This is a genomic window from Catellatospora chokoriensis, assembly GCF_011297315.1.
Lineage (GTDB): Bacteria > Actinomycetota > Actinomycetes > Mycobacteriales > Micromonosporaceae > Catellatospora > Catellatospora citrea.
Window position 1 is genome coordinate 1 of sequence record NZ_JAAOTI010000035.1, and the last position, 91,773, is coordinate 91,773.

A 91,773-nucleotide genomic window follows, 5' to 3' on the forward strand; every position below is an offset into this window, starting at 1 on the left:
CCGGTCCAGAACTCGGCGTACGCGCTGAACTCCAGTGCTTTGGGCACCATGGTCAGCGCCCCGCGCCCATCCGGTCGACCCGCCCTCCCGACCCCGCTGGACGTCACCGCCGACGGCATCAACCTGCACCAGGGTGTCAGCAACGCCGTCATCAGCGACAACCTAGTGCGCAACACCGGCGACGACGGGATCGCCCTGTGGTCGGAGGCCGGCGCCGACGGCTTCGACGGCGAGTACGGCGCCGACCGGCAGGTCACCGTCGAGCGCAACACCGTGCAACTGCCGATGCTGGCCAACGGCATCGCGATGTACGGCGGCCACGACAACACGGTCCGCGCGAACGTCGTCGCCGACATCCAGGTCGAGCGCGGCGGCATCCACGTCGGCAACCGCTTCTCCGCGACGCTGCTGCGCGGGGTCACCCGGATCGAGCGCAACACCACCCTGCGCGCCGGGGCCGACCACCCGTTCCTGGCCACCCCGATCGGCGCGCTCTGGTTCTACGCCAAGGACGCCCCGCTCACCGGCGAGGTGCTCGTCACCGGCAACGACCTGCTCGACAGCCGATACGCCGCGCTCCAGGTCCTCGGCTCCTCCGTCACCAACGTGACCATCACCGACCTGCGCGTCCACACCACCGGCACCCATCTCCTCCAGATCCAGTCCGCCGGCTCCCTCACCCTCACCGGCCTCACCGCCGACGCCGTCGCCGCCCAGCCCCTCTTCCACTGCCCCGACGCCGTCACCTTCACCGTCACCGGCACCCCCCTCACCCCCACCTACTGCGGCCCCTTCCTGTGAAAGGAAGGGCACCTTCACATCGCTATGTGTTGTAGAAGGTGCCCTTCCTTTCCGTGTAGCCGCCTGGCCTGCGCCGTTGCGCGCGGGAAACGGCTATGCGGCGGGCGGCGGGGGTCCAACGGCCTGGCTTGATCGCCGTCTCGTGCTGATAGGTGAGGTCCGGCCGCACTTGTTGACACGAGACGGCGATCATGGGCGGAGGAGGGAGGGTGGGGACGTCGGTGGCGTTGTGCTGACGCGAAATCGGTTCGGTTTCTGCAAGTGGCTTGCACTCCGGTGCTCTACACTTGCGCGATGGCGCGGAGGCTGGCCGAAGTGGCCCAACATGTCGGAGTCAGCGAAGCCACCGTGTCCCGGGTGCTGAACAACAAGCCCGGCATCTCCGAGGCCACCCGGGCGGCCGTGCTGTCGGCGCTCGACGTGCTCGGTTATGAGCGCCCCACCAAGCTGCGCGGCGAGCGGGCGCGGCTGGTCGGCATCGTGTTGCCGGAGATGCAGAACCCCATCTTTCCGGGGTTCGCCGAGGTCATGGCGGGGGCGCTGGCCAAGAAGGGGTTCACGCCGGTGCTGTGCGCGCGGACCGTCGACGGGGTGGCCGAGTCCGAGTACATCACGATCCTGCTGGAGCAGAACGTCTCCGGCGTGATCTTCGCCAGTGGGCTCTACCAGCAGACCCGTGCGGCGCACGAGCACTACGCGCGGCTGCGTGAGCGCGGGCTGCCCACGGTGCTGATCAACGCGAGCGCCGACGGGCTGGCCTTCCCGCGGGTGTGCACCGACGAGGAGCACGCGGTCGAGCAGGCGTACGCCCACCTGACGGCGCTGGGCCACGAACGGATCGGGCTGGTGCTCGGCCCGCCGGACCACGTGCCCTCGGCCCGCAAGCTGGCCGCCTACCGCGCCGCGCGCAAGGGCGCGACCGAGCTGGTCGCGCACGGCGCGCTCACCATGGAGGAGGGCCACGCCGCCGCCGCGCGCCTGGTCGCCGAGGGCGCGACGGGTCTGATCTGCGCCAGCGACGTGCTGGCCATCGGCGCGATGCGCGCGGTACGCCGGGCCGGCAAGCAGGTGCCCGCCGACGTGTCCGTGGTCGGCTTCGACGACTCGGGGCTGATGGCGTTCACCGACCCGCCGCTGACCACGGTGCGCCAGCCGATCGTCGCCATGGGGCAGGCCGCGGTCGCGCTGCTGCTCAGCCAGATCGACGCCGAGCAGGTGCCCGACGACGAGCTGCTGTTCGAGCCGGAGCTGGTGGTGCGCGCCTCGACCGGCCCGGCCCCGACCACCTGACGCCCCCTGCAGCGCGACCGTCTGCGGGCGCCCCTGGCACCCCTTTGCAGACTGGGCGCAGGGCCGTGCGCTCGTCGGCCCGAGCAAACCGTTGGCCGGGCCGCCCCGCCGGGCGGTAGCGTGCGCCGCTGCGAGAGGAGCGCGTGATGACCGAGACGTTGACCCTGTGGCGGCCCACCGGCCCGAAGGAGCTGGCCCTGGTGGAGGAGTCCGGCTGGCGGGCCTGGCCGCCGCGGCTGCCGGACCAGCCGATCTTCTACCCGGTGCTCAACGAGCAGTACGCCATCATGATCGCTCGGGACTGGAACGTGCCCGCGAGCGGCTCGGGCTACGTCACCCGGTTCGCGGTGGACCGGGTGTTCGCGCAGCGCTACCCGGTGCGGCAGGTCGGCGGGCGGGACATCCTGGAGCTGTGGATGCCCGCCGAGGAGCTGGCCGAATTCAACCGGCACCTCGTCGGCCTGATCGAGGTCGTGCACGAGTTCCACGCGACCGCCGCCTGAACCCGGGCGGTGCCCCCTGCTGTGCCTTCGTCAGCTCGCTTCCCGGGCGGGCGAAGGCGCGCCTGGCACTGACGCCACGTCTTCTGCCTGGTAGGAGGCGAGCAGGCGGTTCTCTTCGGGGTGGCGCGGGTAGTGCCTGGCGACCAGGGCCATGCCGAGCAGGATCGCGATGATCGCGGCGGAGTAGGCCCAGCGGTCGCCCGCCAGGAACGCGTTGCGGGCGCCCTCGATGATCTCGGCCGCGTGGCGCGGGTAACGCTGCGCGGTGTCGGCGGCGCTCGAAAACGACTTCTGCAGCTCGGACACGACCGACTGGGCGATCTCCGATGACTGCGGCGACTCCCGCACCTGCGTGGTGATCGACCTGACGTATCCGGCGGTGAGCAGCGCCCCGAGCAGTGACTGCATGATCGCGCCGCCGAGGTCGCGTTGCAGGTCGGCGGTGCCTGAGGCCATGCCGACCCGCCGCACCGGCACCGAGCCGGTCAGCGAGCGCGACGCCGGGGTGCCCGCGAGCCCGATCCCGATCCCGATCAGCGCGTACGCCAGCCCCACCCGCCAGTAGGCGACGCCCTCGTGCCACAGCAGCAGCATGGTGAGGAACGCCAGCAGGCACAACAGGTAGCCGAGCAGCAGGGTGAACCGCGAGCCGCGGCGCTCCACCAGCTTCGCCGAGTACGGCGCGAACAGCGTCATCATCAGCGGCGAGGGCAGGATCGCCGCTCCGCCCTGCAACGCCGTGTAGCCCAGCACGTTCTGCATGAACTGCTGCCCGATGAAGATCGCCCCCATCAGCGAGCCGAACACGATGGTGCCGGCCACGGCCGCCACCCAGAACGTGCGCCGTGCCGCGATCCTCAGGTCGTACAGCGGATTGGCGGCTCTGCGCTGGCGCAGCACGAACGCGATCGTCGCGGCGACCGCGACCACGGCCAGCCCGGCCGCGGCCGCGCCGGACCCCGGCGAGGGCGCGAAGTTGACAGCCAGCACCAGGGACGCCACCAGCACCACGGACAGCACGCCGCCGAGGTGGTCGACCGGTTCGGTGGACTCGTTGACGTGCGCCGGGACGCACCGGATCGCCAGGATCAGCGCGACCAGCGCGAGCGGCAGGGTGAGCAGGAAGACCGAGCCCCACCAGTAGCGCTGCAGCGCGGCACCGGCCAGCAGCGGGCCCATCGCCGAGATCGCACCGCCGATGCCGGACCACAGCGCGATCGCGTGGATGCGGGGCGCGCCGCGCCACAGGGCGGCGATGAGGGCGAGCGTGGTCGGGTAGGCCATGCCGGCGGCGAGGCCGCCCAGCACCCGGGCGCCCACCAGCATCACGTCCGAGGTGGCGTGCGAAGCCAGCAGGCAGGCCGGCACGGACAGGCTGACGCCGAGGATCAGCAGCAGCTTGCGGCCGTACCGGTCGCCGAACGCGCCCAGGTAGAGCACCGAGGCGGCCAGGCCGAGCGAGTAGCCGACGGCGACCAGGTTGAGCATGGTCTGCGACGAGTCGAACGCGCGCCCGATCTCGGGCAGCGCCACGTTGGCCACGCTCAGGTTGAGGTTCGCCACCGCGGCGACCAGGATCAGCGCGGTCAGGACCAAGGCCGGGCGCGCGGGAGCCCCGTCGGGCACCGCCCTGCTCGGCGTCATCGCTCGCCTCTCGTGCGCGTCGCCCGGCGGTCGGCCAGGGCACATCTCCACGGTATGCGGCACCGGGCGCGGGCAGACGCGGATTCTCCGGACCGGCCGCGGACGCTCCCGCCCGCTCATCGAAGCCGTACTCGGCTCCTGATCCGGTCGCGTTGATCCGTTTTTGTGGACGCCGGCCGTTGCCAGGACGACGTCCAGCGTCCACAAAAACAGATCTTGAACGTGGGCGCGGTTACCCGATTGCCGGGGTTGACGCGGTGGGACATGATCGGCGGCACGATGAGGTTCGTCCTACACGAGAACACGCGGCGCGGATACGCCGCCGAGAGCCTGGCGGGACTTTCCGTCGGGGACGCGCTGGGAGCGCAGTACTTCATGGTCGGGCGCAGGGTCGCCGACCTCGTGGCGGGCATCGTCCCGCCGCCGGTCTGGGAATGGACCGACGACACGGAGATGGCCTGCTCCATCACCTGGATGCTGAACGAGGCGGGCCGGATCGACCCGGACCGGCTCGCCGAGGCGTTCGCGCAGCGCTGTGAACCCCACCGGGGGTACGGCGTCGGCGCGTTCGTCATTCTGCGGCGGGTGCGCGGCGGCGCGTCCTGGCAGCAGGCCGCCACCGAGGCGTTCGAGGGGCAGGGCTCGTGCGGCAACGGTGCCGCGATGCGGGTCGCGCCGCTGGGGGCGTACTTCCCCGACGATCCGAGGCGGGCGGCCGAGGAGGCCGTCGCGTCGGCGATGGTCACCCACGCCCACCCGGAGGGGGTGGCCGGTGCGATCGCGGTCGCGGTCGCGGCCAGCCATGCCTGCGCGGGGCGGCTGTCGGGCGACCGCCCCAAACCGGGGCCGTTCGTGGACGCGGTGCGGGAGCTGACGCCGCCCGGCCGGGTGCACCGCGGGCTCGGCCGGGCCCGGCGGATGCTGCACCTGCCGGCCGCCGAGGCGGCGTACGAGCTGGGCAACGGTGCCGCGATCACCGCGCAGGACACGGTGCCGTTCACGGTCTGGGTCGCGGCGCGGATGCTGCACGACTACCCCTCGGCGATCCGCACCTGCGTCGAGGCGGGCGGGGACGTCGACACCACGGCGGCGATCGTCGGCGGCATCGTGGCCGCGTACACCGGGCTCGCGGGCATCCCGCCCGAGTGGCTGGCGTCGCGCGAGCCGCTGCCCGACTGGGCGGGCTGACAGCATCGGCAGGCCGGGCGGCAGCGTCAGACGCAGCCCCCGGCCTGCCGGTGCGGCGCGCCCCTCCGGCGACGTGCAGCCTGCTCGGCTGACCGCCTGTGCGGCGGGCTGCGGGCAGCAGGGCGGCGCAGCGTCAGCGGATCTGCGGGGCCACCTCGGCAGCTACCAGCTCCAGGTGGTCGAGGTCGGTCAGATCGAGGACCTGCAGGTAGATGCGCTGCGCGCCGACCTCGGCGTACCGGCCGATCTTCTCGACGATCTGTGCGGGCGAACCGGCCAGGCCGTTGGCCCGCAGCTCGTCGACCTGCCGACCGATCGCCTCGGCGCGCCGGGCCACCTCGGCGTCGGTGCGCCCGCAGCACAGCACCAGGGCGTTCGACAGGCGCAGCGCGCCCGGGTCGCGACCGGTGCGCACGCAGGCGTCGCGCACCCGGCCGAACTGCGCGGCCGAGTCCTCGACACTCGCGAACGGCATGTTGAACTCGTCGGCGAACCGCGCCGCCAGCACCGGGGTGCGCCGCTTGCCGCCGCCGCCGAGCAGGATCGGCGGGTACGGCTGCTGCGCCGGTTTCGGCAGCGCCGGCGACCGGGTGAGCGTGTAGTGCTTGCCGTGGAAGTCGAACGCGCCACCGATCGGGGTCGACCACAGCCCGGTGATGATGTGCAGCTGCTCGCCGAGCCGGTCGAAGCGCTCCCCGACGGGTGGGAACGGCAGGCCGTACGCCTCGTGCTCCTCGGTGTACCAGCCCGCGCCGATGCCCAGCTCGACCCGGCCGCCGCTCATCGCGTCGACCTGCGCCACGCTGATCGCCAGCGGACCCGGGAAGCGGAACGTCGCCGCGGTCATCAGCGTGCCCAGCCTGATCCGGCTGGTGTCGCGGGCCAGCCCGGCCAGGGTGGTCCAGGCGTCGGTGGGCCCGGGCAGCCCGGTCACGTCGCCCATCTTCAGGTAGTGGTCGGACCGGAAGAACGCGCCGTACCCGGCGTCCTCCGCGGCGCGCGCCACCGCGAGCAGCTGCTCGTACGTGGCGCCCTGCTGGGGCTCGGTGAACACGCGCAGTTCCACAGCCCGAGCCTAGAAGCGCAGCTCAGCGCGGCGAGGGCGTTTCCCGATGCCGGCAGCGCCGGGGTGACCTGTCGCGTCGCCCGGGGTCAACCGGCGGCCGGTTCCGCCACCGCCGGGGCCGGTCGCGGAGGGGCGGCCCGGGCCCACCGGGCGAGCGGCGGCACGGCGAGCCCGCACATGGTCAGCAGGGCGATCGGCGCCAGCCAGCCGGCCGGCGACCCGGAGTCGACGATCACGACGGTGAGCAGCACCGGACCGGCGGCGAGGGCGAGCCCGTTGAGCAGCACCGTGACACCCTGGTACTGCCCGATGGCGTGTTCGGGCGCGAGCGCGTAGGACAGCCCGGTCGCGCCGTTGACGTGCCACAGCTCGCCCACCGAGTAGACCACGGTGGAGGCCAGCAGCAGGGTGACCGTGGCGGCCGTGGACAGCGCGGTCGCGGCGGCGAACCCGAGCATCGCGACGGCCAGCACCAGCGAGCCGCGGCGGACCATACGCGCGGCGGGCTCGGGCTCCTCCGCGCGCCTGCCGAGGCGGGTCGACAGCACCACGGTCAGCACCGTGTACGTCACCAGCAGGGCCGAGACGACGACCGTGGGCACGTCGGCGCGCGTGGCGATCCACAGCGGCAGCACCAGCGTCAACACCACCCGGCGGACGTACATCGCCGAGGTCGTCGCGGTGACCGCGAGGAAACGGCCGTCCCGCCACACCTCCCACGTGCGCGCCCGCTCCTCGGGGTCGGCGGCGGGGTAACGGGGCAGGCGCAGCAGCAGCGCCGCCGAGATCAGATAGGTGGCCGCGTCGGCGACGACGAGCATGCGGTACGCCGCGGGGCTGTCGACGGCCAGGGCCAGCGCGGCCAGACCTGCGCCGATCCCGGTGCCCGCGTTCGCGGCGGTGCGCAGCGTCGCGAAGACGTGTACCCGCCCGGCGGTGCGGCCGAGCGCGCCGACGAGCGCGGCCCGCACCGTCAGGTTGCCGGTGACCAGCAGCGCGTCGACGACGGCGACCGCCAGGAAGCTCGCCGTCGAGTCGACGAGCAGGAACGCCAGGGCCGCGCCCGCCTGGACCACCTGCAGCGCGGCGCGCAGCGAGCGCGGGTCGCGGCGGTCCGCGAGCCGGCCCGCGGGCACACTCGCGGCCAGGCCGACCAGCGCGGCCGCGGACAGGCCCGCGCCGACCACGGTGGCGGGCAGATCCGCGACCCGGGTCAGGTACAGCGCCCCGCCCGCCGACCACAGCCCGCCGCCCACGGTGTTGGCAAACGTGGCGTACGCCGCGCTGCGCAACTCACCCCGGGGCGGGAACCAGCCGGCCACCTCAGGCGAAGCAGGTGGGGATGCGGCCGCCGTTGAACGCGGCCACGTCGGCCAGGATCGCGTAGTTGTCGAGTTCCGCGCCCCGGTCGACGCCCTGCGCCTCGGCGTAGGCCCGGTGCAGGTTGGCGACCAGGCGTTCGGCGTCCAGCCAGGCCTGGAACGGGCCCAGGTCGGCCTTGCGGGCGGTCTCCAGCGGGGTGAGCCCGGCCGCGACGCCGTCGGCGGCCAGCTCCTGCACCAGGCGCAGGTAGGCGGCGTTGGCCTCGAACACCTCCGGGCCGGCGAGCGGGCCGTGCCCGCTGACCACGACCGCCGGGTCGAGGGCGGCCAGCCGCGCCAGCACCTCCAGCGAACCCTCGATCGAGCCCATCAGGCACAGCGGCGTGACCTCGGAGAACGTGATGTCTCCGGTGAACAGCACCCGGTGCTCCGGGATCCACACCACGGTGTCGCCGGTGGTGTGCGCCGGACCGGGGTGCCACAGCTCCACCCGGGTGGCACCGGCGTACAGGGTGAGCCGGTCGGTGTACGTGAGCGTGGGCACGGCCGGGGCGACCTCGCCCCAGGCCACGTCGGGCCAGATGCCGGGCAGGTTCAGCCCGTCGCCGATGATGTCGGCGCGGGCTCGCTCGTGCGCGACGACGACCGCGTCCGGCGCGACCGTGCGCGCGCCGTAATGGTGGTCGCCGTGCCGGTGGGTGACCACCAGGGTGCGTACCGGCGCCCAGGTCAGTGCGGCGATGTGGTCGGCGAGCAGGCGGGCGCGGCGTTCGGTGGCGGTCGCGTCGACCAGGGTCACCGCGTCCTGCCCGAGCAGCACACCCGCGTTGCTGACGCACCAGCCGCCGTCGGGCTGCAGGTACGCGTACACGTCAGGGGCGAGGCGGGTCAGTGACGGTGCGGGTTCCACGACGGGCGAGGCCGTACTGCTCATGTGATCCCCCGGGTTGTCGGGCAGCGACGGTCGCCAGTCTGACAGAGATCCGGTGCGCCCGCGTCCTGTGGTCTCGATCACTCCGGATGCGACGTTCGCTCGAACGGGGTAGTTTTCGTTTCGTGACATTCAGCGCGCTCACCGGTCCAATCCGGTGGGTCGCGCGCCTTTCCGCGCGGATGCTGACCGCGCTGGCCCTGATGAGCCTGCTGCTCGCCCCGTCGGCCGGCCACGCGGCGCAGCCCGCGCCCCGGCCGCAGGCCGAGCAGGTCGCGGTGAGCCCGGCCGCCGCCAAGCACGAGGCGGAACCCGCCCCGGCTGCCGCGCCCGTCCTGATCGGAATCATCGAGCCGACCCTCGTGGTCCGCACCGCCGCGAACGCGGTCCGGCCACCGGCCTCGGCTCACCCGCGGGCGCAGGGCAGTCGCGCTCCGCCCGTGTAACCTCCCGTCGCGTCGCCGCCCCCTTTCGCGGCGTGGGTGCGTGCGGTAGCCGTTCACTGCTGCCGTGACCTTCTCCCGACGATCACGCGACGGTTCCGTGGTGTCCCACTCGGCTGTGGCCGAGTCGCGCACCGCGTCCTCCAGCACCACTGCCGCTGCGCGAACGTCTGCCCGGGTCGCCGGCACCGCAAGACCCCCACCTCGCGACGAACCCTGGTGTCGCGTCCACCCCTCCACCACCCCGAGGTGTCGATCATGAACATCATCCTGGACCTGTTCCTCCGTGACCTGCCGAACGCCGCGCTCGTCTGGTCGCTGCTCGCGGTGCTGGCCGTCGTGGCCATCGCCGCGCTGACCCGCTACACCCGCCAGCCCGAGCCGGCGCCGGTCGCACCCTCCCCGGAGGTGCTGGAGCAGCAGGCGCTGCTGGCCGCACACGCCCAGGCACTGGTCCGCAAGGCCCGCGAGGCGACCGTCGCGGCGGAGCGCGCCGCGGCGACCGCCGGGCGGCGGCGCGAGGAGTGGCTCGCCGCGCAGGATGTGGCCGAGACCGCCTGGCAGCGCTACGACGAGGCCGACTCGCAGGCGCGCCGCACGCTGACCGCCGCGGCGCTGCCGCTGCCGCGCACCCCGCAGACCCCCGCCGAGTACGCCTTCCGGGAGCGCCACCTGCACCGGGCCGCCATGTCGGCCTGCTCGCACCAGCAGCTGTCCGCCCTGGAACTGAGCGACGCGCTGGCCCACCGCGGCGGCTGGGACCCGCGCCGGCACCCGATCGAGCAGGAGACGATGCTGTCGCAGTTCGCCCGCGCGTCGCTGCGCACCGCGTACCGCCGGGCGGCCGACACCGAGAAGCAGGCCTGGCTGGCCACCGAGGCCGCGACCGCCGCCGCGGCGTCGCTGCGCGCGGCCGCCCACGCCGCGCACGTCCGCGCCCGCCGGGTGACCCGCCGCGTCACCCCGCCCGCCGAGACGCCCCTCGCGGACCTGATCTGACCGCTGGGCGCCGGGCGCCGCGCGGCATGATCACTCGACTTGCCTGGCAACCGGGCGAAAGGCCGGTCAAGATACGCACAGGTGCCGGGCAAGTCGAGTGATCATGGGCGGGCGAATGCGGTCGAGCGGGCCGGGGCGGGGCGGTAGGGTCCGGGCGTGATCATTCGAGAGGCGACCGGCCAGGACTGGCCGAAGATCTACCCGTTCTTCGCCGAGATCGTGGCGGCGGGGGAGACCTACGCCTTCCCCGAGGGCATGGACCTTGAGCAGGCCCGGCCGTGGTGGATGGAGCAGGCCCCGGGCCGGACCGTGGTGGCCGTGGACGGGGACACCGTGCTCGGATCGGCCAAGATGGGCTCGAACCGGCCGGGACGGGGCGCGCACATCGCCACTGCCAGCTTCATGGTCGACGCGGCGCAGCGCGGCCGCGGCGTGGGCCGGGCGCTGGGCGGGCACGTGCTGGACTGGGCGCGGGCGCAGGGGTACCACGGGATGCAGTTCAACGCCGTGGTGGAGACCAACACCGCGGCCGTGCGCCTGTGGCAGGCGATCGGGTTCGAGATCCTCACCACGGTCCCGGAGGCGTTCGAGCACCCGGAGCACGGCCGGGTCGGCCTGCACGTGATGTTCCAGCGGCTGTAGCCGAAACCGCCCATCCGGTGGTGATCCGGTGGCGCACGGCGCACAAAACGGTCGAATCGTGCGTGTGCCAGCGGTGGGCGGGTGCGAAATCCGTGCCGAGTGGCGAACGCGGAGAGTGGAGAGCCAATTACTTTCAGTGAAAAAATCTTGAGTTTGCCCTGGACGACCCCAGGTCAGGCGACGTAGCGTGATCCCCAGTGGCGCGACGCTCGATGAAGGCCCCAGGGGTCCCAGCGGGCCGGCCCGGCCGGAAAACTCGTTTTTCTGGTTGGTGGCGCCGAGCGAAGTGCACAGGGGGATGGGTGGACAGATGCCGTTGGGGGACGGCGTCCACCCGGACAGTGAAAGGCCGGCGGTCGCTAACGGGGGTGAGCGACCGCCGGCCGCACTGTCGATCAGGGCCGTAATTCGCGGCACCTACGCCCGCCTCTCAGCGTGCCCCTTCTCGTGATCGCGACACCGGACCGAGTTCAGCGCTACCGCTCGGCGGCGGCCCGGGCGCGGTCGAGGTCGGCGCGGGTGAGCAGGGCTCCCAGGGCGATGCCGTCGGCGGCCAGCGCCGCCGCGCCGCCCTCCTCGCGGTCGATGACGCACAGCGCGCCGTCGACGGTCGCGCCCAGCTCGCGCAGCTGCCGCGTCGAGATCGCGATCTGGCCGCCCGAGGTGACCACGTCCTCGACGACCAGCACGCGCCGACCGGCGATCTCAGCGCCCTCGGCGAGCCGCGCGGTGCCGTACGCCTTGGCCGTCTTGCGCACGAAAGCGCACGGCAGCCCGGTGTGCCGACCCAGTGCGGTGACCACGGCGATGCCGCCCATCTCCAGCCCGGCCAGCACCTCGGTGCCCGCCGGAACGAGCGCGGCCATCCGTCCGGCCAGCTTGTCGAGCAGCACAGGGTCGGCCTCGAAGCGGTACTTGTCGAAGTACTCGGTCGCGGTGCGACCGGAGCGGAGCAGGAATTCGCCGCGCAGGCGGCAGGCGGTGTCGACCTCGGTGGCCAGCTCGGCAGGGTTCACGGAAGTCGATCCTGTCACGGCGTCGGCGGGACCAGGAAGGTATGCAGCGCGGCGAGGAACTCCGCCGGGCGCTCGCGGTGCACCTGGTGCCCGGCCTCGACGGTGACCGAGCGGGCGTCGGGTATGCGGGCGACGGCCTCGGCTGCCCTGTCCGCCGGGATCGGGCTGGCCGTGCCGCCGTGGATCAGCAGGGTGGCCACGGCGATCCGGTCCAGGCGCGCCCACCAGTTCGGGTCGGGGTCGTTGACCTGCGCCATCAGGCTCGCGAAGACGTCCCAGTCGTAGTCGAGCGCGCCGTCGGGCCGTTCCGGGACCGTGAAGCGGGGGCCGCCCGGCCACGGCGGCGGGGAGTCCTCCAGCACCAGCCGCGCCAGCCAGGCCGGCCGTTCCTGGGCGACCAGGCAAGCCACGGTGGCTCCGGCGGAGTGCCCGACGAGCGTGACGTCGCGCAGGCCGAGGGCCGGCACGAACCCGAGCACGTCGTCGCGCATCAGCTCGAACGAGTACACCCCCGGGTGCTCGCTTCGGCCCTGCCCGCGCTGGTCCAGCGCGTAGACGTGGTGCGTCGCGGCCAGCCCCGCCATGGTGTGCGCCCAGGTCCCCGCCTCGTTCGGCAGCCCGTGCAGGAACACCACCACCGGCGCGCCCACCGCCCCGTCCTCTAAAAAGGACAACCGAATCCCGTTGGCCGTGATCTCTCCCCGTGTCACGGCGCGACCGTACTGCAGTTTCGGGGAAACTGCTGCCTCAGGTGCGCCGGATGCCACAGTTTCCCCGAAGCTGCAGGCCCGGTGCGGTACGCGCGTCACGGCGCTCGGGGCCGGGTGCCGCGTGTCGAGCCCGGGTGTGGCCGGGTCACGGGTACAAAGGGCACGAAACGGGTTGGCTTGCCGCACGTGCGGGCGTGGATCCGCGGGTGTCGTTCACGGGGGAGTCTCATGCGCCTGATGTCGTGGCACCGCAGGGTCATCGGTGTGGTGGCGCTCGGCGCGCTGCTGGCACTGACGGGCGGCGCGCCGACCGTGGCGGCGCCCGAGGACCGGGGCACGCCGGTGCTGCGGCCCGCGGTGGCCTGGGGCGACAACGGGGCGGGACGGCTCGGTGACGGGACCGGGCAGCAACGCGACACCCCGGTCGCCGTGTCGGGGCTGCTCTCGGTGGCGCAGGTCGACGCGGGCACCGCGTACGGTCTCGCGCTGCTCACCAACGGCACCGTGCGCGCCTGGGGCGACAACGCGCGCGGCGCGCTGGGCGACGGCACCGAAGCCGACCATGCCACCCCGGGCGTGGTGGCGGGCCTCGACGGCGTACGACAGATCGCCGCCGGGGCCGTGCACGCGCTGGCCCTGCTGGCCGACGGCACGGTCGCGGCGTGGGGCGACAACACCAGCGGGCAACTCGGGCTTGGCGTGACCGGCGGCTCGCGGCTGCTCCCGGTACGGGTGCCGGGGCTGCGCAACGTGCGCGCGGTGGCGGCCCGGGACAGCTACTCGCTGGCCTTGCTGGCCGACCGTACGGTCCTGGCCTGGGGCAACAACAGCGCCGGGGTGCTCGGCAACGGCACCGTCGGCACCGACGTGCCCACCCCCGCACCGGTGGCCGGGCTGAAGAACGTGCGCACGCTCGCCGCGGGCAGCGGCCACGTGCTGGCCCTGCTCCGCGACGGCACCGTCTCGGCCTGGGGTGCCAACAACTTCGGCCAGCTCGGCCGGGGCACCGTCACCGCGGACCCGTCCCCGGTTCCGGCGCCCGTGGCGGGGCTCGCCCGGGTCGAGGCCGTCGCCGCCGGCCTGCTGCACAGCCTGGCGCTGGGCAAGGACGGCACCGTACGGTCCTGGGGCGGCAACGAGGACGGCCAGCTCGGCATCGGCTCCTTCGGCGGGGTCCGGGACCGGCCCGTCACCGTGTCCGGCCTGACCCGGGCCCGCGCGGTCGCGGCCGGGTTCAACACCAGCTACGCCCTGTCGCGCGCCGACGACGACATCGTGCTCGCCTGGGGCAGGAACAGCACCGGTCAGCTCGGCGACGGCAGCACCGTGCGCCGCAGCCTCCCGGTGACCGTGCAAACCAGCATCGACCACGTCGACACCTTCGCCGCGGGCGACGGATTCGCGCTGGCCGCGGGCTGACCTGCCGCCGGTTCGTGCATACTGCCCGGATGCGCTTCACCAAGACGTTCACCGAGCAGCAGTACGCCCAGGCCCTCGACTCCTGGTCGTGGCTCGGCCTCGACGGCAGGAAGCCGCTGTTCACGTCGCTGTTCGGCGACGTGTTCCTGGCCGGCAAGGACGGCTGCTGGTATCTCGACACCATCGAGGGCGCCCTCACCCGGGTCTGGGCCTCGGCCGACGAGCTGGCCCTCGACCTGTCCACCGAGCAGGGGCAGGACCGCTACCTGCTGGGCGGCCTGGCCGCGCAGGCCGCCGACCGCGGCCTGGAGCTCGGGTCCGACCAGGTGTACACGTTCATGCCGCCGCCGGTCATCGGTGGTGGCGTCACGATCGAGTCCGTCGTCGTGGAGAGCTTCGCCGTCGCGGTGAACATCGCGGGCCAGATCCACGAACAGGTCCGCGACCTGCCGCCGGGCACCTCGGTCACCGGCATCACGCTCGGCTGATCCGCGCGTCGCGGGTCCGCCGCCGCGCGGTCCCGGCAGGGGTGGTCGTGAGCGGGCCGCCGGTCCTGCCCGGGTCAGCGCTCGTCGCGCAGGCGGGGGATCAGCGCGTCCGGGCCGAGCCGGTCCAGCCCGTCCTGGCCGATGCGGGCGGCCAGCGCCCGGGACCAGGCGACCAGGCCGGTGACCGCGACCTCGTGCGGCGGCGCTGCGGCGTACTCCTCGATGCGGTCGGCGGCGCGGGTCAGCAGCCTGGCCGCGCCGGTCGCGTTGCCGCGCCGGGCGTGGGTGAGGCCCACCGCGAGCTGGGCGAGACCGCGCCACAGCTCACGCTCGGGTTCGGGCGCGGCCTTCCACGCGCCTTCCAGCACCTCGTGCGCGTGGAACGCGCGCCCCGCGGCGAGCAGTTCCTGCGCCTGCGCCAGCGCCTCGTCCGGGGTGAGCCGCAGCTCGTCCGGGGTGGTCGGCACGCCTGCCGCGCCGCGGGGCAGGGGTCGGCCCAGCTCGTCACGGGGGCGGGCGTTGCGCGCCCGGCCCGCGCCGTCACGATCCCGATCCGCGGCTGCGCTCATCCGTCCATCCTGCCCCCTGCCGCCGCTTCCGGCACACCGGTCCACCGGCGGCACGCCTCGGGCCGGCCGTCAGGCGAGGGCGCGGCGGAGGGCGCCGCGGCCGTCGAGCTCGGTCAGCACCGCGTTGAGGCGGTCGACCTGCTCGTCGGTATGCGCGGAGGTCAGCTGCACCCGGAAGCCGACCTGACCCCGCGGCACCAGCGGGTACGCGGCCAGCGTGACGTACACGCCGCGCCGCCAGAGCAGGTCGGCCACGTCGGCCAGGTCATAGCCGGGTGACAGCGGCAGCTCGATCACCGGCGTCTGGTGCCGGTTGGGGGTGTGCACGCCCAGCGACCGCAGGTGCGCCAGCACCCGGGCGGTCAGCTGGTGCAGCACGGCGCGCAGCTGCTCGCCGCGGGTCTCGTTGACGTCGAACCCGGCCAGCACCGCGGCCAGCGAGTGCACCGGCGACGGTCCGGAGTAGAGGTACGGCGGGGCGGCCAGTTTCAGGTGCTCCTTCACCGCGGTCGGCACCGCCACGAACGCCAGCAGCGCCGAGTACGCCTTGGAGAACCCGCCGACCAGCACCACGTCGTCGTACGTCTGCCCGCAGTGGCGCACCACCGCGTTGCCGCGCGAGCCGTACGGCGTGGCCGCCCCGTCGCCGCGTTCGCCGATCACGCCGAAGCCGTGCGCGTCGTCGACGTAGAGCAGCGCGCCCCACTCGCGGCAGATCGCGGCGAGCGCGGGCAGGTCCGGGATGTTGCCGGTCATGCTGTTCACGCCGTCGAGGCAGACCACGCGGGGATGGCCGGCGTCGGCCGAGCGCAGCAGCCGCACCAGCTCGTCGGGATCGTCGGCGCGCCAGCGGTAGAGCTGCGCGCCCAGCCCGCGGGCGTACGAGCCGCCGTCGTAGATCGTCTTGTGCGCGCCCGCCTCGACGAACACCGCGCCGCCGCCGACCAGCGCGGGCAGCACCGACATGTGGATGTGGGTGATCGTCGGCAGCACCAGCGTGTCGGGCGCGCCGAGCAGGTCGGTCAGGCGTTGCTCGATCTCGGGGTAGAGCCGCGGGTTGCCCAGCAGCCGTGACCAGCCCGGATGGGTGCCCCAGCGGCGGACGGCCGCCTCGCCCGCCGCGATGATGTCCGGGTCGAGGTCGAAGCCGAGGTAGTTGCAGGAGGCGAAGTCGATCAGCCAGCGCTCGCCGATCCGGATACGCCGCCCGTCGACCTCCTCGATGACGGCGTCGTACATCGGGGTCTGCGCGCGCAGCCGGTCGAGCTGGTCGGTCGAGGGGACCTTGTGCGCATCCGGCATGTGCGCCGACCCCTTCGTCATACCGGCTGCCCGCTGCGCGTGTCGGCGGCATCCCCGAGCCCGCTGACGTGCTCGCTCACGCCGCCACCTTCTGCTCGGTGATGAAGTTGATGGCCTGCTCGCTGGTGAGCGGGCGGGCGAACAGGAAGCCCTGGCCGTAGCGGCAGCCGATGCGCGACAGCAGGTCGCGTTCGACCGTGCGCTCGATGCCCTCGGCGATCACCTGCAGGCCGAGCGTGTGGGCCAGCCGGACGATGCCGTCGACCAGTGCCGCCTGCTGCGCCGACGAGGCGATGGTGCTGGTGAACAGCCGGTCGATCTTCACCACGTCCAGCGGCACGTGGCGCAGGTAGCTCAGCGACGAGTAGCCGGTGCCGAAGTCGTCGATGGCCACCCGGATGCCCGTGGTGCGCAACTCGGTGAGGTCCTCCCAGACCCCGTCGTCGTCGCGCAGCAGCAGGCTCTCGGTGATCTCCAGCATGAGCTGGTGCGGCGGCAGGCCCTCCTCGGCCAGGGTCTCGTGCAGGCTGGCCACGAAACCTGGGGTGCGGAACTGGCGGGCGGAGACGTTGATGCTGACGTACGGCACCGAGGTCGGCCCGGCCTCGCGCTGCCACCGCGCCGCTTCGGCGACGGCAGCGCGCAGCACCTGGTCACCGATCGCCACGATCTGCCCCGACTCCTCGGCGACCTCGATGAACTCGCCCGGCAGCAGCCGGCCGCGGGTGGGGTGGTTCCACCGGACCAGCGCCTCGTACCCGGCGGTGATGCCGGTGCGCAGCTCGACGATGGGCTGGAACTCGACGGTGAACTCCTTGCCGGCGATCGCCCGGTCCAGCTCGGTGCGCAGCTCCAGCCGCTCCACGATGGCGGTGTGCAGGTCGGGCAGGTAACGACGCCACTGGCCCTTGCCCTCGCCCTTGGCGACGTACAGCGCCAGGTCGGCCTGTCGCAGCAGCTCCGGCGCGCTGCGGGCGTCGGCGCTGGTGGCGATGCCGATGCTGGCGATGCCGGAGACCATCCGGTCGTCGATGGTGAACGGCTCGGCCAGCGCGGCCACGATCCGGTCGGCGACCTCGTCGATGGTGGCCGCGTCCCGGGCGCCCTCGATCAGCGCGGCGAACTCGTCGCCGCCGAGCCGCGCCGCCACGTCGTCGGCCCGCAGCACCCCGGCCAGCCGCTCGCCGACCGCGCGCAGCAACCGGTCGCCGTGCTCGTGGCCGAGGGTGTCGTTGACCACCTTGAAGTCGTCGAGGTCGATGAAGAGCACGCCGACTACGGAGCCGTCGGCGTCGGCGCGGGCGATGGCCTGGCCGATGCGCTCGGCGAAGCGCACCCGGTTGGCCAGGCCGGTGAGCGAGTCGTGATACGCCAGGTGGGTCAGCTCGGACTCCATCCGGCGCTGCTCGGTGACGTCGCGCAGGGTCACCACCAGGCCGTTGACGGTCGGTTCGTCGCGCAGGTCACGGCAGGAGACCTCGGTCTGCACGGCCGTGCCGTCAGGGCGCAGCACGGTCCAGTCGGCGGTGTCGACCGTCTCCTCCTCGGCCGCGGCCAGCCGGAACAGGTCGGCCACCAGGGTGTGGTGCGGGCTGTCGACCAGCTGCGAAAGGTTCTTGCCGGGCAGCTCCGCGGTGCCGAACACGGTGGGCGCGGACGGGCTCGCATACCGGATGCGCCCGCCGTCCGGTTCGAGGATCAGGATCACGTCCGAGGTGTTGTGCACCAGGGTGCGGAAGTAGCGCTCGCTGTTGTGCCGGGTGATCTCGTTGCTCAGCATGATCCGTTCGATGGCGAGGGCGGCCTGCGCGGCGACCAGCTCCATCGGCAGCTGCAGGTAGCTGAGCGAGTTCTCGTCCGACGAGATCAGCAGCATGCCGATGTGCGGGTCGCCGGTGGGCCGGTCCTCCAGCGCCAGCGGGCAGATCATGGTGATCTCGAAATCGCCCATCTGCGTCGCGATGTCCGGGGGCAGCGACTTGGTGAAGCGCAGCCGCGAACCCATGGTGGTGGGCGCGGGGTGGAACAGCTCGGGCGCGGTGCCGTCGTTCATCACCATGGCGACGCGGTAGTCCGAGCCGGGCGGCAGCAGCCGTTCGGCGGTGCGTTTGAGCGCCCAGGTGACGCCCTCCACCGTCGTCGCCGACATGAGCGCGGCGTTGCTGGCCCGGATGCCGCTGGTGCGGATGGTGTTGCCGCGATAGCTGTTGATCACGCCGAACAGCCGGATCAGCACCAGCAGCACCGTGGTCACCACGAAGGCGACGATGACCATCGGATAGCGCAGCCGGTCCTGGCCCACGCCGACCACCAGCACCGCGAGCGGGATGAGCACGAACAGGGTCAGCAGCGCCTGGTGCATGGCGCGCATCTCGCGGGGTCTGACCACGCGCGGCGTGGTGAGGTCGGCCATCGACGGGTGCAGCGCGGCCGCGCCCCAGCAGGCGTAGAAGACGATCCAGCCGAGGTCGACCGGGCCGCCGACGGTCCAGTAGCCGTGCAGCTGGACCAGGCCGTACATGACGTCGGCGGCCAGCAGCCCGACCGCGCCCACGGTCAGCAGCGCCACCGTGGGACTGAACGGCACCACGGAGATCAGCCGTCCCACCGTCGCCAGGATGAGGATGTCGCCCAGCGGGTAGGCGACGGAGACCAGGCGCTGGCTCATGGTCAGGTCCTGGTTGAGGATCTGCGGGCTGATCAGGAAGATCCACGAGAGCAGGCCCAGCCCGGCCGTGACGATCAGCGCGTCCAGGGGGACGGTGCGGTCCCGGCTGGCCGCGCCCGCCTTCGACAGGCCGAGCAGGCCGATCGTGGCCGCGGGATACATCGCGAGGTAGAGCATGTCGGCCGGGGACGGGAACGGGTTGACTCGGCCGAGCACGTCGGTCATGACGTTGTACAGCGTGTCCCCGGCGGAGAGCAGCAGCAGTCCGGCGATGATCCAGAACCAGGGGGACCAGCGGCGCGGGCGGTAGCGGTACAGGCCGTAGACGATCGCCCCGGCGCTGCTCAGGCCGATCGCGCTCCACAGCGGGATGTGCCAGCTCGGCAGGGCGTAGAACAGTGCCGCCAGGACGGCCATCCAGGCTCCGTACCAGGCCATCACTTTGCGGGCTGACACGCTCCTCCTTCCGGCGGGGCGGCATGCGGCCCGAATTAGGTAATTATGACAGCTTTTCGTATACCTTATCGCCTCGCAGCGTCCGGGCGGCAAGAGATATGGCCAGGTCAAGGGCTACTTGAGTAGTTCGTCCCGGCTGCCGAGGGGCCGACTGCCGGGAACGCGAGACCTGGACCACAAAGGGTACAAGTCCGGAACACCGGAAATGCTCCCTCGGTTGAATCCCCTCGTACGCAATCCCAACGAAGGGACCTACTCGTGGTCAACGTCGACCTGATGGCACGGCACCTGCCCGCACTCAAGCGCGTGTCCTTCCGGGCAGTACTCGCCGCCACCGGCATGGCAGTGCTCACCGGCTTCGCCGGCGCGCCGGCCAGTGCCAGCCCCGTCACCGCCACCGCCCCCGAGGCGACGGCTGTAGCGCGGGCCGTAGCGGCACCCGCCACCACCAAGACCGAGTCGGCCGCGGCAGTCGCCGCCGTGCCGGTCGCCAAGCCGGCGACGAAGGCGCCCGCCGCAGCCAAGAAGGCCGAGCAGGCCGCCAAGGCACCGAGCCGCCAACAGCTGATGCCGGCTCCCGTAGCGGAATACCAGGAGACTTTCAAGCCCACCGCGGAGCAGAAGCGCAACGCGGAGGTCATCATCGAGACCGGCCAGAAGATGGGCCTGCCCCCGCGCGCGTGGGTGATCGCGGTCGCGACCGCCGCCCAGGAGTCGACCCTGCACAACCTGGGTCACCTGGGTGACATGAACGACCACGACTCGCTGGGCCTGTTCCAGCAGCGCCCGTCGGCCGGCTGGGGCACCCCGGCGGAGATCACCGACCCGGTGTACTCCTCGAAGGCCTTCTACAACGGCCTGAAGAACGTCGAGGGTTACGACAAGATGGCGCTGACCGACGCGGCGCAGACCGTGCAGGTCTCGGCCTTCCCCGACCACTACGCCAAGTGGGAGAAGCTGGCCGCGGACCTGGTCCTGGCCAAGTACGGCCAGGGCCCGTACGCCGCCTGACAAAACGCAGTACGCAGCTCCGGCCGCACCCGTCTTCCGACGGGTGCGGCCGGAGCTTTTTGCGCTGCGTAGGGGGCCGACGGCGTTAAGAAGGTGCCCTTCCACCACCTATAGCGATGGCAAGGTGCCCTTCCTTTCTCTAGCGGGCGGCGTGGGCGCCTACGCGTGGGCGGGTGGGGCCGTCGAGGAGGGCGTCGGAGTGGCGGGGGGCGGTGGTGGTCGCGTCGGCGAAGTAGTCGGCGGGGCGGGTGGCGTCGAGGCCTGCGGGGACACGCAACGCGCGCAGGAGCAGGGTGGCGGCCACCACGACAGCCAGGTTCAGGGCCAGGGCGATCAGGCCGGTGTAGACGGCGGCGCGGGTGTCGAAGCCGAGCTGGGCGAGCGGGAGGTTCGAGCCGCCGAAGTGGGCCTTGACGATGCGGCCGTCCGGGGCGCGCTGGGGGATGAGGTACATCAGGAACAGGCCGGTGGCGAGGCCGCCGAGCAGTCCCGCGGCCAGCGCCCAGCGGTGGAACCAGTTGGTCCACAGGCCGAGCACCACGGCGGGCACCGTCTGCAGCACGATGACGCCGCCGATCAGTTGGAACTCGATGGAGAACTGCGGGTCCAGCAGCAGGATGAAGATCAGCGCGCCGAACTTCGCCAGCAGCGACACCCAGCGGCTGACCCGTGCCTCCTCGCGCGGCGACGCGCCGGGCCGCAGGTACTCGCGGTAGATGGAGCGGGTGAACAGGTTCGCGGCGGCGATGGACATGACCGCGGCCGGGATGAGGGCGGCGACGCCGACCGCGGCGTACGCGATGCCGGCGCACCAGGCCGGGAACACCTCGTGGAACAGCTGCGGCACGACCGTGTTCAGGTCCCCGCCGACCGGCCGCACGCCCTGGCCGATGGCGAAGAAGCCGAGCATCGCGACCAGCCCCAGCGCCAGGCAGTAGACCGGCAGCGCGGCGGCGTTGCGCTGCACCGTGGCCCGGTCGCGGGCGGCCAGGATCCCGGTCAGCGCGTGCGGGTACGCGAAGATCGCCAGCGCGGAGCCGAGCACCAGGGTGAGGTAGCCGACCCAGCCGCCCTCGGGCAGCAGCAGCCCGCTGGCGGGGGAGACGTCGGCGGTGAAGCGCTCGCCGGCTCCCCGGAACGCCGCCGACCAGCCGCCGGACATGGCCACCAGCAGCACGATCGCCAGCACCAGCCACAGCAGCAGCACGTCCTTGGCGATGGACAGCAGCGCGGGCGCGCGCAGCCCGGACCGGAAGGTGCAGATGGACGCCACGACCACGGCGACGGTCAGCGGCCACTCACCCGTGACGCCGAGCGTCTTCATCACGGCCTGCAGCGCCACCAGCTGCACCGCGATGTACGGCATGGTGGCCACGATCCCGGTGACCGCCACCAGGGCGGCCAGCCCGCGCGAGCCGAACCGGGCCCGGGTGAACTCGGCCGAGGTGACGAAGCCGTGGGCGTGCGAGACCGACCAGGTGCGGGTGCTGATCAGGTAGGCCATCGGCGCGGTCATGATGGCGAACGGCACCGCGAAGAAGCCGGCCGCGCCGACGCCGTACACCAGGGCGGGCACCGCGATGTAGGTGTACGCGGTGTACATGCTGCCGCCGAGCAGGAACCAGGTGACCCAGTTGCCGAACGCGCGGCCGCCGACGCCCCACTCCTCCAGCGAGTGCAGGCTGTGCGGCCGGCGCCAGCGGGCGGCGGAGAAGCCGAGCAGCAGCATCGCGCCGAGCAGTGCGGCGAATACGCCGATCTCGACCTGACGTGCGGTCACGGTCACCGCCCCGCCCGGGTCATCCGGTGCACGAACGTGGTGACGGACATCGCCAGCACCGCGCAGCCCACCTGATACCAGTAGAAGAACGGGATGCCCCACAGCTGCGGTTCCAGCCGGTTGTAGAGGCCGACCGGCAGCGGGGCGAGGATCGGGACCAGCAGCAGCCACCGCCATCCCCGCCGTGCCGGACGTGCGCCGAATTCGGGCACCTGACGTCTCCTCTCGTCCCGTCCCGGCGACGATCGGCGACGCCGGGGAGCACGCTGGGTAATCAGGACACTGTCCGGTCGTAACGCGCCGGAGACATCGGCGAAATCACCGGTCTTGCGGCTCGCGATCATCGCCGGTGGCCGCCCCCTTCCGCCGCGACCGCTCCGCGCTTATATTGCACTCACAGTGCATCTAGTTTGCGCGAAGGGGATCGAGGGTGGGAGCGAGCATGGCGGAGCCGGTGACGGCGCAGGCCCTGCGGGAGCGGGTCGACGGCTTCCTGGCCGGGCACGACCCGGCGGGCGACCGGCTGGAGTTCCTGCGCGCCCGGTTCGACGCCGGGCTGGCCTGGGTGCACTATCCGGTCGGCCTGGGCGGGCTCGGTGCACCGAGGGTGCTGCAACCGGTGGTGGACCAGCGCTTCGCCGCGGCGGGCGCGCCGGACAACAGCCCGCGCCGCATCGGCATCGGCCTGGGCATGGCCGCCCCGACCATCCTGCGCCACGGCACGGCCGCGCAGCGCGCGCGCTTCCTGCGTCCGCTGTGGACCGCCGAGGAGGTCTGGTGCCAGCTGTTCAGCGAGCCCGGCGCCGGGTCCGACCTGGCCGGCGTCGCCACCCGCGCGGTACGCGACGGCGACGGCTGGCTCATCGACGGGCAGAAGGTGTGGACGTCCATGGCGCACCAGGCGCGCTGGGGCATCCTGCTCGCCCGCACCGACCCGGCCGTGCCCAAGCACGCCGGGCTGACCTACTTCCTGTGCGACATGCACGCCCCGGGCGTGCAGGTGCGGCCGCTGCGGCAGGCCACCGGCGAGGCCGAGTTCAACGAGGTCTTCCTGTCCGGCGTACGGCTGGGCGACGAGCTGCGGCTCGGCGCGGTCGGCGAGGGCTGGGCGGTGGCGCGTACCACGCTGATGAACGAGCGGGTCGCCATCGGCGGGGCCGCGCTGCCCCGCGAGGGCGGGATGATCGGCGTGCTGGCCCGCACCTGGCGGGAGCGGCCCGAGCTGCGCACCACTGCCCTGCACGACGAGGTGCTGCGGCTGTGGGTGCGCGCCGAGGCGCTGCGGCTGACCGGCATCCGGCTGCGCCAGCAGCTGGCCGCAGGCGAGCCCGGCCCCGAAGGCTCGGCGATGAAGCTCGCCTTCGCGGCGCTCACCCAGCAGATCTCCGGCAGGGAGGTGGAGCTGCTGGGCGCGGAGGGCCTGCGCCACGACCACTGGCGCGCCGACCGCCCCGAGGAGCTGGACCTGATCGGCCGCGGTCCCACGTACCGCTGGCTGCGCGCCAAGGGCAACTCGATCGAGGGCGGCACCTCCGAGGTGCTGCGCAACATCGTCGCCGAGCGGGTGCTCGGCCTGCCCGCCGAGCCGCGCCAGGACACCGGCGCCGCCTGGAAGGAGCTGCCCCGATGAACCTCGACCTGCGCTACACCGAGGAGCAGGAGGCACTGCGCGACTCCGTGCGGGCCATGCTCACCGACCACGCGCCGTGGGCGCGCGTGCTCAAGGTCGCCGAAAGTCCCGAGCCCGACGACGCCGACCTGTGGCGTCTGCTGTCCGTGGAGACGGGACTGGCAGCCCTCGCCGTGCCCGAACACCTGGGCGGTGCGGGCGCGACGGTCGCCGAGACCGCGGTGGTGCTGGAGGAACTCGGCCGGGCCGTCGCGCCGGTGCCCTATCTCGGCACGACCGTCGCCGCGCAACTCCTGGTGCACCTCGGCGAGAGCGACCTGCTGCGCGAGCTGGCGGGCGGCGAGCCGATGGCGCTGGCCCTGCCGTTCGACGTGGGACCGGCCGCGCCGGTGCTGTCAGCGGATGCCGGAGCACGGTCGGCGGTGTCCCGGTCGCGTGCCGGGTCGTCACCGGTGGCCGGGCCGCGGCCGCCGGGGGTCGAGGTGTCGACGGCGGCGGACGGCAGTCCGCTGCTCAATGGCACGGTGAGCAGCGTCGCTGACGCGTTGCGGGCGCGGGTGTTGCTGGTGCCCGCGGGCGGGGCGCTGTTCGCGATCGACGCGGACGCGGCCGGGCTGAGGCGGACCCCGGTGGTGTCGCTGGACGAGACCCGGCCGCTGTGCGACCTCGCGATGTGGAACGCGCCCGGCCGGCTGCTGGCGGCAGGCGACCGGGCTGCGGCGGCGTTCGACGCGGCGCTGGTCGCCGGTGCGGCGCTGCTGGCCTCGGAGCAGCTCGGGCTGGCCCAATGGTGCCTGGACACGACGGTCGAGCATCTGAAGACGCGCTACCAGTTCGGGCGGCCGGTCGGCTCGTTCCAGGCGCTCAAGCACCGGCTCGCCGACCTGTGGGTGGAGCTGGTGCAGGCACGGGCGGTGGCCCGCCATGCCGCGGCCGCCGTGGCAGTGGGTGATCCGGACGCGCGGCTGGCGGCGGCCCTGGCGCAGGCACACTGCGGCCCGGTCGCGGTGCGCGCGGCCGAGGAGTGCGTGCAGATGCACGGCGGCATCGGCTTCACCTGGGAACACCCGGCCCACCTCTACCTCAAGCGGGCCAAGAGCGCCGCCGTCGCCTACGGCACCGCCGCCCACCACCGCGCCGCCCTGGCCACCCTCGCCGACCTCGCTCCCGCGTGACCCCGACGGCCTGCAGTTTCGGGGAAAGTGCACGAATCCGCGCCGTGATGGCTGCAGTTTCCCCGAAACTGCAGCCCGCGATGCGGAAGTTGCTTCACCGAGTGTGCAAATAAAGATCGACTGGGCGGTGTCCGGAGTGGGCGCGAGGCTCGTCCGTGCCCCGTAGATCATGCGATTTGAACGACTTCGCGCAGTGAGGTCACGGGGTCGTAACAAGGGTATTGACGAGCCGTTTCTCAAACCTACACTCCTAGTGTAATAACTTAGCCATCCCTCACATCGACCGCGATCCCGACCTGTAGAGGTGACGATGAAACCGCCGTCCGGCGAGACAAGCGCGGCAGGCCACAGCCTGTTCCTGCGGGGCATCGGGGTGCGCTTCGGTGGGCTGACCGCACTGGACGACGTGTCCCTCGAAGTGGCTCCCGGCCAGGTGGTCGGCGTCATCGGCCCCAACGGCGCGGGCAAGACCACCCTGTTCAACGTGGTCTGCGGACTGGTCCGGCCGACCTCGGGCAGCTTGGAACTGAACGGCGTACGCCTGACGCCGTCGCCGCACCGGCTGGCCGGTCTCGGCATCGCCCGCACCCTGCAGGGCGTCGGGCTGTTCCGCGGGCTGACCGTGCTGGAGAACGTGATGGCGGGCGCGACCTGCACCGCCCGCGCCGGTTTCTTCTCCGGGCTGCTCGGCCTGCCCCGCAGCGACCGCGACGAGCGGCGGCTGAGGGACGAGGCGATGACGCTGCTGGCGCGCTTCGACGTCGCGTCGTACGCGGGGGCGCTGCCCGGCACGCTGCCCTACGCCGTCGGCAAGCGGGTCGCGCTGGCCCGCGCGCTGGCCGCCCGCCCGCGCCTGCTGCTGCTCGACGAGCCCGCCGGGGGCCTGGGCGCGCAGGACATCGCGGAGCTGGCCGAGCTGATCACGACCCTGCCCGGCGAGGCCGGCTGCTCGGTGATGCTCGTCGAGCACCACATGGACCTGGTGATGGCTGTCTGCGACCGGATCGCGGTGCTCGACTTCGGACGCCTCATCGCCACCGGCACCCCGCAGGAGGTGCGCGACGACCCCGCCGTGACCGAGGCCTACCTCGGCGCCGAGGTCGACGCGGCCACCCCGTCCATCAGCCGCCAGGAGGCTTCGGCATGACCGGTGACGACGTGATCCTGCAGGTGAAGGGCCTGACCGCCGGGTACGGCGCCGCGCCCGTGCTGCAGGAGGTGGACCTCACCGTGCGGGCCGGGACCATCGCGGCGGTGCTCGGGGCCAACGGCGCGGGCAAGACCACGCTGCTGCGCACCCTGTCCGGGCTGGTCCGGCCGAGCGGCGGCGAGATCGTCTACGGCGGGCAGCCGCTGCGCGACGTGCCGGTGGAGCAGCTGGTGCGCCGGGGCATGGCGCACGTGCCCGAGGGCCGGGGTGTGGTCGCCGAGCTGACCGTCGACGAGAACCTGCGGCTGGGCGGGCTGTGGCGGCGCGACCGCGAGGATGCGGGCAAGGCGCTGGCCGAGGTGTACGAGCTGTTCGAGCCGCTGGCGCAGCGCCGCCGCAGTGCCGGGCACCAGCTGTCCGGCGGCGAGCGGCAGATGCTGGCGCTGGGCCGCGCCCTGGTGGCCCGCCCGAGACTGCTGCTGCTGGACGAGCCGTCACTCGGGCTCGCGCCCCGTGTCATCGCGCAGATCATGGCGCTGCTGCGGCATCTGCGCGACACCACCGGGCTGACCGTGCTGCTGGTGGAGCAGAACGTACGCAGCGCGCTGTCGGTGGCCGACGAGGCGGTGGTCATGTCGCTGGGCCGGATCGTGACGGCGACCAGCGCCGACCGGCTGCGCGACGACGAGGAACTGCGCCACGCCTATCTGGGCTTCTGAGCCCCCTGCCCTGCTACTGCGAGTAAGGAGGTATCCGTTGGACCGCTTCGTCTTCCTCACCTTCGACGGCCTGTCCAAGGGGGCGGTGCTGGCCGCGTTCGCGCTGGCCCTGGTGCTGATCTGGCGGGCCGCGCGCATCGTCAACTTCGCCCAGGGGGCGATGGCGGTGGCCGCGGCGTACGCCGGCTACAGCGTCACCACGGCGACCGGCTCGTACTGGCTGGGCTTCGGCGCGGCGCTGGTCGGCGGGCTGCTGATCGGCATGGTCGTCGAGCGGGCGGTGATGCGGTTCGTGGACCACAGCTCGCCGCTGTCCGAGGTGATCGTGGCGCTGGGCCTGGTCCTGGTCATGCAGGCGGTGCTGGGCATGGTGTACGGCAACGAGTTCCTGCCCGCGGGCACCCCGTTCAGCCGGACCGCGCTGAGCGTCGGCGACGTGCCGCTGCTGTCGCGCTACGACCTGTTCGTCTTCGGGGCCGTGCTGCTGGTGCTGGTCGGACTCGCGCTGCTGTTCACGCGGACCTCCGTGGGCCTGCGCATGCGGGCCTCGGCCTTCGCGCCCGAGGTGTCGCGGCTGCTCGGCGTGAACGTCGGCGGCATGCTGACGCTGGGCTGGGCGCTGGCCTCCGCGGTCGGCGCGCTCGCCGCGATGCTGGTCATCCCCACCGAGCTGGGCCTGCACCCGCACGCCATGGACCTGGTGTTCGTGTCGGCGTTCACCGCGGCGGTGGTCGGCGGGCTGGACAGCCCACCCGGCGCGGTGGTCGGCGGGCTGACCGTCGGCCTGATCCTCTCGTACGTCAGCGGCTACCTGGGCAGCGACGTCACCCCGATGGCAGTGCTCGTGCTGCTGCTCGCGGTGCTGCTGGTCCGCCCGGGCGGCCTCTTCTCCAGCACCGTGGCGAGGCAGGCATGAGCGAGCGAATCGTGTCGACCGGAACTCAGGCCGCCGACGAGCGTAGCGAGGAGAAGGCATGAGCGAGCAGACTGTTACTCCGGCTGCACCCGCTGCGGCCACCGACCCTGCTCCGCACCGAGCCGTGGCACTGCTGGGGTTCCTCAGCCGGTCGACGCTGCTGCGTCACTTGATCCTCGCGGCGCTCGCCGGGGTGGTGCTGTTCCTGCTCACCCAGCAGCTCGACCCGTTCCGCAACTTCCAGCTGGCCACGGTCGCGGCCTACCTGTGCGCGACGGCCGGGCTCACGTTGCTGGTCGGCATGAACGGGCAGCTGTCGCTGGGGCACGGTGCGCTGATGGCCGTCGGTGCGTACACCGTGGCCTTGACCCAGAACGCGCTGGCCGACCGGGGGATCACCGGCAACCAGGTGCTGCCGCTGTCGCTGGCCCTGGGGGTGCTGGTCACCATGGCCGCGGGCGCGGTCATCGGGCTGGCCGCCGCCCGGCTGCGCGGGCCGTACCTGGCCGGCGTGACCCTCGCGGTGGCGGTCGCGGTGCCCGCGGCGACGGTCACCTTCGACGAGGTCTTCAACAGCGAGCAGGGCCTGTCGGTGGCCGTCGAGCCGCCGCCGCTGTCGCTCGGGCTGTACTTCCCGAACGAGCGCTGGCAGGCCTGGGTCGCGTTGACCGGAGCCCTGCTGACCATGCTGCTGCTGGCCAACCTGGTGCGCAGCCGGGTCGGGCGCAACCTGCGCGCGGTGCGCGACGACGAGGTGGCCGCCCGGCTGTCCGGCATCCACGTCGGGCGTACCCAGGTGCTGGCGTTCGTGGTGAGCGCGGCCAGCGCCGGGCTCGGCGGCGGCCTGATGGCGCTGCTGGCGCAGAGCGTGTCGCCGGGCGCGTTCTCGCTGACCCTGTCGCTGTTCCTGCTGATGGCCGTGGTCATCGGCGGCCTGGGCAGCCTGTCGGGGGCGGTGTGGGGAGCGGTCCTGCTCGTGGCGCTGCCCGACCTCACCCACGACAGCGCGCAGTGGGTGTCCCTGTCGCCCGCGGTGGCGCAGCGGTTGGAGGGCAACCTCCCGCTGGCCGTCTTCGGGCTGACCCTGATCGTCGTGATGATCGCCGCCCCGGGCGGCGTGCAGGGCCTGCTGCGCCGGATCGGCGCGAGGGTCCGGCGGCGGGCGCCTGCCCGCTGATCTCGCGGCCGCACCACCGTACCAACCGCTCCACCCTGTTATATCGATACTCATCAATGTAAGCGTGACGGAAGGACCGGTGTTTCCATGAACGCCCTGACCCGACGCGGGCTCTCGCTCGCCACGGCCGCCGTGCTGCTCACGGCTGTCGCGGCCTGCAGTGAGGACGCGAACACCCCGCCGGCCGAGGTGCCCGGCGTGACCGCCGGCGAGATCGTCATCGGCACGCACATGCCGCTGACCGGACCCGCTGCGGCCGGCTACTCCGAGATCGCCCCGGCCAGCAAGGCGTACTTCGACTACGTCAACGCCAACGGCGGCGTGCACGGCCGCAAGATCACGTACAAGTTCATGGACGACGGCTACAACCCGGCCAACACCCAGACCGTGGTGCGCAAGCTGGTGCTGGAGGACAAGGTCTTCGCCATCCTCAACGGACTGGGCACCCCCACCCACACCGGCGTGCTGGACTTCCTGAAGACCAACCGGGTGCCTGACCTGTTCGTCGCCTCGGGCAGCCGCAGCTGGAACCAGCCGGACAAGTACCCGGGCACGTTCGGGTTCAACACCGACTACACGGTCGAGGGCAAGATCCTGGCCACCCACATCAAGGCGACCTACACCGGCAAGAAGGTCTGCTTCATGGGCCAGGACGACGACTTCGGCCGGGACAGCCTGGTCGGCGTCGAGCAGGTGCTCGGCGCGGGCGCCGTGGTCGCCAAGGAGAAGTACGTCACCAGCAACCAGAACGTCGCCCCGCAGATCGGCGCCCTGAAGGCGGCCGGCTGCGAGGTCGTCGTGCTGGCCACCGTGCCGGGCTTCACCGCGCTGTCCATGGGCACCGCGGCACGGCTGGGCTTCAAGCCGCAGTGGGTCGTGTCGAACGTCGGCTCGGACTACCTCACCCTGTCCAAGGTGCTCGGTGAGGGCAAAGTGCTGCTGGAGGGCATGGTCGGCATCTCCAACCTGCCGTCGCCGGTGGACATGAGCGACCCGTGGACCGCGGCGTTCAAGAAGATCCACGACCAGTACAACGGCAGCGCCCCGTTCAACGGCAACACCGTGTACGGCATGTCGGTGGCGTACCTGTTCGTGCAGTCGCTGCAGGCGGCGGGCAAGGACCTCACCCGTGAGGGCCTGATCGCGGCCGTGGAGAAGGGCGGCTTCAAGGGCCCCGGCCTCGCCCCGTTCCGCTACGGCAAGGACAACCACTCCGGCATGGGCGGCGGCAAGCTGACCAAGGTCACCGCCGGCAATCAGGAGTTCTTCGGCCCCGTCTACGAGACCGACTCCGCCGCCGGCCCGGTCAACGAGTTCAAGGAGGAGCGCCCCGCCCCTCCCGCCAACACCATCCCGGCAGCCTGACCCACCCCCTCCCGGCACCGCCTTCCCGGCACCGCCTCCGGCAGCACCGCCTCCCGGCTTCCTGGAAGGTGATCACGGTGTCGGGGTAGGGACACGCCGTCGAGCACGTCCATAAGTTCATGATCAACCCAAAAAGGGTGAGCGCCGGCCCGGCATGCGGGATGCATGCCGGGTCGGTGGGGTGGGTCAGGAGAGGCGTTCCAGGACCATGGCCATGCCCTGGCCGCCGCCCACGCACATGGTCTCCAGGGCGATGGACTTGTCGTGGTGGCGCAGGGAGTTCAGCAGGGTGGTGGTGATGCGGGCGCCGGTCATGCCGAAGGGGTGGCCCACGGCGATGGCGCCGCCGTTGACGTTGAGCTTGTCCCAGTCGACGCCCAGCTCGGCGGCGCTGGGCACGACCTGCGCGGCGAAGGCCTCGTTGATCTCGACGAGGTCGACGTCGTGGATGGACATGCCGGCGCGGGCGAGGGCCTGCCGGGAGGCCTCGACCGGGCCCAGGCCCATGATCTCTGGGGACAGCGCGGACAGGCCGGTCGAGACGATGCGGGCCAGCGGGGTGATGCCCAGCTCGGCGGCGCGGGTGTCGGACATGACGACCAGCGCCGCCGCGCCGTCGTTGAGCGGGCAGCAGTTGCCCGCGGTGACGGTGCCGTCGGGCCGGAACACCGGCGCGAGCCCGGCCAGCGCGGCCATGGTGACCCCGGCGCGCGGGCCGTCGTCCGCGCTGACCACGGTGCCGTCGGGCAGGGTGACCGGGGTGATCTCGCGGGCCCAGAAGCCGTCCTTGATCGCCTGCTCGGCCAGGTTCTGCGAGCGGCAGGCGAACTCGTCCTGCAGCTGCCGGGAGACGCCCTTGAGCTGGGACACGTTCTCGGCGGTCTGGCCCATCGCGATGTACACGTCGGGCAGCTCGCCGTCCTCGCGCGGGTCGTGCCAGGCCGGTGCGACCGCGGCGGCCCGGCGTTCGGTGCGGGCCAGCGCGCTCGCGTACATCTCGTTGCGGGTGCCGGGCATGCCGTCGCTGCGGCCGTTGCCGTAGTGCGACACCGATTCGACGCCGACGGAGAGGAACACGTCGCCCTCGCCGGCCCGGATCGCGTGCAGCGCCATCCGGGTCGTCTGCAGCGAGGACGAGCAGTACCGGTTGACGGTGGTGCCGGGCAGGTGATCGAACCCCAGCATGGTGGCGACCACCCGGCCGAGGTTGTGGCCCTGCTCGCCGGCGGGCTGGCCGCAGCCGAGCAGGAGATCGCCGATCTCGCGCGGGTCGAGGGCGGGCACCTGGTCCAGCGCCGCCCGGACGATGTCGGCGGCCAGGTCGTCGGGGCGTTTCGTGGCCAGCGATCCCTTGCCGGCGCGGCCGATGGGGGAGCGGGCCGCGGCGACCACCACAGCTTCAGGCACGGTCGGATCCTTTCGCGAGTACGGGTAAACTTTCTGCACTCAAGCTGCATCTTTCGGCACGGCCCTGTCAATGCCGCGCCAGGTGGGGCATGTCACGATGACCGTGCTCCGTTGACCGCCCGCGCGGCGCTCCCTAATATCGGCACTGCCAGTGCAACTAAGAATCTCCTGGAGGAGTCCACGTGACCGCCCTCGAACTCGACGGCGCCGCGGTCGTCGTCACCGGCGCCGGTTCCGGCATCGGCGCCGCGCTGGCCCGCCGCTTCACCGCGGCCGGTGCCCGGGTGGTCGTCAACGACCGTGACCCCGTCGCGGCGCAGCGCGTCGCCGACGAGACCGGCGGGCTGGCCTTCCCCGCCGACGTGGCCGACGAGGCGCAGGTCGCCGCGCTGGTCGACTACGCGTGGGCGTCCTTCGGGGCGCTGGACCTGTTCTGCGCCAACGCCGGTGTCGCGCCGCCCGCCGACGGCGCCGGGGCGTGGGAGCTGGCCTGGCGGGTCAACGTGCAGTCGCACGTGCTGGCCGCGCAGGCGCTGCTGCCGCGCTGGCTGGCCGCCGGGCGGGGCCGGCTGCTGGTCACCGCGTCGGCGGCGGGACTGCTCACCATGCTCGGCAACGCGCCGTACGCGGTCACCAAGCACGCGGCCGTCGCCCACGCGGAATGGCTGCGGGCCACCTACGCCCACCGCGGCGTCGTGGTGCAGGCGCTGTGCCCGCAGGGCGTGCGCACGCCGATGCTGGAGTCGTCCGGCCCCGGCGGCAGCGTGCTGCTGGACCCCGGCGCGATAAGTGCCGAGGAGTGCGCCGAGGCGGTGGCGACCGCGCTCGGCGGTGACAGGTTCCTGGTGCTGCCGCACGCCGAGGTCGCCGGCTTCTACGCGCGGCGGGCCGCCGACCCCGACCGGTGGCTGCGCGGCATGAACCGGCTGCAGCAGGATCTCGAACACCGGCTGTCAGGCTCGTGAGCCCCGGCCGCCGGGTGCGCCGCGGAGCCGGACCGGCCGGGTGCGACGGCATCGCGCTCGCCGGGCGCGACGGAGACGGGCCGGACGCCGCGCCCGCGGAGTGGACGCGGCGAACGGCGGCGCGGAGGCACCATAGGCGGCGCGATTACACTCTGCGTGCACGTTCGGGCGGCGCGGTCGGTGGGGCCGTGGAGAGGTTGGCGGGAGCGGTATGAGCAGGACCGGCACCGAGGGCAGGGTCGACGGCCGCACCGCCCGTGCCGAGCGCACCCGGGCCGCCATCGTGGACGCGCACCTCGCGCTGATCACGGAGGGTGACCTGCGGCCGACCGGCGAGCGCATCGCCGAGCGGGCCGGGGTCTCGCTGCGTGCGCTGTGGACCAACTTCACCGACATGGAGACCCTGTTCGAGGCGAGCGGTGTGCGCGTGCTCGCCCGCCAGGACGCCGCCTACCGGCCGGTGGACCCCGCGCTGCCGCTGCACCGGCGGGTGGAGGAGTACTGCCGCCAGCGGGCCGAGCTGCTGCAGCTGATCGCGCCGATGGCCCGCGCCGCGGCGATGCGCGAGCCGGTCTCCGCGCAGCTGCGCCGCAACCGGCTCAAGCACATCGAACGGGTGCGCGACGAGGTGTCCACGCTGTTCGCGCCCGAGCTGGAGATGGCCGGTCCGGGCCGGGACCAGCTGCTGGCCGCGCTGATCGCGTCCACCATGTGGCCGGCCTGGTCGATGCTGCTCGACGGCCTCGACCTGGACGTCGACGCCGCCCGGGGCGTCATGGTGCGCACCGTGACCGCGTTGCTGCTCACCGCGATGGCGTCAGGGATGGCATAAGCGGCACGATCCGCGTCTTTCCAAAGCCGTTACTTATAGGTAACACTGTCGGCATGGTAAATGCATCGACAGTGCACATACCAGTGCTGCGCGGGCGTGCCCGTGAGCAGCAGACGATCGCCGAACTCCAGGCGGGATCGGTCGGCGGGGTCGGCGGAGCGCTGCTCCTGCACGGTGACCTCGGCGGCGGCAAGACCGCCCTGCTGCGCCACGCGGCGGCCACCGCCCCGGACGGCACCGTGCACCTGTGGGCCACCGGGCTGGAAGAGGAGTCCGACCTGCCGTACGCCGGGCTGCAGGGCCTGCTCCAGCCGGTCTGCGGACGGATCGCCGAGCTGCCCTCGCACCAGGCGCGGGCGCTGACCAGGGCGCTGTCCGGTGAGGGCTGCGCCCCCGACGACCGGCTCGCCCTGTCCATGGCCGTGCTCACCCTGCTGGGCACGCTGGGCCGGGAACACCCCGTGCTGGTCTGCGTCGACGACGCCGACGCGCTGGACCGCCCGTCGCTGGACGCCATCGCGTTCACCGCCCGCCGGGTCCGCGCCCACCGGGTGTCGCTGCTGCTCACCTCCACCGGCGACCTGCCGCTCAACGGCGTGCCCCAGCTTCCGCTCCGGCCGCTGGATCCGCAGTCGGGCCGCGCCCTGCTGGCCGACCTGCTGCGCGGCTCCGGCGACGGCGGGATCGACGGCGGCTCGCTGTGGGGTGCCCCCGGCCCGCGTGCCGCAGGCACGGTCGACGAGGTATTGGCCGCGATGGCCGCGCTCGGCGGCGGCAACCCGCGCGCGCTCACCGATCTGGCCGCGTCGCTCAGCGACAGCCAGCTCGCCGGGGAGGCCCCGCTGCCGAACCGGCTGCCGGCCGACAGCGCGCTGCTGCGCACGTACCGGGCCCGGCTCGACCGGCTGGCGCCGGACACCCGGTGGCTGCTGCTGCTCGCCGCGGCCGACGAGGAGACCGATGCCGCGGGCCTGATGCGGGCCGCGCACAGCTCCGGAGTGGACATCGCCGCGCTCGCGCCCGCCGAGCGCGGCGGCCTGGTCCGGGTGAGCCGGGGCGGCATCGTGTTCCCGCAGCCCATCGCCCGCGCCCTGGCGTACGAGGAAGCGCCCCTGGCCCAGCGCCGGGCCGCCCATCTGCACCTGGCGCAGATCCTCGACGGCGACACCCAACGGCTGCGCCGCGCGGTGCACCTGGCCGCGGCCGCGCACGGCCCCGACGCCGAACTCGCCGAGGAGCTGGAGGAGGCCGCGACCGGCGGCGGTTACTCGCGCGCCTCCGCGGCGCTGGAGCACGCCGCACAGCTGACCACCGAACCCGGTGGCGCGGCCAGCCGCCTGGTCACCGCCGCCCGGTACGCCTGGCAGTCCGGCAGCGCGGGGCGGGCCCGCAGCCTGCTGCGCCGCGCCCGGCCCGCGGCACGCGGCGTGTCGGCCGAGAGCGAGGTGCTGTCCGGGGAGATCGAGCTGCGTGCCGGTGCCACCGCGAACGCGGCCGAGTCGCTGCTCACCATCGCCGACCGGCTCGCCGGATCCGAACGCGAGCTGGCCGTGCTGGCGCTGATGCGGGCCGGTGAGGCCGTCTGCTTCTCCGGCGACTATCCCCGCTTCGCCGAGGTGGCGAGCCGGGCCGCGGCGCTGCGCCGCCCGGACGACGCGCCGGAGCTGGAGGTGGTGTTCGAGCACATCGCCGGGTTCGCGTACACCTTCGGCGGCCGCCACCACCGCGCGATCGGCCCGCTGCGGCGCGTCGTCGAACTCGGCGCCGCGCTGGACACCGCGTCCCCGCTGACCTGCGCCAGCGCCGCCGCGCTGCTGCTGGCCGACGACGTCGGCGCGCACCGGCTGGCCGCCCGCGCCGTCGAGGTCGCCCGGGAGAGCGGCGACGTGTCGGCGCTGCCACTGGCCCTGGAGATGACGGCGTACGCCGAGTACTGGCTCGGCCGCTACGACGCCGCGGCGGCCACCAGCCTGCACGGGCTGCGCGCCGCGCGGGCCTGCGGGCAGGGCAACTACGCCGGGGACCACCAGGCGATGCTGGCGGTGCTGGCCGCCGTCCGGGGTGACCGTGAGCAGGCCCTGCGCCACATCCGCGACATCGAGGTCGCGCCCGGGACCGGGCAGGTCAACCGGCCGAAGGCGCTGAGCCAGTGGGCCCTGGCGGTGCTCGACCTGATCGCCGGTCGCCCCGCCGACACGGTGGCCCGTATCGCGGGCATCGCCTGCCCCGTCACGGGTCGAGGCCACATCGTGGTGCAGGCCATGGCCACGCCGTGGCTGGTCGAGGCGGCCGTTCGGGCCGACGACCGGGAACAGGCCGTCGCGGCGCTGGCCGGGTTCGACCTGTGGGCGGCGTCGACCGGCGACCCGGTGCGCCGGGCGCTGTCGGCCCGCTGCCACGCCCTGCTCGCCCCGCGCGGCAGCGCCGCGGCCGAGGAGCACTTCCAGCAGGCGCTCGCGCTGCACGTGGCCGGGGAGGCCGACTTCGAGCAGGCCCGCACCGAGCTGCTGTACGGGCAGGAACTGCGCCGCGCCCGCCGCCCCCGCGACGCGCGCGAGCACCTGCACCGCGCGCTGGAGACCTTCACCCAGCACGACGCCCCGGCCTGGGCCGACCAGGCCCGCGCCGAGCTGCGGGCGGCCGGCGAGGCGGTGGACGCCCTCGCGGTGCGCGCCGCCGACGTGCTCACCGCCCAGCAACTCCAGATCGCCCGCCTGGTCTGCGACGGCGCCACCAACCGCGAGGTCGCCGCTCAGCTCTTCCTCAGCCCCCGCACCGTCGACCACCACATGCGCAACATCTTCGCCCGCCTCGGCATCCGCTCCCGCATAGAACTAGCCAAAGCCCTCACCTGACCCGCCCGCTGCCGCACCGGCGGCCGGGCGATGGTCATGATCGCCCGACTTGCCTGGCAGGTGTGCGTATCTTGACCGTCCATTCGCACAGGTGCCAGGCAAGTCGGATGACCTTGCGCCCGTCCCGCGCCGGAGCGCGGCGCGGGACGGGACGGGTCAGGGGAGGAGGATGACGGAGCGGGCGCCCTCGCCGCGGGACATGCGGGCGAAGGCCTCGGGGGACTCGTCCAGGGTGATCTGGTCGGTGATGAGGGCGGCCGGGTCGAGGTCGCCGGCGAGGACCTGGCGGGCCAGGTCGGGGACGTCGCGGTCGGGGTCGGAGTTGCCGTACACCGACGAGCGCAGGGTGCGGGCCGAGTGGAAGATGTCCAGCGCCGCCAGGCTGACCATGTCGTCCTTGGCACCCATGCCGACCACGGTCACCTGGCCGCCGCGGCGGGTCGCCCGCCACGCGGCCCGGATGGTCGCCGAGCGGCCCACGCACTCGAAGGAGTGGTCGGCCCCGCGGCGCTCGGTCAGGCCGCGGACCTGGGCGCTCAGGTCGTCACCCGATACCAGGAAATGGGTGGCCCCGGCGGACAGGGCCAGGTCGCGCTTGGCGTCGGAGACGTCGACGGCGATCAGCGGATCGGCTCCGGCGGCGCGGGCGGCCATCACCGTGGACAGGCCGACCCCGCCGAGTCCGATCACGAGCGCCGACTCGCCGGGGCGCACCGCGGCGGTGCGGTGCACGGCGCCGACCCCGGTGAGCACCGCGCAGCCGAGCAGGGCGGCGGTGGCGAACGGCAGCTCGGCCGGCACCGGGATGACGGCGTGGTCGCCGACGACGACCTCCTCGGCCAGCGCCCCGAGACCGAGCGTGACGTGCAGCGGCTCGCCGTCGGCGGTCGCGCCGCGGGCGGCGGTCGGCGCGCCCGCGGTCTCGCACAGCCATGGCTGCCCGTTGCCGCAGAACCAGCAGCGGCGGCACGGCGGAGCCCAGTTCAGCACCACGTGCGTGCCGACGGCGACGCTCGCCTCCGGCCCGGCGGCGGTCACCACGCCTGCCGCCTCATGACCCAGCACCAGGGGGTACGCCGGCGCGAGCGTCCCGTTCACCATGGACAGATCGGAGTGGCACACCCCGGCGGCGCGGATGTGCACCCGCACCTCCCGCGGGCCGGGCGGGGGCAGCAGGATCGGCTCGATCTCCAGCGCTGCTCCGGGCCCGCGCCACAGCAGCGCGCGCACCGGGCTCATCGCTGGATCGCCTTCGTCTCGAGGAACTCGTCCAGCCCGTGGCGGCCGAGCTCGCGGCCGATGCCGGACTGCTTGAACCCGCCGAACGGGGCGAGCGGGTTGAACGCCCCGCCGTTGACGTCGACCGCGCCGGTGCGCAGCCGCCGCGCCACGGCCAGCGCCCGGTCCTCGTCGCCCGACCACACCGCGCCGGCCAGGCCGTACCGGGAGTTGTTGGCGATGGCCACGGCTTCTTCGTCGGAGTCGAACGGGATCACCACCAGCACCGGCCCGAAGATCTCCTCTTGGGCGACGGTGCTGTCCGGGTCCACATCGGCCAGCACCGTCGCCGCGACGAAGTGGCCCCGGTCCGGCACGGGCGCGTCGAGCCCGCCCGCGATCAGGCGCGCGCCGTCGGCGAGCCCCTGCGCGATGTAGCCGCGTACCGTCTCGCGCTGCGCGGCCGAGGCCAGCGGGCCGAGCCGGGTGCCCCGGTCGAACGGGTCGCCGAGGGTCTGCCCGGCGGCGGCCTCCGCGGCGATGGCGAGAGCCTCCTCGTACCGGGGGCGGTGCACCAGCATGCGGGTCCACGCGGTGCAGGTCTGGCCGGAGTTGAGGAACGCGTTCGCGACGCCGGTCTTCACCGCGCGGGGCAGGTCGGCGTCCTCCAGGATCACGTTGGCGGACTTGCCGCCCAGCTCCAGCGCGACCCGGGCGATGCGGTCCGCGGCCAGGTGCGAGATGCGCGCGCCGACCGCCGTGGAGCCGGTGAACGAGACCATGTCCACGTCGGGGTGCGCCGCGATGGCGGAGCCGACCACCGAACCGGGCCCGGTGACCAGGTTGGCCACGCCCGCCGGCAGCCCGGCCTCCTCGATCGCGTCGAACAGCAGGTATGCCACCAGCGGCGTCAGGTCGGCGGGCTTGAGCACCACCGTGCAGCCGGCGGCCAGCGCCCCGGCGACCTTGGCCATGATCTGGTGCAGCGGGTAGTTCCACGGCGTGATCGCGCCGACCACGCCGACGGGCTCGCCGACGATCAGCGAGTTGCCGACGGTGTGCGTGCTCTCCGGCTGCCCGGCCAGCTCGACGTAGCTCCGGAGCACGGTCAGCGGCAGTCCGGCCTGGACCTTCGTCGCGATCCGCAGCGGGGTGCCCAGCTCGCGGGCCACGGTGGCGGCGACGTCCTCGGCGCGGGCCGACAGCGCCGCGTGCAGCCGGTCGAGAAACGCGGCGCGCTCCGCCGGGGCGAGCGCCGACCAGGGCCCGAACGCGGCCTTCGCGGCGGCGACGGCGCGGTCCACGTCGACGGTGTCACCGGCGGGCACGTGCGCGATGACCTGCTCGGTGGTGGGGTCCTCGACGGCGATCACGCCCGTGCCGTGCGGGGCGGTCCAGCGGCCGCCGATGAAGAGCTGGGTGCGGTCCGCGATCGGGGTGGTACGTCCCGGATGCGTCGCCGCGGCTGCCAGGTCCATGCTGTCCCTTCCCATCAAGCGGCGTGGCCCGCGACGCGGCGACCGGACGCGGACCCGATGGGGGGTGGTGACGGCGTCGTCGGCTGGCCGCGGCGCGAGCGGCCGGCACTCGCCGGGCCGCAAAACTAGCGCTGCAAGTTTCGACTGTAGTACGAGTCGGGCCGCGGCTCCAGAGGCGGCAGCGGGCCGACCGTGGCCTCGTACTCCCGCGCCAGCCCGTCGATCAGCGCGTCCAGGCCGAGCGTGAACGCGCCCTCGTCGACGCTGTGCTGGTGCTCGGCGAGGCGGTGGGCCTGGGACAGGTGGGGGTAGTGGGCGGCGTACAGCTCGGGGTCCTCGACGAAGCCGCGCGCGAACGAGCCCAGCGACGAGCCCGCGACCAGGTAGCGCATCACCGCGCCGATGTGCGTGGCGCGTGCGGGCGGCCAGCCCGCCTTGACCAGTCCGCCGTACACCGCGTCGGCCATGTGCAGCGCGGCCGGCCGTCGTCCGGGGCCTTGGGCCAGGTACGGGACGATGTTGGGGTGCGCGGTCAGCGCGTCGCGGTAGGAGTGCCCCCACCGCCGCAGCGCCTCGCGCCAGTCGTGCGTGGTGAAGAACGACACGTCCACGCCCGCGATCACCGCGTCGGCGACCGCGTCCAGGATCGCGTCCTTGGTGGCGAAGTGGTTGTACAGCGACGGCCCGCGTACGCCCAGCTCGGCGGCCAGGCGCCGGGTGGAGAGGGCGGCCAGCCCGTCGGCGTCGATCATCGCGGCGGCGGTCTCCACGATGCGCTGCCGGCTCAACAGGGCCTGGCTGGGCCGGGGCATGGTCGGTTCTCCTTCGGTCGGTGCTGCCGCTGAACTCTGCCACAGCGGGGTCTGGACGAGATAAAACTTTCACCGCTAGTTTAATGCGGTGGACATGACACTGTCGCCGGAACACGCCGCGGTCCGCCGCCTCGCCGCCGAGTTCGTCGATCGCGAGGTCGTGCCGCACGCGGCCGAGTGGGACCGGCAGGAGAGCGTCGCCCGCACCGTGGTCAAGCAGCTCGGCGAGCTGGGCTTCCTCGGCCTGACCGTCGCCGAGGAGCACGGCGGCAGCGGCGGCGACCACCTGGCGTACTGCCTGGTCCTTGAGGAGCTGGGCCGCGGCGACTCGTCGGTGCGGGGGCTGGTGTCGGTGTCGCTGGGCCTCGTGGCCAAGAGCATCGCGCGCCACGGCACGCCCGCGCAGCACGAGCGCTGGCTGCCCGGCCTGTGCGGCGGGGACCTGCTGGGCTGCTTCGCGCTGACCGAGCCGGGCACCGGCTCCGACGCGGCGTCGCTGACCACCCGGGCGGTCCGCGACGGCGGGGACTGGGTCATCACCGGTTCGAAGATCTTCATCACGAACGGGACCTGGGCCGATGTCGCGCTGGTCTTCGCCCGTACGGGCGGGGACGGGCCGCGGGGGATCAGCGCGTTCCTGGTGCCGACGGACACGGCCGGGCTGACCCGGCGGGAGATCCACGGCAAGCTCGGGCTGCGCGGCCAGCCCACGGCGGAGCTGGTGTTCGACGGCGTGCGGGTGCCGGGGGACGCGCTGCTCGGCGAGGAGGGGCGCGGGTTCCACCTCGCCATGTCCACGCTGGACAAGGGGCGGATGTCGGTCGCGGCGGGCTGTGTGGGCATCGCGCAGGGCTGCCTGGACGCGGCGGTGGGCTACGCCAGGGAGCGCACCCAGTTCGGCAAGCCGATCGCGGCGTACCAGCTGGTGCAGCAGTTGATTTCCGATGTCGCGGTGGACACCGCGGCGGCCCGGCTGCTGGTGTGGCGGGTCGCCGACCTGGTGGACCGCGGGCAGCCGTTCGCGACCGAGGCGTCGATGGCGAAGTTGTTCGCCAGCGAGGCGGCCGTGCGCGCGGCGAACAAGGCACTGCAGGTGTTCGGCGGGTACGGCTACGTCGACGAGTATCCGGTCGGCAAGTACCTGCGCGACGCCCGCGTCACCACCCTCTACGAGGGCACCAGCCAGATCCAGCAGTTGTTGATCGGCCGCGCCCTCACCGGCGTGAACGCGTTCTGAAAGTCCAGCTCAGACAGGCATAGGCGTTTAGAAGGGCACCTTCCTCTACGTATGGCGATGTGAAGGTGCCCTTCCTTCAAAGGAGGAGCGATGAGCGGCAGGTTCAGCGGGCGGGTTGCGATCGTGACCGGCGGCGCACAAGGGATCGGGGCGGCGACGGCCAAGCGGCTGGCGTCGGAAGGGGCATCGGTCGCGGTCGTCGATCTGAGTGCCGAGAAGAGTGCGGCGCTGGCGAAGGAGATCACGGCGGCGGGTGGGGCGGCTGCGGGTTACGGGTGCGACGTCACCGACGAGGGGGCGGTGCATGCGATGACGGAGCAGGTGGTGGCCGACTTCGGGCGGCTCGACATCCTGGTCAACAACGCGGGGATCACGCGGGACGATCTGCTGTTCAAGATGAGCGCGGCGGACTGGCACGCGGTGCTGAACACGAACCTGACCAGCATGTTCTACTGCTGCCAGGCGGCCCAGAAGCACATGGTCGCCGGGAAGTACGGCAAGATCGTCAACTTGAGCAGCCGGTCGGCGCTGGGCAACCGGGGGCAGGCCAACTACGCGGCTGCCAAGGCGGGCGTGCAGGGGCTGACCGCGACGCTGTCGATCGAGTTGGGGCCGTTCGACATCTGCGTCAACGCGGTCGCGCCGGGGTATGTGGCCACCGCGATGACCGCCGCCACCGCCGAGCGGGTCGGCTCGTCGGCGCAGGCGCACCAGAAGTGGGCGAGCGAGCACACCCCGCTGCGCCGGGTCGCCCAGCCGGAGGAGATCGCGTCCGTGGTCGCGTTCCTGGCCAGCGACGACGCCTCCTTCGTCACCGGGCAGACCCTCTACGTCAACGGCGGCGCGCGCTAAGCGAAGCACCACAACCGAAGGGAACCACAGTGGACTTCTCGCTCGACGACGAGCAGCGGGCGATCCGGGACACCGCCCGCGCCTTCATCCGCAAGGAGGTCGTGCCCCTCGAACACGAGCTGCTGCGGCGCGAACGCGCCGGAGAGCCCGGCATCGAGCGGTCGGAACTGCGCGAGCTGCAGCTCAAGGCCCGCAAGTTCGGCTTCTGGGGGCTGGCCACGCCGGCCGAGCACGGCGGCATGGACCTGCCCGCGATCATGCAGTCGCTTATCTGGACCGAGATCGGGCACACCCTCGTGCCGTTCCGGTTCGGCGGTGAGGCCGACAACATCCTCTTCTACGCCAACGCCGCCCAGCAGGACGAATACCTCAAGCCCACGATCGAGGGCGAGCGCGTCTCCTGCTTCGCCATCACCGAGCCGGGCGCGGGCTCCGACGCCGCGAACATCAAGCTGTCCGCCCGCAAGGACGGCGACGACTGGGTCCTGAACGGCGAGAAGACCTTCATCACCAACGGCAACGACGCCGACTTCGCCATCGTGGTCGCGGTCACCGACCGGGAGAAGGGGGTACGCGGCGGCGGCACCACGGCGTTCCTGGTCGACCGGGCGATGGGCTGGCACTCGGAGTTCATCGCCACCATGGGCCCCGGCGGGCCCGCCTCGCTGGTCTTCGACAACGTGCGCGTGCCGTCCCGCAACATCCTCGGGGAGATTGGGCAGGGCTTCGAGCTGGGCATGAAGTGGATCGGCAAGGGCCGCTACCTCATCCCGTCGCACGCGCTCGGCATCGGCGAGCGCGCCCTGCAGATGGCCGTCGACTACGCCAACACCCGGGTCACCTTCGGCAAGCCGATCGGGGAGAACCAGGCCATCCAGTGGATGATCGCCGACGCGGAGACCGAGCTGGAGGCTGCCCGCTGGCTGGTGCTGCGCGCCGCGTGGACGGTCGACCAGGGCGAGGACCCGCGCCACTCGTCGTCCATGGCGAAGCTCTACGGCGCCGGGATGATCAACCGGTTGGTGGACCGGGTCATGCAGATCCACGGCGGCATGGGTTACACCCGGGAGCTGCCCATCGAGCGCTGGTACCGGCAGGTGCGGCTGCTGCGCATCTACGAGGGCACCGACGAGATGCAGCGCCTGATCATCTCCCGGGACCTGCTGCGCGGGTACACCAAGATCGGGGGGCATCTGGCATGAGGGTGTTCGCGTCCGCCCAGGAGCTGGCCGCCGCGGTCGGCCAGTGCATCGGCCCGGGGCCCTGGCAGCGCGTCGACCGGTCGCGGGTGGACGCGTACACCGACGCCACCGGCGGCGTCGACTGCATCGGCATCGGCGCGGCCACACCCGGCTGGCTGACGCTGTCGATGCTGCCGCTGCTGGTCCGCGACGTGTACCGGTTCGACAACGTGCGCCTGGGTGTGAACCACGGGGTGAACCGGGTCCGCTTCCCGGCCCCGATCCCGGTCGGGGCCCAGGTGCGCCTGCTCGCCCGCATCGCCGAGGTCGAGCCCGTCGACGGCGGCGTGCAACTGGTCGCGCAGCTCACCGTCCGCGCCGACGGCGAGGACAAACCGTGCTGCGTGGCCGAGACCGTCAGCCGTATCTACTTCGAGGAGGAGCTGTGAGCACGCTTTCCCTGGCCGCCGTCCTGGCCGAGGCCGCGCGCCGCCATCCCGCCAAGACCGCCGTGGTCGACGCGTTCGGCCGCGAGACCTACGCCGACCTGTGGCGGCAGGCGCTGGCCTACGCCGCCGGACTGCGCGAACTCGGCGTCCAGCCCGGTGACGCCGTCGCGCTGGTCGCGCCGAACGTGACCGACTTCCCGCGCGCCTACTACGGCATCCTCGCCGCCGGTGGCGTCGTGGTGCCGGTGCACCTGCTGCTCACCCCGAGCGAGGCGGCGTACGTGCTGCGCGACAGCGGGGCGAAGCTGGTCGTCTGCCACAGCGGCATGCTCGCGCTCGGCGCGCCCGCCGCGGCCGAGGCCGGCATCCCGATCGTCAGCGTCGGGCCGCGCCCCGACTCCGGCGGCCCGGAACGGCTGGAGCAGGTCAGCTCCCGGGTCCCGGCGCTGCGCTCGTACGAGACCCGCTACCCGAACGACCCGGCCGTGATCTTCTACACCAGCGGGACCACCGGCAAGCCCAAGGGCGCCGTGCTCACCCACCTCAACCTGGTGATGAACGCGACCGTCAACATCTTCGACGCCAACGACGCCCGCCCCACCGACATCGCGCTGGGCTGCCTGCCGCTGTTCCACACGTTCGGGCAGACGGTCGGCATGAACGGCACCTTCCGCATCGGCGCGACCCTGGTGCTGCTGGCCCGGTTCACCGGCGAGGCCGCGCTCGACCTGATGGTCCGGGAGCAGGTCGACGTCTTCCACGGCGTGCCGACCATGTACGTCGGCCTGCTCGAAGCCGCCGCCGGGCGGGCCGACCTGCCGAAGCTGCGGCTGGCCATCTCCGGCGGCGCGTCGCTGCCGGTGGCCGTGCTGGAGCGGTTCAACGCCGCGTTCGACACCACGATCTACGAGGGCTACGGCCTGTCCGAGACCTCCCCGACGGCCACCACCAACCAGCCGCACTTCGGCGTACGGCCCGGCACCGTCGGCCACGCCGTCTGGGGCGTGGAGGTCGAGATCGCCCGCGCCGAGGTCGACGAGCGCGTCGAACTGCTCGGAACGGGCGAACTCGGCGAGATCGTGATCCGGGGCCACAACGTGTTCGCCGGCTACCTGGGCAACCCGGCCGCGACCGAGCAGGCCCTGGTCGACGGCTGGTTCCGCACCGGGGACCTGGGCACCAAGGACGCCGAGGGCTTCGTGTCCATCGTGGACCGCAAGAAGGACATCGTCATCCGCGGCGGCTTCAACGTGTACCCGCGCGAGGTCGAAGAGGTGCTGGCCCGCCACCCCGCCATCGAGCTCGTCTCCGTCATCGGCGTCCCCGACGACGTGCACGGCGAGGAGATCTGCGCCGTGGTCGTGCTGCGCCCCGACGCCGACCCCGTCACCGAGGAAACCCTCATCACCTGGTCCCGCGACCAGCTCGGCAAGCACAAGTACCCCCGCCAGGTCCGCTTCCTCCCCGAACTCCCCATGGGCCCCAGCCACAAGATCCTCAAACGCGAACTCCGCCGTATGCTCACCGCCTGACAAGGCAGAAGGAAGGGCACCTTCACATCGCTATGCGATGTAGAAGGTGCCCTTCCAAACTTCCGCCTCCGATTTCCAACCCGGGTGCCATGTGCCGCCGTGTAGGTGGGGCGGAAGGTCGGGAAGACGAACGGGGAGGTGACATGTGGCGGACGACGACGGATTCCGCGAATTCGTGCACGCGCGGCTGCGCAGGCTGTCGCGCATCGCGTACCTGCTGACCGGCGACCACCACGCGGCCGAGGACCTGCTGCAGAACGCGCTGGTCAAGCTCGCGTCACGGTGGTCGAAGGTGTCAGCCGGGGGCGCGCCGGACGCGTACCTGCGCAAGGTCCTCTACCACGAGCACGTGTCGGCCTGGCGGCGCAACCGCCACCTGCGCGCCGAGTGGTCCACGGCGGAGCCGCCGGAGAGCGGCAGCGGCCGGGACATGGCCGCCGAGACCGTGCGCCGCCTGCTCCTGGAGCAGGCGCTCGCCAAGCTGACCCGCAAGCAGCGCGCGGTGATCGTGCTGCGCTTCGTCGAGGACCTGTCCGAGGCCGACGCCGCGGCGGCGCTCGGCGTGACCGTGGGCACGGTCAAGAGCCAGACGTCGTACGCCCTGAAGCGGCTGCGCGAGCTGGCACCGGAACTGCACGTGCTGGTCAGAGAGCCGAAGGAGGCCTGGGCATGAGCGAGCGCAGCGAGCGAATCATGTTGCCCGGGGCTCATGCCGCCGACGAGCGAAGCGAGGAGAAGGCATGAGTGACTTGAACGAGCTGCTGGCCGACATCGGCGACCGCGCCCGCACGTACGACGTCACCGAGCGGGCGCTGACCCTCGGCCGCCGGCGGCAGCACGCCCGTCGCCTCGCCGCTGTGGGCGGGCTCGCCGCGGTGGTCGCCCTGTCGATCCTCGGCGTCACGTTCCTGCCGGCCGTGCAGAGCGCGCCCCTGCCCCCGGCGGCGCCCTCGTCGCCGGTCCCGGCGCTGTCGCCGACCACCCCGGCCGTGCACGTGGCCGCGTGCGTGCCCGAGCGCCTGCCGATGCCCAGGGGCTACCCGCCGAAGAGTGTGGTGACCGGCGGCGATCCCACCGGCCGTCTCCTGGTCGGCCGGGCCTACCCCTACGACGGCCGCGACCGCCTGCTGATCTGGGAGGACGGCAAGGTCAAGGTGATCCGGCACGAGGGCGAGGATCCCTCCTTCAGGGACATCAGCTCCACCGGCATCGCCGTCGGGTTCAGCTTCGTCGACGGGGACGTCCAGGTCCCGTGGATCTACCGGGACGGCAGCCTGAGCCGGCTCAAGGGGCGGCACGCGGGCGCGACCGCGGTCAACGACAGCGGTGTCATCGTCGGCGCGATGAGTGAAGGCGGCGGGTCGGACGCCTGGCCCGTCATCTGGCGTACCCCGACCGCGGCACCGGCCGCGCTGGCGTTGCCGGCCGGGATGAGAGGCAAGGCGACGGGCATCGACGCGGACGGCACGGTCTCCGGCTGGGTGCAGCCTTCGCCGCCGGCGCCCAAGCCCGGGCAGGACCCGGTCGTGCCGGTGATCCCGACCCGACCGGTCGTCTGGCAGCCCGACGGCACGATGCGGGAACTGAAGGTGCCCGACAGCATCGACGGAAACCAGGTCACCGCAGCCGCGGCCGAGGACATCCACGACGGCCAGGTGGGCGGCACGCTCGCCACCGGCACCACCCGGGCCGACGGGCGTGACTACGTGGCCCGGTGGAACCTCGCCACCGGCGAGGTCAGCTGGCACCGCGTGGCCGGCCGCCCGAGACTCGTCAACACGGTCGGGCTCGCGGTCTCGTGGGACAGGCACCCGGTGCTGTTCCTCGATCAGGCCACCGTGCCGCTGCCGGATGTGAAAGGCGCGCCCGAGTCCCACCTGGCGGAGCCGGACATCCGGGTGATCAGCACGGACGGCCGGATCGTCGCGGGCTACCAGTCGATCGACAAAACCGGAGTCGTCGCGGTCGCCTGGCACTGCACCTGACGAAGGAAGGGCACCTTCCCATCGGATCTCGTGGAGGAAGGTGCCCTTCTCAACTCCGCCGGCGAGGGCGGTGCCGCTGCGCTGGACCTGCCGGTGACCTGCCGCGGGCGGCTTGACACCGTCCGGGCCGCGTGGTCGGGTCGGGGGATGCGACGCCTGGTGCTATGGGACATCGACCGTACGTTGATCAACGGCGGCAAGGTCGGCCGGGACGTGTTCGTCGCCGCGTACCTGGCGGTGGTGGGCAGCGAGCCGCCGCGGCTGCCGGAGTTCGGCGGGCGTACCGATCACTGGATCTTCACGACGGCGCTGGAGTGGCACGGCCGCGAGGTCAACCCGGAGCTCGTGGCCGAGTTCTTCACCCACCTGGCCGAGCACACCCGGGCACACCGGCCGCAGCTGCTGGCCCGCGGCGCGGCCCTGACCGGGGCGGCGCAGGCGCTGGCCGCGCTGTCGGTCGAGACCGGCGTGGTGCAGTCGGTGGTCACCGGCAACATCCGGGAGGCGGCGTACGAGAAGCTGTCCGCGTTCGGCCTGCTCGGGCCGATCGACCTGGAGGTCGGTGGCTACGGCTGCGACGACGGGGTGCGTTCGGTGCTGGTGCGGCTGGCCCACGAGCGGGCGCAGGCCAAGTACGCCGCGACGCTGCCCGCGCGGCAGGTCGTCGTCATCGGGGACACCCCGCACGACATCGAGGCGGCCAGGGCCAACGGTGCGATCGCGATCGGCGTGGCGACCGGCTCGTGCACCGCCGATGAGCTGGCCGAGGCGGGCGCCGACGTGGTGCTGCCGTCGCTGGCCGACACCGCGACGGTGCTGCGCGCGGTCCTGACCTGAGCTGTCCCGCCGACCGGCGCCGCCCGTGCGGGGGCATTGCCGCCCGCGGCCTGGACCGGGGCTTATCGGTTCGACAGGCACCGGGCCGACCAGCATGATCGCAGGCATGACGCGAACCGACGTGCCCGCCACCTGGGACGAACGAGCCACCCTGACCACCTTCCTCGACTACGTGCGCGCGACCGTGCGCGCCAAGTGCGAAGGCGTCACCGACGAGGACGCGCGCAGGGCGCCGCTGCCGGACTCGCCGCTGATGACCGTGAAGGGCCTGGTCAGCCACGTGCGCTGGGTGGAGTACTCCTGGTTCCAGGTGGTGCTGCTGGGCGAGGAGGACGCCGGGCCGTGGACGAAGGAGGACCCGGACCGCGAGTTCACCTACGCCCTGGACACCCCGATCGAGCAGCTGCTCGACGAGTACGACGCGCAGAGCGCCCGCTACCGCGACCTGGTCGCCTCGCTGGACCTGGACACCCTCGCCCAGCGCAACCTGGGCCGGGCCGGACGGCCCGCGACGCTGCGGTGGATCCTGTTCCACCTCGTCGAGGAGATCGCCCGGCACAACGGCCACCTCGACGTGGTGCGCGAGCTGGTCGACGGCACCAAGGGTGACTGACCTGCCCGAATCCCCGGTTGGACCGGCCCGGCGCACGTAGCCTGAACCGGAGCGCATCGGGGGAGGCGTCATGGATCTGCAGCTGGGCGGCAAGGTCGCGGTGGTCACCGGAGCCAGCAAGGGCATCGGCCTCGCGGTGGTGAAGGCGCTGGTCGCCGAGGGTGCGAGTGTGGTCGCCGCGGCCCGGGGCACCTCCGGCGACCTGGCCGGGATCGACGGCCCGGTGCACGCCGTCGCGGTGGACCTGACCGACCCGGCCGGGCCGCAGCGCCTGATCGACGAGGCGACGGCCGCGTACGGCGGGCTGGACATCCTGGTCAACAACGTCGGTGCGGTGAAGACCCGGCTGGGCGGGTTCACCTCGGTCACCGACGAGGACTGGCTGTGGTCGCTGACCGTCAACCTGCTCTCCGCGGTGCGCGTCACCCGGGCCGCGCTGCCGCACCTGCTGGCCCGGGGCGCGGGCAGCATCGTGACGGTGAGCTCGATCAACGCCTTCCTGCCCGACCCGGCGATCATCGACTACACCGCGTCCAAGGCGGCGCTGACCAACTTCTCCAAGGCGCTGTCCAAGGAGGTCGGGCCGAAGGGCATCCGGGTCAACACGGTCAGCCCCGGCCCCGTGCGCACACCGATGTGGACGGGCGCGGGGGGCGTCGCCGAGTCGTTCGGCAAGGCGGGCGAGGTGTCGCCCGAGCAGGTGGTCGACCAGGTCGCCGCGCAGGCGGTGACCGGCCGGTTCACCGAGGCCGAGGAGGTCGCTGACCTGGTGGTGCTGCTGGCCGGTGGCCGGGCGGGCAACGTCACCGGCGCGGACTTCGTCATCGACGGCGGCCTGATCACGACCCTCTGAGCCGGCCGGGGACCACGTCGTGATCCCCGGCGGCGTGCGTTGCGCGAGTGAACCCGTCGGCGGCCAGTGGCTGGTTACGCCTGGGTCACCGGCGTCGGCTGGGCGACCAGCGTGGGTCGGGCCTTGCGGGTGCGGCCGGACCACAGCACGCGGGCCAGCACGCCGGGGGAGAACAGCCGCTGCGGCGGGGACATCAGGTTCGCCACGGCCAGGAACGCGAGGCCGACCTCGGGGTGCGTGGCGGCCGCGCGGTGCAGGCGGGCGACGTACCCGTTGAGGAAGTTGCCCTTGCCGGTGCGGACGCCCTCGACCTCGGGGTAGGCCAGATCCGCGCCGACCGCGATGTCCCACGGCACGTCGATGACCTTCGACGCGGCCGCGTAGAACCGCTTCGGCAGCCCCGCACCGCCCTGGCGCAGGCAGTCGCGCAGCACGATCGCCTCGGCCGCGGCGACGGTCATGCCCTGGCCGTATGCCGGGTTGAAGCTGCACACCGCGTCCGCGAAGGAGACCAGGCCCTCGGGCAGCCGGGTCAGGTGCTCGTAGCGGCGGCGCACGCTGACCGGCAGCCGCAGCCGCACTGCCGGACCGGCCGGCTCGCAGGTGCTGAGCAGCTGATACAGCTCGTCGCCGGCCAGCCGGCGGGCGAACTGCGCGTACGCGTCCGGGTCGGCCGGCAGCACGCCGCCCTCGCCGACGCCGATCAGCGTCAGCATCCAGCGGTCGCCCTCGACCGGCACCACGACGCCGCCGATGGGCAGCTCGGGCGACGGGCTGATCACGGCCGCGGTGAAGCCGAGCTGCCCCGGCGTACGCCGGTAGGCCCGTGAGACGTAGACCGTCTTGGAGTCGACGTGCTCCTCGGCGGGCTTGTCGTAGCCCAGCTCGGCCAGCCAGGACGGGCCGCGGTTGCCGCGACCGGTGGCGTCGACCACCAGGTCGGCCGCAAGGCGCAGCTCGGTGTCGCCGCCGACGGGCAGCACCCGCGCGCCGACGACCCGGGTGCGGTCGGCGTTCGCGATCAGGCCGACGGCCTCGTGGCGGGCGAGCAACTGCACGCCGGGCAGCGCGATGACCCGGCGGCGCACGTACGCCTCCAGGCCGATGCGGGTCACGCCCAGGCCGGCCAGGCCGGTGTGCTTGGCGGCCAGCCGGTGGCCGCCGTTGATCCATACGACGTCGCCCTGGACGTCGACGGGGACCGCGCCGGCCGCGGTCATGTCGGCGGCGAAGCCGGGGAACAGCTCTTCGAGCACCTGGCGGCCGCGGGCGAGCAGGCCGTGGGTGTGGTCGCCCTGCGGCACCCCCTTGCGGCCGGTGACGCCGTCGGTGGGCAGCGCGTCGCGGTCGAAGATGGTGACCTTCGCGTACGACTCGCTCAGCACGCGGGCGGCGAGCAGGCCGCCGATGCTGGCGCCGAGCACGATCGCGTGCCCGGACTTTTCCTTGGCAGACAAGGTTTTCTCCGTCTCGGTGTGAGGTGTGCACACACCGTAAGAAGCGGTAACGCAATCATGAAAACGAATATGCGGTCCAGTAGATGACACTGTGTGCCCGCTCACGCGCTCTGCGTCGGTCCTGTCGGGACCCCGACGCCGCACTACTGGAAGAATCTTTGAAAGATTTTTCAGCATTGCGACCGCCGTCGCTCGCCCCGGCGTGCGCCGATGTCGTCCAGGGCCGACCGGTCGAAGATCCGATGTGCAAATGGAACCCTCCTCAGCTCTGATTTGTACGGCAAATCCGGCGCATCGATACTCTTCACGGCGCGTCAACGCGGGGCTAACATCCTTGAAACTTGCGCAAGAGTTTCCATCCCTCGCCCCTCCCCGACCCAGGAGGAGACTCGTGTCCACCCGCCACCGCTCCCTAGCCGCAGCCCTCGCCTCGGTGCTGCTGGCCGCCGCGCTGTCCGCGGTCGTGCTCCTGCGACCCGGCGCCCCCGACCTCGTCCCGGCCAAGGCCGACGCCAACCCCGGCAACCGCGACGTCATCGTGCACCTGTTCCAGTGGCCCTGGGCCTCGATCGCCAACGAGTGCGCCACCGTGCTCGGCCCCAAGGGCTTCGGCGCGGTGCAGGTGTCCCCGCCGCAGGAGCACGTCGTGCTCGCTGGCCAGTCCTACCCCTGGTGGCAGGACTACCAGCCGGTCAGCTACCAGCTCGTCAGCCGCCGCGGCGACCGTGCCGCCTTCGCGAACATGGTCACCACCTGCCACAACGCGGGTGTGAAGATCTACGTCGACGCGGTGGTCAACCACATGGCGGGCGGCGCGTCCACCGGCACCGGCTCGGCGGGCTCCACCTACTCGCACTACAACTACCCCGGGATCTACCAGAACCAGGACTTCCACCACTGCGGGCGCAACGGCAACGACGACATCGTCGCCTGGGGCGACCGGTGGGAGGTGCAGAACTGCGAGCTGGTCGACCTGTCCGACCTGGCCACCGAGTCCGCCTACGTGCGCGGCAAGCTCACCGCGTACCTCAACGACCTGGTCTCGCTGGGCGTGGACGGGTTCCGGGTCGACGCGGCCAAGCACATGCCCGTCGCCGACCTGCAGGCGATCCTGGGCGGCGTCAGCGGCTCGCCGTACGTCTTCCACGAGGTGATCGAGGACAGTGCGTTCCCGCCGGGGGAGTACGCCGGGATCGGTGACGTCACCGAGTTCCGCTACGGCGACGTCGTCGGCAACGCGTTCCGCGACGCGAACCTGTCCAACCTGAACAACCTCGCCTCGCAGATGGCCCTGAGCTCCGGCGACGCGGTCAACTTCATCGACAACCACGACACCCAGCGCAACGGCCGCGCCCGGCTCACCTACAAGAACGGGCAGACCCACGCGCTGGCGGCGGCGTTCAGCCTGGCGTACCCGTACGGCACGCCCCAGCTGATGAGCAGCTTCACGTTCAGCAACAACGAGGCCGGACCGCCCGCCGCCGGCAACGGCACCACCAGCCAGGTCATCTGCGGCTCGGGCTGGGAGTGCGAGCACCGCAAGACCGCGGTCGCCAATCTCGTCGGCTTCCACAACGCGGTCAGCGGCACCGGTGTCGCCAACTGGACGTCGCCGTCGGCGTCGCGGATCGCGTTCGGGCGCGGCAACGTCGGCTTCGCCGCGTTCAACCGCGACGGCGCGGCGTGGAGCACCACCTTCAGCACCGGGCTGCCCGCGGGCGTGTACTGCGACGTGGCCACCGGCGACTTCACCGCCGGGGTCTGCGCGGGCAGCACCGTCACCGTGAACGGCTCAGGCCAGGCCACCGCCACCGTCGCCGCCAACAGCGCGCTGGCGGTCTACACGGGGGCACTGGTCGGCCCGTCGCCGTCGCCGACGGGCACCCCCTCGCCGACGCCCAGCGGCACTGCCTGCACGACCGTGGCGGTCACGTTCGAGTCCAACACCACCACGACCAGCGGCCAGAACGTCTTCGTGGCCGGCAGCGTCGCCCAGCTCGGCTCCTGGAACACGGCCAACGCGGTGGCCATGTCCGGCACGGCGTACCCGCTCTGGCGGGTCACCGTGAACCTGCCCGCGGGCACGTCGTTCGAGTACAAGTACATCAAGAAGGACGCCTCCGGCACCGTCACCTGGGAGAGCATCGCCAACCGCGCCCGCACCGTGCCGACCGGCGTCTGCGCGGTCACCTACAGCGAGACCTGGAACGTGCCGGGCGGCTCCACGCCGTCGCCCAGCGCCTCCCCGAGCCCGTCGCCCACCGGCTCGACCTGCGCCTCCATCGCGGCCGCGTTCTCCGTGAACGCGACCACCACCTGGGGCCAGAACGTCTACGTGGTCGGCTCGATCCCCGCCCTCGGCAGCTGGAACACCGCGAGCGCCGTGGCCCTGTCCAGCGCGACCTACCCGGTCTGGACCGCCACGATCAACCTGCCCGCCGGCACGACCTTCGCGTACAAGTACCTCAAGAAGGACGCCGCCGGCACCGTCACCTGGGAAAGCGACCCCAACCGCGCCCGCACCACCCCCACCACCCCCTGCACCGCCACCTACCCGGACACCTGGCGCTAGCCGAGCGCCGGGCCTGCGGCCTGCGGCAACTCTTGAAGACTCGCGCCCTCAGGATCCACTGAGGGCGCGAGTCTTCAAGAGTTGCGGATTGCGGGGGTCAGCGCCAGGGGCGGGTGGCGAGGGTGGTGAGGCGTTGGGTGGCACGGGAGAGGGCCACGTAGAGGGTGCGGCGGCCGGCGTCGGTGCCGGCGTCGATGAGGCCGGGTTCGACCAGGACGACGGCGTCGTACTCCATGCCCTTGGCGGCCAGGGCGGTGACCACGCGCAGGCGCTCGGTGTCCCACTCGGACAGGCGGGCGGCGATGCGGTCGCGGATGCGGGCGTCGGGGGTGATGACGCCGACGGTGCCCTCGACCTCGCCGAGCAGCGCCGCGACCGCGTCGCGGACCGCGTCGTCCAGCCGGGCCCGGTCCACGATCTGGTGCACGGGGGCGACGCCGGTGGTGCGTACGGCCTTCGGCAGCGGCAGGTCCGGCGAGACGCGCCGGATCACCTCGGCGGCCACCTCGAAGATCTCGGTCGAGTTGCGGTAGTTCGTGGTGAGCTGGTGCGGGTGGCGCTTGCGGCCGCCCAGCGCCTCGTCCCGGGCCCGGGCCACCTCGCCCGCGCTGCCGATCCACGCCGACTGCGCCGGGTCGCCGACGACCGTCCAGCTGGCCGCGTGGCCGCGCCGGCCGATCATGCGCCACTGCATGGGCGTGACGTCCTGCGCCTCGTCCACCACCACGTGGGCGTAGTCGCGGTAGTCGTTCTCGCGCGGCGCGGCGGCCGACGCGGCGCGGGAGCGCTCGTACGAGGTCGCCACCTCGCGCACCCCGCCCACCGTGTACGCCTCGCGCCGGCGTACCCGCGGCTTCGGCTTGTCGCCGAGCAGCTCCTGCAGCTCGTCGAGCAGCGGCACGTCGTCGATGCTGGGACCCTGCTCGCGCAGCGGCGCGAGCGCCCGCACCAGGGTGCGCTGCTCCTCGTTCGACAGCGTGCCCTCGGCGTAGCGGCGCAGCCGCTGCGGGTCGGCCAGCCAGCCCAGCACCTGCACCGGGCGCACCAGCGGCCACCACGCCTTGAGGAAGTCGCGGAAGCCCTCGTGCTCGGTCAGCTCCTCGTCGAACCGGGCCTGCTCCAGCCGCGGCTGCTTGGCCTTCATCTGCTCCCAGAGCTGGTCCAGCACCGCGCCGAACGCCTTGGCGCGGATCTCGTTGCGCCGGTTGCCGCGCCCGATCCGCCGCCGGATCTCCTCGCCCTGCCGCCAGGTCAGCTCCAGCCACTCCCCGCGGTAGCGGATGCGCAGGCCGTCCGGACTGCCGGGCGGGGCGTCCTCGGCGGCGCGGCGCAGCACCCGCCGCATGCGCGTCGAGCCCTTGACCGCGCGGACCGCGGCGGTCTCCTCGCGGGTGGCGTCGAAGCCGGGCACGAGCTGCCCGAGCGACTTCAGCGTCGCGGTGTCCTCGCCCAGCGAGGGCAGCACGGTCTCGATGTACTCGACGAACACGGGGGAGGGTCCGACGATCAGCACGCCGCCGCCGGCGAAGCGCGCCCGGTCGGAGTACAGCAGGTAGGCCGCGCGGTGCAGGGCCACCGCGGTCTTGCCGGTGCCCGGGCCGCCCTCGACCATGGTCACGCCGGACGCGGGCGAGCGGATCGCCAGGTCCTGCTCGTGCTGGATGGTCGCCACGATGTCGCGCATGCCGGTGCCCTTGGCCCGGCTCAGCGCCGCCAGCAGCGCGCCGTCGCCGACCACGCGCATGCCCTCCGGCGCGGCCGACGGGTCGAGCAGGTCGTCCTCCAGGCCGGTGACCTTCTCGCCGAACGACGAGATCATCCGGCGGCGGATCACGCCCAGCGGCTGGGCCGCCGTGGCCCGGTAGAAGGCCGCCGCGGCCGGCGCGCGCCAGTCGATGAGCAGCGGCTCCGCGCCCTCGGTACGCACGCCCAGGCGGCCGATGTAGCGGGGGCGTTCGTCCCAGCCCGCGGCTTCCGGGTCGGCGGCGGCCTCGTCCGGCTCGATGCGGCTGGGGTGCATGTCCAGGCGGCCGAAGACCAGGCCCTCGTGCTCGCTGTCGAAGGCCTGCCGCCGCCGGGCGGCGTGGAACACCATCGCGTCGCGCTCGACCAGCGACCCGAACGTGCCGACCCGTGCGAGTTGATAGCCGTCGGCCTCCGCCTTCGCGGCGTCGGCGCGCAGTCGGGCCAGCCGCGCGTAGACACGGTCCACGTGCTGCTGCTCGATGGCGATCTCGTCGTGCAGGGTGTTGTCAGACATGCGTCTCCCGGGCCGGGTATGGCGGCGATGGTGCCCCGATAGGGTACGGGCTGCCCCCGACCGGAAGATCGATCACCGGGCCGATGTGACGCGGAGCCCCACCGGATAGGCTGACTGTCAGCCCACCCGCTCCTCGCTCGGCCGCCGCTCCGCCGCCGGAGAGGGGTCCGTGGGGTGGTCGATCTCATCAGTGCCGAGGTGTGCGACGGTCTCGTCGGCCGCGGTGGCGACCAGGGACTTCTTCGCCCGGTGCTTGAACCACCAGGTGGTGCCGAGGCCGAAGACCACGGCCAGCGCCAGCGCCGCCCAGGAGAAGCGCTTCAGCCAGGCCTCAGCCACGGCGCCCAGCGCGTAGATCGCGAACGTGGTGCCGAACGCCCAGACCAGGCCGCCGCCGGCGTTGGCCAGCAGGAACTTGCGATACGGCACCTTCAGCGCGCCGGCCATCGGCCCGGCCAGGATGCGCAGCAGGGCGATGAAGCGCCCGAAGAAGACCGCCCACGTGCCCCAGCGGCCGAACATCGCCTCGGCCCGCACGATCTGCTCCGGGCCCAGGTGCTTCGGGAACCGGCGGCTCAGGCGCTCCAGGAGCGGGCGGCCGCCGCGCTTGCCGATCGCATACCCGATGGAGTCGCCGACGATCGCGCCGATCGCGGCGCCGGCGGCCACGCCCCACGGTGAGATGTGGTCCGTGGTGGCGGCCAGCAGCGAGGCGCTGACCAGCACGATCTCGCCGGGCAGCGGGATGCCCATGCTCTCGGTCCCGATGACCAGGCCGACGATGAGGTAGATGGCGACCGCGGGGAGCGTCTCCAGCCATGTTCCGACGAACTCCACCGGCCACCCCTTCCGCGAGCACCATCGCCCGCAGTGACCGCACGGGACGCTCGAAAGATACCCGACCAGGAACCCCGGCGCACCCGGCTGAACTCCCTAAGGGGCCTCCGGACGTGTCGGATCACGGCCTCGCGCGTGGGGCTGTCGCGGGCCTGCCGGGGCTCGGCTCGGCAGCTGAATCCAGGGCGGGACCGCGGCCCCGGTCGTGAGAAGGGTCGCACTACTTCCGAGTAACCTTCCCGTGGCGGCCCTTTACCAGCGACCCTTGACTCATGACGCAGTCGAGGACCGCGCCGTCGGATTCTGATGTGACGATGACTGGCAACCGTCGGGGGCCCGCAGAGGCGCTGGCCGACCTGATGACCGGCAACCGCCGCTTCGCGGCCGGACGGCCTCGATACGGCCACCACGTCGGTGAGGCGGCCGCCCAGTCCAGCGGCCAGGAGCCGTACGCCGTGGTGCTGGGCTGCATCGACTCCCGGGTGCCGCTGGAGGCCGTGTTCGACCAGAACTTCGGCGACATGTGCGTGGTCCGGTCCGGCGCGCACGTGCTCGACCGGTCCGTGGTGGGCTCGGTCGAGTTCGCCGTCGCCGAGTTGCACGCCTCGGTGGTGATGGTGCTCGGACACGAGCGCTGCGGCGCCGTGGCCGCCACCGTCGACGCGCTGCGCACCGGCAGCCGCCCCGACGGGTTCATGGGTTACCTGGTCGACCAGATCGCACCCGCGGTGGTCGAGGTCGGCCTGCAGGACCCGCAGGTGAACGCGAAGGCGCTGCGCCGCCACGTCGAGCGCACCGTCGACCAGCTCCGCCTGGCCGAACGCCTCGCCACCGCCACCGCGGCCGGCCGCGCCCAGATCGTCGGCGCCGTCTACGACCTCGACACCGGCGTCGTCGAACTCCTCTGACCCGGCGCGCCCGCCGACGGCCCACCTGCTCGCACAACTCTTAAAGACTTGCGGCCTCAGAGCGTGTCTGAGGCCGCAAGTCTTTAAAAGTTGTCCCGGCAGGGCCGGTCGGCCGGGCGTGGCGTGGGGCCGGGTGGTGGGGTGGGGGTATGGCTGAGGCCCCGGCCGCGGAGCGGACGGGGCCTCAGGGTGAGACAGAGGGGCTCAGCCCTCGAAGATGCCGGCCTCGGCCAGGCGCTTCTCGGTGGCGTCCCACCCGTGACCGGGGTGGGTGCTGTTGAGAGCGACCAGCTCGGCACGGATCTTGGCGGCGTGGCCGGCGCCCGCGAGCACGCGGATCTCCTCGACGAAGGCGTCCGAGGTGGTGCTCAGGTGCACGGTCTTGCCGTTGGTGAGGTTCCGCACGTAGGCGTGCTTGCCGTTGTTCAGCGGAATGATGTACTTGAACTCACCGAGCACGCTCAGCGCGCCACCCTTGGCCTCACCGGCCCGGACAGACGCGCGCGCGGTCTTGGAGGTGTTGCTCGCCACGACGTACTCCTTGAAAGTCTGGTTGACTTAGGAACTCTACACGACCCCTGAGCAGACCCTGATCGGCGTCGCCTTCGAGTGTGACGGACACGTCGCCGCGGGCCGGTCGGACAATTCATCCGGCGAGTTTCGCGATTCTCTGGCGCCACATCCGCCCCAGCCGTCATCATGGGTGAGATCGCCGGAGTCGCCAGGCCGTAGGGGAAGACGCGCCTGTCCGTCTCGGGAGGTCACCGTGCCCACGCGTGGCGTCGTACACGTCCACTCGAGCCCGCTTGCCGTGTGTCCTCACGTCGAGTGGGCGATTTCGCGCGCCCTGAAAAGCGGCGCGATCAACCTGCACTGGACGGTGCAGCCGCTCGAGCCCAGCGCCCGCCGCGCCGAGTGCGACTGGTCCGGGCGGCCCGGCACCGCCGCGGAGATCGCGGCTGAGCTGCGCCAGTGGCCGATGCTGCGCTTCGAGATCACCGAGGAGCCCAGCGCCGGCGTCGACGGCGAGCGGTTCATGCACGTGCCCGGCCGCGGCCTGTTCCGGGCCGCGATGGGCGCGGCCGGGGACATCCAGCTCGGCGAGGACCGGCTGCGCTCGCTCATCGCGGGCAGCCGCAGCCCGGAGGCACTGGCGCATGCCCTCGACATGGCGATGGGCACTCCCTGGGACGCCGAGCTCGAGCCGTACCGCTACGCCGCCGAGGGCGCGCCGGTGACGCTGCTGACCAGGGCCGGGTGACGCGCCAGGCATCGACCCGGGACGGCGGGGAACCAGGGCCGGCCGGTCCGCGCGCCGGGGGCGGGCGCCCCGATCGGCCGTAAGGACGATGCCGACGCGTGTAACGGTTGACCCCGTCCCGTACTGCTGGTGGGATACCCGCGTGACCTCGTCAACGCAGAAAAGGTTCCGCAGGCTCGGCACCGTCGTGTCCAGCCTCTGCACAGTGGCGGTCGTGGCAAGCGCGTGCGGCACGGCGCCCGACAACGGGGGAACACTGCCGATGCAGGATCCGGCCGACGTCTCCGCCAAGGTCGCGGGGATCATCAAGAAGATGTCCGACGCGGACCTCGCGGGCCAGGTGCTGATGCCGTTCGCCTACGGGCGCTCGGCCACCGACGTCTCCGCCGGCACCGCGGCGGGCAACAAGGCCCTCGCGGGGGTGGACACCCCCGCGCAGATGATCGAGAAGTACCGGCTCGGCGGCATGATCCTGATCGGGTTCGGCGGCAACGACCCGACCGCGGCCAACCAGCCGGTCAACAACGTGGAGTCCCCGGAGCAGGTGCGGGCGCTGACCGGCGGGCTGCAGAGCGCGGCGGCCCGGCTGCCCGCCGACGTGCCGCTGCTGATCGGCATGGATCAGGAGTTCGGCGTGGTCACCCGCCTGTCCACCGGGATGACGACGCTGCCCAGCGCGATGACGTTCGGGGCGGCCGGTGACCCGCGGCTGACCGAGGTCGCCTGGCGGGCCGCGGGCCTGGAGCTGGCCGCGGTGGGTGTCAACGTCAACTTCGCGCCGGTCGCCGACGTGCTCGGCCCGGCGGGCAGCTCGGTGATCGGCTCGCGGTCGTACGGGTCGGACCCGAAGGCGGCCGGTGATCAGGTCGTCGCCGCGGTCAAGGGGATGCGGGCGGGTGGCGTGGCCGCCACGCTCAAGCACTTCCCCGGGCACGGCCACACGGCCGCCGACAGCCACACCGAGCTGCCGGTCGTGAACCAGACCCGGCAGTTGCTCGACTCCGACGACCTGGCCACCTTCAAGGCCGGCATCGAGGCCGACGCGCCGCTCATCATGTCCGGGCACCTCGACGTGCAGGCGATCGACCCGGGCGTGGCGGCGACCTTCTCCAAGAAGGTGCTGATCGACCTGCTCCGCAAGGAGATGGGCTTCCAGGGCGTCGTGGTGACCGACGGCATGAACATGGCGCCGGCGATGAAGGTGCCGCCGGGCGAGGCGGCCGTGCAGGCGCTGCTGGCCGGCAACGACCTGATCCTCATGCCGCCGCACGTGGGCAAGGCGCACCAGGGCATCGTCGACGCGGTCAAGGCGGGCACCCTGCCGCGGGCACGGCTCGTCGAGGCCGTCGGCCGGATCCTGTCCCTCAAGCTCGGGTTCGGACAGGCGGCCGCCCCGGCGCTGTCCACCGTGGGCACCCACCAGGAGGAGGTCGCGCCGCTCGCCGCGGCCGCGGTCACCGTGCTGCGCGGCGCCTGCGGCAAGCCGCTGGTGACCGGGCCGGTGCGGGTGACCACGTCGGCCGGGCGCGACAAGGCCCGCAACCGCCTGACCGAGGCGCTCAAGAAGAACGGGGCCACGGTGGTCGAGACCGGCGGCAGTGTCGTGCACCTCGTCGGGTACGGCGACGCCGCCGACGACCTGAGCGCGGCCGCGGCGGTCACCGTCCACATGGACGTGCCCACGCTGCTGGCCAAGTCGGCGTCGAAGGTGCTGGTGGCGACGTACTCCTCCAGTGACCTGTCGATGGACGGGCTGGCCGCGGTGCTGACGGGCAAGGCGAAGCCGACCGGCCGGTCACCGGTCGAGGTCACCGGCCTGCCCCGGACCACCTGCGCCTGACCTCCCGAGACGCCCGCTGCGTGCCCCCGTGGCCGCAGTGGGCGTCTCGCTGTTCGCCGTGCCGCGGGGCGCCTGCTAGACCTCGTCGGCGCGGTCGAGCAGGGCGCGCCGTTCGGCGTCGCTGTGGGCGCCCTCGGCTGCCGCGCGGAACAGGGCGGCGGCGCGCACCCGGTCGCCCGCCCGCGCGGTGAGGTCGGCCTCCGCGGCGATCGCCAGCGGGTAGTCGTCGAGCGCCCCGCCCGCGCGGGCCCGGGCGAGCAGGTCGAGCCCGGCCGCCGGCCCGTACGCGTACCCGTGCGCCACGGCCCGGTTGAGTTCGATCACCGGGCTCGGCTGCAGGTGCGCGAGCCGGTCATAGCAGTCCGCGATCCCGGTCCAGTCGGTGTCGGCGACGGACGCCGCGGTGGCGTGGCAGGCCGCGATCCGGGCCTGCAGCGCGTAGGGCCCGGACTCCGCCGGGTCGTCCCCCCGCAGCTCGGACTCCCGGAGCTCGGCCAGGATGCCGACGGCTTCGCCGATCGCGGCGTGATCCCAGCGGGACCGGTCCTGCCGGTCGAGCGGGACCAGGTCGCCGGCGGCGTCGCGGCGGGCGTGCCGCCGCGAGTGCTGCAGCAGGAACAGCGCGCGCAGGGCGTGGACTTCGGCCTGCTCGGGCATGAGCCGGGCGAGCAGCCGGGCCAGCCGGATCGCCTCGTCGGCGAACGCGGGCTCCCCGTCGGCGTTGTAGCCGTGCGTGAACAGCAGGTACAGCACGGCCAGCACGCCGGGCAGGCGCTGCGCGAGCGCCGGGCCGGTCGGCACCCGATACGGGATGCGGGCTTCGGTGATCTTGGTTTTGGCCCTGGTCAGCCGCCGAGTCATGGTGGACTCGCTGACCAGGAACGCCCGCGCGATGTCCGCGGTGGCCACCGCGCAGATGGTGCGCAGCGTCAGCGCGACCCGGGCCTCCAGCGGCAGCGCGGGGTGGCAGCAGGTGAAGATCAGCCGCAGCCGGTCGTCCACGATCTCCTCCCGCTCCGGTTCGGCGGTGGCTGCCGTCAGCGCAAGGACGGCCAGCTCACGCAGCTTGCGGCGTTCGACGGTGCCGCGCCGGAGCACGTCGAGGGCGCGGTTGCGCGCCACCGTCATCAGCCAGCCGCCCGGGTTGTCCGGCACGCCGTCGACCGGCCAGCGGTCCAGCGCCAGCGCGAGCGCCTCCTGGGCGCAGTCCTCGGCCAGCGTCCAGTCGCCCGTGATCCGGATCAGGGCCGCCACGATGCGCTGGTACGCCTCGGCGGCGGCGGCCGCGGCGGCCTGCGCCGCCGCGGCCTGCGCGTCGGTCAAGAGCGGTCCCAGTCGGCCTGCGGCCGGATCTCGATGCGGCCCCCGCGGGCCATCGGGTGCGCCCGGGCGACCTCGATCGCCTCGTCGAGGTCGGCGCACTCCAGCAGGTCGAAGCCCACGATCAGCTCCTTGGTCTCGGCGAACGGGCCGTCGGACACCAGGGTCTGCCCGTTGCGCACCCGCACCGTCGTGGCGGTCGACTTCGGCGCGAGCGCCATGCCCTGCAGGCGCTGCCCGCTGGCGTCGTGCTCGCTCACCCACCGGTGGATGTCGGGCTCAGGCGCGGGATCGGTGTCCGGCTCGGTGTCGGTGCAGACGAACATCAGATACTTCATCGCTTTGCTCTCCTGTCTCGGGCTCTCACCACAGTGACGAACCACAGCCCCCGTTCCGGACACCACCCGCAAAATTCTTTCGAAGGAAGGGCACCTTCTTATCGCTATGCGTAGAGGAAGGTGCCCTTCTTAACGCCGCGGGTGGCGTGAGCAGCGGTTCCGGCCGGCGGAGGGCTTCCGGGCGGGTCAGAAGGCGAAGCCGCCGGGGCGGTCGTTGCGGTCGGCGATGAGTCCGGCCAGGGTCGCCACGGCGATCTCCGCAGGCGTACGCGAGCCGATGTTCAGCCCGATCGGCCGGTGCACCCGTGCCACCGCGGTCTCGTCCACCCCGCGCTCGCGCAGCGCGGCCACGTGCGGAGCGGTGTGCCGGGGGCTGCCCATCACGCCGATCCAGCGGGCCCGGGTCTGCAGCGCCGCGTCCAGGATCGCGCCGAGTTCGGGCCGGTCGTGGTCGGTGACCACGACGTCGGCGTCGCCGTCGGCGAACGACGGGTCGACGCTGCTGGCCAGGCGCAGATGGTCGGGCCGCGCGGCGTTCTCGATCCGGTGCAGGTCGGGCTCGACCAGCACCGTGCGGTAGCCCAGGTCGTGCCCGAAGTGCAACAGCAGGTCGGCGACGGGGGACGCGAACACCGCGACCAGGGTGCGCGTGCCGTGCTGCGCCGGGAGGTCGCCGTGGGCCGCTGCGCAGGCCGGATCCGTGTGCTGATGTGCCACTCGCCCAGCCTAGTACCGTGACGTCGGATTCCGAACGGCAGCGGGGAGGGGCACCATGGCGGTGATCGTGGTGACGGGCATTCAGGCCGCGGGCAAGTCGACGGTGGCGCAGGGGGTCGCCGAGCGGCTGACGCGTTCGGTGCACCTGCGTGGCGACCTGTTCCGGCGGATGGTGGTCAACGGCCGGGTGGAGATGGGTCCGGCCGAGCCGCCCGCCGAGGCGGTGCGGCAGTTGCGACTGCGGTATGCCCTCGCGGCGTCCGCCGCCGACGGATACGCCGCGGCCGGGTTCGACGTGGTGCTGCAGGACATCGTGCTCGGCGAGGACCTCACCGCGATGGTGGCCGCGATTCGGCACCGGCCGCTGCACGTGGTGGTGCTGGCGCCGCGGGCGGCGGTGGTGCAGGCGCGCGACGACGAGCGGCGGGCGGTGCGCGGCAAGGTGGCGTACCGGCCCGGTGACGAGGGCGTGGCGGAACTGGACGCGTATCTGCGGGCGCACACGCCCCGGATCGGGCTCTGGCTGGACACGTCGGACCAGACGGTGGCCGAGACCGTCGACGAGATCATGTCTCGGGTGTGGACCGAAGGACAGGTCTGACCCCCGGCGCCGCTGACGCCGTCCGCGGCAAGGCCGACGAACGCGCAGCTCACGGACGTCAAGCGTTAGGAAGGGCACCTTCTACAACGCATAGCGATGTGAAGGTGCCCTTCCTTCAGAGGGGGATGTTGCCGTGGGCGCCGCGGGCGGCGGGGGCGGCGGCGAGGGCCTCGGCGATGCGCTTGCGGGACTCGGTGGGTTTGATGACGTCGTCGACGACGCCGATCTCCAGGGCGCGGTTGACGCCGCCCGCGGTGTGCGTCTGCTCCTCGATCAGCTGCGTGCGCAGGGCCTCGCGCTGCTCGGCGGGGGCGGCGGCGAGCTTGCGGCGGTGCAGGATGTTCACGGCCGCCCCGGCGCCCATGACGGCGACCTCGGCGTTCGGCCAGGCGAAGACGGCGCTCGCGCCGAGCGCACGCGAGTTCATCGCGATGTACGCGCCGCCGTACGCCTTGCGGGTCACCAGGGTCACCCGGGGCACGACCGCCTCGGCGAAGGCGTGCAGCAGCTTCGCACCGCGGCGCACCACGCCGTCCCACTCCTGGCCGAGGCCGGGCAGGTAGCCGGGCACGTCCACCAGGACGATCAGCGGCACGCCGAGCGCGTCGCACATGCGCACGAAGCGGGCGGCCTTCTCGGCCCCCGCCGAGTCCAGGCAGCCGCCCAGGCGGATCGGGTTGTTGGCGACGACGCCGACGGTGCGCCCGGCGAAGCGGCCCAGCGTGGTCACCACGTTCGGGGCCCATTTGGTGTGCAGTTCGATGCCGGGCTCGTCGAGCAGCGCCTTGACCACGGGCTTGACGTCGTACGCCCGGTTGAACTGCTCGGGCAGGCTCGCGCCGAGGTCACGGTCGTCGGCGACGTCGGCCGGGGACAGGCGGCCCTGCCTGCCGAGCAGCCGGGCCAGCCGGCGTGCCTCGGCGAGCGCGGTCTCGTCGTCCTTGCAGGTGAGGTGCACGACCCCGGAGCGGCGGCCGTGCGCGTCGGGGCCGCCCAGGCTCTCCATGTCGACCTGCTCGCCGGTGACGGAGCGGACGACCTCGGGGCCGGTCACGAAGATCCGCCCGGCGTTGCTCATGATCACGATGTCGGTGAGCGCCGGACCGTACGCCGCGCCGCCCGCCGCCGGGCCGAGCACCACGGAGATCTGCGGCACGCGGCCGGAGGCCCGCACGATCGCCGCGAACACCTGGCCCACGCCGTCGAGCGCGACGACACCCTCGGCCAGCCGGGCGCCGCCGGAGTGCCACAGGCCGACGACCGGGATGCGCTCGCGGACCGCGGTGTCGATCGTGTCCACGATGTGCTGGCAGCCCTCGACGCCCATCGCGCCGCCCATCCGGACGGCGTCGGTGGCGAAGGCGACCGCGGGCATGCCGTCGATCTCGCCACGGGCGCTGAGCACGCCGGAACCGTCCGCGCCGACCAGCAGGCGCACGGTGCCCTCGTCGAACAGGGCCCGCAGGCGCACCAGCGGGTCACGATGGTCGACGGCGACCGTTGCCTTGGTCGTGGTCACTCGGGCCTCCTCGGGGCGGGCGGAAACGCAGCGACGCCCAGGCGCCTGATGGCACCTGAGCGTCGCCTGGCTGCGGCCGGGGACCGAATGGCTCGGCCGCCCGGCTCAGGGCCGCGTCCCGAGCCGCCGGTCACTCGGCCTCGTGCTGAGCTGCCGGTCACTCGGCCTACGGCCTCGTGCTGAGCTGCCGGTCACTCGGCCTACGGCCTCGTGCTGAGCTGCCGGTCACTCGGCCTACGGCCTCGTGAACAGGAGGGCGACGTTGTGCCCGCCGAAGCCGAACGAGTTGTTCAGCGCGGCCGCGATCTGCAGCGGCCGCGCCTTGTGCGCCGCCACGTCCATGGTCAGGGCGTCGTCGGGGTCGTCGAGGTTGATCGTCGGCGGCACGACACTGTCGCGGATCGCCAGGATCGTCGCGATCGACTCCAGCGCGCCCGCCGCGCCGAGCAGGTGCCCGGTCATCGACTTGGTCGCGGTCAGCACCGGGTGGTCACCCAGCGCCGAGCGCAGCGCCGCGATCTCCGCCATGTCGCCGACCGGGGTCGACGTGGCGTGGGCGTTGACGTGCACGACGTCGGCCTTGGCCACGTCGGCGTCGCGCAGTGCCTTCGCGATGGCCCGGGCGGCGCCCGTGCCCTCGGGGTGCGGCTGCACGATGTCGTACCCGTCCGAGGTCATGCCCGCGCCGGCGAGACGCGCGTAGATCCGCGCGCCGCGCGCCGCGGCATGGTCGGCCCGCTCGAGGATCAGGATGCCCGCGCCCTCGCCCAGGACGAAGCCGTCACGGCCCTTGTCCCACGGGCGGGATGCCTTCTCCGGGTCGTCGTTGCGCGTCGACATGGCGCGCATCGAGGCGAAACCGGCGATCGGCAGGGGGTGGATGACGGCCTCGGTGCCACCGGCGATGACCACGTCGGCGCGGCCGGACCGGATCATGTCCAGACCCCAGGCGACCGCCTCCGCTCCGGTGGCGCACGCGCTGGTCGGCGCGTGCACGCCGGCCTGCGCGCCGTACTCCAGACCGACGAAGGCGGCCGGACCGTTCGGCATCAGCATCGGCACCGTGTGCGGGCTGACCCGCCGCGCGCCGGACGCCTCCAGGATGTCGTCCTGGGCCAGCAAGGTCTGTGCGCCGCCGATGCCGGAGCCGACAACCACGCCGAGCCGCTCGCGGTCGAGGCCGGCGTCGGCCAGGCCGGCGTCGGCCCACGCCTCGGCAGCGGCGATGAGCGCCACGGCCTCGGAGCGGTCCAGCTTGCGCAGCCGGACGCGGTCGATGACCTCGCTCGGCTCCACCGCCAGCTGGGCGGCGATCTTCACTGTCAGCTGATCGGCCCACTCCTGGGTCAGCTTGCCGACCCCGGAGCGGCCCGCCAGCATCGCGTCCCAGGTCGACGCCACGTCCCCGCCGAGCGGGGTGGTGGCGCCGATGCCGGTGACGACAACGTCAGGCTTGGTCACGTCAAATCTCGCAACTTCAGGAGTTGGCGACGATGAAGGAGACAGCGTCGCCGACGGTCTTCAGGTTCTGGACCTCGTCGTCCGGGATCTTCGCGCCGAACTTCTCCTCGGCGGCCACGACGACCTCGACCATGGAGAGCGAGTCGACGTCGAGGTCCTCGGTGAACGACTTCTCCTCGGAGACGTCGTCGGGGTTCACGCCGGCGACCTCTTCGAGGATCTCGGCCAGGCCGGTGACGACCTCTTCGCGCGTAGCCATGGAACTTGGTTTCCCTTCGGTTGGTGTTACTGGTGGTGAGAAAAGCCAGGGGTGGGGCTCAGGGGCAGCGGACTACCTGACCGGCGTAGGTCAGGCCGCCGCCGAAGCCGACGAGGAGCACCGGCGAGCCGGACTTCACCTCGCCGCGCTCGATCATCTTGGACAGCGCCAGCGGGATGCTCGCCGCCGACGTGTTGCCCGACTCCACGATGTCGCGGGACAGCACCGCCGGGTCCACGCCGATCTTGCGGGCCAGCGGCTCGATGATGCGCAGGTTGGCCTGGTGGGGCACGAAGCCACCCAGGTCGCCGGGGGCCACCCCGGCCTTCTCGCAGGCCGCGAGCGCGACCTGGGGCGCGGTGCCGGTGGCCCAGCGGAAGACCTTCTGGCCCTCCTGCACGATGTACGGCTGCCAGCCCTCGATGGCGATCGCGTCGCTGGGCTCGCTGCCCCAGACCACGGGGCCGACGCCCGGCTCCTCGCCCTCGGCGGTCGCGGAGACGACCGCCGCGCCCGCGCCGTCGGCGAAGATCACGCAGGTGCTCCGGTCGGACCAGTCGGTGATCTGCGACAGCTTCTCGGCGCCGATCACGAGGGCGTGCTTCGCCGCGCCCGCGCGGATCGCGTGGTCGGCGTTGGCCAGCGCGTACGAGAAGCCGGAGCACGCGGTGTTCAGGTCGAACGCGGCCGCGCCGGCGACGCCGAGCTTGTCGGCGACCCGGCAGGCCACGTTCGGGCTGCGGTCGATCGAGGAGCAGGTCGCCACGATCACCAGGTCGATGTCGGCGGCGGTGAGGCCGGAGGCGGCCAGCGCCTTCTCCGCGGCGAAGCCGGCCATGTCGGCGACGGTCTCGGTGTCGGCGATGCGCCGCTCCTTGATGCCGACGCGGGACTGGATCCACTCGTCGTTGGTGTCGACCATCTGCGCCAGATCGTCGTTGGTCACGACGCGCGACGGCTGGTAGTGCCCGAATGCGAGGATCTTGCTGCCGTTGGCGCTCATGATTGTTCTCCGATGCGGGCTTGCGGGGTGGGCTCGTGCGACCCCGGCGCGCTGTGGCGCGAGATGAGGTCCTTCGCGGCGGCCAGGTCGTCAGGCGTGTTCAGCGTGACGATCTCCGGCGTGCCGGTCTTCAGCTCGCGCTTGACCAGCCCGGCGAGGGTTCCCGCGGGCGGCAGCTCGATCACGGCGGTGACGCCGCGCTCGGCCAGGCTGCGCATGCACAGGTCCCAGCGCACCGGCGCGGTGACCTGGCGGACCAGGCGGCCCAGCATCTCCTGGCCGTCGGTGACGGCCGCGCCGTCGGCGTTGGACAGCTGCGGGCGCTGTGCGTCGGCCGTGTCGACGGTGCTCGCGACGGCGGCCAGCGCCGTCTCGGCCGGTGCCATGAACGGGGTGTGGAACGCCCCGGCGACCTGCAGCTTGATGACTCGGGTCCGGGCCGGCGGGGCGGCCGCGAACTTGTCGAGCGCGTCGAGCGCGCCCGCGATGACGATCTGCCCCGCGCCGTTGCGGTTGGCCGCGTAGAGGCCGTGCGCGTCCAGTGCGGCGAGCAGTTCCGTCTCGTCGCCGCCGAGCACGGCGGCCATGCCGGTGGGCTCCAGGGCGCAGGCGGCGGCCATCTCCCGGCCGCGTACGCCGGCCAGCGTGATCGCCGCGTCCGGGGTCAGCATCCCGGCCAGTGCCGCCGCGCCGAGCTCGCCGACGCTGTGCCCGGCCACGACCGACACGTCCGCCACCGGCAGGTGGTCGGCGGCCAGCAGCGCGGCGGCGATGAGCAGCGGCTGGGTCTTCGCGGTGTCCTTGATCTCCTCGGCGTCCGCCGCGGTGCCGAGGTGCACCAGGTCGACCCCGGCGAGACTCGACCACCAGCGCAGACGTTCGGCGGCGCCGTCGAGGTCGAGCCACGGCGTGAGGAATCCTGGTTTCTGGGCACCCTGGCCCGGGGAGAGTACGGCGAGCACGTATTCAACCCTGAGGGATCACGGACCCGCGCGCCGTTGCCGGGGATGACTAAATCCTCCTACCGAAGTTGTGGGTACCCCACAAATATCGGCGGACCGTGCCGGAATTATGTCCTGTTCATGTCGGCTTGGTGAGCTGTTCGCCCTGCGTACCGGGCTCCAGGCGACCCAAAGCCAGCGCGATCTTGAGGGTGAATGCATCACGCGGAGTCAGCGGGCCGAAGCCTGTGACCTCGGCCACTCGGCGCAGCCGGTAACGCACCGTGTTCGGGTGGACGAACAGCGCGCGAGCGGTCGCCTCCAGCGCGCCACCGTGGGTGAGGAACGCGTCCAGCGTCTCCAGGAGCTCCCCGCTGGTCCGCGCGAGCGCGCCGTACGCCGAGTGGCGCAGGATGCGCCGGGCCTCCCCGTCGCCCGCCAGGGCACGCTCGGGCAGCAGGTCGTCGGCGGCCACCGGCCGGGGCGCGGCCGGCCACGCCGGGGCGGCGCGGTAACCCGCCATCGCCGAACGGGCCGACTCGGTCGCCGCCTCCAGCGACGGCACCGCCGGGCCGACCACCACAGGCCCCTCGCCGAACGCGGGCAGCAGCCGCTCGGCCACCGAGACCGGGTCGCTCGCCCCGCCCATCACCACGACCAGCCGGTCGCCGTGCACGCCGCCGAGCACCTCGACGTCGGCGCGGCGGGCGGCCCGGTGCACGCCGTGCAGCACGATCGCGGCCTCGCCACCGGGGGAGCGGCCCACGACCACCGCCACCGGGGGCGCGTCGGTCCAGCCGAGCGCGGCCGCGCGGCTGGCCAGCACGTCGGCGGAGTCGCCGCGCAGCAGCGCGTCGACCAGCAGCGCCTGCAGCCGGGCGTCCCACGCGCCGCGCGACTCGGCCGCGCGGGCGTACACCCGCGCCGCGGCGAAGGCGACCTCCCGGGAGTAGCGCAGCACGGCCTCGCGCAGCTGCTGCTCCTCGCCGGGCGCGGCCAGGTGCGGCACCTGCTCCTCGACGACGTCGATGGTGACCTTGATCAGGGCGACCGTCTGCTGCAGGTTGATGCTGCGAGCCAGGGCCCGCGGCGCGACGTCGAACACCTCGTCGGAGACGGCCTGCGGCCCGCCCCGCGCCCCCGCGCCGGTGCGCAGCCACTGCACCAGCGACTGCACGCCGGCCTGGGCCACCAGCATGACCCACGACCGCTGATCGGCCGGCAGCTCGCGGAACCACGGCAGGGACTCGTCCATGCGCGACACGCTGGCGGTGGCCAGGGCACCGGCGGACCGCTCGATCTGCCGCAGCGTCGCGGCCAGCGGCTCGCCGTCGGTCATGTGCCCCATATTAGGGAGCCTGCGGGCTCCGGGCCCCCGGCTCAGTGGGGCTGCCCTTCCGTGCCGCCCTGCTGCGGCGTGGCGTAGGGCGACGTCGCCGGGTGCCCGCCGGCGGGCTCGGCCACGGTGGCCGGGTCGAACGAGGTCGCGGCGTTCGGGCCGGCCGCGGCGGGCGCGTTGCGGCGGGTGAGCCAGATCGCCAGGAACACGATGCCGGCGATCACCGCGAGGCCCAGCACGCCGCCGACCACGGCGACGACCAGCCACGGGAAGGCGCTGCCCTCCTCGGCCACGGCGCGCAGCTCGTTCTTGCCGCCCAGCGCCACGTTCCAGCGCACGGTGTTGCCGTCCACGACCGCCTTGGCGTCGTGTTCGACGACCTTGCCGGGGAAGGTGACCGCGAAGGTGATCTGCAGGCTGCTCAGGAAGGGCCGCACCATCTCGGCCTGCGCGCCGAGGCCGTCGGCGCCCGTGTCGAGGTCCGCGGTGAACAGGTACTTGCCGTTGGCGTGGGTGATCGAGGGCGCGCCCTTCTCACCGGTGTTGAACTCGGTCAGCGGCAGGTCGTCGTAGACGAACTTCTTGCCGTAGTACTTTCCGTCGTCGTAGACCTCGGTGCGCGCGCCCTCCGGCAACTCCGTCAGGCTGTCGCCGGCCTGTGCGAACGCTTCTTCCGGGCTCTTGCCGCTCAGCTGGAGCACCGACTTGTCCAGCGCCATGACGATCGTGCCGTCGACGGTGTCGTCGCTGCTGACGGTCATGTTCATGTCGAGCTTCATGCAGCCGGTGAGGCTGAAGGCCGCCAGGGCCAGCACGGCGAGGGTGCGCAGGGGTTTGCGGGGCAGTCGCATCGGGCCAGTATGTGGCACCTGCGCCCCGGCCGGAAGCCGGGGCGCGGGGCGTCGACGCGCTCGGCGCGCCGAAAGCGACGCGGAGGTCAGGGCGATGCGGAGGTCAGATGGTGCGCCGGAACGCGTACGCGATGGCGAACACCCCGAGCGCGATGACCACGACGACCGCGCCGTTGAGCCCCACGAAACGCTGCCAGTCGCCGACCATGGCGCGGATGTCCGGCTCGGCGGTCGCCGACTCCACCAGACCGCCGCCCACGCCGCCGCCCTCGACCGGTGCGGTCCCGCCCAGCAGGACTCCGGCCCCGCGCAGCGAGGCGTCCATGCTGAACCGGCCCAGGAACCAGGCGGCGGTGACCTTGCGCTTGTCGGGCTGCGCGGCCGGCCGGAACACCCGAGGGCCGCCCGCGGCCAGCGGGTAGAGGTCGAAGGTCTGCTTGTCGACGCCGTTGACGGCGCTCACCACGACGAACTTCGGGCCGAGCTTGTCCGCGGTCGGGGCCTTGAGCGTGGAGGGCCCGGCGGCCAGCCAGTCCACCTCGCCCGCCAGCGCGGCGAACTGGCGCTGGTGCTGGTCGGAACGCAGCACGATGGGCGCGGTCAGCACATCCGAGGTGATGGTGATGCTGCGCACCGTCGGCGACGGGCTGGGCTTGGGCGCCGGCGACGGCGTCGGCGCACCGAACGCGGGTGCGCCGAGCAGCAGAAGGGCTGCCGAGAACAGTCCCGCTGCGACCTTCAACATGGTGCCCCTCACGATGATGCCCTGCATGGCCCGCCCCGTTTCGCCGCGTCACCTGGTGCCAGTGTGACTGGTGGTACCTCTTCTAGACCCGTGAGAAACCTGTCAGGTTGCAGCTCGGATAGTCACGTTTCAGACACGGACGCAGCGCTGTCCGATCCGGCCGGCGCACCCCCGTTGATTAGCCGGGAACCGAACAGGCCGGTAACGTCGACCAACTGCGGATTGCGGTGGAGCATAACGAGGCGGAGGCGATCATGGGGGACAGTCGGCGGCGGACCCGGGAGCACCGGGCGGCAAGGCGTGGCGCGGCGGTGCTCGCCGTCCTGGTGGGACTGGGCGCGTTGCTGCTCGGCGCGACTCCCGCCTGGGCGCACAACGCCCTGGTCGAGGCGTCGCCGAAGAAGGACGCGAAGCTGACGGCCGCGCCCTCCGCGGTGAAGTTGACGTTCCTGGCGACGCTCAAGAGCGACGGGACGAAGCTCACGGTGGCCGGTCCGGACGCGGCCGCGGCGGCGGGCCCGGTCACCGTGACCGGCAAGACGGTCTCCGTGCCGTTCACCGGTGCCGCGAGCGGTGTCTACACCGTCGCCTACGAGGTGCTGTCAAAGGACGGTCACCTGGTGAAGGGTTCGTACAAGTTCAGCCTGGCGGTGGCCGAGAGCGCCGCCCCGAGCCCGTCCCCGCGCACCGAGTCGGCACAGGCCAGTCCTTCGGCGAGCCCGGCGGCGGCGAGCACCGCCCCGGTCGCGGGCACGGACACCGGCGGCCCCTGGTGGCCCTGGGTCGGCGGGGCCACGGTGGCCGGTCTGCTGGTCGGGGGCGTCATCAATCTCGTCCGGAAGCGCCGCGAGCAGGCCTGATCCCGAACCGAAGCCGCCCCCGCCGAGCACGGCGGGGGCGGCTTCGCCGGATGCGGGTCAGGCCGCGGCGGCCTCGAGCCGGCGCAGGGTGCGCTCGCGGCCGAGCACCTCCAGGGACTCGAACAGCGGCAGGCCCACCGAGCGGCCGGTGACCGCGACGCGCACCGGAGCCTGCGCCTTGCCCAGCTTCAGCCCGTGCGCCTCGCCGACGGTGACGATGGTGTTCTTCAGCGACTCGGCGTCCCACGACGGCAGCTCGCGCAGCGCGGCGATGACGTCGGGCAGGATGCCGGCATCCTTCGAGGCCTTCGCCCAGGACGCCTCGTCCAGCACGGGCTCGTCGAGGAAGAGGAAGTCCACGTACGAGGGCACCTCGGAGAGCACCGCGATGCGGGTCTGCACCAGCTCGGCGACCTGCGCGAACACGGCCGGGTCGTACGCGTCGGCAGGCCACGGCGGCGGGGTGATGCCGTACCCCCGCTCGGCCCGCTCCTCCTCCGTCGGGAACGGCCCGGTCAGCCACGGCGTGCAGGCCTGCGTGAACTCCGCGACCGACAGCGCCCGGATGTACTCGCCGTTGAACGAGCGCAGCTTCTTCTCGTCGAAGAACGCGGGGGAGGGGTTGACCTCCTCCAGGCGGAACTCGTCCTCGATCACCGACCAGGGCACGATCTCCCGGTCGCCGCTGGGCGCCCAGCCGAGCAGCATCAGGTAGTTGCGCATGGCCGCGGCGAGGTAGCCCTCGTCCCGGTACATCTCCAGGGCGACCTTGTCGCGGCGCTTGGACAGCTTCTGCCGCTTCTCGTTGACCACGACCGGCACGTGCGCCCACACCGGCGGGGTCTTGCCCAGCGCCTGCCAGAGCAGCTGCTGCTTGGGCGTGTTGGGCAGGTGCTCCTCGGCGCGGATCACGTGGGTGATCCCCATGGTCATGTCGTCGACGACGTTGGCCAGCAGGAACACCGGCGAGCCGTCGCCGCGCGCGATGACGAAGTCCTCGATCAGCTTGTTCTCGAAGGTCGGCTCGCCGCGGATCAGGTCGACGACCTTCGTCACGCCCTCGTCGGGGGTGCGGAAGCGCAGCGCCCGGCCCTCGCCCGCGCTCAGGCCCCGGTCGCGGCAGAACCCGTCGTAGCCGGAGTACTTGTTCTCGGTGCGGGCCTGCACGTCGTCGCGGGTGCAGTCGCAGTAGTAGGCGCGGCCCGCGTCGAACAGCTGCTGGGCGGCCTTGGTGTGCTCCGCGTGGTAGGACGACTGGAACAGCGGGCCCTCGTAGGTGTCGCGGGCGATGCCGATCCAGTCCAGGGCGGAGAGGATGCCCTCGGTCCACTCGGGGCGGTTGCGCGCGGCGTCGGTGTCCTCGATGCGCAGCACGAACACTCCGCCCTGCTGCTTGGCGAAGACCGCGTTCTGCAGCGCCGAGCGGGCGCCGCCGACGTGGAACATACCGGTCGGGGAAGGGGCGAATCGCACACGTACCGTCACGACCTCCAGGGTACGGCGCTACCCCGGGCGCCGCGCCACCAGGTTTGCCGGGGGTGTCCCCGGATACGCGAAAGGCCCACCCGCCGGGTGGGCCTTTCGCGCGCTCGCCGCTACTGCTGGGCGGGTGAGGGCTGTTCGCGGACCAGCAGGGCCACCGCGACGCCCTGGGTGCGCTGGGCGAACACCGTGGTGAACTCGTCGCGCAGCAGCTCCGCGCGGGCCACCGGCATGCTCGCGAACAGGTCCCGGTCGGGCGCGGAGGTCACCAGCCAGATCCGGGTGACGCCCTTGGCGCACTCGGCCGGGTCGGCGCACTCAACCGCCTCGAAGCTGCCCCGGTCCTGGCCGCGCACGGACACGAAGACGTCCTTCGGCCCGTCGAGATCGCGCAGCTCGAAGGTCATCCCGCGGCGGAAGGTCCGCGGACCGCCGTAGGACTCGCCACCGTAGGCGATGGCGTCGCCCGGCAGCAGGCGCGGTCGCATGATCTCCGCGGCGGTACGCAGATCGGCCTGGTTGCCGGCGGGCAGCGTGCGGGCCTCGACCTGGCCCGGCAGGCCGACCAGGGCCAGCAGCGCCAGCGCGCCCAGCGACACCCCCCAGCCGGGGGTGTCTCCGGCCAGCGCCCGTCGCGGCCGGATGGCAGCCGCGGACTCCGGGCCGCTCAGGATCGACTTCGCACTGCGCGGGTCCGACGTCAGGCTGCGGGGCGCGGTCGCGGGGGTGACGGGCGACGCCGCCCGGACCGCGGCCGCACGGGCCGCCGGGGTCAGCGCGGCCACCCGGGCTGACAATCGGCGCAGCGTGCAGGCGGCCAGCAGCACCCAGGCGGGCACGGTGAACAGCAGGTACCGCGACAGCATCATGTTGATCACCGGCGTGAGCGCCAGCACCGCGGCGGGCGGCAGCAGGGCCCAGGCCAGCAGGAACCGGCGGCGCGGCTCGGCCAGGCGCACCGACAGCAGCGCCAGTGCCAGCACCGCGAGGCCGATCCAGAGCGAGCCGAAGGTGCTGGTGATGAACTCGCGGATCGACTCCTCGCCGCGGTCGCCGATCCAGCCGATCTGACCGGTCTGCCGCTTGCCCAGCCACAGCAGCGGGGCGACCGGCAGGCCGCCGGCCGCGGTGGCGAGCACGAAGTTGCGCAGCGCGGTCGACCGCAGCCCCGCGGCGCCGACCACGGCCACCGCGTACGCCGCCAGCACCGTCAGCGCCACCAGGTGCGACCAGCCGATGGCGGCCACCACCAGGGCGTACGGCACCCAGCGCCGCCACCGGTCCGGCTGCTCCAGCGCGCGCAGCAGCAGAAGCGCGCCCGCCACCGAGAACGCCAGCGCGAACGCGTAGGGCCGGGCCTCCTCGCCGTAGCGGGACACCGCGGGCAGCAGCGCGAACAGCAGCCCGGCGACCAGCCCGGCGCCAGGGGAGAACAGCCGCCGCCCGAGCGCGCCGATCAGGCCCGCGGCCGCGGCCATGGCCAGTGCCGAGGGCAGCCGCAGGCTGGTCAGGCTGTCGCCGAAGAGGGCGACCCACGCGCGGGTGAACAGGTAGAACGGCGCGAACACCGCATCTACCTTGGACAGCAGAAGTTGCAGCTGGTCGGTGGAGAGCGAGGCCGCCCACCAGGTGGCGTACTCGTCGCGCCAGAGCGCGCGCCGGTCGTGCCCGACGAGCACGACGAGCAGGGTGACCAGCGCCGGAATCGTGATCGGAAGGCTGCGGGTGAGCCGGGAGCCCAACGGGGCCGGCTCGAAGGCGTGCGGTTGTGGGCGGGTCAAGCGTTGACCCCCTGACGGCAGAAAACGGCAGTCAACATGAATGTCCTTATTATCCAAATACACAGTCCTATGCGGCTTATACACTATGTTGGGTTGTTGTGAAGCAGATTGTCAAACGCCTCCTGCCGAGACCCGCACTGCGCGCCGCCGCCTACCGGCTCCCGCTGCGGCAACGGGTCCGCATCGCCAAGCTGCTCGTCGGCGGAACGGCTCGCACCCGCACCCCCGGCGGCGCGAACCCGGCCGGCGGGACCTCGCCCGCCCACGCCTGGCACGACAATCTGCAGACCGTGACCGGGCTGCTGGAGGCCGACGGCGTCGACTACTTCTGCCTGCCGCACACCGACCCGCGGCGCAGCGCCGTCGCCGTCGCGGTCGAGCACCGCGCGCAGGTGCTGCGCCTGCTGCGCGGCAGGTCCGGCGGGGACACGGTCATCCGGGCCCTGGACACCGCCGGCCGGCGGGTCAGCCCGCAGCGCTGCGCGGTGGTGCAGGTCTACCGGACCGCCGCGGGCCTGGCGAACGTGCCGCTCACCGAGGACGCGTACGCCTGCGAGATCGAGTTCTGGTCGACCGTGAAGCAGCAGGGCTGGCAGGCGCCACGCCAGGTCGGCCCGCGCAACCACAAGGTCGGCACGGTCGTCAGCGTGGACAACCCGACGCAGTACGTCGCCGCCGCGCGCCTGTCCGCGTTCGTGCCGCGCGACGCCGAGCCCCGCTACCGCAGCCGTGCCGTCTACGCCGAGCCCGGCCCCAACGACGTGCAGTTCCCCATCGACGTCGTCTACACCTGGGTCGACGGCGACGACCCGGCCTGGCGCAGCCGCAAGGCGCAGGCGCTCGGGGAGGACGAGGACGACTCGTTCGCCGGGCTCGCCACCAACGCCTCCCGGTTCACCTCACGCGACGAGCTGCTCTACTCGATGCGCTCGCTGCACGCGTTCGCGCCCTGGGTCAACCACATCTACCTGGTGACCGACGACCAGACGCCGTCCTGGCTCGACCCGACCTCGCCGTACGTCACGCTGGTCTCGCACAAGGAGATCTTCGGCGACGTGGGCCGGCTGCCCACCTTCAACTCGCACGCGATCGAGTCGCGCCTGCACAAGGTGTCCGGCCTGTCGGAGCACTTCCTGTACTTCAACGACGACATGATCCTGGGCCGGCCCGTGCTGCCCACCCAGTTCTTCTTCGCCAACGGCGTGGCCAAGTTCTTCCCGTCCAGCTCGCTGGTGGACGTGAACCCGCCCGCGCCCGCCGACGCGCCCGTGGACGTCGCCGCGAAGAACAACCGGCGGCTGCTCCAGTCGCGCTTCGGCACCCAGCTCTACCAGAAGATGCGGCACGTGCCGTACCCGCTGCTGCGCGGCGTGCTGGAGGAGATCGAGACCGAGCTGCGCGAGGAGTCGCACGCGACCGCCTCGCACCAGTTCCGCGACCGCGGCGACCTGTCCATCCCGTCGTCGCTGGCGCACTACTGGGCGCACAGCACGGGGCGCTCGGTGCCCGGCTCGATCAGCCACGTCTACATCGACCTGGGCCGCCTGGTCGCGCCGATCATGCTGGCCCGGCTGGTCCGCCAGCGCAACGTGGACGTGTTCTGCCTCAACGACACCAACTCGGCGGCCGGGGAGATGGACGAGCAGACGGCGATGGTGCGCGACTTCATGGAGGCGTACTTCCCGTTCCAGGCCCCCTGGGAGCAGACCGGCCGCATGGACCTCACCCAGCGCACCGCCGAACCCGTCACCGCCGCGATCCCCGGCTGACCCCGCCCCGGGGCACCACGGTCCCGTTTGACATAGACGTTGGCCTATCAGATCGAGAATGATCTCCGATTTCTCGATCAGATAGGCCAACGTCTATTTTTGGCGGGGCGGGGCGGGGCGGCGGGCGGGCCGAGGTGCGGGTGGTCAGGCCGGGTCGGGGGCGGGGTCGACGAGGAACTGGTGGGCGGCGAGTTCGCGGTAGAGGGGGCTGGTGTCGAGGAGTTCGGCGTGGGGGCCGGTGGCCACGACGCGGCCGTGTTCCAGCACCACGATCTGGTCCGCGTCCACGACGGTGGACAGCCGGTGCGCGACGATCAGCAGGGTGCGTCCCCGGGCGACGGTGTCGATGGCGGAGCGCAGCGCCGCCTCGTTGCGCGCGTCGAGGTTGCTGGTCGGCTCGTCCAGCAGCAGGATCGGCGGCGCGGCCAGCAGCGTACGGGCGATGGCCAGCCGCTGCCGCTCCCCGCCGGACAGCAGCACGCCGCCCTCGCCGACCTGCGCGTCCAGCCCCAGCGGGGTCCGGTCGACCAGCTCGTCGAGGTTGACCGCGGCGAGCACGGCGCGCATCTGCTCCTCGGTCGCGTCGGGCGTGGCCAGGCGCAGGTTCTCCCGCAGCGTGCCCGCCAGCACCGGCGACTCCTGCTCGACGTAGCCGAGCTTGGACCGCAGCGTCTCGTGGCTCAGTTCGCGCACGTCCACGCCGTCGACCCGCAGGCTGCCCGAGGTCACCTCGTAGAACCGTTCGGCCAGGGACAGCAGCGTCGACTTGCCCGCGCCGGACGGCCCGACCAGCGCGGTACGCGTACCCACCGGGGCCCGGAAGCTGACCTCGCGCAACACCGGCTCGCCGACCCGGCCCTCGGCGTCGGTGTAGCCGAACCCGACCCGGTCGAACTCGATCGCCGGCGCCCCGGCCACCGTGGCGGCGCTGTTGGCCGAAGCAGTGACGGGCGACGGCACGCCGCCCGACCGCTGTGCGCCGACCGCGGGCCCGGTGCCGGTCGCGCCGTCCTGCCCGGCTGCGCCCTCCAGGGGGATGACCAGCACCTCCTCCATCCGCTGCAATGCGCCGAGACCCGCCTGTAGTTGGGTGTACGCGTTGAGCGCCTGGCCGAGCGGCATGACCAGGAAGAACACGAACAGCACGAAGGCGACCAGGTCGCCGACGGTGATCGCGCCGGACGCGACCCGTGCCCCGCCGACACCCAGCACCAGCAGGAACGAGCCCTGGATGGTGGTCACCATGGCGGGCTGCACGATCGCCTGCAACCGGGCGATCCGCACCCCGGCGTGATACGCCTGCTCGGCGCTCTGCGCCACGGTGTCGGTCTCGCGGGCCTCGGCGCGGCTGGCCCGGATCGTGCGCGCCGCGGTGATCGACCGCTCGACCGCCGCGGTCATCTCGCCGATGCGGGCCTGCGCGTCGCGGGACATGCCGCGCACCTTGCGGGCGAAGAAGATACCGCCGGACAGCCCGATCACCAGGCCGATCAGGGTGACCCCGAACAGCAGCGGGTCCAGCAGCACCATCGCCGTCGCCGCGCCGACCACCATGATCGCGCCGCTGACGGTGTCGAACAGGCCGGAGGTGACCACGGCGCGCAGCAGCGTGGTGTCCGCGCCGACCCGGGACAGCAGGTCGCCGGTGCGGCGCTGGTCGTACTCGGCGATGGGCAGGCGCAGCAGGTGCCCGGCCAGCCGGCGGCGTGCCGTGAGGACCAGGCCCTCCGCGGTGCGCTGGAGCAGGAAGTGCCGGAAGCCGTCGACCGCGGCGACACCGACCAGGGTCGCCACCAGCGCGAGCACGCTCGGGCCGATCGGCGTGCTCGCGCCGAGCCCGTCGAGCACGTCGCGGGTCAGCACCGGCTGCAGCAGCGTGCCGGCGGTGGTGACCAGGGACAGCGCGGCGACGAGCAGCAGTGAGGAGCGGTGGGCGCGCAGGTATGGCCAGAGGGTGCGCAGCCCTACCTTGGGCAGGGCGGCGGCGGGGTCTTCCGGGGGCATGTCCCGACACTAGCCGCCGCCGCGCAACGAGCCCGCTGAGCTGCCGTCCGGTGTCAGCGCTGCTCGGCGGCGAGCATCACCCGGCGCAGCAGGTCGGCCAGCGTCCGGCGTTCGGCCGCGTTCAGCGCGCCGAGCAGCCGGTACTCCTCGTGGCCCAGCACGTCCATCGCGCCCAGCCAGGCGGCCCGGCCGGACTCGGTGAGCTCGATGTCGATCCGCCGCCGGTCCGCGGCGGACGGGGTGCGCCGGACGAACCCGCGCTGCTCCAGCCCGTCGAGCCGGCCGGTGACCGTCGCGGGCGCCATGCCCAGGTCGCCGGCGAGTTCGGACGGCGCGGCGCGGCCGCCCCGCCCCGCCAGCGAGTGCAGCGTGTCGAACTCGTGGCGTTGCAGGTCGAAGTCGACGAGCGACTGCTCGCGTACCCGTCGCAGGTGGTCGGACAGCTTTTTCATCCGCGTCACCGCGGCCTCGACGTCGGGGTCGAGGTCGGGCAGCACGGGCAGCCAGCGGGCGACGTGCGCGTCCACCCGGTCGCGGGGCTCCATGCCGGTGATCCTATGACGGCACCGGTCCTTCGTTGCCAGATTATTCGTTGACAAAAAGTTTGGTTCCGAACTATCTTCGGCGACATGGTTCACCCCCTGCGCCAACGCGCCTTCCGGCTGCTGTTCGTCGGCCGCACCCTGTCCTCGCTGGGCGACTTCGTCATCCCCGCGGCGCTCGCCATCGCGGTGCACCACGCCACCGGGTCCAGCGGCGCGCTGGCCCTGGTGCTGGCCTGCGCGATGGTGCCCCGGCTGGTGCTGCTGCCGCTGGGCGGCGTGCTCGCCGACCGGCACGACCCGCGCCTCGTGGCGCTCGCCGCCGACGTCGTCCGGTGCGCCGCGCAGGTGTTCGTCGGATGCGTGCTCATCGCCGGCGACCCGGCGCTGGCGCACCTCGCCGTGGCGTCAGCGGTGGGCGGAATCGCCTCCGCGTTCGCCATCCCCACCACGTCGCCGCTGGTCGCCGGGGTGGTGGACGCGCCGCAGCGGCAGGCGGCCAACGCCGCCACGGCCATCGCCAACGGCGTCACCCGGCTGGCCGGACCGGCACTGGCCGGAGTGCTGATCCTGTCCGTGGGCGCCGGCTGGGCGTTCGTGCTCGACGGCGCCACGTTCGCGGTCAGCGCGGTCCTGCTCGCCGCGATCCGGGTGCGACGGGTGCCGGTCGAGCGCCGCACCCTGCTCGCCGACCTGGCCGCGGGCTGGGCCGAGGTGCGCTCCCGCGACTGGTACTGGACCAGCCTCATCGCCCACGCCGCCTGGAACGGCGTGGCGGCGGTGCTGATCACGCTGGGTCCGGCCATCGCCGTCGACCGGCTCGGCGGCGACGCGACGTGGGTGCTCGTGCTGGAGGCCGGCGCGGTCGGTCTGCTGCTCGGCTCCCTGGTCGCGAGCCGGGTGCGCCCGCGGCGTCCGGTGCTGGTCGCCAACCTGGGCCTGGCCACGTACGCGCTGCCGCTGGCGCTGCTGGCTTTCGCCGCCCCCGCCCCGGCCGTCATCGGCTCGTACGGGCTGGCCATGGCGGCACTCGGCTTCCTCAACCCGGTGTGGGAGACGGTCGTGCAGGCCGAGATCCCGCCACAGGCGCTGGCCCGGGTCTCCTCGTACGACTGGCTGTGCTCCCTGGCGGCCACGCCGGTGGGCTACGCGCTGGCACCGCTGGCCGCCGCCGCCTGGTCGCCGCAGGCGCCGCTGCTCGTGGCGGCGGTCGTGGTGGCCGTCGCCTGCCTCGGCACCGTGCTCGCCCCCGGGGTGCGCCGGATCGGGCTGCCCGTGCCGGCCCCGGCCCCGGCGGCTCCGGAACCGGTCGGCGCCGCCCGATGACGGCCGGCCCTCGTCGCCGGAGCGGAAAACGTTTACCCTGTTCGCCATGCGTAGCGCGTTGATCGTCCGCGGTGGAGCCGAGTTCCACGACCCCGTCGGCACCACCGACAGCTTCCTGCCATACCTCAAGGACCAGGGCTTCACCGTCGACACCGCCGACGACCTCGCCGTGTACGACGATGCCGCACTGCTGGCCCGCACCGACCTGATCGTCAACTGCTGGACCGCGGGCGGCGACGAGCTCACCCCCGACCGCGCCGCCAACCTCGATCACGCCGTGCGCGCCGGCACCGGCCTCGCGGGCTGGCACGGCGGCATCGTCGCCGCGTTCACCGAACGCCGCTACCAGTGGCTCACCGGCGGCTGGTTCACCTGCCACCCCGGCGACTTCGTCCCGCACACCCTCACCGTGCTGCCCGAACGCGCCGCCCACCCGATCGTCGCCGGGATCAGCACGGTCGCCCTGCACACCGAGCGCTACTGGATGCTCGCCGACCCGCTCAACGACGTGCTGGCCACCATCACGTTCCCGGTCGAGGACGGCGAGCCCTGGGGCGAGCCGGTGACCCACCCGGCGGTGTACACCCGGCAGTGGGGGCTGGGCCGGATCTTCGTCTCCACCGTCGGGCACCACCTGCCGGACCTGGACATCCCCGAGATCCGCACGCTCACCGAACGCGGCCTGCGCTGGGCCGCCCGCGGGTAGGCCCGCCGCTCACCACGCTGCCGCGATGATCCGGCGGTAGCGCTCCTCGAACGCGGCCAGCTCGGCGTCGATCGCCGCCGCCTCGGCCTCGCTCAGCACGACCTGCGGGTCACGGTGCGGCTGCGCCGCGATGACGCGGTGACGCAGCTCTGCCGGGGGATGGGAGGAGAACGGCGACGCCGCACGGCGCAGCGTGAGCTGGCGCAGCCGGGCCTGGCGCGGTGCGACGGCGGCACGGGCCGACTCCACCGCCTCCCGCCAGCCCTGCATGACGGCCCCACCCCGGGCCCGGCTCCCGACGATGCCGGTGTAGACGTCTGAGCAGCTCAACACGTCGGTCAGGGTGAGCGCCGCCGTGCTGCCGGCGGCCCGGGCGGCCAGGTCGTCGGCGTAGTACTCGGCGCGTTGCGAGGTCCTCGCGCCGAGCACGTTCAGCGCGAGGTGCAGCAGCCAGCACAACCGTGAGAGCAGCCAGAACACGGGCGACACCAGGAGTTCGACCACCTTCACGGCCAGCCCGATCAGCCCGTCGGACTCCGTGAGGCCGAACAGCTCGCGGGGATCCAGCAGCCGGGCCACGTGTGCGAAGAAGGTCAGCGCGGTCTGCGTACGCAGGCTGCGCCGGTTGTCGTTGTTGATGAAATGGCCCAGCTCGTGGGCGAGCAGCGCCACCCGCTCCTGCGGGCGCAGGCCCGTCCACAGCGGCAGGCCGAGCGTCAGGACCCGCGGGGTCGGGCGTGAAGGCGTCGAGGTTCCATTCGCAGCGCGCACACCACGGCGCTTCGCCGGGCTCGACGGCCAGGGTGCTCTGACATTGCGGGCACAGTCCGCGGACGGCCGTGGGGGTGATCGACACGGCGGGATCGTGCCAGCCCGCCGCCGCCGTCGGCAACGGCACAAATCGTCTCGCCCCGCCGTGCGCCGCGTCGCGCCGCGCAAGATCGCTGTTTCGGGTCGCTTTCTGTGGTCAGGGACCGGGTTTCGACCTGAAACGGCGATCTTCGCCCGGCGCCGCCCTGTCGGGACAGCACGAAGGCCCCGCGACGGCAGGTCGCGGGGCCTTCGTGGTCTTCTCTCAGCTGTCGCCGCCGGTTTCGCCGGCGGGAGCCGCCAGGACGTCGTCGATGGCGTACTTGCGGGCTGCCTCGGCCGGGGCGGTCGCGGGGACCTCACCGGCGCGGGCGAGCTGGGCCAGGACCGCCACGACGATCGACTCGGCGTCGACGTTGAAGTGGCGGCGCAGGGCCGAGCGGGTGTCGGACATGCCGAAGCCGTCGGTGCCGAGCGAGGTGTAGTCGCCCGGGACCCAGCGCGCGATCAGGTCCGGGACGGCCCGCATCCAGTCGGACACGGCCACCTTCGGGCCCGGCGCGTTCTGCAGCGCCCGGGTCACGTACGGCACCTTCGCCGGCTGGTCCGGGTGCAGCAGGTTGTGCCGCTCCGTGTCCACCGCGTCGCGGCGCAGCTCGGTCCAGCTCGTCGCCGACCACACGTCCGCCGACACGCCCCAGTCCTCGGCCAGCAGCTGCTGGGCGCGCAGCGCCCAGTGCAGGCCGACACCGGAGGCCATGATCTGCGCCTTCGGCCCCTCGACCGTCGCCGGCGCGTACCGGTACAGGCCCTTGAGCAGGCCCGCCACGTCCACGTCGGCGGGCTCCGCCGGGTGCACGTACGGCTCGTTGTAGACGGTCATGTAGTAGAAGATGTCCTCCGGCGTCTCGCCGTACATCCGCTTCAGGCCGTCCTCGACGATGTACGAGATCTCGAAGCCGAACGCCGGGTCGTACGCCACCGCGGCCGGGTTGGTCGCCGCGATGAGGTGCGAGTGCCCGTCCTCGTGCTGCAGGCCCTCGCCGTTGAGCGTGGTGCGGCCCGCGGTGGCGCCCAGCAGGAAGCCGCGCGTCATCTGGTCCGCCGCCGCCCACAGGCCGTCGGCCGTACGCTGCCACCCGAACATCGAGTAGAAGATGTAGACCGGGATCATCGGCTCGCCGTGCGTGGCGTACGCGCTGCCCGCGGCGGTGAACGAGGCGACCGAGCCGGCCTCGTTGATGCCCTCGTGCAGGATCTGCCCGGCCGTCGACTCCTTGTAGGACAGGAACAGCTCCCGGTCCACCGAGGTGTACTGCTGGCCGTGCGGCGAGTAGATCTTCGCGGTCGGGAACAGCGAGTCCATGCCGAAGGTGCGCGCCTCGTCGGGGATGATCGGCACCCAGCGGTGGCCGATCACCTTGTCCTTCATCAGGTCCTTGAACAGGCGGACGAAGGCCATCGTGGTGGCGATCTTCTGCTTGCCGGAGCCCTTCTTCAGGTCCGCGTAGACCTTGTGCTCGGGCAGCTGCAGCGGGACGTGCTTGGTGTTGCGCGAGGGCAGCGAGCCGCCCAGCGCCGCACGCCGCTCCATCAGGTAGCCGATCTCGTCGCTCTTGGCACCCGGGTGGAAGTACGGCGGCTCGTACGGGTTCGACTCCAGCGCCGAGTCCGGGATGTCCAGGAAGAGGCGGTCGCGGAAGCTCTTCAGGTCGTCCAGCGTCAGCTTCTTCATCTGGTGCGTGGCGTTGCGGCCCTCGAAGTGCGAGCCCAGCGTCCAGCCCTTGATGGTCTTGGCGAGGATGACCGTCGGCTGACCGGTGTGCTCCGTCGCGGCCTTGTAGGCGGCGTAGAGCTTGCGGTAGTCGTGGCCGCCGCGCTTGAGACCCCAGATCTCGTCGTCGGACATGTGCTCGACCATCTTGCGGGTCCGCGCGTCGCGGCCGAAGAAGTGCTCGCGCACGTACGCGCCGGACTCCGCCTTGTAGGTCTGGTAGTCACCGTCGGGCGTCACGTTCATCAGGTTGACCAGCGCGCCGTCGGTGTCCTGGGCCAGCAGCGGGTCCCACTCGCGGCCCCAGACGACCTTGATGACGTTCCAGCCGGCGCCCCGGAAGAACGCCTCCAGCTCCTGCATGACCTTGCCGTTGCCGCGGACCGGGCCGTCGAGGCGCTGCAGGTTGCAGTTGATCACGAAGGTGAGGTTGTCCAGCTCCTCGCGCGCGGCCAGGCCGATCGCGCCCAGGGTCTCCGGCTCGTCCATCTCGCCGTCGCCGAGGAAGGACCATACTCGCTGGTCCGAGGTGTCCTTGATGCCGCGGTGGTGCAGGTAGCGGTTGAACCGCGCCTGGTAGATCGCGTTCAGGCCGCCCAGGCCCATGGACACCGTCGGGAACTCCCAGAAGTCCGGCATCAGGCGCGGGTGCGGGTACGACGGCAGGCCGCCACCCGGGTGCGACAGCTCCTGGCGGAACCCGTCGAGCTGGTGCTCGGTCAGGCGGCCCTCCAGGTACGCGCGCGCGTACATACCGGGCGAGGCGTGGCCCTGGTAGAAGATGTGGTCGCCGCCACCCGGGTGGTTCTTGCCCCGGAAGAAGTGGTTGAAGCCGACCTCGTAGAGCGAGGCGGACGACGCGTAGGTCGAGATGTGCCCGCCGACGCCGACGCCGGGGCGCTGCGCCCGGTGCACGGTCATGGCCGCGTTCCACCGGATGTACGCGCGCAGCCGGCGCTCGATGTGCTCGTCGCCGGGGAACCACGGCTCGCGCTCGCTGGGGATCGTGTTGATGTAGTCGGTCGTGGTCAGCGGGGGGACGCCGACCTGCCGCTCACGAGCCCGCTCCAGCAGGCGCAACATGACGTACCGGGCGCGCTTGGCGCCTCGCTCGTCGATCACTCCGTCGAGCGACTCCACCCACTCGGCCGTCTCCTCGGGATCGATGTCCGGGAGCTGGCTCGGCAGGCCGTCGCTGATCACCGGGCGCTTGCGTTCGGTGGCCACAGGCGTTCCCTCGTAGTTGTAGTGATGATCGGTCTAGACACAGAGTTTGTCTGTTCGACCCATCCTGCCCCTCCGGTGGGGGATTCGTCACGCGTACCGCCGTCCGATGCGACACGCGACACGCATACTGACCAGTAACATTTCGGTCGGCTTCACGACCGGGGACGCTGTCCAGTGGCGTACGCCGATTAGATTGCCGCCATGCGACGACTCCTCGGTCTCCTTCTCATCGCATACGGATTCCTGCTCGCCGTCAACACGACCTTCCCCCTCCTGGCCGATCTGGGCGGGGAAAAGGTGACGGCGGGGATCACCGGTGACGAGTGGAGCTGCCAGCAGGATCTGCTGGCCCCGCCCTACGCGGGCATCTACGGCAACTGCGAGCTCAGCTGGGTGATCGGCCCGCTGCGCGACAGCGGCCGCGTGGTCGGCCCGGGCGTCGCCGCCGCGGTCGAGGCGAGCAAGACCGCGGTCCCGGCGGCCGCGATCACGGGCATGGAGGGGTACGCCTTCCTGCCGCCCACGGGCCTGGAGCGCATCGCCGGCTTCGCCGCCCCGCTGGTGATCGTCTTCGGCCTGGTCCTGCTGTTCGCCCCGCGCAAGCGCCGTCGCCGGGGCCGCGGCCACTCCCACGGCGACCACGACCACGACGATGACGACTACGACAGCGACGACAACGACTCCGGCGATTCGGGCGACTCCGGCGGCGACGGCGGCGGAGACGGCGGAGGCGGCGGCGACTGACCCCCGCCCCTCGCCCTCGCTCCCGCGAAGATCGGCGTTTCGTGTCAGGAAGTGCGGTCAGACTCCGCTTTTCGGCACGAGACGCCGATCTTCGTCGCGCTGTGGCGTGGCGGAGCGGGGCGGGGCGGGGGCGCTTAGGGTGGGCGGGTGCGGAGTGAAGTGTTGAGCGTGCGGACGGGGAATCGGGCGACCGTCGTGGACATCACCGACGAGGTCGCGGCGTTCGTGCGCGATCTGGGGGACGGGCTGGTGCACGTCTTCGTGCCGCACGCCACGGCCGGGGTGGCGATCATCGAGACCGGTGCGGGCAGTGACGACGACCTGCTCACGGCGCTGGAGCACGTGCTGCCCGCCGACAACCGCTGGCAGCACCGGCACGGCTCACCCGGCCACGGGCGCGACCACGTGCTGCCCGCGTTCATCGCGCCGTACGCCAGCCTGCCGGTCCTGAACGGCCGGATCGCCCTGGGCACCTGGCAGTCGATCTGCCTGGTCGACACCAACGGCGACAACCCCACCCGTCAGGTCCGCCTCTCCTTCCTCGCCGGCTGAAACTTCCACACCTCCACTGCGGGGGCGATTGACACTCCGGAAATGTGGCGGCAATAATTCATGGGCGCAGATGGGAGCGCTCCCAGATCTTCGGCGCATTCCGGCTGCTCACGCCCGCTTTCGATGCAACACCGATCGCTCCATCGAAAGGACCCCCAGTGCGTAGACCCGTGCTGATCGCGCTGGCCGCCGTGGCCGGGCTCGTCTCGACGAGCCTGACCGCCGCCGCCGCCTCGGCCGATGCCCCCGAGCAGATCGTCAACGGCACCTTCACCTCCGGCCACGCCCCCTGGTGGGGGACCGGCAACATCACGCTCGACTCCAGCAGCGGGCAGCTGTGCGCCGACATCCCGGGCGGCACGGTGAACCCGTGGGACGTGATCATCGGGCAGGACAACATCCCGCTGGTCGCGGGGGAGACGTACAGCTACAGCTTCACCGCGAGCGCGACCCCCGACAAGGTCGGCAAGGCGCTCATCCAGCTGCCGGTGGACCCGTGGACGCAGTTCCTGGCCGCGAATCCGCTGATGACCGGCACTGCCACCGGCTACTCGTACACCTTCACCGCGCCCGTCTCCCTTCCGAACGCGCAGGTGGCGTTTCAGATCGGTGGCAGTGCCTCCCCCTGGCGGCTCTGCCTCGACGACATCTCCCTCAAGGGCGGCGCCGCGCCCGAGGTCTACCAGCCCGACACCGGCCCGCGGGTGCGGGTCAACCAGGTCGGCTACCTGACCAAGGGCCCGAAGAACGCGACCGTCGTCACCGAGGCGACCTCGGCCCTGCCGTGGCAGCTCAAGAACGCCGGCGGCGACGTGGTCGCGAGCGGTGACACCACCCCGCGCGGCGTGGACGCCAGCTCCGGCCAGAACGTCCACTCGATCGACTTCAGCGGGTACGCGGTCGCGGGCGCCGGCTACACCCTGGTCGCCGACGGCGAGACCAGCCGCCCGTTCGACCTGGCCGGCAACCTCTACGCCGGGCTGCGCGACGACGCGCTGAAGATGTTCTACACCCAGCGCTCCGGGATCGCGATCTCCGACGCCCTGCGGCCCGGCTACGGCCGCCCGGCGGGCCACGTCGGCGTCGCGCCGAACAAGGGCGACACCTCGGTGCCCTGCCAGCCCGGTGTGTGCGACTACTCGCTGGACGTCTCCGGCGGCTGGTACGACGCCGGTGACCACGGCAAGTACGTCGTCAACGGCGGCATCTCGGTGTTCCAGCTGGTCAACGAGTTCGAGCGGGGCAAGTGGGCGGCGACCGCCCAGGCGTTCCCGGACGGCCAGCTGAACCTGCCGGAGAGCGGCAACGGCGTGCCGGACATCCTCGACGAGGCCCGCTGGCAGCTGGAGTTCCTGCTGAAGATGCAGGTCCCGGCCGGTCAGCCGCTGGCCGGCATGGCCCACCACAAGATCCACGACAGCGAGTGGACCGGCCTGCCGCTGCTGCCCAACCTCGACGACAAGCAGCGCGAGCTGCACCCGCCGTCGACCGCGGCGACGCTGAACCTGGCCGCCGCGGCGGCGCAGGCGGCCCGCGTGTACGCCCCGTACGACGCGGCCTTCGCGGCCCGTAACCTGGCCGCGGCCCGCACCGCGTACGCGGCGGCGCTGGCCCACCCGGCGATCTACGCCAGCCCGTCCGACGGCACCGGCGGCGGCACCTACGACGACGTCGTGGTGTCCGACGAGTTCTACTGGGCGGCCGCCGAGCTCTACCTGACCACGGGGGAGAGCCAGTACCAGGCCGCGGTGACCGGCTCGCCGCTGCACACGGCCGACGTGTGGAGCAGCAACGGCTTCGGCTGGCAGTCGCTCGCCGCGCTGGGCCGCCTCGACCTGGCCACGGTGCCCAGCGCGCTGCCCGGCCGGGCAGCGGTGCGCGCCTCGGTGGTGTCCGGCGCGGAGGAGTACCTGGCCGCGATCGAGGCGCACCCGTACGGCGTGCCGTACCAGCCGGCGAACAACTCCTACGACTGGGGCTCCAACAGCGGGATCGCCAACAACCTGGTGGTGCTGTCGACGGCGTACGACATCACGGGTCAGGACCGCTTCGCCGACGCGGTGACGCAGGGCGCGGACTACCTGTTCGGCCGCAACGCGCTGAACATGTCCTACGTGACCGGATACGGCGAGGTGAACTCGCACAACCAGCACAGCCGCTGGTACGCCCACCAGCTCAACCCGGACCTGCCGAACCCGCCGAGGGGCACCCTGGCCGGCGGCCCGAACTCGTCCATCCAGGACCCGCTGGCGCAGCAGAAGCTGACCGGCTGCACCGGGCAGTTCTGCTACATCGACGAGATCGACTCGTGGTCCACCAACGAGCTGACCATCAACTGGAACGCCCCGCTGGCCTGGGTGGCCGCCTTCCTCGCGGGCCAGGGCGACGGCGCGTCCGCGCCCGCGTCCACCTGCAAGGTGACCTACACCAAGCACAGCCAGTGGAACGACGGGTTCAACACCCAGCTCACCGTCAAGAACACCGGCTCCGCCGCGGTCAACGGGTGGACGCTGCGCTGGTCGTTCCTGGGCGGTCAGTCGGTCGACGACATCTGGAGCGCCTCGGCGACCCAGTCCGGCGCGACCGTCAGCGCGACGAACCTCGCCTGGAACAAGGTCATCGCACCCGGGCAGTCGGTGACCTTCGGGTTCATCGGCGACCCCGCGAGCGGCCCCAACCCCAACCCGGCCCTGTTCACCCTGAACGGCGCCGCCTGCTCCTGACACCTCCTCCCTGAAGAGCGGGGCGGTCACGGCCACCGGCCGTGACCGCCCCGCCCCATTGGGGCGCTTCGCTCGGGCCGGTTTGGGTAGCCTCATTTCATGAGCGAACGATTCCTGGGACCAGCCGGTCGGGCCGCCCGCGAGCACGGCGAGGAGCAGGCATGAGCCTCAACGCGGACGGTCCCGACCTCGTCGACGCCCCGATCGTCGCGGTCACCGTGTTCCCGGACCGGGCGCGGGTGACCCGGCGGGCCACGGTGACCCTGACCCCCGGCGAGCACCGCGTCCCGTGTGGACCGCTGCCGCTGAACCTGCTGCGCGACTCGGTGCGGGTGTCCGGACACGGACCCGCCGCCGTCGCCGGGGTGAACGTGGTGACCCGCCGCGAGCCGGTGACCTCGCATCAGGCGGTCGTCGCGCTGGAGGCGGAGTTGCGCGAGATCGAGGCGGTGATCGCCGTCCTCGACGACGCCGACACGGTCGCGACCGCCCGGGAGCGCTTCCTGGGCAGGCTGGCCATGCGCGGTGCGGGATCACTGGCCACGGGTGAGCCCGCGGCCGCGGTGCGGTTCGCCGACGGCCTGGACGAGCAGCTCACCGCGATCCACGCGGCCCGCCGCGGCCGCGAGCGGGAGCGGCTCGACCTGCACCGCCGCCGGGAGGCGGCCGAGCGGCGGCTGATGGACCTGCGCGGCAGCACCCGGCCGGACCGGCTGGCCGCCGAGATCCTGCTGGAGGTCGACGAGGCGGGCGAGATCGAGCTGGAGCTCTCCTATGTGGTGCCCGGCGCGAGCTGGAGCAGCGGCTACGATCTGCGGCTGGCCGGGGAGACGCTGACGCTGACCTGGCACGGCATGATCACCCAGCGCACCGGCGAGGACTGGCCGGAGTGCGCGCTCAAGCTGTCCACGGCCCGCCCCGCGGGCGCGCTGGAGGTGCCCGAGCTGGACCCCTGGTTCGTCGACGTGCTGCGCCCGATGCCGGTCGCCTACGCCGCCGCCGCGATGCCGATGTCCGCGCCGCCGCCACCCGCCCCGGGGGCCGCGCCGATGCAGACGATGATGCCCAAGGCGCGGGCCGCGGTGCGCGAGACCAGCGCGAGCGTGGAGGAGGGGCCGGTCGCGGCGACGTACACCCCGCTCAAGCCGGTGGCCGTGCCCGCCGACGGCACCGCGCACCGCACCCTCATCGCGCGCTTCGACCTGGCCGCCCGCCTGGACCACATCACCGCTCCGGTCCGCGCCGAGGAGGCGACGCTGCGCGCCACCGTGCCCAACACGTCCGGCCACACCCTGCCCGGCGGCACCGCCGCCCTGTTCCACGAGGGCGACTTCGTCGGCTCCACCCGCCTCGAACCCTGGGCCCCCCAGGAGGAACGCGAGCTGGCCCTCGGCGTCGACGACCGGGTCCGCGTCGAACGCGAACTCGTCCGCCGCTCCGCCGGCAAGGCCACCCTCGGCTCGTCCCGCCGCACCGACGCCGAATACAAGATCACAGTTGCCAACCACAGCCCCCGCCAGGTCACCGTCACCGTCCTCGACCAGCTCCCGGTCTCCCGCGACGCCCAGATCACCGTCAAAGAACTGAGCGCCAAACCCGACCCCGCCGAACGCTCCGACCTGGGCGTCTACACCTGGACCCTCACCCTGCCCCCCAACACCACCCAGGAGATCCACTTCGCCCTCCGCGTCGAATCCGCCAAGGGCATCGACATCTCCGGCTGGCGCGACTAACCCCCACCACCCCACCCCCACCCAC

79 protein-coding genes are annotated in these 91,773 nt (G+C 72.6%); 43 read left to right on the plus strand and 36 right to left on the minus strand.

Translation table 11 applies throughout. The features are described from left to right. From HAV39_RS36110 to HAV39_RS36120, 3 genes are all read left to right on the plus strand, one after another. Window positions 1-801 (plus strand): right-handed parallel beta-helix repeat-containing protein (locus HAV39_RS36110; RefSeq protein WP_191843655.1); only part of this gene is annotated, 801 nt, incomplete at its 5' end. 294 nt (window positions 802-1,095) lie between these two features. Beyond that, window positions 1,096-2,091: a LacI family DNA-binding transcriptional regulator gene (locus tag HAV39_RS36115; protein WP_191843656.1), complete on the plus strand. Its 996-nt coding sequence runs from the start codon at window positions 1,096-1,098 to the stop codon at window positions 2,089-2,091. Between the two features lie 146 nt (window positions 2,092-2,237). Further along, window positions 2,238-2,594, plus strand: coding sequence for an ADP-ribosylation/crystallin J1 (locus HAV39_RS36120; RefSeq protein WP_191843657.1), 357 nt, complete (start codon window positions 2,238-2,240; stop codon window positions 2,592-2,594). Window positions 2,595-2,624: 30 nt separating this feature from the next. Here HAV39_RS36120 and HAV39_RS36125 read toward each other — a convergent pair whose 3' ends face one another. After that, entirely contained in the window at window positions 2,625-4,238 is a 1,614-nt protein-coding gene (locus tag HAV39_RS36125) for an MFS transporter (protein WP_191843658.1), read from the minus strand. A 279-nt stretch (window positions 4,239-4,517) separates the two neighbouring features. Here HAV39_RS36125 and HAV39_RS36130 point away from each other — a divergent pair, with 279 nt between their 5' ends. After that, a complete protein-coding gene (locus HAV39_RS36130; RefSeq protein ID WP_191843659.1) occupies window positions 4,518-5,426 on the plus strand; it encodes an ADP-ribosylglycohydrolase family protein in 909 nt (302 codons plus the stop codon). Window positions 5,427-5,559: 133 nt separating this feature from the next. Here HAV39_RS36130 and HAV39_RS36135 read toward each other — a convergent pair whose 3' ends face one another. From HAV39_RS36135 to HAV39_RS43460, 3 genes are all read right to left on the minus strand, one after another. After that, entirely contained in the window at window positions 5,560-6,492 is a 933-nt protein-coding gene (locus HAV39_RS36135) for an LLM class F420-dependent oxidoreductase (protein ID WP_191843660.1), read from the minus strand. Between the two features lie 86 nt (window positions 6,493-6,578). Beyond that, on the minus strand, window positions 6,579-7,814 hold the full coding sequence (locus HAV39_RS36140) for an MFS transporter (protein WP_191843661.1): 1,236 nt from the start codon (window positions 7,812-7,814) through the stop codon (window positions 6,579-6,581). 1 nt (window position 7,815) lies between these two features. Then, window positions 7,816-8,748: an MBL fold metallo-hydrolase gene (locus tag HAV39_RS43460; protein ID WP_191843662.1), complete on the minus strand. Its 933-nt coding sequence runs from the start codon at window positions 8,746-8,748 to the stop codon at window positions 7,816-7,818. A gap of 122 nt (window positions 8,749-8,870) precedes the next feature. Here HAV39_RS43460 and HAV39_RS36150 point away from each other — a divergent pair, with 122 nt between their 5' ends. The 3 genes from HAV39_RS36150 to HAV39_RS36160 all read left to right on the plus strand — a co-directional run bounded on the left by HAV39_RS36150 (window position 8,871) and on the right by HAV39_RS36160 (window position 10,829). Continuing rightward, on the plus strand, window positions 8,871-9,191 hold the full coding sequence (locus tag HAV39_RS36150; RefSeq protein ID WP_191843663.1) for a hypothetical protein: 321 nt from the start codon (window positions 8,871-8,873) through the stop codon (window positions 9,189-9,191). A 255-nt stretch (window positions 9,192-9,446) separates the two neighbouring features. Continuing rightward, window positions 9,447-10,187, plus strand: a complete 741-nt coding sequence (locus tag HAV39_RS36155) for a hypothetical protein (RefSeq protein ID WP_191843664.1) — start codon at window positions 9,447-9,449, stop codon at window positions 10,185-10,187. A 156-nt stretch (window positions 10,188-10,343) separates the two neighbouring features. Continuing rightward, window positions 10,344-10,829: a GNAT family N-acetyltransferase gene (locus tag HAV39_RS36160; protein WP_191843665.1), complete on the plus strand. Its 486-nt coding sequence runs from the start codon at window positions 10,344-10,346 to the stop codon at window positions 10,827-10,829. 476 nt (window positions 10,830-11,305) lie between these two features. Here HAV39_RS36160 and HAV39_RS36165 read toward each other — a convergent pair whose 3' ends face one another. Beyond that, complete coding sequence (locus tag HAV39_RS36165; RefSeq protein WP_191843666.1) at window positions 11,306-11,845, minus strand: orotate phosphoribosyltransferase; 540 nt, start codon at window positions 11,843-11,845, stop codon at window positions 11,306-11,308. A gap of 14 nt (window positions 11,846-11,859) precedes the next feature. Beyond that, window positions 11,860-12,495, minus strand: a complete 636-nt coding sequence (locus HAV39_RS36170) for an alpha/beta fold hydrolase (RefSeq protein WP_191843667.1) — start codon at window positions 12,493-12,495, stop codon at window positions 11,860-11,862. Window positions 12,496-12,783: 288 nt separating this feature from the next. On the opposite strand from HAV39_RS36170, the gene HAV39_RS36175 reads away from it, so the two are divergent. Both HAV39_RS36175 and HAV39_RS36180 read left to right on the plus strand, forming a co-directional pair. Further along, entirely contained in the window at window positions 12,784-13,974 is a 1,191-nt protein-coding gene (locus HAV39_RS36175) for an RCC1 domain-containing protein (RefSeq protein WP_191843668.1), read from the plus strand. A gap of 29 nt (window positions 13,975-14,003) precedes the next feature. Further along, window positions 14,004-14,462 (plus strand): T6SS immunity protein Tdi1 domain-containing protein, encoded by a 459-nt coding sequence (locus tag HAV39_RS36180; RefSeq protein WP_191843669.1) that lies wholly within the window; start codon window positions 14,004-14,006, stop codon window positions 14,460-14,462. Between the two features lie 74 nt (window positions 14,463-14,536). Here HAV39_RS36180 and HAV39_RS36185 read toward each other — a convergent pair whose 3' ends face one another. The 3 genes from HAV39_RS36185 to HAV39_RS36195 form a co-directional block, all read right to left on the minus strand. Next, window positions 14,537-15,031, minus strand: a complete 495-nt coding sequence (locus HAV39_RS36185; protein ID WP_191843670.1) for a DUF309 domain-containing protein — start codon at window positions 15,029-15,031, stop codon at window positions 14,537-14,539. 69 nt (window positions 15,032-15,100) lie between these two features. Beyond that, complete coding sequence (locus tag HAV39_RS36190) at window positions 15,101-16,354, minus strand: aminotransferase class I/II-fold pyridoxal phosphate-dependent enzyme (RefSeq protein ID WP_203736097.1); 1,254 nt, start codon at window positions 16,352-16,354, stop codon at window positions 15,101-15,103. Window positions 16,355-16,409: 55 nt separating this feature from the next. Continuing rightward, complete coding sequence (locus HAV39_RS36195) at window positions 16,410-19,457, minus strand: putative bifunctional diguanylate cyclase/phosphodiesterase (RefSeq protein WP_191843671.1); 3,048 nt, start codon at window positions 19,455-19,457, stop codon at window positions 16,410-16,412. A gap of 258 nt (window positions 19,458-19,715) precedes the next feature. Between HAV39_RS36195 and HAV39_RS36200 the strand changes: the two genes are divergently transcribed. Continuing rightward, window positions 19,716-20,468, plus strand: coding sequence for a hypothetical protein (locus tag HAV39_RS36200; RefSeq protein ID WP_191843672.1), 753 nt, complete (start codon window positions 19,716-19,718; stop codon window positions 20,466-20,468). A gap of 139 nt (window positions 20,469-20,607) precedes the next feature. Here HAV39_RS36200 and HAV39_RS36205 read toward each other — a convergent pair whose 3' ends face one another. Both HAV39_RS36205 and HAV39_RS43095 read right to left on the minus strand, forming a co-directional pair. Continuing rightward, on the minus strand, window positions 20,608-22,197 hold the full coding sequence (locus tag HAV39_RS36205) for a sodium:solute symporter family protein (protein WP_191843725.1): 1,590 nt from the start codon (window positions 22,195-22,197) through the stop codon (window positions 20,608-20,610). A 53-nt stretch (window positions 22,198-22,250) separates the two neighbouring features. Then, window positions 22,251-22,460, minus strand: coding sequence for a DUF3311 domain-containing protein (locus HAV39_RS43095; protein ID WP_239120264.1), 210 nt, complete (start codon window positions 22,458-22,460; stop codon window positions 22,251-22,253). 230 nt (window positions 22,461-22,690) lie between these two features. Here HAV39_RS43095 and HAV39_RS36215 point away from each other — a divergent pair, with 230 nt between their 5' ends. From HAV39_RS36215 to HAV39_RS36245, 7 genes are all read left to right on the plus strand, one after another. Further along, complete coding sequence (locus HAV39_RS36215; protein ID WP_191843674.1) at window positions 22,691-23,878, plus strand: acyl-CoA dehydrogenase family protein; 1,188 nt, start codon at window positions 22,691-22,693, stop codon at window positions 23,876-23,878. Next, window positions 23,875-25,053 (plus strand): acyl-CoA dehydrogenase family protein, encoded by a 1,179-nt coding sequence (locus HAV39_RS36220; RefSeq protein ID WP_191843675.1) that lies wholly within the window; start codon window positions 23,875-23,877, stop codon window positions 25,051-25,053. Before HAV39_RS36215 ends, HAV39_RS36220 begins: the two co-directional genes overlap by 4 nt. A gap of 310 nt (window positions 25,054-25,363) precedes the next feature. Continuing rightward, entirely contained in the window at window positions 25,364-26,200 is an 837-nt protein-coding gene (locus HAV39_RS36225; RefSeq protein WP_191843676.1) for an ABC transporter ATP-binding protein, read from the plus strand. Then, window positions 26,197-26,922: an ABC transporter ATP-binding protein gene (locus HAV39_RS36230; RefSeq protein ID WP_191843677.1), complete on the plus strand. Its 726-nt coding sequence runs from the start codon at window positions 26,197-26,199 to the stop codon at window positions 26,920-26,922. The genes HAV39_RS36225 and HAV39_RS36230 overlap by 4 nt, the downstream gene beginning before the upstream one ends. A gap of 37 nt (window positions 26,923-26,959) precedes the next feature. After that, window positions 26,960-27,838, plus strand: coding sequence for a branched-chain amino acid ABC transporter permease (locus HAV39_RS36235; RefSeq protein WP_191843678.1), 879 nt, complete (start codon window positions 26,960-26,962; stop codon window positions 27,836-27,838). Between the two features lie 58 nt (window positions 27,839-27,896). Continuing rightward, window positions 27,897-29,015 (plus strand): branched-chain amino acid ABC transporter permease, encoded by a 1,119-nt coding sequence (locus HAV39_RS36240; RefSeq protein WP_191843679.1) that lies wholly within the window; start codon window positions 27,897-27,899, stop codon window positions 29,013-29,015. Window positions 29,016-29,102: 87 nt separating this feature from the next. Further along, complete coding sequence (locus HAV39_RS36245; RefSeq protein WP_191843680.1) at window positions 29,103-30,380, plus strand: ABC transporter substrate-binding protein; 1,278 nt, start codon at window positions 29,103-29,105, stop codon at window positions 30,378-30,380. Window positions 30,381-30,566: 186 nt separating this feature from the next. Here the strand turns inward: HAV39_RS36245 and HAV39_RS36250 are convergent, their stop codons facing one another. After that, window positions 30,567-31,787 carry an acetyl-CoA C-acetyltransferase gene (locus HAV39_RS36250; protein WP_191843681.1) on the minus strand — a complete coding sequence of 407 codons (1,221 nt, stop codon included), beginning with the start codon at window positions 31,785-31,787 and terminating at the stop codon, window positions 30,567-30,569. Window positions 31,788-31,969: 182 nt separating this feature from the next. Here HAV39_RS36250 and HAV39_RS36255 point away from each other — a divergent pair, with 182 nt between their 5' ends. The 3 genes from HAV39_RS36255 to HAV39_RS36265 all read left to right on the plus strand — a co-directional run bounded on the left by HAV39_RS36255 (window position 31,970) and on the right by HAV39_RS36265 (window position 36,439). Beyond that, entirely contained in the window at window positions 31,970-32,752 is a 783-nt protein-coding gene (locus tag HAV39_RS36255; RefSeq protein ID WP_191843682.1) for an SDR family oxidoreductase, read from the plus strand. 211 nt (window positions 32,753-32,963) lie between these two features. After that, window positions 32,964-33,584, plus strand: a complete 621-nt coding sequence (locus HAV39_RS36260) for a TetR/AcrR family transcriptional regulator (RefSeq protein ID WP_120316330.1) — start codon at window positions 32,964-32,966, stop codon at window positions 33,582-33,584. Between the two features lie 71 nt (window positions 33,585-33,655). Beyond that, window positions 33,656-36,439 carry a helix-turn-helix transcriptional regulator gene (locus HAV39_RS36265; protein ID WP_239120262.1) on the plus strand — a complete coding sequence of 928 codons (2,784 nt, stop codon included), beginning with the start codon at window positions 33,656-33,658 and terminating at the stop codon, window positions 36,437-36,439. A gap of 156 nt (window positions 36,440-36,595) precedes the next feature. Here HAV39_RS36265 and HAV39_RS36270 read toward each other — a convergent pair whose 3' ends face one another. The 3 genes from HAV39_RS36270 to HAV39_RS36280 all read right to left on the minus strand — a co-directional run bounded on the left by HAV39_RS36270 (window position 36,596) and on the right by HAV39_RS36280 (window position 39,947). After that, window positions 36,596-37,678: a Zn-dependent alcohol dehydrogenase gene (locus tag HAV39_RS36270; RefSeq protein ID WP_191843684.1), complete on the minus strand. Its 1,083-nt coding sequence runs from the start codon at window positions 37,676-37,678 to the stop codon at window positions 36,596-36,598. Beyond that, the gene (locus HAV39_RS36275; RefSeq protein ID WP_191843685.1) at window positions 37,675-39,135 is read right to left on the minus strand and encodes an aldehyde dehydrogenase family protein; all 1,461 of its coding nucleotides are present in this window, start codon (window positions 39,133-39,135) and stop codon (window positions 37,675-37,677) included. Before HAV39_RS36275 ends, HAV39_RS36270 begins: the two co-directional genes overlap by 4 nt. A gap of 125 nt (window positions 39,136-39,260) precedes the next feature. Beyond that, window positions 39,261-39,947: a TetR/AcrR family transcriptional regulator gene (locus HAV39_RS36280; RefSeq protein WP_191843686.1), complete on the minus strand. Its 687-nt coding sequence runs from the start codon at window positions 39,945-39,947 to the stop codon at window positions 39,261-39,263. 88 nt (window positions 39,948-40,035) lie between these two features. Between HAV39_RS36280 and HAV39_RS36285 the strand changes: the two genes are divergently transcribed. The 10 genes from HAV39_RS36285 to HAV39_RS36330 all read left to right on the plus strand — a co-directional run bounded on the left by HAV39_RS36285 (window position 40,036) and on the right by HAV39_RS36330 (window position 49,486). After that, on the plus strand, window positions 40,036-41,184 hold the full coding sequence (locus HAV39_RS36285) for an acyl-CoA dehydrogenase family protein (RefSeq protein ID WP_191843687.1): 1,149 nt from the start codon (window positions 40,036-40,038) through the stop codon (window positions 41,182-41,184). Window positions 41,185-41,274: 90 nt separating this feature from the next. Beyond that, window positions 41,275-42,036 (plus strand): 3-oxoacyl-ACP reductase FabG, encoded by a 762-nt coding sequence (gene fabG / locus HAV39_RS36290; RefSeq protein WP_191843688.1) that lies wholly within the window; start codon window positions 41,275-41,277, stop codon window positions 42,034-42,036. Between the two features lie 29 nt (window positions 42,037-42,065). Next, on the plus strand, window positions 42,066-43,238 hold the full coding sequence (locus HAV39_RS36295) for an acyl-CoA dehydrogenase family protein (RefSeq protein WP_191843689.1): 1,173 nt from the start codon (window positions 42,066-42,068) through the stop codon (window positions 43,236-43,238). Next, window positions 43,235-43,666 (plus strand): hotdog family protein, encoded by a 432-nt coding sequence (locus HAV39_RS36300; RefSeq protein ID WP_191843690.1) that lies wholly within the window; start codon window positions 43,235-43,237, stop codon window positions 43,664-43,666. Before HAV39_RS36295 ends, HAV39_RS36300 begins: the two co-directional genes overlap by 4 nt. Beyond that, the gene (locus HAV39_RS36305) at window positions 43,663-45,198 is read left to right on the plus strand and encodes a long-chain-fatty-acid--CoA ligase (protein WP_191843691.1); all 1,536 of its coding nucleotides are present in this window, start codon (window positions 43,663-43,665) and stop codon (window positions 45,196-45,198) included. The genes HAV39_RS36300 and HAV39_RS36305 overlap by 4 nt, the downstream gene beginning before the upstream one ends. Before the next feature lie 145 nt (window positions 45,199-45,343). Continuing rightward, window positions 45,344-45,871: a SigE family RNA polymerase sigma factor gene (locus HAV39_RS36310; protein WP_191843692.1), complete on the plus strand. Its 528-nt coding sequence runs from the start codon at window positions 45,344-45,346 to the stop codon at window positions 45,869-45,871. Between the two features lie 67 nt (window positions 45,872-45,938). Further along, on the plus strand, window positions 45,939-47,183 hold the full coding sequence (locus tag HAV39_RS36315; protein WP_191843693.1) for a hypothetical protein: 1,245 nt from the start codon (window positions 45,939-45,941) through the stop codon (window positions 47,181-47,183). Window positions 47,184-47,330: 147 nt separating this feature from the next. Next, window positions 47,331-48,020 carry an HAD family hydrolase gene (locus tag HAV39_RS36320; RefSeq protein ID WP_191843694.1) on the plus strand — a complete coding sequence of 230 codons (690 nt, stop codon included), beginning with the start codon at window positions 47,331-47,333 and terminating at the stop codon, window positions 48,018-48,020. A 106-nt stretch (window positions 48,021-48,126) separates the two neighbouring features. Beyond that, window positions 48,127-48,633, plus strand: a complete 507-nt coding sequence (locus tag HAV39_RS36325) for a DinB family protein (RefSeq protein ID WP_191843695.1) — start codon at window positions 48,127-48,129, stop codon at window positions 48,631-48,633. A gap of 70 nt (window positions 48,634-48,703) precedes the next feature. Further along, window positions 48,704-49,486: an oxidoreductase gene (locus HAV39_RS36330; RefSeq protein WP_191843696.1), complete on the plus strand. Its 783-nt coding sequence runs from the start codon at window positions 48,704-48,706 to the stop codon at window positions 49,484-49,486. Window positions 49,487-49,560: 74 nt separating this feature from the next. On the opposite strand, the gene HAV39_RS36335 is transcribed toward HAV39_RS36330, so the two are convergent. Next, window positions 49,561-50,943: an NAD(P)/FAD-dependent oxidoreductase gene (locus HAV39_RS36335; RefSeq protein WP_191843697.1), complete on the minus strand. Its 1,383-nt coding sequence runs from the start codon at window positions 50,941-50,943 to the stop codon at window positions 49,561-49,563. 391 nt (window positions 50,944-51,334) lie between these two features. Between HAV39_RS36335 and HAV39_RS36340 the strand changes: the two genes are divergently transcribed. Further along, entirely contained in the window at window positions 51,335-53,515 is a 2,181-nt protein-coding gene (locus HAV39_RS36340) for a carbohydrate-binding module family 20 domain-containing protein (RefSeq protein WP_239120941.1), read from the plus strand. A 97-nt stretch (window positions 53,516-53,612) separates the two neighbouring features. Here HAV39_RS36340 and HAV39_RS36345 read toward each other — a convergent pair whose 3' ends face one another. Both HAV39_RS36345 and HAV39_RS36350 read right to left on the minus strand, forming a co-directional pair. Next, the gene (locus HAV39_RS36345) at window positions 53,613-55,775 is read right to left on the minus strand and encodes a HelD family protein (RefSeq protein WP_191843699.1); all 2,163 of its coding nucleotides are present in this window, start codon (window positions 55,773-55,775) and stop codon (window positions 53,613-53,615) included. Window positions 55,776-55,892: 117 nt separating this feature from the next. Beyond that, window positions 55,893-56,612, minus strand: a complete 720-nt coding sequence (locus HAV39_RS36350) for a DedA family protein (RefSeq protein ID WP_239120940.1) — start codon at window positions 56,610-56,612, stop codon at window positions 55,893-55,895. Window positions 56,613-56,926: 314 nt separating this feature from the next. Here HAV39_RS36350 and HAV39_RS36355 point away from each other — a divergent pair, with 314 nt between their 5' ends. Then, window positions 56,927-57,520, plus strand: coding sequence for a carbonic anhydrase (locus HAV39_RS36355; RefSeq protein WP_191843700.1), 594 nt, complete (start codon window positions 56,927-56,929; stop codon window positions 57,518-57,520). Between the two features lie 204 nt (window positions 57,521-57,724). Here the strand turns inward: HAV39_RS36355 and HAV39_RS36360 are convergent, their stop codons facing one another. Further along, entirely contained in the window at window positions 57,725-58,051 is a 327-nt protein-coding gene (locus tag HAV39_RS36360; RefSeq protein WP_120316310.1) for a hypothetical protein, read from the minus strand. 235 nt (window positions 58,052-58,286) lie between these two features. On the opposite strand from HAV39_RS36360, the gene HAV39_RS36365 reads away from it, so the two are divergent. Continuing rightward, window positions 58,287-58,781 carry a DUF3145 domain-containing protein gene (locus HAV39_RS36365; protein ID WP_191843701.1) on the plus strand — a complete coding sequence of 165 codons (495 nt, stop codon included), beginning with the start codon at window positions 58,287-58,289 and terminating at the stop codon, window positions 58,779-58,781. An 88-nt stretch (window positions 58,782-58,869) separates the two neighbouring features. Continuing rightward, a complete protein-coding gene (locus tag HAV39_RS36370) occupies window positions 58,870-60,621 on the plus strand; it encodes a glycoside hydrolase family 3 protein (RefSeq protein ID WP_191843702.1) in 1,752 nt (583 codons plus the stop codon). 75 nt (window positions 60,622-60,696) lie between these two features. On the opposite strand, the gene HAV39_RS36375 is transcribed toward HAV39_RS36370, so the two are convergent. The 3 genes from HAV39_RS36375 to HAV39_RS36385 form a co-directional block, all read right to left on the minus strand. Next, window positions 60,697-61,944: an RNA polymerase sigma factor gene (locus HAV39_RS36375; protein ID WP_203736663.1), complete on the minus strand. Its 1,248-nt coding sequence runs from the start codon at window positions 61,942-61,944 to the stop codon at window positions 60,697-60,699. Beyond that, complete coding sequence (locus HAV39_RS36380) at window positions 61,941-62,279, minus strand: YciI family protein (RefSeq protein WP_191843704.1); 339 nt, start codon at window positions 62,277-62,279, stop codon at window positions 61,941-61,943. The genes HAV39_RS36375 and HAV39_RS36380 overlap by 4 nt, the downstream gene beginning before the upstream one ends. Before the next feature lie 186 nt (window positions 62,280-62,465). Further along, window positions 62,466-62,996, minus strand: a complete 531-nt coding sequence (locus HAV39_RS36385) for an XdhC family protein (protein WP_191843705.1) — start codon at window positions 62,994-62,996, stop codon at window positions 62,466-62,468. Window positions 62,997-63,051: 55 nt separating this feature from the next. Between HAV39_RS36385 and HAV39_RS36390 the strand changes: the two genes are divergently transcribed. Beyond that, window positions 63,052-63,597: an AAA family ATPase gene (locus tag HAV39_RS36390; protein ID WP_191843706.1), complete on the plus strand. Its 546-nt coding sequence runs from the start codon at window positions 63,052-63,054 to the stop codon at window positions 63,595-63,597. A 115-nt stretch (window positions 63,598-63,712) separates the two neighbouring features. Here the strand turns inward: HAV39_RS36390 and HAV39_RS36395 are convergent, their stop codons facing one another. The 8 genes from HAV39_RS36395 to HAV39_RS36430 form a co-directional block, all read right to left on the minus strand. Continuing rightward, a complete protein-coding gene (locus HAV39_RS36395; RefSeq protein ID WP_191843707.1) occupies window positions 63,713-65,116 on the minus strand; it encodes an acyl-CoA carboxylase subunit beta in 1,404 nt (467 codons plus the stop codon). Between the two features lie 234 nt (window positions 65,117-65,350). Further along, entirely contained in the window at window positions 65,351-66,577 is a 1,227-nt protein-coding gene (gene fabF, locus HAV39_RS36400; protein ID WP_120316304.1) for a beta-ketoacyl-ACP synthase II, read from the minus strand. Between the two features lie 16 nt (window positions 66,578-66,593). Continuing rightward, the gene (locus HAV39_RS36405; protein ID WP_120316303.1) at window positions 66,594-66,836 is read right to left on the minus strand and encodes an acyl carrier protein; all 243 of its coding nucleotides are present in this window, start codon (window positions 66,834-66,836) and stop codon (window positions 66,594-66,596) included. Between the two features lie 58 nt (window positions 66,837-66,894). Beyond that, complete coding sequence (locus HAV39_RS36410) at window positions 66,895-67,839, minus strand: beta-ketoacyl-ACP synthase III (protein WP_191843708.1); 945 nt, start codon at window positions 67,837-67,839, stop codon at window positions 66,895-66,897. Next, entirely contained in the window at window positions 67,836-68,801 is a 966-nt protein-coding gene (locus HAV39_RS36415) for an ACP S-malonyltransferase (protein ID WP_191843709.1), read from the minus strand. Before HAV39_RS36415 ends, HAV39_RS36410 begins: the two co-directional genes overlap by 4 nt. Before the next feature lie 118 nt (window positions 68,802-68,919). Then, the gene (locus HAV39_RS36420; protein WP_155386503.1) at window positions 68,920-70,119 is read right to left on the minus strand and encodes a PucR family transcriptional regulator; all 1,200 of its coding nucleotides are present in this window, start codon (window positions 70,117-70,119) and stop codon (window positions 68,920-68,922) included. A gap of 41 nt (window positions 70,120-70,160) precedes the next feature. Beyond that, window positions 70,161-70,970 (minus strand): LppM family (lipo)protein, encoded by an 810-nt coding sequence (locus HAV39_RS36425; RefSeq protein ID WP_191843710.1) that lies wholly within the window; start codon window positions 70,968-70,970, stop codon window positions 70,161-70,163. A gap of 103 nt (window positions 70,971-71,073) precedes the next feature. Continuing rightward, the gene (locus HAV39_RS36430; protein ID WP_191843711.1) at window positions 71,074-71,715 is read right to left on the minus strand and encodes a hypothetical protein; all 642 of its coding nucleotides are present in this window, start codon (window positions 71,713-71,715) and stop codon (window positions 71,074-71,076) included. Between the two features lie 254 nt (window positions 71,716-71,969). On the opposite strand from HAV39_RS36430, the gene HAV39_RS36435 reads away from it, so the two are divergent. Next, the gene (locus HAV39_RS36435) at window positions 71,970-72,575 is read left to right on the plus strand and encodes a copper resistance CopC family protein (RefSeq protein WP_191843712.1); all 606 of its coding nucleotides are present in this window, start codon (window positions 71,970-71,972) and stop codon (window positions 72,573-72,575) included. A 57-nt stretch (window positions 72,576-72,632) separates the two neighbouring features. On the opposite strand, the gene gltX is transcribed toward HAV39_RS36435, so the two are convergent. Further along, the gene (gene gltX / locus HAV39_RS36440; RefSeq protein WP_275413978.1) at window positions 72,633-74,060 is read right to left on the minus strand and encodes a glutamate--tRNA ligase; all 1,428 of its coding nucleotides are present in this window, start codon (window positions 74,058-74,060) and stop codon (window positions 72,633-72,635) included. Between the two features lie 110 nt (window positions 74,061-74,170). Then, a complete protein-coding gene (locus HAV39_RS36445; RefSeq protein ID WP_191843713.1) occupies window positions 74,171-75,838 on the minus strand; it encodes a glycosyltransferase family 39 protein in 1,668 nt (555 codons plus the stop codon). Window positions 75,839-75,936: 98 nt separating this feature from the next. Between HAV39_RS36445 and HAV39_RS36450 the strand changes: the two genes are divergently transcribed. Next, window positions 75,937-77,607, plus strand: coding sequence for a stealth family protein (locus HAV39_RS36450; protein ID WP_191843714.1), 1,671 nt, complete (start codon window positions 75,937-75,939; stop codon window positions 77,605-77,607). A gap of 144 nt (window positions 77,608-77,751) precedes the next feature. Here HAV39_RS36450 and HAV39_RS36455 read toward each other — a convergent pair whose 3' ends face one another. Beyond that, window positions 77,752-79,611 (minus strand): ABC transporter ATP-binding protein, encoded by a 1,860-nt coding sequence (locus HAV39_RS36455; protein ID WP_191843715.1) that lies wholly within the window; start codon window positions 79,609-79,611, stop codon window positions 77,752-77,754. A 53-nt stretch (window positions 79,612-79,664) separates the two neighbouring features. Then, window positions 79,665-80,156 carry a MarR family winged helix-turn-helix transcriptional regulator gene (locus HAV39_RS36460; protein WP_191843716.1) on the minus strand — a complete coding sequence of 164 codons (492 nt, stop codon included), beginning with the start codon at window positions 80,154-80,156 and terminating at the stop codon, window positions 79,665-79,667. A gap of 84 nt (window positions 80,157-80,240) precedes the next feature. Between HAV39_RS36460 and HAV39_RS36465 the strand changes: the two genes are divergently transcribed. Together HAV39_RS36465 and HAV39_RS36470 are read left to right on the plus strand one after the other, a co-directional pair. Beyond that, window positions 80,241-81,479 carry an MFS transporter gene (locus HAV39_RS36465; protein ID WP_191843717.1) on the plus strand — a complete coding sequence of 413 codons (1,239 nt, stop codon included), beginning with the start codon at window positions 80,241-80,243 and terminating at the stop codon, window positions 81,477-81,479. A 46-nt stretch (window positions 81,480-81,525) separates the two neighbouring features. Next, window positions 81,526-82,185 carry a ThuA domain-containing protein gene (locus HAV39_RS36470; protein WP_191843718.1) on the plus strand — a complete coding sequence of 220 codons (660 nt, stop codon included), beginning with the start codon at window positions 81,526-81,528 and terminating at the stop codon, window positions 82,183-82,185. A 9-nt stretch (window positions 82,186-82,194) separates the two neighbouring features. Here HAV39_RS36470 and HAV39_RS36475 read toward each other — a convergent pair whose 3' ends face one another. Next, on the minus strand, window positions 82,195-82,956 hold the full coding sequence (locus HAV39_RS36475) for a M48 family metallopeptidase (protein ID WP_191843719.1): 762 nt from the start codon (window positions 82,954-82,956) through the stop codon (window positions 82,195-82,197). A gap of 304 nt (window positions 82,957-83,260) precedes the next feature. Next, complete coding sequence (gene aceE, locus HAV39_RS36480; RefSeq protein WP_191843720.1) at window positions 83,261-85,996, minus strand: pyruvate dehydrogenase (acetyl-transferring), homodimeric type; 2,736 nt, start codon at window positions 85,994-85,996, stop codon at window positions 83,261-83,263. Between the two features lie 201 nt (window positions 85,997-86,197). Between aceE and HAV39_RS36485 the strand changes: the two genes are divergently transcribed. The 4 genes from HAV39_RS36485 (at window position 86,198) to HAV39_RS36500 (ending at window position 91,748) form a co-directional block, all read left to right on the plus strand. Then, on the plus strand, window positions 86,198-86,740 hold the full coding sequence (locus HAV39_RS36485; protein ID WP_191843721.1) for a hypothetical protein: 543 nt from the start codon (window positions 86,198-86,200) through the stop codon (window positions 86,738-86,740). 147 nt (window positions 86,741-86,887) lie between these two features. Further along, on the plus strand, window positions 86,888-87,292 hold the full coding sequence (locus HAV39_RS36490; protein WP_191843722.1) for a secondary thiamine-phosphate synthase enzyme YjbQ: 405 nt from the start codon (window positions 86,888-86,890) through the stop codon (window positions 87,290-87,292). Window positions 87,293-87,462: 170 nt separating this feature from the next. Continuing rightward, window positions 87,463-90,015, plus strand: a complete 2,553-nt coding sequence (locus HAV39_RS36495; protein WP_239120942.1) for a glycoside hydrolase family 9 protein — start codon at window positions 87,463-87,465, stop codon at window positions 90,013-90,015. Between the two features lie 161 nt (window positions 90,016-90,176). Next, window positions 90,177-91,748, plus strand: a complete 1,572-nt coding sequence (locus tag HAV39_RS36500; RefSeq protein WP_191843723.1) for a DUF4139 domain-containing protein — start codon at window positions 90,177-90,179, stop codon at window positions 91,746-91,748. Window positions 91,749-91,773 lie beyond the last annotated feature (25 nt).

Coding starts and splice junctions, on each gene's coding strand:
- HAV39_RS36115 (WP_191843656.1), top strand. CDS start 1,096: ATGGCGCGGAGGCTGGCCGAAGTGGCCCAACATGTCGGAGTCAGCGAA.
- HAV39_RS36120 (WP_191843657.1), top strand. CDS start 2,238: ATGACCGAGACGTTGACCCTGTGGCGGCCCACCGGCCCGAAGGAGCTG.
- HAV39_RS36125 (WP_191843658.1), bottom strand. CDS start 4,238: ATGACGCCGAGCAGGGCGGTGCCCGACGGGGCTCCCGCGCGCCCGGCC.
- HAV39_RS36130 (WP_191843659.1), top strand. CDS start 4,518: ATGAGGTTCGTCCTACACGAGAACACGCGGCGCGGATACGCCGCCGAG.
- HAV39_RS43460 (WP_191843662.1), bottom strand. CDS start 8,748: ATGAGCAGTACGGCCTCGCCCGTCGTGGAACCCGCACCGTCACTGACC.
- HAV39_RS36155 (WP_191843664.1), top strand. CDS start 9,447: ATGAACATCATCCTGGACCTGTTCCTCCGTGACCTGCCGAACGCCGCG.
- HAV39_RS36175 (WP_191843668.1), top strand. CDS start 12,784: ATGCGCCTGATGTCGTGGCACCGCAGGGTCATCGGTGTGGTGGCGCTC.
- HAV39_RS36180 (WP_191843669.1), top strand. CDS start 14,004: ATGCGCTTCACCAAGACGTTCACCGAGCAGCAGTACGCCCAGGCCCTC.
- HAV39_RS36185 (WP_191843670.1), bottom strand. CDS start 15,031: ATGAGCGCAGCCGCGGATCGGGATCGTGACGGCGCGGGCCGGGCGCGC.
- HAV39_RS36190 (WP_203736097.1), bottom strand. CDS start 16,354: ATGACGAAGGGGTCGGCGCACATGCCGGATGCGCACAAGGTCCCCTCG.
- HAV39_RS36205 (WP_191843725.1), bottom strand. CDS start 22,197: ATGCTGCTGCTCGGCTTCTCCGCCGCCCGCTGGCGCCGGCCGCACAGC.
- HAV39_RS36215 (WP_191843674.1), top strand. CDS start 22,691: ATGGCGGAGCCGGTGACGGCGCAGGCCCTGCGGGAGCGGGTCGACGGC.
- HAV39_RS36220 (WP_191843675.1), top strand. CDS start 23,875: ATGAACCTCGACCTGCGCTACACCGAGGAGCAGGAGGCACTGCGCGAC.
- HAV39_RS36225 (WP_191843676.1), top strand. CDS start 25,364: ATGAAACCGCCGTCCGGCGAGACAAGCGCGGCAGGCCACAGCCTGTTC.
- HAV39_RS36230 (WP_191843677.1), top strand. CDS start 26,197: ATGACCGGTGACGACGTGATCCTGCAGGTGAAGGGCCTGACCGCCGGG.
- HAV39_RS36240 (WP_191843679.1), top strand. CDS start 27,897: ATGAGCGAGCAGACTGTTACTCCGGCTGCACCCGCTGCGGCCACCGAC.
- HAV39_RS36245 (WP_191843680.1), top strand. CDS start 29,103: ATGAACGCCCTGACCCGACGCGGGCTCTCGCTCGCCACGGCCGCCGTG.
- HAV39_RS36260 (WP_120316330.1), top strand. CDS start 32,964: ATGAGCAGGACCGGCACCGAGGGCAGGGTCGACGGCCGCACCGCCCGT.
- HAV39_RS36270 (WP_191843684.1), bottom strand. CDS start 37,678: ATGAGCCCGGTGCGCGCGCTGCTGTGGCGCGGGCCCGGAGCAGCGCTG.
- HAV39_RS36275 (WP_191843685.1), bottom strand. CDS start 39,135: ATGGACCTGGCAGCCGCGGCGACGCATCCGGGACGTACCACCCCGATC.
- HAV39_RS36280 (WP_191843686.1), bottom strand. CDS start 39,947: ATGCCCCGGCCCAGCCAGGCCCTGTTGAGCCGGCAGCGCATCGTGGAG.
- fabG (WP_191843688.1), top strand. CDS start 41,275: ATGAGCGGCAGGTTCAGCGGGCGGGTTGCGATCGTGACCGGCGGCGCA.
- HAV39_RS36300 (WP_191843690.1), top strand. CDS start 43,235: ATGAGGGTGTTCGCGTCCGCCCAGGAGCTGGCCGCCGCGGTCGGCCAG.
- HAV39_RS36315 (WP_191843693.1), top strand. CDS start 45,939: ATGAGTGACTTGAACGAGCTGCTGGCCGACATCGGCGACCGCGCCCGC.
- HAV39_RS36320 (WP_191843694.1), top strand. CDS start 47,331: ATGCGACGCCTGGTGCTATGGGACATCGACCGTACGTTGATCAACGGC.
- HAV39_RS36325 (WP_191843695.1), top strand. CDS start 48,127: ATGACGCGAACCGACGTGCCCGCCACCTGGGACGAACGAGCCACCCTG.
- HAV39_RS36330 (WP_191843696.1), top strand. CDS start 48,704: ATGGATCTGCAGCTGGGCGGCAAGGTCGCGGTGGTCACCGGAGCCAGC.
- HAV39_RS36345 (WP_191843699.1), bottom strand. CDS start 55,775: ATGTCTGACAACACCCTGCACGACGAGATCGCCATCGAGCAGCAGCAC.
- HAV39_RS36355 (WP_191843700.1), top strand. CDS start 56,927: ATGACTGGCAACCGTCGGGGGCCCGCAGAGGCGCTGGCCGACCTGATG.
- HAV39_RS36370 (WP_191843702.1), top strand. CDS start 58,870: ATGCCGACGCGTGTAACGGTTGACCCCGTCCCGTACTGCTGGTGGGAT.
- HAV39_RS36380 (WP_191843704.1), bottom strand. CDS start 62,279: ATGAAGTATCTGATGTTCGTCTGCACCGACACCGAGCCGGACACCGAT.
- HAV39_RS36390 (WP_191843706.1), top strand. CDS start 63,052: ATGGCGGTGATCGTGGTGACGGGCATTCAGGCCGCGGGCAAGTCGACG.
- HAV39_RS36405 (WP_120316303.1), bottom strand. CDS start 66,836: ATGGCTACGCGCGAAGAGGTCGTCACCGGCCTGGCCGAGATCCTCGAA.
- HAV39_RS36410 (WP_191843708.1), bottom strand. CDS start 67,839: ATGAGCGCCAACGGCAGCAAGATCCTCGCATTCGGGCACTACCAGCCG.
- HAV39_RS36420 (WP_155386503.1), bottom strand. CDS start 70,119: ATGACCGACGGCGAGCCGCTGGCCGCGACGCTGCGGCAGATCGAGCGG.
- HAV39_RS36425 (WP_191843710.1), bottom strand. CDS start 70,970: ATGCGACTGCCCCGCAAACCCCTGCGCACCCTCGCCGTGCTGGCCCTG.
- HAV39_RS36430 (WP_191843711.1), bottom strand. CDS start 71,715: ATGTTGAAGGTCGCAGCGGGACTGTTCTCGGCAGCCCTTCTGCTGCTC.
- HAV39_RS36435 (WP_191843712.1), top strand. CDS start 71,970: ATGGGGGACAGTCGGCGGCGGACCCGGGAGCACCGGGCGGCAAGGCGT.
- HAV39_RS36455 (WP_191843715.1), bottom strand. CDS start 79,611: ATGCCCCCGGAAGACCCCGCCGCCGCCCTGCCCAAGGTAGGGCTGCGC.
- HAV39_RS36460 (WP_191843716.1), bottom strand. CDS start 80,156: ATGGAGCCCCGCGACCGGGTGGACGCGCACGTCGCCCGCTGGCTGCCC.
- HAV39_RS36465 (WP_191843717.1), top strand. CDS start 80,241: ATGGTTCACCCCCTGCGCCAACGCGCCTTCCGGCTGCTGTTCGTCGGC.
- HAV39_RS36470 (WP_191843718.1), top strand. CDS start 81,526: ATGCGTAGCGCGTTGATCGTCCGCGGTGGAGCCGAGTTCCACGACCCC.
- HAV39_RS36485 (WP_191843721.1), top strand. CDS start 86,198: ATGCGACGACTCCTCGGTCTCCTTCTCATCGCATACGGATTCCTGCTC.
- HAV39_RS36500 (WP_191843723.1), top strand. CDS start 90,177: ATGAGCCTCAACGCGGACGGTCCCGACCTCGTCGACGCCCCGATCGTC.